Source organism: Ochrobactrum sp. A-1 (assembly GCF_022488005.1).
Lineage (GTDB): Bacteria > Pseudomonadota > Alphaproteobacteria > Rhizobiales > Rhizobiaceae > Brucella.
In genome coordinates this window covers 115343-230685 of record NZ_JAKVQC010000007.1, presented here as the reverse complement: position 1 = coordinate 230685, position 115343 = coordinate 115343, and the positions used below count along the sequence as shown (strand labels likewise).

Genomic DNA, 115343 nt, shown 5'->3' with positions numbered 1-115343 from the left:
GCGGTTCAGCAACTGCTGCATGGCTGGACTGTTTTTCTGCTCTTGCCAGCGCTGGCGGGCCTGCGAGCGATTGGATTCGCCTTCCGTATGCACCGCCAGTTTCATCAGCGTCCCCTTCCCGATGCTTCAGCCTTCGTGCTTTCTCGCCTATGCTTCCCCCTTATTATGTTTCCCCCGCCTATGTTTCCCAAGGCAGCGAGAACGTCTTGACGTTGGTAAAGCTCTTCATGGCTTCGATCACACCTTCCTTGTAACCGTTGCCGGAATCCTTGATGCCTCCAAACGGAGACATCTCAATCCGATATCCCGGGACTTCCCAGATATTGACGGTGCCGACTTTCAAACCCCGGATGTATTTCTGCATGCGGCGATAATCATTGGTGCAAACGCCGGACGACAAGCCAAAGTCCGTCGAATTCGACAAAGCGATCAGGGCATCGTCATCTTCCGGTGCGCGGATGATCGGAATGACGGGGCCGAAAGTTTCCTGCATGACCAATTCCGAACCATGGGGAACTTCGTCCACAACGATCGGTGGCAGCAATGCGCCTTGTCTGCCGGGGTCGTAGAGTACCTTTGCTCCCTGTTCGGCAGCCGAATAAACAAGCTGCTCGAAACGCGCCGCAGCCTGTTCGTGCACGACTGTGCCTAGCTCGGTCTGTGGGTCCATCGGATCGCCGAAGCGGATTTTCTTCGCCCGTTCCAGGACCATCGGCACGAAACGGTCCGCAACACTGCCCTGACAGAGAATGCGTTTCACCGCCGTGCAGCGCTGGCCGGAATTCTTGGTCGCGCCGGCAACCGCCAGATCGGCGGCCTTGGCCAGATCATCGTCGCTCAGATCGTTGAGAATGATGAGAGGATCGTTGCCGCCAAGCTCCAGCACCATCCGCTTGTAGCCCCCGGTACGGGCGATCATCTTGCCCACCGGAACGCCACCGGTAAAGGTGATGAGGTCAATATCGGGGTTCGTAATCATTTCCAGCCCAATATCGTTGGGCAGGCCGGTGACGACCGACAGCATCTGCGGCGGCAAGCCGGCTTCATACATGATGTCGCACAACAGCAGAGCGGTCATCGGTGTCAGTTCGGTCGGCTTCACCACGACGCAATTGTTCGTGGCAATTGCCGGCGCAACCTTATGAGCCACCATGTTCAGCGGATGATTGAATGGTGTGATCGCGGAGATTGCCTGCAACGGTTCGCGCGTGGTGAAAATCTTGCGCGCCTTCCCGTGCGGTGTCAGATCGCAAGAGAAGATTTCACCGTCGTCATGCAAACACATCTGTCCCGAAAGGGTGAAGACATCGTAAGCGCGCCCGACTTCATAATAGGCATCCATCTTCGAAATACCGAGCTCTGAGGTAATCAGGCTGGCCATTTCCTCCTTGCGCTCGACCAGCAGTTCGGCAGTGCGCAACAGGATTTTCTGCCGTTCATACCGAGTGAGCTTCGATTGGTAGGACGCTGCAATCCTGAAGGCTTCGCGCGCATGCTCTGCCCGACCTGCAGGGACAGTGCCGATCACCGCATTCGTATAGGGATAATGCACATCGAATGTCGTATCGGCATCAACCTTGCGGCCAGCGATACGCATCGGCTCGTGTCGTGTCTTGATCTGTGTTTCAGGCTTGACCATGGCGTATTCCTTCATCGGCCTTTGGAGTATCACGCGTGCGCAGCCGCAGTGACAGCGTAAAAGAATGCATCGAAGTTTCGCAAAACAGGCGCATTCGGCAAGTCCGGCATCTGCCGGTTGACGATGAAAGGTACGTCCTGCTCGGTCAGCCCGCCATGCGAACGCAAAGGTTCGTTGAGCGCAGCCAGATCGTGTCGATGTTCGCTGGTACCGATCGCCTTGTTGACGGTCGAAACCAGAACAATGTCACCAATACGGTCAGCAGGCAGTTCGAAGCGCTCAGCAGCAGCCGGATTATCCAGCACGACATCTATGCCTTCAATCCCTGCAAGGCGCTTCATGATATTGGCAATATCCGTGCCTTCAGGCAGATAGGCGGTAGCAAAAGAACCGAGCGCACCATGGTGGACGACATAGGGATCGGTGATCGGCAGGATAACCCGGGCGGTATCCTTGCCAAGCCATTCGTCAAGAATATCTTGAACATAAACCACATCTGGCGAACCATCGGCCTTATGCTTCGGCTTCATGCCGTGATCGGCTGTCACCACGATTGCAGCGCCAAGCGCATCGAGTTCGGTCAGATATTTGTCGAACATTTCATAGAAGGCATTGGCTTGCGGGGTGCCAGGCGCATATTTGTGCTGCACATAGTCCGTTGTGGTGAGATACATCACATCCGGGCGGAATGTCTGCAGCAGCTTCACGCCAGCAGCAAAGACGAACTCCGACAATTCTGCCGAATAGACTTCCGGCACGGGCATACCCAGCCACTTCGAGGCATTGTCGATGCCATTTTCCGCCTTGGTCGTCGTATCCGAGCGTTCTGCCGAAAAGCAGACGGCACGTTCATCATCGAACTGCAATCCCGCCCCCAGAAGGGCGCGCAGCTTGTCTTTCGCGGTCACGACCGCAACTTTGGCACCGGCATCGTAGAAGCCTTTGAAGATGGTCGGTGCGCGGAGGAAACGTACGTCGTTCATCATCACTTCCGTCCCGGTCTCGCGGTCATAGAGATAATTGCCGCAAATCCCGTGCACAGCCGGCGGGCGCCCGGTCGCGATGGATAGATTATTCGGGTTGGTAAAGCTTGGGATGACGCTGTGAGCGGTGCGTACAGCGCCAGTCTGCTTGATCCGCTTCAATGTCGGCATGAGCCCCGCGGCTATTGCTTCATCCAGATAGGCGGGTTCGCAACCGTCGAGGCAGATGGCGATCGCCGGAGCCTTGGGCCAGCTATAGTCGCGGTCGTTCACCGTAACAGTCAGATTGGTCATCTTATTCACGTCGATATCCTTTGCGGGCCGGGTCCAAACCCGTTTGTGTTCCAAAATCTATGCGGCGAGTTTCGCTCTTTCATCGAGAGCCGCAGCCGGTGGCACAGCCGTGTCGACACCCATGGCATCAAGGGTTTCCCGTGCGGCAGCGACAACCTTGCGCATGACAGCCGCATCCATCCGGCCGATGCAGCCGATACGGAAACTTTCGACTACCGTCAGTTTTCCGGGATAGATGATGAACCCCTTGCTTTTCATCAGTTCATAGAATCTGTTGAATTCGAAATTCGGGTGGGCCGGGGTGAAGAACGTCACGATAATCGGCGACAGCCAACGGTCGCGCAGCAGGGTTTCAAAACCGAGCTCGCGCATTCCCGCGACCATGACATCGCGATTTTCGGTGTAGCGAGCAAGCCGGCCCTTCGCGCCGCCTTCCACCTCATGCATACGCAACGCTTCCATGAAGGCGGCAACGACATGGGTTGGCGGTGTGTAGCGCCATTGGCCTGTCTTGTTCATCGCGATCCATTGCGCATGAATGTCCAACGAAAGGGAATGGCAATTGCCCTTGGAAGCCTCCAGCTCGCTCTTTCGGGCAATAGCGAAACCAAAGCCCGGCACCCCTTCGATGCATTTATTGGCAGAGGAAACCATCGCCTCATAACGGATGGTGCCGACGCTGAGATCGATCGCACCGAAAGCACTCATCGAATCCACCAGCAATTTGCGACCACGCGCATAAACCACTTCGGAAATTTCGCCGACCGGATTGAGAATGCCTGAACTAGTTTCGCAATGCACGACGATCACATGCGTGATGGCGGGATCTGCATCGAGAGCCGCTGCCACTTCATCGCCGCGCGGCGGCAGATAATCACCTTTGTCGATTACGCTGTAAGCTCGCCCCAGATATTCCAGCGTCTGCGCGATACGCTGACCATAGGCTCCATTTATCAGAACCAGAATCTTGCCGTCGCGTGGCAGGAAGGTACCCAACATCGCTTCAACCGCGAACGAACCGCTTCCCTGGATCGGAACGCAATCAAAATCGCCCCTCCGGTCTCCCGCAATTTCCAGCAGACGCTGACGCATTTCCGCCGTCATGCCGCGAAAATCACCGTCCCATGAGCCCCAGTCTCGCAGCATTGCCTGCTTGACTTCGGTAGCGGTCGTCAGCGGTCCAGGCGTCAAGAGATATGGCTCACCCAGAACTGGGGGATCAAATCGGGGCGCAATGACTTTGTTGTATTCCACCATTTATGTCCTCCACACAGTCTTTCGATTGAACCTGTTTCAAATGGCTGGACATAGATTGTGATTTGACCGTCTATTTGTAAAATCGTTCTTTCAGATCAATCTATAAGTTTAATTGATGGAAATTGAATTCGGCTGCTGCGCAGACACCTGCTTGGCCGAAAGGGAACCTGTCCACAGTGTGCCGGAGAAATGTTAAGGTCTCACAGCTTACTTCTTGCGATTTCCATAAACGCCCTGATGAGCGCACCTGAACTTCGCTCGTTCAGGCAGATGGCCGCTTCGTCCATAAGCATTTCGTCCGAACTGATCTGGATTGCCTTCAGCCGCATGTCGGCGCTGAATTCGGCTTTAGAGACAAACCCGATACCGGCGCCGCTCGCGACGATCTCCCGCACAGCCTCGCGGCCTTCAGCTTCGATGACAGGCAGTAGCTCAATACCCTTGCTTGCCGCAAGGTCCTCAAGCTTCCTTCGGGTTTTCGATCCTTGCTCGCGGAAAATCAGCGGCATTTCCGCCAGTTGCTCCAGCGTCAGGGATTGCGCCTTGGATGCCGGATGATTGACCGAAGCAAAAGCGATGATCGGAGATGAACTGAGTTTGTGTATCTCGAAATCCTGGGTATTCGGGACCTCACCTAGAATACCTATATCGGCTTCGTAACTGTAAAGCGCCTTGACGACGGAATCAGTATTGCCCGTATTCACGCTGATTTTCACGTCCGGATATCGATCACGGAATGCGCGCAGAATGCCCAGCAGGTGATGCGCAGCATCTGCAAAAATAGTCAGATTCCCGGTTCTGAATGCGCGTGACTCGGACAGCAGTTCATTTGCCTGTTTCTCAACCTCGAACAAGCGATGGGTGATTTCAAGAAGCTTCTGACCGGATTCCGTAAGTGTAACCTGCTTCTTGTGTCTGTAGAAAAGCAGAATGTCATATTCCTCCTCCAGCTTACGAACCTGATCGGAGATTGCAGGCTGGGTAAGGTAAAGAGCTTCCGCCGCGCGCGAAAAGCCGCCGTAAATCGCTACATAATGAAAAGCACGCAGCTGCACATATCTCATCTCATGTCACCCTGCTCAAGTGTAGGAAGATTTAATCAGCATAAATTAAACTTATGAATCGATCTGAAAGAACGATTTTACAAATAGTCAGCCAAATCACACCCTATGTCCAGCCATTTGAGCAAGTTCATTCAACAAGACTTGCGTGGACCTGATCCGTGCTCAAGTGAAACGCTGAATGGGAGGTTCGAGCACGATGGCGCTCTATGATGTTGCTATTGTCGGAGGGGGCATAATCGGCCTTGCTCATGCTTATGCTGCGGCAGTTCGGGGCAAGAAAGTGATCGTTCTGGATCGCGATGCGCAGAGCAATGGCGCATCGATCCGCAATTTCGGATTTGTAACAATAACCGGTCAGGCAGCAGGCGATTGCTGGACGAAGGCGCGCCGCGCACGTGAGATATGGGAAGACGTCGCCAACGTCGCCGGCATCGACATCCTTCAACGCGGCATGCTGCTTGCCGCTCGACATGGTCCGGCAGAAACCCTCATTGATGCATTTTTGAAAACGGATATGGGGGCGGAATGCAAAAAAATTTCGACGAGCAACGCGCAAAAGCTTGTGCCGGCATTACGGCAGGAGGCTGCTCAGTTCGCCTTGTTCAGTCCGCATGAAATCCGCGTTGAATCCCGCGAAGCCCTCCCCCGGCTGGCCATTTTCCTGCGTGAAAAACTGGGTGTCGCTTTTCAATGGAATACCCATGTTTACGCGGTCAACACACCGTCAATCCTGACAAGCAATGGACTTGTCGAAGCCGAAGCGGCCATCATCTGTCCAGGTGATGATTTCACGGGTCTGTTTGCCGATAGGCTGCAGAAATATGAACTGACCCGCTGCAAGCTGCAGATGCTGCGTGTCACCTCACATCCAAACAAACCATTCGGAACGACACTCCTCTCCGAGCTCTCACTTGCCCGCTCATCCGGCTATACAGGGCTTCCGGGTCTCAATGAATTGCAGCAGCAATTGAACGGCGAGATGCCCGACCAGCGTGCTAACGATATCCACTTGATCGTTGCACAATCATCCGATGGTTCGCTGGTCGTTGGGGACAGTCATCACTATGCCAGAACCCCTGATCCTTTCGGGTCAACCGAAGTTGATGACTTCATGCTTGCCGAGCTCGACCGTGTTCTGGCGCTACCAGGGCGCAGCGTCTCAGCACGCTGGGTTGGCACCTATGCGTCGGCTCCTGGTCGCTGGCGGATCACTGATCAGCCAGCTGACGCCGTACGCGTTGTGGTCGTCACCAGCGGCTGTGGCGCTTCAACATGCTTTGCGATTGCCGAAGAAACAATCGACGATCTCTTTGGCAGCCAGGCCATACCTATGAAATGCCCCGCCCTTCAATTGGTTTGACGGTTGGTAACAGATGAACGGTTTTTGGCCTTTTGCATTCTGAGTTTAAGATCATATCGTGGAAACGACCGGCAGGCCACCGAGCCCTGTGATAAAGTGAATTGCTGCAAGTCATCGTCGCTATCCGTCAAGCGATCCGGTCCCAAGTGCAACAATTGTCTCAGCCATTCTGATTACCCTATTGAATCACATCCCTGTTGGGTACTCCTGATCCGATAACGTACACAGCGCTTCAATTACCAGTTATGGAAAACGCAGGGCTAAAGCTCTGCTTTCAAACTAGTTGGCTGCACGTTTCGGCGCATTTGCCTGCAGATCAGCCAGATCACTCACAATAGAAGCAGCTTCGATTTGTAAAACATCCATCGCGCTCTTGCGGTTTTTCTCAATGGCAAGATCAGCAGTCAAGCTTCGCTCGTTCGACTGCAGGCCGTCATCAATCTGCGTATCAATGCCATCATTGACTTTTCCGCGCGCCTTCGCCCGCTTTTCCTGAGCGGCCATCTCGTTGCGACGTTCTGTTTCATTGAGGGAGATGACTGTCTTCTCGCGCTGCGCTTTCAACGTCGCCACATCTTGCACAAAGTCCTGGAATTCCGGGCTTCTCTGCACGCGCTCATCGTGCAGGCTTTGCAGCTTTGGCAACAACGTCTTTATGGCGTCTGAAAACTTGTATTTTGCTGCCTTGACCTGTGACCAGGGCAAGGCATTGTCGAAGCTCGATTCACCGACAAGTTTGAGATCGAAAAGCCCCGGCAGACTGATATCGGGCGTCACGCCACGCAATTGTGTCGTTCCACCGTCGACGCGAAAGAACTGAGCAACTGTAAACTTAAGCTCGCCATATTCCGGTTTAGGATTGTTGGCTACTTCGTCGAGATTAACTACGGTCTGTACGGTTCCCTTGCCAAAACTCGTTTCGCCGATAACCACACCACGTCCATAATCCTGTATTGCGGCCGCAAATATTTCAGAAGCCGAAGCTGAACCGCGATTGACTAACACGCCTAGCGGGCCCTTCCATGCGGGTGTCGGAAAATTATCGCGTTCAACCTTGACTTCGCCGCTTGCATTGCGTTGTTGGACTACAGGTCCTTTTCCAACAAATAAGCCCGTTAGATCAATCGCCTCGCTAAGCGAGCCGCCGCCATTGTTGCGGAGGTCGATCAAAATGCCATCGACCTTGTCCTGTTTCAGCTCCGCGATGAGCTTTGCAACATCGCGGCTTGCACTCCTGTAATTCTTGTCGCCCTTGCGGCGCGCTTCGATGTCTTCATAGAAAGCGGGCAGAGTAATCACTCCGATCTTGCGCGAGGTGTCCCCGTCCTTCACTGAAAGCACCTTCTTCTGCGCGGCCTGTTTATCGAGACTGATCTTGTCACGAACCAGAGTAATGACGTGATGCTTGCCATCCGGCCCAGCATCGACCGGCAGAATATCAAGCCGCACAGTTGATCCCTTGTCCCCGCGGATCATCTGCACCACCTCATCGAGACGCATGCCGATCACTTCCTTAATGGGACCTTCTTTGCCTTGACCAACACCAACAATACGGTCGCCCACAGCGAGCTTGCCCGATGACTGCGCCGGGCCGCCTGCAACCAGTTCGCGGATTGTCGTATAGTCGTCCCTTTCCTGGAGAACGGCACCAATACCAACCAGAGACAGCTTCATTGAGATATCGAATTCAGCCGAGGCCTTTGCGCCGAAATAATCCGTATGAGGATCAACCGATGTTGTATAGGCAGCCATAAACGACTGAAAAGCATCGTCGCTGTTATATTTAAAGGTGCGCTCGATGGAATTCTCATAGCGTTTATCAAGCGTCGTGCGAATAGTCGCATCATCCTTGCCAGCCAGCTTAAGGCGCAACCAATCGTTCTTGACACGCTTGCGCCACAGGTCATTGCTCTCCTCAATCGATCGCGGCCAGGGTTCCTTGTCGCGCACGATGGCGAAGTCTTCCTGCTTGCTGAAATCGAAACTCTGCTTGAGCAGGCTACGCGCAAACGTCATGCGTTCAATGATGCGCATCTGGTAGGTATTGAAAATGGTAAACGGGATAGTCAGATCCTGGCGCTCGATGGCATCATCGATTTCCTTGCTGCTACTCAAGAACTTGTCGACATCGGCCTGCAGAAAAATGAGCCGATCCGGGTCCAGCGAGTCGACAAACCGGTTCATGATCCGGACCGACAGCGCATCATCCAGCGCGATGGGCCGATAATGAAAACGCGTGAGAAACTCTGCCGTTAGATGAGCGGCTTCAACTTGCTCCGGCGATGGCTTCAAAATGGCAGGTGAACTGGCTTCAAGAGCATGCGCTGATGAAATCCCTGCCAGGAAGAGACAAACCAAACCGATTTTGATGCGTTTCAAGCTATGTTCCATTTCCGATATTGAGCGCCTAGTTCTAACCCTTGTTCAGCAATTATGCTTTTTTGGCAACCCTCTGCATAAATCGATCAGAAGCATGTGATCGCTGCGTTTATGCAACAGGCCTTAAAGTTTGAGGCAAAATCACGTTACTATATACCTGTCGCCCTGACGGCTTAGAGTGCACCTTGAAAATGCGAAACAGCGTACAGACAAATGGGCAGCAGCCAATTTTGCTAGGACCTCTCAACCGGTTTCAATACTCAAACCGGTTGAGGCATCCGCGGCAAACTGGTCAACAGCTTCCTCGTATAGGTGTGCTGCGGATCAGCGAGAATATCACGCGTCTTGCCCTGTTCTACGATTACGCCCTTCTCCAGAACGATCAGCTGTTCGCACAACAGCGCGACCAACGCAATGTCGTGCGACACCACCACGAAAGTGGTTTGTTCAGAAAGAGAGCGCATGAGATCAATGATACGGGCCCGTGTTGTCAGATCGAGCGCGCTGACCACTTCGTCGGCGATGATGAGGTCAGGCCTGGAGACAATCGCCCGTGCTATCGCGATACGCTGGCGCTGCCCGCCGGAAAACTCGTGCGGATAGCGGCGAACGGCATCCGTAGGCAGATCGACCGAAGCAAGCGCCTGTGCAACAGCCTGTGCAATGTCAGTCTGTACTTTCAGGGATCGCAGCGGTTCTGCGATGATATCGAATACACGCTGACGTGGATCAAGCGATGAATAGGGATCCTGAAATACCGCCTGCACCGAACGGCGGAAGTTGCGCATAAAGTTGCGATTGCGAATATCCAGAGGCTCGCCGCGAAACGAAACATTCCCGGATGAAGCGCGCTGTAGCCCGAGCAATAGTTTCAGCAAGGTAGTCTTGCCGGAACCGGATTCACCCACAATGCCCAGATTGCTTCCGGTCTCAAGTTTCAGATCGACATCGTGCAGAACCGTCTTGCCGCCTGTATAGGCGAAGGAAACGCCCGAAAGGTCCATCAACGTCATCGCGCAACCTCCAGCGCAGCATCGAATGCCCTCGCAGCAGCCACGAGCCCCTGCGTATAGGGCTGCTGCGGATTGGTGAAGAGTGCCGCAACCGGCCCTTCTTCTATGAGTTTTCCGTGCCGCAGGACCAGCGCGCGTTCAGTAACGGTCGCAACCACCGGCAAATCGTGACTGATGAACAGAAGTCCCATGCCCTCGTCCCGCACCAGTTGCTCCAGCAGTTTCAAAATCTCGGCCTGCGTGGTGACATCGAGCGCCGTCGTCGGTTCGTCCGCAATCAAAAGCTTGGGGCGACAGGCTAGAGCCATTGCGATGGCCGCACGCTGGCGCTGGCCGCCCGATATTTCGTGTGGCCAGGAACGGGCAATGCGTTCCGGGTCCGGCAGGGATACACGCTCCAGAAGCGAGTGCACCTCTGCATTCACTTCAGCTTGCCCAATTCTGCGACCATCCCGAAACGCGCGGCGACGAACGACCAGACCGACTTGTTTGCCAAGCCGCATCAAAGGGTCGAGCGCCGTCATCGGTTCCTGAAAGACTGTTGCAATGCACTGCCCACGCAACGGTACCAGGTCCCGATCTCGCGCACCTATCACCTGATGGCCGTCGAGCGTGATCGATCCGCTTGCCCGCATGCCATCCGGCAACAGTCCCATGATGGCAAGAGCCGTCAACGACTTGCCTGAACCAGATTCACCGATCAGGCCAAACCTTTCACCTTGTCCAACCGACAGCGAAACGCCGGAAATCAGAGACCTGCCTGCCATTTCTATCTGAAGGTTTTCTACATTCAGCAATGAGCTCAACGTTGCCTCCTTCGCGTTGGGTCGGCCACGTCACGCAGCCCATCGGCAAACAGATTGAGCCCGATCACCAATGAGACAAGTGCCAGACCAGGCGCGATAGCGCCGAATGGCGCCGTATAAACAGACGCCTGTGCCTCCTGCAGAAGACGGCCCCAGGATGAATTGGGCGGCGGGGCACCAAGGCCAAGATAGGAAAGCGATGCTTCCGCAATCACTGCCAGTCCGAACTGAAGCGCAAAGTTGACGATCAGGGTTGGCCAGATATTCGGCAGCACATGGATGCGGACCAGCCCAAGCCATGATGTGCCGGAAATGCGCGATGCTGTGATGTAATCCATCGCTAAAACCCGCTTGGCAAGGATGCGGGTCAGACGCGCCACGATGGCCGATCCGGCGATACCGATGGCCACGATGGCGGTCGTCAGACTCGCACCATCGCTCGAAGCCACGATCAGCATGGCCAGCAACAGGGTTGGGAAGGCAATGAGGATATCGAGCGTTGCCGCCAGCACATCATCGAGCGTCTGGGTCGCGAATGCAGCAAGAACACCCATCGTCACGCCAATCACTGCGCTGAGCGCGATGGCTCCACAGCCGACGACAAGCGCAATGCGCGAACCGATCATGATTTGCGTCATCAGATCGCGTCCCAGACGATCCGTACCGGCCCAATGCAACCAGGACGGAGCTTCCAGTCGTCCGCCCACCATTTCGCCGACACCGTAAGGTGTCCAGACCAGTGAGAGAAGAGCGACAGCCAGATGCAGCGCCAGCAGCAATCCACCCACAACAAGGGGCCATGGCAGTCGGTAAGCCAGCTTTTCATCCCGAACGGGGAGCGTCATATCAGCAGGTTCCATCATGCGCGACCTCCCGTGGACCGCTGGCGCAAGCGCGGGTCGATCAGCCGTTGCAGGAGATCTGCGGCGAAGCCAACCAGCAACACCAGAAGCGTCGATACAAACAGAACACCCTGAACGTTCGGATAGTCGCGCTGCTCTATGCCGAGCAGAAGCATCGAACCGAGGCCAGGCAGCGAGAACACGCGCTCGACTACCACAGCACCGAGCAAAGTCGAGGCAAGCTCAATACCGAGTATCGAGATCACCGGAACGGCGCCGTTGCGAATACCGTGGCGAACAAGCGCCTGCGAAAATGTTGCGCCAAGCGCCCGTGCAGTGCGAAGATAATCACTGCCAAGCACGTCCTGGGTAGCCGAACGGACATAACGGATCAACGATGCCGACATGACGATGGCAATTGTCGCGACCGGTAATACCAGCGATTGAAAAGCAGCGGGCACCGATTGCCATCCACGTGACGGGAAACCACCTGAAGGAAACAGCCGGAGCTTAACTGCGAAAAACCAGACCAGCAGAATGCCAATCCAGAACACCGGCACGGCAATGCCGAACTGGGAAACGACAGATATCAACGATCCATACCAGCGGTTCTGGCGCACGACCGACAGAATGCCGAGTGGTACCGCGATCATGATTGCAACGACGAATGCCATCAACGTCAACGGTACGGTCACAATCAGCCGCTTTCCGATCTCGGCGAGAACCGGTGCTCCACTCACAAAGGAATTACCAAGATCAAAGCGCAAGAGGCTGTCGATGAAACGCAGAAATTGTTCATAAAGCGGCAGGTCCGAACCGACCTGTTTGCGCGCGGCCTCGATCTGCGCGGCATCCGCGCCGACAGAAACAAGCGCATTGGCAGGATCGCCCGGCAGAAGACGCAACAGCAGAAACAGCACGATTGAAGCGATGAAAACCGATAGAACCAATATGGCCGATCGGCGAATAATATAGGCGAAAATAGCGTTTACCTCTCCAATGTGAGGGGCAGCGCTCAGACCCTCATGCAAATGCGACAACGCCGCCGGAAATTAATTCAGGCGGCGCGTTCTGTCGAGTTGATGTTCTCGATATCGACAGGCGGTTATTATTCCGCCTTCACGATGTCGTAAGCAAAGAACTGGGAATTCAGGCCATTGATCGGGTAACCGCTCACTGATTTCTTCGAAACAACGATCTGCGGATAGAGATAGAACCAGTTACTGGCCGCATCTTCGGCAATGATCTTGTTCGCCTCGGTCAGCTTGGCCGTCTGTTCATCCGTGGTCACGCTGGCTTCGGCTTCCTTGATAAGATCGACAATCTTCGGATTGTTGTAACCCCAATAGAAATCGGGATTGCCATAGAACACGATGTCACGATGGTTTACATGTTCCTGCAAGGTGGCCTGGAAATCATGTGCCTTATAGACCTTCGTGTACCATTCATTGGCGGTGATGACGTTGATCTTGACGGTTACGCCGATCTTGGCCAACTCGCTCTGGATGAACTGCGCGGCAATCGGGTGCGGATCATAGTTCGGCGTATCAATAGTGAACGTGAAACCATCCGGATAACCAGCTTCCTTGAGAAGTTCCTTGGCACTTTCAGGATCATAGGCGTCAACCTTGGTGAGATCGACATACCACGGATCTGTCGGCGGAACGAACGAGCCGATCAGCGTGCCGTAATCGCCCCATACAGCCTTCAAAAGCTTCTGGTCGTCGATTGCACGGGCAAGCGCCTTGCGCACTTTGACATTATCGAACGGCGCAACGCGGTCGTTATAGGCCAGCAGCAGCTTGGTGGTGGATTGTCCTTCGCTGACGGTGAAATCAGGATTATCCTTGAACTGCGCCAGAGAATCCGGGCTTTGAACCGACGTGATGATATCCACCGAGCCAGTCAGCAAAGCATTGTTCAGTGCACTGGCATCGGTGAAATACTGGAAGACCACCTCGCCGTTTTTCGGCTTGGCGCCCCAATATTTATCGAAGCGCTTCATCGACAGAGACGACCCACGGCGCCAGTCTTCAAGCTCGTAAGGCCCGGTTCCATCTTCCTTCGACTGCAGATCCTTCGCTTCGTCGTTCACCACCCATACATAGCTCAGATTGTACGGCAGGGAGATGGAGCGCGAGGACAGCTTGACGACGACAGTTTCATCGTCCGGAGTCTCAACGGCCGAAATAGTCTTGAGGCTGCTTTTGCGCGAGCTTTTCGATTCCGGTGCGGCGACGCGTTCAATGGAGAATTTGACGTCCTTGGAAGTCAGCGGCGCACCCGAATGAAAAGTTACACCCGGCTGCAGCTTGAACGTATAGGTCAGCCCGTCGTCGCTGACGCTGTAATCCTTCGACAGAACCGGCTCAACCTTGCCGTCATCGGCAAGCCGAAACAGGGCCTCATAGACATTGCCGTTGAAGGCTTCGTTGATGCCCTGCCCCGCACCGGCGGTATTGTCGAGGTTTTGCGGCTCGTAGAGCGAACCGATATTGATTGTCGCTTCCGGGTCGCTTTCCTGCGCCAGCGCCTGGCTGTACGATCCAATACCGAGCGTCACGGCCAATGCCGCACTCAAACTCCAGTAAGCCAGTCCAGATTTGCGATCACGAATGTTTAAGCCGCCCATATTATTCTCCTGCGTGGAAAGCGCTCTACAGGCTCTCCGTTAGCAACGCTTATACCGCGTCCGCGAGAGCATCGGTAAGCGGCGGCACCATGAGATGGTGAGAATTATTAGAAATTTATTCCATAAAGAGTCAATCTATTAGACGAACCATCCAGACGATCGCACAAAGCGTCCGATATAAGGCGACTGACAAAGCACATAACCTCAAGAGATCAGCCATGACCTATATGGATCGGCACCGCGTACAGGAATTGCTCACTGCGGAGGGCTTGGATGCATTGGTGCTATTTCAGCCGGAAAACTTTCGCTATGCCACAGAGCTTACGCCGGGCGTGGCCACAATGTGGGGACGCGCCGGCTCGGCCATAGCTTTTGTCCCGGCAGATGCCTCGGTGCGTCTTGGTGCTGTTGTGAGCGATCAGGCTCTGCCAGCTGCAGGTACAACGCCTGACGATATCGACTTTCGCTCGCATCGAATCTGGATTGATGCCGTCACGGTTCGCGACGCCCATACGATAGAAGACATCAACACTGCCTATCGTAACAGCGGCAATATCGGCCCCCGTCCAGAAACCTTCAACCAGAAAGCAGCCTTTCAACTGCTTGGCGATATGATTGCTGAGCGTGGTCTCGCTCGATCCAGCCTCGGCATCGACCTTGAATTCATGCCTGCAGCCGACTTTGCACGATTGAAAGAAATCCTGCCTTCTGCCCAATGGCGCGATGCTTCCAGCATCGTAAAGCGGCTACGCCTGATAAAAAGCCCCCGCGAAATCGAATTCTTACGCAATGCAGCCCGTCATGCGGAAGACGGATTGCAGAATATGGTGAACGCAGTACGATCCGGTTCAACAGCCACAGAACTGTCTGATGCCTGGTTAACCGGGGCCATGGGTGCCGCCAAAGCAAATGGCCAGAGCCTGTCCGGCCATTGGGCCTATATCACTGTCGGACCGAACCTTCAAAATCCTGCGACGCAACTGGCGGAAGGGGGCCTCATCAAGGCCGATGTCGGCACACTGGTAAATGGATATTCGTCTGATGGCGCGCGTACCTTCGTCCTAGGCACGCCCGCTCCCCTCGCCGAACAAGTTTACAGCGCGCTTCTTGATACATTTCAGGCCGGAACAGCGCTGCTGAAGCCCGGCAATACATTCGGTCAGGTTCACGAAGCAATGCTCTCCACCATGCGGCGTCATGGTTTTAGCGAGTATTATCGCGGGCATTTCGGGCACTCCGTCGGCTCGGCGCTCGGGATCGAGGAATGGCCTTTCATCTCGCACGAAAACGATATGATCTTCGAGCCGAATATGGTGCTGGCAGTGGAAGCCCCGTTTTATGCAAACGGACTGGGCGCCCTGATGATCGAAGAACAATTCCTCATCACACCCGATGGAGCGGAAACGATGAACGCTCTTTCACGCGAGCTTGTCTCGATAGGCTGAACGGAACGGGGCAATTCTTTTGCCCCGACAATCTTCCACAAGATGACGCCGTCGCGGCTAGTCATATAAACTTGCCAAGCTTTTCCGCTGCTTGTCGCAGGTCATCAAGATGGGTAAGCCCCTGCTCCAGAGACAGCCGCTGGGTCGGTGCATGGAACGATAGCGTGGCGCAAAAATTGCGCCGCGCATCCATGACAGGCACTGCCACAGCAATCATGCCGTCAACGAGCTCTTCCTGGTCCGTCGCGAACCCACGTACCCTCACAAGCTCGATTTCCTCGCGAAGCATCGTCGTATCGACAATAGTTTTGTTGGTGAAGGACTGCTTGTCTCCGGTAACGAGATAGCGTTCGAACGCTTCTTCCGAAAGCAGGCTGAGTGTGACTTTCCCTGCCGCAGTGGCATGGAGCGGCACACGCGAACCGATATGAAGCGCAATGCGCAACGGCCACTGCGTTTCCACGCGATCGACATAAATCATCGCATCATTGTCGGGAACCGCCAGATTGCAGGTTTCTCCGATCTGCTGATTGAGCCAGATCAGAACATTTCTGCTTGGCAGACTGCTCAGTGAAGCATGCATGGCGCCGATTGCCATCTCGCGGAAGCGAGCACCGGGCAGATAACTCTTCCCATCAATGTTCTTGGCGAGAAAGCCCTGCTCTTCCAGATAGGCCAGCAGACGGTGCACAGTCGGCTTGGGCAGTTTGAGCTCTTCAATGATTTCTGCAGGCGTCATTGCGCGTCGTTGACGACCCAGCAACTCAAGAATCTGCAGGTTCCTTATACTTGGGCTGGCAATCAGATTATTGGATTCATTCTTCATGAAAACACTACGTCACACTAAGATTTCCTAGTGGTTTAACCCAGCCCGGAGACGTAACCAAGCGAATTTATATCCGGTGAATTCAACAGGTTGATATTTTTCGAGACAAATCGTCTCAAAAAATTATTGACTCTCATGCGTTTTAAACCAAGGCTAACGACGTCGCGATCCACAGGAGGAGTGTGGATCGGGCCATAACCGTCAAAACGCAGGAGGGCGTCATGTCGGATACAACAGTGGATGCTGTGAGGAGCAGCAGCCAGGCGAATGATGTCAGGAAAGTCGTATTTGCCAGTCTGATCGGCTCCACCATCGAGTGGTATGACTTTTTTCTTTATGGTGTGGTGGCGGGCATCGTCTTCAACCACCTTTACTTTCCATCGGATAACGAAACCGTTTCCATCATGCTGGCCTACGCGACTTTTGCGATAGGCTTTGTCGCTCGACCCTTGGGCGGCCTCGTTTTCGGACATTTCGGCGACCGGATCGGGCGGAAGGCGATGTTGATCGTCAGCCTGCTGATGATGGGCGGAGCTACTGTCGCCATTGGGCTCTTGCCCGGCTATCAAACTATCGGCCTGATGGCCCCAGTGGCTCTTTTGTTCCTTCGTGTCCTTCAAGGCATTGGCATTGGGGGCGAATGGGGCGGTGCGGTGTTGATGGCTTACGAATATGCGCCCAAAGACAAGCGTGGCTTCTACGCTTCGCTGCCGCAGATCGGTCTGTCTCTGGGCTTGTTCCTGTCGTCAGGTGTTATGGCGCTCCTGTCACTTCTGCCCGACGAGCAGTTCATGGCATGGGGCTGGCGCGCTGCCTTTATTGGATCAATCGTACTTGTCTTTCTTGGGACATGGATCAGGTCCAATATTCAGGAAAGCCCCGAATTTCAAAAAGCTAAGGCTGCGTCTCGCGGCCGGGATGAGGGTCTGCCTTTCACCACCATGATCAAGCGCTATCCGGGTAATGTCATTCTCGGCATGGGTGCCCGCTATATCGACGGCGTATTCTTCAATATCTTTGCCGTTTTCTCGATCCTGTATCTGACCCGTTTTGCAGGGCTCGATCGGACGGCGGCATTGTGGACCGTCTGCGCCGCAGCCGTGGTGATGATCGTATTCATTCCCCTGTTCGGACGTCTGTCCGACCGGATCGGACGACCTGTTACCTATGCATGGGGATCTTTCCTGTTGGGTTTGAGCGTTTTCCCGGCCTTCTGGCTCATGTCGACAGGCGTGCCAGCGCTGATCGTTCTGGGCATCGTACTGCCCTTCGGCATCATCTACCCCATGTGCTATGGGCCGGAAGCAGCTCTGTTTGCAGACCTGTTCGATCCGACTGTCAGATATACTGGCATATCCTTCGTCTATCAGTTCTCGGGCATCATAGCTTCAGGTCTGACACCGATGATCGCCACCTATCTGATGTCCATCAATAACAATGATCCTTTCTGGGTATGCGTCTACGTGGTTTTTGCGGCTGCGGTGTCGTTGGCATCCGCTGTTGCAATCGAGCGCAGACGAAAACGGCTTTAGCGGAACCAGCGGGCTGTAGTGGCAGGCAAGACAAGGATCCGTTTCCATCGCACGACACGGATCCTGTCAGGAGGAAGTTCTTTATGAATGAAGTGGCGGATTACATCATAGTTGGAGCTGGCTCGGCTGGTTGCATCGCTGCCAACAGGATCAGTGCGGACCCTTCGGTCACCGTTCACCTGCTGGAAGCCGGCCGCAAGGACAGCAATCCGTGGATTCACGTTCCGGTTGGCTATTTTCGTACCATGCACGACCCCAACTATGACTGGTGTTATCAGACAGAACCGGATTCAGGATTAAACGGGCGCAGCCTGAACTGGCCCCGAGGCAAGGTGCTTGGCGGCTCATCTTCGCTCAATGGTCTGCTTTACGTGCGCGGCCAGAAAGAGGACTATGATCGCTGGGCACAGTTCGGCAATTCCGGCTGGTCCTGGCAGGATGTGGCCCCCATTTTCGAGAGTTTCGAAACGTTTCATCGCCCGGCAGCCGCAGACCGTGGCACCACGGGTGAGTTGCAGGTGTCAGACCCGCGCCTGAAGCGGGCAATCTGCGAAAAGTGGATCGAAGCGGCCCGTGCCAATGGCTACGATTACAACCCCGACTATAATGGAGCAACGCAGGAGGGCGTGGGGCATTTTCAGTTGACCATGCACAAGGGACGCAGATGTTCATCCGCGGCCGCATTTTTGCGCCCAATCCGTCATCGAGAAAATCTGACCGTCGAAACCGATGCCCATATCATGCGTGTCGTCATCCAGAACGGTCGTGCGACAGGCGTAGAATATCGGCGCCCCGACGGCACCCGCTACATGATTCATGCCAGACGTGAGGTCATCTTGTGCGCCGGAGCAATCGGCTCGCCGCAGATACTCATGCTGTCCGGTATCGGCCCGGCTAAACAACTTGCTACTCACGGCATTGCTGTGCATCACGATGCGCCGGAAGTGGGCCAGAACCTGCAGGATCATCTGCAGGCTCGACTGGTTTTCAAATGCAACGAACCGACACTCAATGATGAAGTTCGCAGTCTCTTCAAGAAGGCTGCCATCGGTCTTGAATATGCACTGTTTCGGACCGGCCCCATGACGATGGCCGCCAGCCTGGTCTTCGGATTTGTCAAAACGCGACCCGAACTTGCCACGCCGGATATTCAGTTTCACATCCAGCCATGGTCGGCAGACAGCCCCGGCGAAGGTGTGCATCCTTTCTCTGCATTCACCCAATCGGTGTGCCAGTTACGTCCGGAAAGTCGTGGAACGATCACTTTGCGTTCCGGCAACCCGTTCGACCATCCAGTCATTCAGCCCAACTATCTGGCAACCAGAAACGACCAGCAGACATTGATCGAGGGAATTCGCATCGCACGTCGCATCGCCCGGACTGAACCACTTAAATCTGCAATTGCGCAGGAGTTCAGACCGACAGCTGATCTCAATGGCGATGACGAATTGCTTGATTGGGCGCGAAGCAATTCTACCACGATCTACCATCCAACCGGCACCTGCCGGATGGGCGTCGATGAGCGCTCTGTTGTCGACAACCGGTTGCGCGTTCGCGGCATTGAAGGTCTGCGCGTCGCAGACTGCTCGATCATGCCGGAAATCGTCTCCGGCAACACAAATGCACCGGCGATGATGATCGGCGCAAAACTCGCCCAGATGGTCCTTGAAGACAGGAAAAGCGCGTTAACGGCTCAGAAAGCCCTCGCGTCAACCTATGAAAAAGTAGCTTAGGAGAATTCACTGCCATGAAAATGACGACGGAAGAGGCTTTTGTTAAGGTTTTGCAGATGCATGGGATAGAGCATGCATTTGGGATCATCGGTTCGGCGATGATGCCGGTTTCGGATCTGTTTCCGAAGGCAGGCATTACGTTCTGGGATTGCGCGCATGAGACGAATGCGGCGCTGATCTGTGACGGTTATACGCGTGTGACCGGCAAGATGGGCATGGCGATTGCCCAGAACGGTCCGGGCGTGACCGGCTTCGTGACCGCCATCAAGACGGCCTACTGGAACCACACGCCGATGCTGCTCGTCTCTCCGCAGGCTGCCAACAAGACCATCGGTCAGGGTGGTTTCCAGGAAGTGGACCAGATGGCGCTGTTCGAGGAGATGGTCTGCTATCAGGAAGAAGTGCGCGATGCGACCCGCATTCCCGAGGTGCTGAACCGGGTGATCGAAAAGGCATGGCGCGGCTGTGCACCGGCACAGATCAACGTGCCGCGCGATTTCTGGACCCAGGTCATCGATGTCGACCTGCCGCAGATCGTGCGGCTGGAACGCCCGAGCGGCGGACGCGATGCCATTGCCGAGGCTGCAAAGCTTCTGACGGAAGCAAAATTCCCGGTCATTCTCAACGGTGCCGGTGTCGTCATCGGCGGGGCAATCCCGGAATCCATCGCACTTGCCGAAAGGCTCGATGCGCCGGTCTGCTGCGGCTATCAGCACAATGATGCCTTCCCCGGCACCCATCCGCTATCCGCAGGACCGCTCGGCTATAACGGCTCCAAGGCCGCGATGGAGCTGATCGCCAAGGCCGATGTGGTTCTGGCGCTCGGCACCCGTCTCAATCCGTTCTCGACACTGCCAGGCTACGGCATCGATTACTGGCCGAAGGATGCCAAGATCATTCAGGTCGACATCAATCCCGATCGCATCGGCCTTACCAAGAAGATCTCGGTCGGCATTTGCGGCGATGCCAAACAGGTTGCGCGGCAGATCCTCGACCAGCTGGGCGCCAATGCAGGCAATGCCGGTCGCGACGAGCGCAAGCAGCTCATCCATCAGCGCAAGTCCGCCTGGCTGCAGCAGCTTTCCTCGATGGATCACGAGGATGACGATCCGGGCACACACTGGAATGCCGGTGCCCGCGAGCGCGAGAAGGACCGCATGTCGCCGCGACAGGCATGGCGCGCCATTCAGGCCGGCATGCCGAAGAACGCCATCATGTCCACCGACATCGGCAATAATTGCGCCATCGGCAACGCCTATCCAAGCTTCGAGCACGGACGCAAATATCTGGCGCCGGGCATGTTCGGCCCCTGCGGTTATGGCTTCCCGTCCATCGTCGGCGCCAAGATCGGCCAGCCCGACACGCCGGTGGTCGGCTTTGCCGGCGACGGTGCCTTCGGCATCTCCATGAACGAGATGACCTCCATCGGTCGCAAGGGCTGGCCTGCGATCACCATGGTCATCTTCCGCAACTATCAGTGGGGTGCCGAAAAGCGCAACACGACGCTGTGGTACGACAACAACTTCGTCGGCACCGAGCTCAATCCCAATCTGAGCTATGCCAAGGTGGCGGATGGCTGCGGCCTCAAGGGCGTGACCGTCGATAGCCAGCGGGCGCTCACCGAGGCCTTGCAGACGGCAATCGACGAGCAGGCCAAGGGTGTGACCACCTTCATCGAAGTCGTGCTCAATCAGGAACTGGGCGAACCTTTCCGCCGCGATGCGATGAAGAAGCCCGTCGTCGTGGCCGGTATCGACAAGGCCGACATGCGCCAGCAAATGCCTGTCTGAACCAGTTCGTCAGTAATCAGGCCGGGAGCGCAACTCCCGGCCTTTTGAAAAGATTGCGCCATGCTGCCGTTGGAAAAGATTTTTGAGAAAGCCCGGTCGAGGCCGCGCCACATCGTGCTGGCCGAAGGCGAAGACCCGCGCATCATCGATGCGGCGCTGCGTGCCGAACGTGAAGCCATTGCCCGCATCACGCTTCTGGGGTCCCAAAGCATCATCGGCAGACAGATCGACGGATCGACAATTGCGATCATCGATCCCACAACATCGAGCTTGAGCGCGGATTATGCGCAAAAACTCTATCGGCTGCGTCAGGCCAAGGGCATGACGGAAGAACAGGCTGAGGCAATGGTGAAGACACCGCTCGGCTTTGCAGCCATGATGGTGCGGGAGGGCGATGCGGATGGGACGGTCGCCGGTGCGGTTGCAACGACCGCCGATGTGGTGCGCCATGCCCTGCAGATCATCGGCAAGGCCGAAGGCGCTTCCCTCGTCTCCAGCTTCTTCCTGATGCTGTTGTGCCAGTCGCATCATCAAAAGAAAGGCGCTTTCGTCTTTGCCGACTGTGGCCTCATGGTGGAACCGGATTCCGCGCAGCTGGCCGATATCGCCATCCAGTCGGCCGATTCATACCGCCAACTGATGGAAAAGGACGCAGCCGTTGCCATGCTGTCCTTCTCCACCGGCGGTAGCGCCGCCCATGAGCGCGTATCAAAGGTCGTTCAGGCAACCCGCACCGTGCGGGAGCGCAAGCCCGATCTGTGCATTGATGGCGAACTGCAGTTCGACACCGCTTTCGTGGAGGCGATCAGCCATGCCAAGTCACCGGGCTCCCCGCTGAAGGGCAATGCCAATGTCTTCGTGTTCCCCAATCTCGAAGCCGCCAATATCGGCTACAAGATTGCCCAACGCATCGGCGGCGCACAGGCCATCGGCCCCGTGCTCCAGGGCCTCGCCAAACCCGCAAACGACCTCTCCCGCGGCTGCAGCGCTGACGATGTCCTCCACATGATCGCTATAACCGTCAATCAGGCCAAATGAAGAACACCAAGCCGTTCGTGAACCGCTAAGGTTTCAGCAACCGTGCGGCGATGCCGTAAAGAAACTGCGGCAACACTGTAAATGCATAGGGCGCATAAACCCGCTCCAGCCTCTGATGATACTCGCGCCCCCATGGACCGATATTCACCACCGGATAGGAAAGCGCGTTTGGATTGGCACGGTCGATAAATTGAGCAGCCGGTGTGTTGGCCGCAATGACTTCGCTATCCATCGCATCTGGAATGTGACCGAAGAAGCTCATATCTGAAATTCCGGCAAAGATTTCCCTATATCGGATCGTTGTATCAAACTGGCGCTCCGCATCCACGCGCGCGGTTTCCAGAGCTTCGATAAAACGCTGTTCTTCTGCCGTTTCAGTTCCCATCCGAACATGCGGATAGACAAGGCTCCCGAAACCGATAATGACCGTCGGGCCTGTAACGCGCGCCTCGGCAACCATGCAATTGACGAGTTCCCGCGTCATGAGGAGTGGGTTGTCGCTGCTTGAGAGCTCGGCTTCCAATGCGGCTATCCGTTCCAGTGCCACGTCACCACCAATACGCCGGACTTCGTCGCGCAGCTCGGCAGTGGTCAGAATTCGACCCTTGTGATTGGCGTCTGCATCGCTGCCAACCAGCTTTGCAAAGCGTTCAGCCTCAACATTGAAGTGCCCGATCGCACGATCCAGTGCCTCGCCGACAACCGCCTTGAACCGCTGGAACAACGCGTCGGGAGAAACGGAATGGGTCAGCCAGTTGAAGGCAATCCATGTTCGTTCCGGCGTGGTCACTTCATAGCCACCGCGGAAATCCCGCGCTTCAAGGCAGATTGGAGGTGGCGAAACTTCACCGTCCGCCGTATCGCAAAGGGTGGCATTGGCTTCCACCGCCCGCATGATTTCAGACGCAATGAGATGCGCGCTGACACCTTCGAACGGATAGCTTGCATGCGAAGGCTGCCCGATCACGAAGGCAAAGGGAAGCTGCTTTCCGATAGTGCCGCGATAGATGGCGCGGCCTTCGGCACCGTCACCTTGATCGCTTGTTGCATCCAGATTGATACCAGCGACAATGTCGAGACCCCAGCGTTCGGCAAGTTCCGGCAAGGCATCGCGCAGGTTGCGCATTCCCCGCGAACCGCGCTCTTCGTCAGGGGTCGCGAACAGGATCAGATTGCCTTCGCGATCAGGCTGTTGCGAGAAATATTCCAGTGTGGCGATGCCAGCGGCAACACCGCTCTTCATGTCCAGCATGCCGCGTCCTGGAATGTAATTTCCGCTCTGGAAGTCAGCGAGTGCCTTTTCCTCGTTCGGAGCAAGCGGACGGCTGGTAAGATCGGCGAGAAGCGCTTCCAGCAAGGCATCCGGTTCAAAGGCCAGATGTTTCAAATCGCGGTAGTTTGCAGTTTCCACCACGTCGAAATGACCCGCCAGAGCTAGAGTTCTACGCCCTGTGCCGCGAACGACCGCGATGACATTCTTGGTCATCGGCGAACCGTGACTGTCGATGACGGCAATGTGGTCCGGATTCTTCTGGAAATAAGGAATCTCACGCAGAAGCTCGGCAAGATTCGGACCGAAGGATGCCTCGTCAGGCGTTCCGGTCTCGCTCGGCCATCGTACCATGCGATAGGAGAGTTCTCGCACTCGTTCTGTCGGGTTCCATTCTTTTGGGGATGCCACGGTCTTTCCTCGCTTAATAATTCCCCGTCTCCGTGCCTTGTTGAAGGCACAGACGGGTTCTCAAAACTGGTTTAACGTCGACTTACTGGTTGAGATGTTTTTTGAGGAACGCTCTCGTTCGTTCATTTTCCGGATTGCTGAAGATCACGTCCGGCTTGCCTTCCTCGACCACAACGCCCTTGTCCATGAAGAGCACTTTGTCGGAGACTTCAGCGGCAAAGCGCATTTCGTGGGTCACAATCAGCATGGTCATGTGCTCCTGTGCAAGCTGCTTCATGACCTGGTTGACCTCCTCGACCAATTCCGGGTCGAGCGCGGAGGTCGCTTCGTCGAACAGCATGACTTTCGGCTGCATGGCAAGTGCACGAGCGATAGCCACGCGCTGTTTCTGTCCGCCCGACAGGCGCGACGGATACATTGAAGCCTTGTCAGCAAGGCCAACCTTCTTCAAAAGTGAAACGGCCAGTTCCTGTGCTTCCTGCCTGCTCTTGCCCTTCAACTTGATGGGACCGAGCGTGATGTTTTCCATGACATTGAGATGCGGAAACAGATTGAAGTGCTGAAAAACCATGCCCATCTGCTGGCGCACGGCATTGATATGCCGCTCGAATGCCCGCCCGTTCAACGACTGGTTCACTTGAATACCGTCCAGCAGTATCTGGCCCGAGTTGACCGTTTCCAGATGGTTGATAGAGCGCAGCAAAGTACTTTTACCGGAACCGGACGGACCGATGATCGCGATGATTTGGCCACGTTCGACAGACAGGTCGATACCTTTGAGTACTTCGAGTGCGCCATAAGACTTGTGGACGTCTCGCACTTCCACCATGGGTTTGCTGTTGCTCATCGGTAAGCCTCGACTTTCTTTTCCATCCAGTGCAATCCGGCTTCCAGGATGAGATTGAGTACGTAGAAGATCACTGCGGCAGTGATGTAGAATTCAAACGGGCTATAGGTTTCGCTGATTGCCTGCTGTGACGCATGCACCAGCTCTGTGATGCCGATCACCGACACAAGTGCGGTATCCTTCAGCAGGGCGATGAGGTTGTTGCCCACCTGTGGCAGCGCGTTGCGGACGGCCTGCGGCACGATGATGTAGCGCAGTGTCTGGCCGCTGCCGAAGCCAAGAGAGCGTGCGCCTTCATTCTGCCCCGGATCGACAGTCCGGATCGCGGTGCGGAAGATGTCAGAATTATACACCGCAAAGTGCAAGCCAAGTCCGATAATACCCGTCCATACGGCAGGAATGTTGATGCCGATCTGCGAGAGGCCGTAATAGAGCAGGAATAGTTGCAGAAGCAGCGGCGTTCCCATGAACAGCCAGATGAAGAAGCGGACCGGATAGCGCACCAGCCAGTTGCCGTAGAGAACAAGCAGGGCAAATGCGATGCCACCGAAAAAACTAACGATAGATGAGGACACAGCGATGATGAGCGTCCACCAGATGCCCGTCATCAGGAGCTCGGTATAGGGCGGGACGATGGAGAAATCGAGTTGCATGATATCACCGCCTATTTGAGTGCGTAGCGGGCTTCGAGAAAATCGACGAAGCGTGCAACGATATAGATGAGGACCATGTAGATGGCCGCGGCGATGCCGAAGATTTCAAACGGACGATAGGTCGAGCCGATAAAACGCTGGGCCGTGTAGGTCAGTTCGACAACGGAGATCGCGGAAACCAGAGCAGAACCCTTGATCAGCATGACAGTGTTGACACCGAGCGAGCGGATCATGAGTCGGGCTGCCTGCGGCAACACCACAAAGCGCATCGACTGTCCACTGCTGAAGCCAATGGAACGAGCAGCTTCGTTCTGTCCGGCATCAACCGTCAGAATAGCGCCACGCATGGCTTCGGCGTAATAAGCACCGATGTTGAGTCCGAGACCGATGGCACCGGCTGAAAAGGGCTCAAGATTGATGCCGATCTGCGGTCCGCCGAAATAGAGAACGAAAAGCTGCAATAGGCAGGGCGTACCGCGAAAAACACTGACATAGGCAGTTCCGATAAAACGCAGCAGCCAGAAGCGCGACAGTTTTGCGGACGTTGCAAGCGCACCGACGCTCAACCCGATCAGAATGGCAAGTGCCGAGATTTCGACGGTAACCAGGGCGGCCTCCAGAAAGTATGGAAAGACCTCAGCCATCAAAGAGAAATTCATTATCTCCCCTTTCCTGTCTGGAAAACCAAGTCGGAAAGCCAAGTTGCCGGGACGCTTGTTTTAGCAGTCGTCCCGGCAAGGGGTTTCATACGGTTAGCGGATGTCTCGACCGACCCACTTGGTCGAGATCTTCTCGTAGGTACCGTCAGCTTTCATGTCATCGAGAGCCTTGTTGATCGCATCCTTCAGCTCAGGATTACCCTTGCGCAGAGCAATCCCGACATTGTCGGTGCCTTGAAGTTCGGGTGTGTCGAGCTGACGAACCTTCTCACCGCTTTCCTTGATGGCAATCAGGATCGGAATATCGTCCGATGCAATGGCGTCCACGCGGCCCGAACGAAGCTCAAGCAGAAGTTCCGGAATGCCCTTATAGGTGCGGACGGTCCAGCCGCCCTGCTCGCGCGCCCACTTGTCGCTGGTTTCGCCAAGCGTAACGGCAATGGTCTTGCCCTGCTTCAGCTCGTCCATGGACTTAACCGGCGATGCTTCCGTCACGAAGATACCACGACCACCGCGATAGTAAGGACCTGCGAAGTCGACAGCCTTTTCGCGTTCCGGCGTGATACTCATGCTGCCGACGACTACATCAAACTTACCTGCACGCAGCCCTGCAATGATACCGTCGAAAGCGGTAGTCACGACAACCGGCTTTATATCAAGGCGCTTGGCGATTTCAGCACCGATATCAACGTCGAAGCCGACAACCTGGTTCTGACCATCAACAAAGCTGAACGGCGGAAAAACACCGCTCATGCCGATGCGCAATTCGCCGCTCTGCTTGACTTTTTCGAGGTCGTTAGCGTGGGCGGGAGCGAGCATCATCAGCGCGCCGACACCAGCCGCAACGAGTGAAGACAGAAGGGTTTTCATTTTATTTTCTCCTAAGTGATCGTAACGCGATCACGGGCGATGCCCGTTCCGAGCGCCCAGATGGACGCATCTTTCCAGATCGTCGACGCCCGACGGGCGGCGGCAAATTTCTCGGGAAAACTGATTCGGAACAGGCAAGATCGACGCGCTCTGGTTACCCAGGAGCGGGAGAAAGAAAAACTCCATCGATCCACCTCCGAAATTCCCCTGCCGGTTGCGTTGCTGCTTATCCGGCTTGTCTGTTTTCAAGCACGCTAACGGAGCAAAGGATCAACGAAAACGTCAATTCGGTATAGAAATGTCCAGCAATCTGCGATAAACGCAATCAAACTGACGAAATCGTCAAATAGCGGTATAGTGATGGATGATCTGGATCAGCGATTAATATCGGAACTGCGTATCAATGCCCGTGCGTCCATCCCAACGCTTGCGAGCATTCTGGGGGTGGCGCGAGGCACGATCCAAAGCCGTATGGAACGCCTCATCGCATCGGGCGTCATTGCTGGCTTTACGGTCCGGCTGAAGGATCATGGTTCTACCGACATGATCCGCGGCATCATGATGATCGAGCTGACCGGGCGAAACATCAAAAGCGTGATCGCGACCTTGCGCAAAAACCCGGGCTTTTCCGCGGTGAACACCACGAATGGAACATGGGACCTGATCGCCGAGATTGAAGTCCCCAACATGAATGAATTTCACCGGCTGGTAACCGGAATCCGCGCCATGGACGGGATTGCGAAGTCCGAGACGCATATCTTTCTCGGACCCGCCTGAACCTTCGACCGTCTATTCCGCAGCTTCTGCTACATAGCCGAATTGCATGATGGCGTCCGGCGCAGCAACGCCCGGCAAAATACGACCGTCATCCACCGGTGAACCCATCTGAGTAGTCATAGGAATGACGCCAGCCCAGATTGGCAAGGCATAATCGGCGTCATCATCCTTCGGCGGACCGGAACGAACCTTTGCCGAGGCCTCTTTCAATTCCAGTTCCAGAAGCATGGTGGCCTTCAGTTCCTTGGCCATCATCGGGCGCAGTCCCTCCCACCGACCAGGAAAAAGCCCGTTTACGAAACTGCGCAAGTGATGTTCCTTCGTCGCGACATCCGAAACTTTACGCGCTGTCCCGAAAGCCATGACCGAGCGATAATTACAGGAATGATGAAACGCGGATCGGGCAAGGACCAATCCATCGAGCAGTGTAAAGCTGACGCACACTTCTGCTTCGTCGCAGCTTTCCAGCATGCGGCTGGCGGATGATCCGTGCCAGTAAATGAAATTGCCCTCGCGCCAGACTAGCGTTGGTGTGACATAGGGCGATCCATTGAAGACATAAGCCACGTGCGCCAGAGGCTGAGCATCAATGATTGCGTAAACCGTGGCTGCATCATAGGCACCGCGCTCATGCATGCGTTTCACGCGGCTGCGTTCGGAAGGGGCTGTCGTCATGGCCGATATTTCTCCTTTATGTTCGGCCAAACTGCCGCCATAGTGGTTTTGAGAAAATAACCACTTTTAACGAATACGATGATGCCAATTTCCTATACACCTCCAGAATTCGGGATCGATCGCGCCAGCGATGTTTCGCTTACTGCTCAACTGGTTGGTCAGATAAGACAAGCGGTTTTGGCCGGACGCCTGAAACCCAACACAAAACTGCCTTCTACCCGTGCCTTGTCTCTGGAACTCGGCCTGTCACGAACAACCGTTCTTGCGGCATTCGACCAATTGATCGCCGAAGGCTATCTGGAAGGACGACAAGGTTCCGGAACCCATGTCACCGCCGAACTTCCCGAAACCAGCCTGACAGTCGACCAACCGCCCCATTACGCAATAGCCCAGCAGCGGTTACACCGTGAGGAAGCCAAAGCCTTTCGGCTGGGTGTGTTCGATAGCGATCATTTCCCGCACGATGAATGGGGCAAACTGCTAGGACGCATCTGGCGCAATCCCTTCCCTGATCTATTAAACAGCGACGATGTGTTTGGCTTTCATCCTCTACGGTCATCTTTAGCCCGTCATTTGCACGAATGGCGCGGGATGATCGTATCACCGGAACAGATTATCATCACCAACGGCAGCGCAGACGCTCTTGGCCTTATCCGAGAAGCGCTGTTTGCACCGGGTGACAGGCTGTGGATGGAAGAACCCGGATATCCGCCTGCGCGCAAGATCCTTGGTACCAACGGCCTCGACATAATAGCTGTCCCCGTCGATGTCGGCGGCCTCGATGTCTCGACCGGGCGAGATAAAGCCAACGACGCACGTGGGGCGTTCGTCACACCGGCGCGACATCACCCGACAGGCGTAACCATGACTTTGAGTCGCCGTCTGGAATTGATTGCATGGGCAAGAGAGCGTGATGCGGTCATCATCGAGGACGATTACGACAGCGAACACCGTTATATCGGCCAGCCCCTGCCGGCGTTGATGTCGCTGGACCCAGACCGTATTCTTTACATCGGAAGCTTTTCCAAGGTCTTTTCACCACTCCTGCGGCTAGGCTTCCTGATCGTACCGGCACATATGACCGCTCAGTTCAGAGCTTTGCGACAAACCCTATTTCCTGCACCGTCGCCACTGGCGCAGCCAGCATTGGCCAGTTTCATAGAAACGGGGGCCTTTGCGCAGCACATCAGGCGTATGCGTCGCATATATGCTTCGCGGCGGCGTAAACTGATTGCTGCACTGGTTCCCGGAGAGCCGGAACTGTTCCGGATTGAGGCTCCTCCTGCCGGGCTTTCATTGCTTCTGGCTTTGCCGGACGGGCAAAGCGATACACGTCTCCAAGGCATTCTGTCAGAGTCTGGTATTGAGGTTCAGGCGCTATCGACGCTCTACGCGAAACTAAAGCCGCGTCAGGGGCTTATCCTCGGCTTCTCTGGATTCGATGAAACCGTATTGGAGAATTCTGCAACAGCATTGATTAAAATTCTCGGGCAATCAAATTAGAGAGTGTGCATTAGCAATTTCGTAAACTTTGGATTCAGCATTTCCCGGTAAGCTTTGATTAGCAATTAGCTCGGAGGGAGCGTTGCAGCCCATTTGTTTTGCGTTACGGGTGCTCATGCGTTCTTCGATTGTATCAATCATTGCCCTTGCCTGCGCCGCTTTGACGGGCTGTACGTCAAGTTCCGGCATCGACAGCATCATGCTCCAATCGAAGACCTCGGCTGAGACAACGAGTTCGGTAGCTCGCCCGGTCCCGCCCGCTCCCTTGAGCGAAATGGCAAGCGCACCGCAGCCGATGCCCGTAGCCGAGCGGGAAGAAGTCCTGGCTTGGGCCGGCCCCATACCGGATGCAGGTCCGTTCAAAGCTGAACCTCCAGCTCCCATTACGCCGCAACCGCAGCCACAGGAACGCCCACAGGCGCGGATCTCGGTTCCGAAGCCGGAGGTTGCGGCCTATCCACCAGTGCGTCTTACCCCGCAAGCACGCTCGAAAATCTACAGTCATCGTTTTCGTGATGCAAAACCGATCAATTTCGGACGCTCATCGCCGCGCAAGCTGGCAGTTCACGGTGTGGACGTCTCGCGCTGGCAGGGTGATATCGACTGGGTGAAGCTGCGTACGCAAGGTGCAAACTTCGCCTATATCAAGGCAACTGATGGCGGCGACCATCTCGATCCCATGTTTCGGAAGAACTGGCGTGAGGCGAAAGCTGCAGGCATCAAACGCGGTGCATACCACTTCTTCTACTGGTGCCGCGTAGCAAGCCAGCAGGCCGACTGGTTCATCCGCAATGTGCCCAAGGAAGCCGATGCGCTTCCACCTGTCATCGATGTCGAATGGAACGGCGATTCCTCCTGCAAGAGACGGCCTTCTCCGGCGCAGGTACGAGAAAAAATGCAGGTCTTTATGGACAGGCTGGAGCAGCATTACGGCAAGCGGCCAATCATCTATACCGCACCGGATTTCTACGATGACAATCTGAAAGGCGCCTTCACCAATTATCCATTCTGGCTGCGCGCTGTCGCCCAGCATCCATCCAAAGTCTACCCAGGTCGCCCATGGACCTTCTGGCAGTATTCAGGATCAGGGCTGTCACAGGGCGTGAACGAAAAAATCGACCTGAATGTCTTCCACGGCTCCGAAGACGATTGGCACAGATGGCTGGCGCGCGCCGCCAGCTAATCGCGCGCGCAACTGGTCAAGGATCGGTTTGGATGTTATGAGACCGTATCAGGGATAACCGAAGCTTTGCCTCGAAACCCGGCATGCAACATCGCCATGCCGGGTCGTTTGCTGCCCACATGGTGTTACCATGAAAGGGAATGGCAAAAATGGACACCCGGTTATTTGTGCTTGCGCTGGCAACCTTCGTCACTGGTACCGCCGAGAATATCATCGTTGGCATTCTTCCGGGCATAGCCCCTGATCTGAATGTCTCTGTCAGCATCGCCGGACAGCTGACATCAATCTTCTCGATTACTTTCGCTCTCACAGCACCATTGGCACTCATCATCACGACGCGATTTGAGCGGAAAGGCATTCTTGTCTTTGCCTTGGGTGTTTTCATTGCAACCAATATTATCGCAAGCATCAGCCCCAACTATCTCATCCTGTTTGCAGCTCGTATGTGCATGGCTGCTGCAAGCGCGGTCGTTTGTCTGATTGCTACAATGCTGGCGACGGAACTGGTCGTCCCGGCAATGCGCGGGCGCGCCATCGGGATCATATTCATGGGAATCAGCGGATCGATGGTGGCAGGCGTTCCGGCGGGAATGATCGTCAACGAATGGGTGGGCTGGCGCGCAGTTTTCCTGTGTCTGGCTTTCACGGCCGCCGTAGTCTTGCTCCTGTCATCACGCTCACTGCCACAAACCCGACGTAACCTGGGCGGCTTGCCGCCTTACATACCGCATCTGAAATCCATCCGATTGATGTCAGCACAACTGGTTTCCATCCTGATGATCGGTGGACATTTCGTATTGTTTGCCTATCTTTCACCCTACCTTCTGGAAGTGGTCCACATCTCCTCGCACAAGGTTATCTGGGCAATGGTGACTTTCGGCGTAGCCGGAATGACAGGCGGTTATCTCGGTGGCCTGTTCGTCGACAAATTGTCGCCCCGGCTGGCTATCGTGCTGATGCCGCTTCTATATCTTACGGCTCTGGCGGCAATACCACTCGCGATCGGGTCCAGCACTGTCTTCGGCCCAGTGTTGATGGTATGGGCTTGCGTCAGCTGGATGATTTCACCTGTCGTTCAGAATTTTCTCATCACAACCGATCCCGCAACCGCAGATGCCGGTGTCGGGATCAATCTGTCGGCCATGCATATAGGCGTCGCGCTTGGCACCGCGACGGGTGGGCTTGCATTGCAATACTTTCCCTTGCAAGGCCTGCCATGGATCGGGTGTATTCTGGTCGCACTGTCCCTGTTTTGCGCTTTCAACGCTTCCCGATATTTTCAAGATCGTAGGGCGTCGATTGATACATCTCGTTGATCCAGTTTCCGAAAAGAAGATGCGCGTGACTGCGCCAGCGATTTTCCGGTTGGCGCGTCGCGTCGTCACCGGGGAAATAATTCGCCGGAACCTTCGTTTCAGGCTGAGCCTGAATGTCACGGAAATACTCATCCGCAAGCGATGTGGTATCATATTCCACGTGATTGAACATGTGTAGCGAGCGATGACGGGGGTCATCAAGCAGGCAAAGCCCCGTTTCCGGGCTATCAACCAGCACTTTTAGACCGCTATTGGCCGGAATGTCGCTTTTGCGCACTTCGGTCCAGCGCGAAACCGGTATCTTGAAATCATCCGAAAAGCCGCGAAGGTAAGGCGATGACGGTGCAAGGTTGCGCTGGCTATAGACGCCTGACGCCTTACCCGGCAGTTCGTACTTGCCCATGCCATGGAAATGATGAACAGCCGCTTGCGCGGCCCAGCATATATTCAGAGTCCGGTGCACATGGGTCTGCGTCCAGTTGAAGACACGCTGCATTTCGTCCCAATAGGTGACTTCCTCAAATTCGAGACGTTCGACCGGAGCCCCAGTGATGACAAAGCCGTCAAATCGCTGGTCCTGCACTTCTTCCCACGGCTGGTAGAAGGACAGCATGTGATCGGCAGGCGTGTGACGCGCCACATGGTTGGTGATACGAACAAGGGTCAGCTCCACCTGCAGCGGCGTCGCTCCGAGAAGTCGTGCAATCTGCGTCTCGGTGGTGACCTTGTTCGGCATCAGGTTGAGCAGGCCGATCTTCAGCGGGCGAATATCCTGACGAACGGCATCTGCTTCGCGCATGACCATGACGCCCTCGGCCTCGAGAACACTGGTTGCTGGCAGATCGTCAGGAATTTTAATCGGCATGTCGCGTCGGTCCCTAGTTTATGTTGGTGAGGACGCGAGTGGCTTCATCCGTATATTTGCCGGTTTGGCCACATCCTCTCTTTGCAGAGAGTACCACCTTGCCCGGAGAGGCAGGTTGGCGTTGGGCGTCTCCCCAACTCTTGATGTGCCGATACTTCTACTCAAACTCTTTGGGAGTCGCAATAGGGATTAAGTGTCACCTTAAAGTGTATGAGAAATTTCCGTTTCACGGGTCGATCAATACGCGAATACTACACTCACAGACGCCGTGAATTTGGATTGAGCAGCCTTTAGACGTGTGCAATTGCAGCTTTCAAAGCTCTAACGCGTTGAGCACATGTCCGAAATGATTGTTCAGCAGCAAAACCGAAGGCGATAGCACGAGAATCCTTCTCCTCGACCTGGACACGGCATGAAGCATGAACTTCTGCGGCGCCAGTTGCCTCCATGATCCGTCCCACATTCTCAGCATTCACGCCACTGCCGGGCATAATGCTCATGCTCTGGCCAGCCATTTCAGCTAGCCGCCGCAGTTTATCCAGCCCCTCTTCCGCAGTTTGTGACAGGCCGGACGTCAGAATACGTTCAAAGCCGAGCGCAATTGCTTGCTGCAGCGCAATCTCCATGTCGGGAACCAGATCGAATGCGCGATGAAGCGTCGTTCCAAAGCCCTTTGCCTCAGCAATCAGTCTTTCCAGCATAACTACATCAAGAGAGCCGTCGCTCAGCGATGCACCGACAACTACACCCGCCAAACCGGCTTTTCTAGCGTTACCTATATCAGACACCATTATCGCTTCATCTTCTGCCGAAAAGCAGAAGTTGCCCGCGCGCGGTCTGATCATTGCGTAAACCGGGATCGGTGCTTTCGAGGCAAGCTCCATCATCCCCAGCGACGGAGTCAGGCCACCCAGCTCGAGCGCAGAGCAGAGCTCAATCCGATCCGCACCGCCTTCGATTGCCAACCGCAACCCTTCAGCGCTATCCACGCAGACTTCGAGTAACACACTCACGTCTGACGCCCCAATATTGCTGCCCCGACCAAACCGCCATCGCTGCCGAATATACCCGGAACGACTAATGGCCTGTCAGTTTTTCGCAGAATTCTGGCTCTCACCGCCGTGTCAAGCGCCGAAACCAACTCCGAAGCGTTAGCAAGTCCGCCGCCTACCGGAATGATCGACGTACCGGTTATGTTGACGACTGCGGCGAGCGGATCGGCCACCAGTTGAAGATAGGCGGCGATCGTCCGTCTTGCCTCCTGACGACCTTCCAGCCATTCCTGCAGGACTCTATGACTGCTCGCTTCGACACCATTCAGAAACAGGTGTAGTCTCTCGATCCCGCGTGCGCCACCAACCGTATCGACACAACCACTTTGACCGCACCCGAAATCGAAGCGAGGAACCGACACTGTTTGCTCGTTTATTTCTACACACGTATTGAGGATCGGGCCATGCCCCCATTCACCGGTCAAGCCGCCCTTACCTCGAACCAACCGGCCATCGACGACAAGCCCGCCGCCAACACCAGTACCCAACACTGCGCAGAAGACTATGTCATACCCCTTCCCCGCTCCTTCGATTGCCTCAGCTAGCGCCAGACAATCGGCATCATTGGCGGCAATTACCTGCCGTTGTAATCGCTCGCCGAGTTCAAAGCCTAGCCTGTGTCCGGTAATGCATGGGATATTTGCAGAGAAAGCGGTAGTTGTATCCGGATCAACTAATCCAGCGATGGAAAGTGCAAGTGGCCCACTGTCGTCCGGCGCGTGGGTTCGGAGTGCAGTTTCCAATGCCCCGCCAAACTCATCCCAACTGTTGGCCGGGGTTGGCAGTTTTTCAAGCAGCTCGATATCGCCCGGATTGGCTGAGCGCGCCAGCCGAATGAAGGACCCGCCAACATCAGCGGCGAAAACTGTTCCAGCCCGTTGAGACTGACGCGTCCTTCTGTCGTGCATCATTGATCATCCGCCGATACGTTTCGATGTTCCATCCAATCATCGTAAATGTAACGGCAGTCAATCGGGAGGCACAATCTATCCTACGGTTTCGAGGCAACAAGCGAGATGTTCACGCCTTGCGGGTCCTTGCATTGAACAACCCATTCGCCGTTGGGCTCTTGCAAAACGGCTCCACCGAGAGACTTGACCCTGCTGGCAGCATCCTTCACGCCATCGACCATGAAGTAGAAACCCCAGCCGACGCGAGTACCAGGAGGCGCGGTCATGATACCGCCATGATCGGCGCCATCGACACTGAACACCTTGTAGTTCCCCATAGGCCCCATGTCGAAGTTGCGTGAGAGCTTCCAGCCGAAGACCTTCTCGTAGAAAGGAAATACTGTCTCGCCGTTCTGGGCGTAGAGTTCGTGCCAGCCCGGATGTCCCGGTTTGCGCGAACCGAAATCGGCCGGTGGCGGCATGTCGTCTTTCGGCTCAAAGAGCGCAAAGACGCCACCTTGCGGGTCCGATACAATCGCAAATCGCCCGATGTTCGGAATATCTTGCGCAGCTCTGAGAACTTTGCCACCCTCCGCCTCGACTTTCCGGGCGTAGTCATCAGCATTTGCCACGCCGACATAGCCGATCCAACCGGGCTCACCGCCGCAGTCCTCTTTGGGCATGTCGGCCATCGACATCATGCCCGCAATCATGCATCCGGGCACTTCAAACAACGTATATTTCATGCCGGGGACGCCGGCGTCTTTTGCCGTCCAGCCGACGACTTTTGTATAAAAATCCTGTGCCTTGTCAGCATCTGTTGTCATCAATTCGTACCAGACGAACGGAGAAGAGCCGTTTTTCATTGAAAGTACTCCCTTGGATTATTTCGCGGGCGAATGATCAGCTGCAGCAGCTGTGCTTGGAAGCCTGCGATTCATACTCATCGTGTCGTTTGACGAAATGCATCGTGCTATTCTCATTGCGGCCCTTCGGTGCGCGATCGAGGATCATCAGCGTACTGACCCATTCTTCAATGCCGCGCGCATAGCTGGAATAGGTGTGATAGATCGCGCCGTTTTCATCCTTGTAAAAAGCGCTCATGCCGTGCAGTTCATCGAAAGCATCTTCGGCCGCCAGCTTTTCGAAGTTGTAGAAAACGCGATTGTTCTCGAGCTCATCCTTTGTAAAGGAGACGTGATAATCGAAATTGAAATCGCTGCCTTCTGACGAAACCCATGGGAAATGCCAGCCCATCCGCTTCTTGTAAGCTTCCAGCTTTGCCAGCGGTCCGCGCGAAACGGCGGCGAGCGTGACGTCGTGATTGTTGAGATGTGTCACGGCGCCATCAAGATTATCGGCCAGGAACGAACATCCTGTGCAACCTTGATCCCAGTCGGGTCCGAACATGAAATGATAGATCAGCAACTGGCTGCGCCCCTCAAACAGGTCAGAAAGTGTTTTCCGTCCCGAAGGCGTATCAAATGTATAGTCCTTATCAACCTTTACCCACGGCAGAGCCTGCCGCTCACGATTGACCTTGTCGCGCAGATGGGTGGCTTCTTTCTCGCTTGCCAAAAGCGCGCGCCGCGCCTCAAGCCAAACTTCTCGGGATACGACCTTGTTCATGGTGCAAGCCCTCCTCCGGCTTTTGCTCCCTGTCTATGCCCAGATATCAATGTTCCCGCTTGACGATTTACATTGATATCAATATTAATAAGTCATGTCAAATAGCCACGATGTACCTTTTGAAACAACACTTCTGGTTCGTGATACCTGCCTTTGTTTGCATGTTCAGCGCGCCGCACGCGCCCTCGCCCGCCGCTTTGACGACTCTCTGCGTCCAGTCGGGATGACCAATGGCCAATTCTCGCTGATGATGTCCCTTAATCGCCCGGCACCGCCACCAATGAAACCGGTTTCGGAGCTTCTGGCCATGGATCAGACCACTTTGACAGCAGCCTTGAAACCATTGCAGCGGCAGGGGTGGGTCGAGATCATTGTCAACCCGAATGACAGGCGCGAGCGTTTACTGCAGCTCACACACGCGGGAAAAGCAGCTCTTGCTGCAGCTTTGCCTATATGGAAGGCTACCCATGCGGATATCGAGAAACAGCTTATAAGCGGCAATGGCGATGAAGTCCGCCGTGACTTGCTGGTTCTGTCATCTATCTAATGACCGAAGGGGCGCTCATCGCGCCCCTTCTAGCAACTTACTTATTCTTTTTCTTCGGCTTGAATTCCTTGTCGTAAACCTCTTCCGCCATACGCCGGAGCGAACGTCCGATAGCGGCATATTCATATTCGTTGAGGTTCGCCAACGAGATACGGCCCGCTGGCTGCAAGGTACCAAAGCCCGTACCCGGTAACATAACGATGCCGGTTTCATCCGCTATACGGAAAAGCAGTTCCGTCGGGGAAATATTCTTCTTCACCCACGCCGCGAAATCATCGCCGTAGAGACGGCGGACGATATCTTCCAGATCGAGCAGCGTATAATAATCCACTTCATTCTCGCCGGACTGAGGCGGCAGCCCAAGTTCGCGATAGAGCGCTGCCTCACGGTGACGGATAAGCTTCTTCAGCTCCGCCTTGTATGAATCCTTTTCGTCCATCAGGCCGAAGAGCGAAAACAGAACCATCTGGACCTGCTGCGGTGTCGAAAGCCCTGCCGTATGATTAAGCGCAACTGTGCGGCTGTCGGCGACAAGCCTGTCTATAAACTTCAGCTTCGAGACATCCGGTGTCAGTGATGAATAGCGCTCGTTCATTTCCTTCTTTGCTGATGAAGGGAGATTTTTGAGCTTTTCGTCCAGAACATTGTCCTTCTGCATCGCGACGACGCCAAGACGCCAGCCAGTTGCGCCGAAATATTTGGAGAAAGAATAGACAAGCATCGTATTATAAGGGCAGATAGCGAAGAGCGATTTGAAATCATCCGCAAAAGTACCGTAGACATCATCCGTCAGGATCATGAGATCAGGACGCTTTTCCTTGACGATCCGTGCAATCTGCTCAAGGCCGCGTTGATCTACCTTAACCGAAGGCGGGTTGCTCGGATTGATCAAGAAAAAAACCTTGACTGACTTGTCGAGCAGCTTGTTCAGCTCTGCTTCCGGATATTGCCAGCCCTGATGTGGGTCGGCATTGATGTGCACTTCTTTCAACCGATAGTTGTTCAGCTCCGGTATTTCGATGTAGGGGGTAAAAGCAGGCATGCCGATGGCCACTGTATCGCCTTCATCGAGTATTTTGTTCTGCTTCAACGTATCAAAAATGTAGGTCATGGCGGCCGTACCGCCTTCGACCGCGAACAAGTCGAGCTTATCGGAACTCGTATAGCCGCCGATCATCTCGCGAACGAGATAATGCTTCACAATCTCCTCGCTGATCGTCAGCATACGTGGCGGAACCGGATAATTACAACCAAGAATACCTTCCACCATTTCGTGCAGATACTCCGATGGAGAAAGACCCAGCTGATCGCGAACGTAAGACAGTGCTCGTCCGAGAAATTTCACCCCCGGCTGGTCGCCGTTGTCGGAAAGAAAGCGCTGGAACCGCCCTTCTATTCCCTCAACTTTCGGCAAGCCACCGACACTTGTCGACATATATGAGTATGAAAGTTCAGCTTCGGAGACCGCAAAAAGCCCCAGCCTTAAAAATGCGCGGCGCGGCAAGGTCGCAAGAAAGTTCGGGTTGCCGCGCCCAGCATTCAGCATGGTCAGATCAGTTTTACTGGAAGCCAGCTGGATGAGTGCATCCTTGAGTTCGAACGGGCTCAGCTTCGCATACTTGCTATAATCAGTCTTCGCCATGATCTAATCCTCAGGAAAAAGCGACCACCAACGGCCCAAGCAATGTCAAAAAGACATTAGCAAGCGCGTAGGTGATAGCGAACGGGGTGGTAGGAATGGAATTGCCTGCCTTGTCCAGCACTTCGCCGAAGGCTGGATTAGCGCTGCGAGAACCGGAAAGTGCCCCTGCGAACACAGCCACATTGTCGTATTTCAGCACGTAGCGGCCAAAGAACATCGTGATGATCAGCGGCAGAATGGTAACGACAACACCAATCAGGAAGATGGTGAGGCCACTGCTGACAATTGTTTGCACGGCCTGCAGGCCAGACTGGAGTCCGACAACCGCCACAAAACCGGCAAGCCCCAGATCACGCAACAAAGTGGAAGCACCTGTCGGCATATTGCCGATGGTCATATTTCTGCTGCGATACCAGCCAAAGAGCAGACCCGACAAAAGCGCACCGCCACCGCTGCCGAGCGTCAGAGGTATCGAGCCGATACGTACGACCGCCAAACCGATCAGCAGGCCAAAAGCAATACCTAGACCGTGAAACACGAAATCGGTCTTGTCGCTCGGAACAATTACCGGACCGATGGACTTTGCAGCACGCTGCAAATCCTGATCAGTGCCGTAGAGTGAAACGACATCACCCGCATTGATGACAGTATCCGGCTGCAATGGCAAAGGTTTGTCGGCCCGTTTGACGCCAATGACATAGACGCCGTGGCGCAGTTCAGAGCTTATATTCTCTTTGATTGCAGCGACGGTCTTGTCAACATAATCCGGTGAGGTGATCGTCACATCGCGGATTTGTACAACGACATCCATGCCCTCGGAGGATTGTAACTCGGTCCCGATCTTGTTGCCGAAAGCGACAACTCCAGAGCGTCGGCCTGCCACTAGGACGACGTCATCCCTTTCCAGTTTAAGATTGGGTGAAAGGCCGATGATCTTGCCAGCACGTTTGACACGTTCAACGGTTATAGCATCTTCAACCGAGGTTAGAGCCTCGATCTGGGCCACAGTCTGTCCGGCTGCTTGCTCTACCTTGTAAATGCGTCCCACAAGATCAGGAGCAGCCTCGCTTTCTCCCTGCCCCAAAATTCTTATGCCCGCCAACAGTTCGGCTTCCGCCTTTATGGCGTCGTCACGGATACTTCGCCCCATGAATTTCGGCAGCAGATTGACGCAAACAATAATCGCGCCGAACGAACCAAAAATATAGGTAACAGCGTATCCGACAGCTACATTCGCCTGCAATCGCTGCACCTCATCGGCAGCAAGGCCCAGCTTCGAAATCGCCGAGCTTGCCGTTCCGATGATTGCTGATTGGGTTAGCCCACCGGCGGCGATACCTGCAGCAAGACCTTTATCCAAACCAAATATACGCGCCATGATCACGACTGTCGCCAAACCGCTGATGGCAAGCACTGCAGCCATCGCGATCTCGCGCAGAGATTGCCGTCCGAGTGAACGGAAGAATTGCGGACCGCTTTCGAAACCGACCGCATAAATAAAAAGGGCGAAGAGCAGAGCCTTCACCCCATTATCGATTTGAACGCCTACTTGGCTGATTATCACCGCGACAAGCAGTGATCCGGCAACCCCTCCTAACTGGAACTTGCCGAAATGTATCTTGCCGATGGCATACCCACCGGCCAACGAGAGGAATAATGCTATTTCTGGTGCCTGCTGAAATATTGCCTGAAGCCAATGCATCCGTCCCTCCAAGCTCCGATAACAACCTAGGATTACTTAGCGCGCAAACAGCAAAGACAAGAGGTAAACAATATAAAATTGGGGAATAATTTACGACAATCCTAACATAATTAAAAAGTTGAAATCGCTGTCTGGAACTGTTCTATTTCGAAACAAAAGAAACGTCTTCACGACGATCTGTGATAAAAACTTGAAGGTGATTAATATTGAAACGGATGGCCCGGCTACACGAGATGCGGACATAAACTGTGTCGGATACCCCTGTTCAAGACGGACGGGCTGGCTAAATATTGTAGAATGAACGCAGGCTGAAGATAATGAACAAAGAGCGTGTACCCCATATCGTCGTCGTAGGTGCTGGTTTTGGCGGATTGCAACTGATCCATGACCTTAGAAGCGTTGATGTGCGGATCACACTGATAGATCAGCGTAATCATCATCTGTTCCAGCCGCTCCTATATCAAGTTGCAACCACCATCCTCGCCACCTCGGAAATTGCTTGGCCGATCCGGCATCTGTTCAAGGATCGCAAGGAGGTGACCACGCTATTGGGCACAGTCACCGATGTTGACACCGAGCACCGTCAGGTGCTGCTCGAAAACGGCACCGAAATTTCGTACGACATGCTCGTACTCGCCACCGGAGCACGGCACGCCTATTTCGGCAACGATCAATGGGAAGCGTTGGCCCCCGGACTGAAGGCGCTTGAGGACGCAACCACCATTCGCCGTCGCCTGCTCCTGGCCTTCGAGCGTGCCGAACGCGAGACAGACGAAGCAAAACGGCAGGCGCTGCTGACATTCGCCATCGTAGGTGGTGGGCCGACCGGTGTAGAGCTTGCAGGCATTATCGCGGAACTGGCCAAGCAAACCATATGGCCGGAGTTTCGCAATATAGACACCCGGCAGACACGCGTAATGCTGCTGGAAGCAGGTCCACGCATTCTGGCGGCTTTTCCAGAAGATCTATCCGATTATGCGCTGAAAGCACTTGAAAAACTGGGTGTCGAAGTGCGGCTCGGAATTCCGGTCAAGGATATTACAGCCGAAGGCGTAACTGTTGGCGAAGAGTTCATTCCCTGCCATACGGCAATCTGGGCGGCCGGCGTTGCCGCCTCTCCTGCTGCAACATGGCTGAACGCTGAGAGTGACCGCGCGGGACGCGTGAAGGTGCTGTCCAATCTTAATGTACCAGGGCACGATGATATCTTCGTCATCGGTGATACGGCCTGGGTTGAAGGACCGGACGGCAAGCCAATTCCGGGAATAGCACCCGCTGCCAAACAACAAGGTGCCTATGTTGCCAAGGTCATTAAAAGCCGCATTGAAGGAACAACACCACCGATGCCATTCCGTTATAAGCATCAGGGCAACCTTGCGACCATCGGCAGAGGCGCCGCTGTCGTAGATATGGGGCGTTTCAAACTCAAGGGGATCATCGCCTGGTGGTTCTGGGGCATCGCGCACATCTTCTTTCTGATCGGAACAAGAAGCCGTGCGGCTGTCGCCTGGAGCTGGCTGTGGACTTATATCTCCGGCCAGCATAGCGCCCGGTTGATAACACAGGGAAAGCCTGTCGAACGCTAAGCGCAAGACGGCCCGCCAGAGCGGGCCGTTGCATTTTCTGTCCGATAAACTCTATTCAGCCGGCTCAAGCTGCGGAACAAGGTCTGTAATAACTGGCGTTCCGTTCATCGCCGCGGCGAGCTTGTCCGCATCGAGTTCGTTTTCCCAACGCGCCACGACGATTGTTGCCACCGCATTGCCAACGAGATTGGTCAGCGCACGGCATTCCGACATGAAGCGGTCAATACCGAGGATCAGGGCCATGCCCGCGACTGGAACGGCTGGAACGACAGACAGCGTAGCAGCAAGCGTGATGAAACCGGCACCGGTAATGCCTGCAGCACCCTTGGAGCTTAGCATCGCCACCAGCAGAAGCAGAATCTGGTCGCTCAGCGACAGTGGAATATCCGTCGCCTGCGCGATGAAGAGGGCTGCTAGCGTCATATAGATATTTGTGCCGTCGAGATTGAACGAATAACCGGTCGGGATGACCAGGCCGACGACAGAACGCTTGCAACCAGCCTTCTCCATCTTGTCCATCAATGCAGGCAATGCTGCTTCTGAAGATGACGTACCCAGAACCAGAAGCAGTTCTTCCTTGATGTAGCGGATAAGTGCAAGGATCGAGAAGCCATTGTAACGAGCAACCGCTCCCAGAACGACAAGCACGAACAGCAAGGATGTCAGATAGAATGTGCCGATCAGAAGTGCGAGATTGGCGATCGAACCGATGCCGTATTTACCGATTGTGAATGCCATGGCACCAAAAGCGCCGATTGGAGCGGCCTTCATGAGAATCGCAACCAGCTTGAAAACAGGTGCAGTCAGAACGTGAAGAAAATCAGTGACAGGCTTCCCCTTGTCGCCGACGAGAGCCAGCGCGATACCGAACAGGACCGAGAAAAACAGTACTTGTAGAATGTCGCCTTCTGCGAATGCGCCGACAATCGTTGTCGGGATGATGTTGCTCAGAAAGCCGGTAATGGTTTGCTCATGTGCCTTGGCGGCGTAATTGGCAACAGCTTTCGGATCCAGCGAAGCCGGATCAATATGCATTCCGGCGCCCGGCTGCACGACGTTAGCCACGATGAGACCGATAATCAGGGCAAGTGTCGAGAAGGTCAGGAAGTAGATCATCGCTTTACCGGCAACGCGACCGACCTTTTTCATATCGGTCATCCCGGCAATGCCTGTCGCAACGGTCAGGAAAATGACAGGTGCGATAATCATTTTCACGAGCTTGATGAACGCATCCCCAAGTGGCTTTAGCTGCGTGCCAAGCTCGGGATAAAAATGGCCAAGCAGAATACCGGCAGCAATAGCTACCAGTACCTGTACATAAAGATGCTTATAAAGTGGGATCCGACCGCGCGGCTCTGCCGCGGTGCCTGTCGATACTGCAATCATGATGTCCTCCGTTCGGCCCAGCCCGGAACCTGTCCGGCCTCCCGAGCCTTTCAGTCTGGAATTCCAGCGGTCTGAGCCGCTGCTGAACCTTTTGATTGCAATGTCCGTGCCAGTTCGATCAAATTCCTATAACTCATTGTTTTATATATATTTACTATAAACCTCAAAATTCACACCTCAACGAAAGTGCGAATATCCGCACATTTTTATTTTCAATGTGTGCGAAATAATGCACTATTGAAACAATGAATTCGAACTCTTCCAAAGAGGGCATCACTGCCCAATCCGATACTTCCAACCGCCACACATGGGCGTTGTTTGGGCTGTTTTGGGTTGTGGTTTTCGCTTTCGCTTTGTGGATTGTCGGCGATTTTGCGCGGAACAAAGCCATCCTGACAATGGGTGAGCAGACAAGGATCGATGCTAATCTCAACACAGCATTACTGCGGGCAGTCCTCGATAAACAGCGCGCACTGCCTCTGGTCCTCTCAAAGGATAAGGCACTTGAAGTAGCGCTTCAGGACAAAACGTCAGCGACAATCAATCCTTTGAACGAGAAGCTGGAGACGCTGGCGCAAGGCACGCAGGCTGCCGTCATTTATCTTGTGGGCATGGATGGCATTGCCATTGCTGCAAGTAACTGGCGCGGACCAACAAGCTTCGTCGGCAACGACTACAAGTTCCGCCCCTATTTTCACGAGGCGCTGAAAAACGGAGATGCGGAGTATTTCGCACTCGGCAATGTCAGCAATCGCCCCGGCCTTTACATATCCCGTCGTATTGATGGGCCGAACGGACCGCTGGGCGTGATTGTCGTCAAGCTGGAATTCGACCGTCTGGAGAACGACTGGAACAATGCCGGACGACCGACATTCGTCACAGACGAGCGCAACATTGTACTGATTACCAGCCTGTCGTCTTGGCGCTTCATGACCGTTGGTTCAATCGGTCAGGAACAACTCCAGCCCATCCGTGATAGCCTGCAGTTTGGTAACGCACCTCTCACCGCGCTGCCGTTAGCGGTTAAATCAATCGGCGGCGGCGATGTTCTTCTGATCGACGCACTGCTACCGGGCAACGCCCGCAATACCGAGTTTCTAGCCATTCGTTCAACCGTGCCTTCCACTCCATGGCAAATGTACAGTCTCGCTCCAATCCGCCCGCAAATTACCGCGGCCATGCGTGAAGCGCGTCTGTTTACCTTTATTGTTCTGGCAACAATTGCCACGGTTGCCGGACTTCTTTTGCGACGCAGGCAGAAAATCGCAGCACGCATTGCCGATGCCCAACGCAGACAAGCAGAGCTGGAAGAGCGCGTGGAGGAGCGCACCCGCGATCTCAGCTTGGCGCGTGACCGTCTGCAGGCCGAAATCAGTGACCATCGTCGCACCGAAACAATGCTGCAAGGCGTCCAGCAGGATCTTGTTCATGCCAACCGGCTTGCCATCATGGGCCAAGTTGCGGCTGGAGTAGCACATGAAATCAACCAGCCGGTTGCAACCATTCGAGCCTATGCTGATAATGCAAAAACCTTCATCGAACGGAAGCACCTCTCCGATGCAACCGAGAATCTCGATGAAATCGCGGCACTGACAGACCGTATCGGCACAATCACAGGTGACCTTAAAGCACTCGCCCGAAAAGGCCGCTCTCCTTCCGAGCCGACCTCGCTCAGCCAGGTCATTTCAGGCGCGCTGGTACTGTTACGAAGTCGGTTCTCCGGACGCATGGATCAGCTTGATATCGCGCTGCCGCCGTCCGAACTGCGCGTGATAGGCCAGTCCCTCCGCCTTGAACAGGTTTTCATAAACCTATTCCAGAATGCGCTGGAAGCTGTTGATTTAAAAGAAAATGACGGACAAATAGAAGTTCGTACACAGGTGAATGACGATAAGGTCATCATCACGGTCTCCGACAATGGACCCGGTATGCCACAGCATATTCGCGACAATCTGTTTTCGCCATTCAACACATCGAAAGAAAAAGGACTCGGCCTCGGTCTTGTGATCGTCAAGGAGATCATCACCGACTATGGCGGAACCATATCCGCCGAAAGCAGCACCGCAGGTACATCTTTCCGCATTGAATTGAGAAAAGCATGATGGACAAGTCCCCTTCCGTTATTCTCGTCGACGATGACAAGGCGCTGCGCCGCGCCACCCGTCAAACGCTTGAACTTGCCGGTTTTGGAGTTGCCGACTTTCCAAATGCATTGGATGCCTTGAACAACGTTACAACTGAGTATGACGGCATTGTCGTTACCGATATCCGTATGCCGCAGATCGATGGTCTCCAGTTCTTTGCGCGGATCAAGGCCATCGACCCTGATTTGCCGGTAATCCTGATTACCGGTCATGGGGATATTCCGATGGCCGTACAGGCCATTCAGGATGGTGCCTATGATTTCATTGCTAAGCCATTTGCGGCCGACCGGCTCGTGCACAGCATCCGCCGCGCATTGGAAAAGCGCCAGTTGATTTTGGAAAACCGCGCCCTGCGTGAAGCCGCCGAGAATGTGGAGGGAGATCTACCATTGATCGGCCGAACACCGGCGATGGAAAATCTGCGCCGAACCTTGCGCGATATCGCCGACACTGATGTCGATGTTCTCGTGGCTGGTGAAACCGGCAGTGGCAAGGAAGTCGTCGCACAATTGCTGCACAACTGGGGCCGCCGCCGCAAAGGCAATTTCGTGGCACTCAATTGTGGAGCCTTGCCCGAAACGGTGATTGAAAGTGAGCTGTTCGGTCATGAGGCCGGGGCCTTTACGGGTGCGCAGAAAAAGCGGCTCGGACGGATTGAACATGCAAGTGGTGGCACGCTGTTTCTCGATGAAATTGAAAGCATGCCCGCAGCGACACAGGTGAAGCTGCTGCGCGTCCTTGAGATGCGCGAAATCACACCACTCGGTACAAATGAGGTTCGCCCGGTCGACCTGCGGGTTGTAGCAGCAGCAAAGATAGACCTCGGCGACCCAACCCAAAGAGGCGATTTTCGTGAAGACCTCTATTACCGGCTGAATGTCGTCACGCTTTCCATCCCGCCGTTGAGAGAAAGGCGGGACGACATTCCGTTACTCTTCGCACATTTCCTGACGCGGGCGTCGAAACGCTTCAATCGCGATGTGCCGGCCATAGATGCAACCACGCACCGTTATCTTATGAGCCACAACTGGCCGGGAAATGTCCGCGAACTGGCGCATTTCGCCGACCGCGTGGCGCTTGGTGTAGCGAAACCGGCACATTCGCCGCAGCCAGCGATCAGTGATCAAGAGCCCCTCCCCAAAAGGCTCGAGCGCTACGAAGAAACGCTCATACGCGAAACGCTCGCCGCACATAATGGCAATGTTCAGGAAACAATTGAGGCGCTCGGTATTCCTAGAAAGACCTTTTACGATAAGATGCAGCGCCATGGCATCAATCGCGCGGACTATCGCGCCAATGGTGATTGAAGTTCATCCGCCATTTGTCTGGGAGGACCACGATGACTTTGAAACTCTACCTTCACCCCTTTTCGTCATACTGCCAGAAAGCGATAACAGCCTTCTATGAAAAGGACTTAGTTTTCGAAGCAAGAATGCTGGACGGCACGGAACCAGTGGCCAGCGAATTCACCTCACTTTGGCCCTTCGGTAAATTTCCTGTGCTAACGGACAATGGAAAACTGGTGTTTGAGGCGACGGGTATTATCGAATATCTAGAAGCCGCCTATCCGCATACCAGACGGCTGATCCCATCAGACCCGCTGGTCAGCGCGGACGTGAGAATGTGGGATCGCTTCTTTGATAATTACATAAACTACCCACAACAACGCCTTGTTTACATTGCACTTGGTCGCGAACATGACGACGGTGGTGACCGCTGGCGAGCGGCATTCGATACAGCCTACGCATTTCTAGATCGACACATGGAAGGACGCGAGTGGGTCTCGGGCGATGATTTCAGCCTTGCGGATTGTGCTGCCGCACCTTCCCTGCTTTATGCAGACTGGACCTATGCCATTCCCGAAAAATTCGCCAACGTTTGGGCCTATCGCAAACGCTTGCTTGCGCGACCGAGTTATGCCCGTGCGCTCGACGAAGCACGGCCTTTCCGTCACTTGTTTCCATTGGGAGCGCCTGAAGAAGGCAGAGATTGATAGCCTACCGTGGCGAAGCGATCAGCTGACCCGAGGAGACGTGTTGCATGACTTCCATCGGAATGCCGTAGATTTCCTCAAGGCGGTCAGGCACCATGATACCCTTTGGGGTCGATTGCGCGATCAACCTGCCGCTGTGAAGCGCAAACACTTCATCGCAAAAACGCGCAGCCATATTTACGTCGTGCAACACGACAAAGACGCTCAGTTCCTTTTCGTGTGACAGCTTACGCACAAGTGAGAGAACTTCGATCTGGTGCGCGATATCAAGCGCCGATGTCGGTTCATCAAGCAAAAGGCATTCCGCATCTTGAGCAACCAGCATGGCGAGCCAGACACGTTGACGCTCACCGCCTGAAAGCGTGTCTACCAAACGGTCAGCGAAAGGGGCGATCCCGGTCAACTCAATGGCTTCTTCCACTTTCCTACGGTCGGCTTCTCCAAAACGACCAAGGGCGCCATGCCATGGGTAGCGTCCCAATGCCACGAGTTCCTTGACCAGAATGCCTGCGGCCGGCGCCGTCTGCTGCGGAAGATATGCGAGCTTTCGCGCAAATTCACGGTCGCCCCATTCACCAAGCGTCTTACCCGCAAAGCGTACAGTCCCGCCCGACGCAGGCTGCTGCCGCGCCAAGATTTTCAGAAGCGTCGACTTTCCGGAACCATTGTGCCCAATGAGTGCTGTCAGACATCCTCCCGGTATGGACATGGTCAGCGGCTGCAACAGAGTGCGTCCGGCGACCGAAAAGGAAACATTTTCAAGTTCGAACAGGGCGGAGCTCATCAATCTCATTCCAGATTTGGTCAAGTCCAGATGTTTGTCCTGCAATAAAGCAGTTCATCAAAGGTTGATAGCAAAATATGAGAAAGATATACATGTTTTGAGAAACACCATCAGGAAGAAGAATTTGGGCTTCCATCCGCATATGAAAAGCCACATCGAGGACGTCAGCTTGCTGGACGATCTTCACTATCGCGTATGGAACGGCGCAATAGCTGATGTATGGTCGGTCGATTGCGGACCGGGCGCGCGCGGGGAATATGTCTCGGAAGCGCCGCGTCTTTTTTCTTGTACTTGAAAGCCGAGGCGAACTGGCCATCTGTCCTGAGCGGACCAACCGCACGCTAGCCGATATCCAGTCCCAGCAAAGGCTTTGCTATATCCCTGCGGGAATGACGATCTGGAGCCGGGTGACGCGCCCGGGAAAACTGAAGCATCTCGATCTGCATTTCGATGTTGCCAACCTGCAAAAACGTTTCGGCTACGCCTTAAGCAAGTGCAGCATTGAGAAGCCACGTCTGTTCTTTTCCAACCCGAAGATTGAACAGATCGGTTCTCTGCTGGCGGAAGAATGCCTTTCTAAAGCACCTATGCACGACCTTCATGGAGAAGGCCTGTTAACCGCGCTCGTCGCCGAACTGTTTGAAGCAAAACTGGAACAACGGCCGCGCAACAGCCAGCTTTCGCCGCGACAATTGCGTCGCGTGACGGAATTCATGGAAGACAATTATGCGCGCGTCATCCGCCTTCAGGAACTGGCGACGCTCGCGGGGCTGTCTGAATCTTATTTTTGCAGTGCCTTCAAGGCCTCGACAGGTATTTCACCCCACGCCTGGCAAATGCAGAAGCGCATCGATCGAGCGCAGATGCTGCTTTTGCAACCAAGCGTTTCCCTGCCCCATATCGCAGCTCTAACCGGCTTCGCCGATCAGGCACATTTCACACGTGTTTTCAAGAAACTGACTGGCATCACGCCTGCCGCCTGGAGCAGGCAACAACTCCAGTAAATCCGAGCCGAATGATATTCGAAGGGCTTCATACATTAGCCAAAAATCATTCAACTGGTCGAAATAATGAGCAATCTTCCAGCAATATCTTGATGTAAACACTCATATTAATTCGCAACATGTCACAGCTTTGACGTGTTTTGCGCACCCGGCCCGTGCCTTATTAGGCATCAACGCGCCGGATCATATATGGGATTTCTCGAGGGGCTTGCACCGGATGACGACATCGATAAAGCAACATTTCCTGATCCTGCTGGGTAACGCAGCGTTTACAGCTTTGGCGCTCTCGGCAGCTAGTGCGCAAGAAACGAACAATGCAGTTCGTCTTGAGACAGTTGTCGTGCAGACAGGAAATGGCCGAAACGACGAGGGCGTTGCGCCGGTGACGGGCTTCGTGCCGACGAAAACTATAACAGGATCTAAGGATAGCGTTGCCATCGAAAAGATCCCACAATCTGTATCAGTCGTAGGTCGCGAACAGATGGATGCCGTCGGTGCGCAAAAACTGGACGAAGCACTCCGCTATACGCCCGGCGTGCTCGGGCAGCCTTTCGGCGTCGATAATGATACCGACTGGCTCTACATTCGCGGTTTCGAAGCCACCCAGTACGGCACTTATCTCGACGGTTTGCAGAACTTCAGCTACGGCTTCGGCGGCTTCCTGATCGATAGCTTCGGCATCGAGCGTATTGATGTTCTGCGTGGTGCATCGTCTGCCCTTTATGGCGGCTCCAACCCTGGCGGCATCGTCAATTATATCAGCAAGCGCCCGACCGGCGAGCGGCTGCGTTATCTCGAAACGGGCATTAATAGCTACGGCAACGCCTATCTCGGCTTCGACATCGGAGACAAGGCCAGCGAAACGGTCAATTACCGATTGAACGGCAAGATTCAGGGCGGTGACAATTATACGGACTTCGCCAAGGAATTTCGCGGTGTCATCTCGCCGAGCATTGAATACAAGCCCGACGAAGCAACCAAGCTGACCATTCTCGGCAACTATACCCACCTCAATCTGACCCATGATGGCGGTGGCTTTCTTCCCTACTACGGCACTGTTGTTCCGACCGAATTCGGCAGGATTTCGCGCAAAAGGAACTTCACCGAGCCCGACATCGACTCCTACGAGCGCGAACAGGCTTCCATTGGCTATGAGTTCGAACATCAGTTCGACAATGATTGGACCGTACGTCAGAATGTGCGCTACGGCTTTTCACACGTGAAAGAACACAGCCTTTATGCGTATGGATATGAGGGGTTCCTGCCGCAGCCGGCACCGGGCAATCCGAATATCGCGCGCATCAACTTCAAGCACGATACGACTGTCAATACCTTCCTTGCCGACAATCAGCTTGAAGGAGCGGTCGATACTGGCGCGCTGACGCATAACCTTCTGTTTGGTATAGAGTACCGTTATTTCCGAATTGACCAGATGCAACAGACTGGCGGAGCGACCGTTATCGACGGCTTCAATCCTGTCTACGGTGAACCGCAGGGACCAATGTTCGATCCTTATATCGATCAGGATTTGCGGCGCCACCAGATCGGCATTTATGCTCAGGATCGCATGGAATTCGGCGACGGTTGGATCGCGACCTTCAACGGCCGTTACGACTATGTCAAAACCGATGCGACGGGATTGCCAAGCTACGAATATAACAAAGGCAAGGCCTCTGGGCGTGCAGGCCTCGGCTATGAATTCGACAATGGCATAACGCCTTATGTCAGTGTCGCGACCTTCTTCAATCCGATCATCGAAACGCTGGCAGACGGCAGCTACGCTCAACCAGAGACCGGAGCACAGTATGAAGTGGGCCTCAAATACCGTCCAGAACTTTTCGATGGCTTGATTACCGCTTCGCTGTTCGACCTGACCAAGGAAAATGCCCTCACCGGCTCCAGTTTCGCGCGCGAACAGCTGGGCAAGGTCAACTCTCGCGGTTTCGAGCTCGAGGTTCAGGCCAACATCACCGACGAATGGAAAGTGACCGCTGCGGTTACCGCCTATGATCTGAAAATCAAGGAAAACGACAGCAATCCCGATATCATCGGAAATCGCCCCTATCTCCTGCCAGAACAGCAGGCCTCCGTTTTTGTCCAGTACAAAGTACCGGATGGTACACTTCATGGCGTGACCCTTGGCGGCGGTGTGCGCTATCTCGGCTCGTCATATGCTGATGAACAAAACACCCTCAAGGTACCAGCGGTGACGCTTGCCGACCTGAAGCTTGGTTACCAAAAAGACAATTGGGGCGTCGACTTGAACATCACCAATCTGTTCGACAAAAACTATGTGGCGGGATGTCAGGGCATTTATGTTGTGGCTATGGTGAAGGACGCAAGGCGCTCTTGAAAATTCACACCAAGTGGTGATCTTAAAGCGCAATATCAAAGGGTGTTGCAACTACGGCAGCACTCTTTGGGAATTGTCTATAGGGATTGCATGAACTCGTGTAGGACCACAGCCTGATTATGCTCTTCGTCCTTTGCGCCGTATAACAGCGTCAGCCGCCCACCTCTTGCCTTGGCTTCGGCGATCAAATCCTCCAGTGCTGGTTTATGACCTTCCAGCTCTCGGCGGTATTTTTTCTGGAAATCATTCCATTTCACCGGATCATGGCCGAACCATTTGCGAAGATTCGTCGATGGTGCGACATCCTTGGCCCAAAGATCTATATCCGCCTTTTCCTTCGTCATGCCACGCGGCCAGACGCGATCCACGAGGACCCGATAGCCGTCATCCGGCGAAGGAGCTTCATAAATCCGCTTCAAGTCAATTGTCGTCATTAGGAATGGCTCCTCAATATCCTGCCGACAGATATGGCGGGGAAAACGCATTCGACAAGTCGACACAATCTGGCTCACAAAATAAAAAGGCCGCTGCAGACTGGACATTTCATGTCCGGCAAGCAACGGCCTTTGATGGCGAAAACCGGACTGCGAGGGAGCCGCCGGTTTTCGCGCGAAACGGAAAACTTAATACTTCTTGGCCGGAGCGGCCTTCTTATGCGACTTCTTTGTAGTGTGATGCTTCTTGTGAGCCGAAGCCTTCTTCGCATGATGCTTGGTGGTTGTCATGTGGGTTGCAGCAGCCGGAGCAGCGTTAGCAGCGCTTGCCGTCAGGACAGGAGCGGACAGGCCCAGAACGACAGCCATGCCAAGAGCAGAAATAAGGGACTTCTTCATTTTCCGGTTCCTCAATTGGGTTTTCCGTTCGGGGTCTTCCCCGCCGGAGGTAAAGCAGTTTCCTGTCCGCCTGTGTCGGCCATGTCAGGTTTGACCCCTAGAAGCTTGAGGGCCTCGGCATAGGCTCGCAGGCCCTGTGCCTCTCTTCTGCTCGCGCAGAATTTCATCCCCCTCTTCTGCAAGGTCTCCGCCTGGCGAGCCTGCCGAGTTTCGACACGACCGGAAAGTGCGGTTTGCAGTTGATGCTGAAGCCTGTCACACCGTTCGCTGCGTGTTACGAGTTGCACCGCCATTGCTCCGTTGGGAAGCGGACAGGACAGCAGACCCGCTAGACAAAGTGTTGAAAGAAACGCTTTCGCAGATGTTTTCGATATAAAAATCGAGTTGAACATACGAATTCGATCTTTCATAGGGCTTCAGCTTCTTCAGCGAGACCATTATTGCACGCCTTGTTTGCGCTTGTTTTTCGCGTCTGTTGCAATTTGTTTCTGAATTGTAGCGCCATGCAAATGCCGGTTAAAAACCGAAGCTTGAGGCTTTTTATCGTCGTAATCCGGGCGCTACTATCACAAGACTCATAGCTATTATGGAAGCTGCAAATTGAAAGAAGACGCCCACGTTCTGATTGTCGATGACGATAAGGATATACGTGACCTTCTGCACGAATTTCTCAAGCGCCGCGGCATGCGCGTTTCCATCGCCCAGAACGGCGAGGAGATGCATGATGTAATGAGCCGCACGGCCATCGATCTGATCATTCTGGACGTTATGCTTCCCGGCAAAAGCGGCATCGAAATATGTCAGGATATCCGCCGTCATTCGCGTGTTCCGATCATCATGTTGACGGCAATTGCCGATGCGGCCGACAAGATACTGGGCCTTGAAATCGGCGCCGATGACTATCTGGCAAAGCCGTTCGATCCGCGCGAGCTCCTCGCCCGTATCCGCGCTGTGCTCAGGCGCCTGGAAAACAGCCGTGGTCCCAGCCGCCCCGTCACTCACAGCTACCGCTTCGCTGGCTGGACACTCGACTGCGCGCGCAGGCGTCTTACGTCTCCGTCCGACGTGCGCGTCGAACTGACCACGGCAGAGTTCAATCTGCTTGAAGCTTTCGCCAAAAGTTCGCAACACATCCTTAGCCGTGATCAGCTGATGGAACTGGCCGGAAATCAAGCTGTTTACGGCTATGATCGAAGCGTCGACATCCTAATCAGTCGACTGCGACGCAAATTGAATGACGATCCTCGCTCCCCCAAACTGATCCTCACCATTCGCGGCGGCGGCTACCAGTTCGGCCATGAGGTCGAAATGGAATGAGGTTTCCCTTTCCTCGTTCCCTGCCAAGCTGGCTTCTCACAATTCTGATCAGCGGCCTCCTGATTACACAGATTGCTACGCTCTGGATTGTTTCGCAGGATCGCAAGGATGCGAACAATGCGCTGGAGCTGTTCCGTCTCAGCGAAAGAGCGACGGCCCTCGTCAAACTGCTTAGCTCAACACCAGTCAGCGACTGGAACAGTCTTGCCACTCGCCTGACAACTTCCGGTCAGGGCATCACGATCACGATACAACCCGATGTGTCGACTGTGCTGGCTAGTGAAGATGACCTCGCTGAGCTCGAAGACGTCCTTGTCGCGCGTCTGGCACGTTATGGCGTTATCGACGCCCGTATACGCCGCGATAAAATTACACATGGATTTCGTGCCGCTTCGACACAGACCACTGACAACGGTGATATCGGCGATGTCGAAAAGCAGATCAACGATCTTGCAGCAACGACAAACTTGAGCGCCAGCCTGACCACTTCACTGCAGTTCGGCGACGGACGCTGGATGAACTTCACTACAAGGATCACCCCGGCCGATCCGATCATCACGACCGAAACCATTCCTCTGTTTGCGCTTGTAGCGCTTAGCGTGGTTCTCGTGGCGATATGGGCGACCCGCCGTCTGACAGCACCCTATCGGGTGCTCGAACGCGCCGTGCACCGGATTGGTGGCGACTTGAAAAGCGCGCCACTGCCTGAAGACGGAAGCCGTGAATATAAAGCTGCCGCGCAAGCCGTGAACACGATGCAATCGAAGCTACTTGATTATGTTGCTGAACGTGAACAGCTTGCGGCCGCCCTTGCGCATGACCTGCGCACTCCGCTCACACGCATCCGGCTTCGCCTGGCACTGGTCGAAGATGAAGCTCTGGCAAAGTCACTCGCCAAAGATCTCAATGATATTGAGGCGATCTCGCGCTCGGTAATCGACTTTGCAACATCCGAACTTGCCAATGAAAAGAAGGAGAAAGTCGATCTCTGGTCGCTTCTCCTGTCCATTGCCGACAATTACCCGCAGGCAACGCTGGATGAGAGAAACTCCGACCGACTGGACGCTGTAGCCTACTGCCAGCCCGTCTCGATCCAGCGCTGCATCACCAATCTGATTGATAATGCGCTTGCTTATGGTGGCAAGGCCAAACTCTCGCTTCGGCTAGACAGCAATGAGCTTGTGTTGCTTGTGAAGGATAGTGGTCCGGGTATTCCTGAGAACCAAATCAAGGAAATGTTCAAGCCCTTCAACCGGGCAGACAAATCCAGAAATCGGGACTCCGGCGGCTTCGGCCTCGGATTGACTATCGCCCGCAACGTGGCGCATGCCAATGCTGGTGAAATCTTTTTGAAAAACGATCCATCAGGTGGACTGGTCGCCGAGCTGCATCTACCGGCCTGGCGGGAATAGTCCCCGGAAGATATGCCTCCGGGGACAATGGTTCAAGCAAAGACGGTGTCGATCGCCTTTTTAGTAGCTGCAACAACCTTGTCTGCCTCCTCAGGCGTAAGGCAAAGTGGCGGCGCAAATCCCAGAATATCGCCTTCCGGCATGGCGCGTCCGATCACTCCATTGGCCAGCAGCGCCGTTGAAACCTGCGCGCCGATCTTCAGCGACGGATCGAAGAACTTGCGGTCGTCTCGATCTTCCACGAATTCGATCGCCGCCATCAGACCCTCGCCACGAATTTCGCCGACGTGCTTATGATCGCCGAGAGCATCCAGCAATGCCTTGCGGAAATAGACGCCTGTGGAACCGGCATTTTCAACGAGCTTCAATTCGTCGATCAGCTTGAGATTGGCGACGCCCGCCGCAGCGCAGATCGGATGGGCGGAATAGGTCCAGCCATGGCCGATTGGTCCCATCTTGTCCGATCCTTGAACCAGCACCTGCCACATCCGGTCCGATACAATCGAACCGGAAAGTGGTGCATAGGCCGAAGTCAGTCCCTTGGCGACGGTGATCAGATCGGGTTTCATGCCGTAGTGGTCGGAACCGAACATGCTGCCAAGACGGCCGAAGCCGGTAACGACCTCGTCTGCAACAAGCAGAATATCGTAGCGGTCAAGAACGGTTTGAATTTTCTGCCAATAGCCAGCGGGTGGCGGGACGATACCTCCGGTGCCCAGAACAGGCTCACCGATGAAAGCCGCGATTGTATCCGGGCCTTCTGCAAGGATCATTTCCTCAAGCTTGTCGGCGCAATGTTGCGAGAACTGCTCTTCACTCATAGAGCGATCCGCACGGCGGAAATAATACGGCGATTCCGTATGCTGGATTGGCGCGCGAGGCAGATCAAATGCATTATGGAAGGTCGCAAGACCGGTCATGCTGCCCGTCATCACGCCTGATCCGTGATATCCGCGCCAACGCGAGATAATCTTCTTCTTTTCCAGGCGGCCCAGAATATTGTTGTAATACCAGATGAGCTTGATGTTGGTTTCGTTCGCATCCGAGCCAGATAAACCGAAGTAAACGCGGCTCATATGCTCTGGTGCGCGGTCGATGATCATCTTGGCGAGCGTGATCGACACTTCCGTGCCATGACCGACATAAGCGTGATAATAGGCAAGTTTGCGCGCCTGCTCCGCAATTGCATCGGCGATTTCCGTCCGGCCATAACCAACATTGACGCAATAGAGGCCTGCGAAGGCATCAAGGCTCTTGCGACCGTTCACATCGGCAATATAAACGCCCTCGCCGCCTTCCAGCACACGCGTCGGTGTTTCGCCCCGCGCATGCATGCCCATATGAGTGGAGGGATGAAAGAAATGATCCCGGTCCCAGGCGGTGAGTTCATTGCTATTGTTCAACATAGTTATGTTCCTTTCCTGTCACTACGCTTTCACGCGGCGATGTCAATGCAGAGATATTTGAGTTCGGTGAAGGCCTCGAGGCCCTGATGGGAGCCTTCGCGGCCAAGACCGGATTGTTTCCAACCTCCGAAAGGGATCGGTGCGCCCGTGATCTTCGCGCGGTTAATCGCTACCATTCCGTATTCGAGCGCACGGCCCATACGGAGCTGTCGGGCGCCGTTTGTCGTTACGACATAGGCAACGAGACCGTATTGTGTGGCATTGGCACGCTCGACGACTTCATCCTCATCGTCAAATGCCGTGACGGCGGCAACTGGTCCGAATGTCTCTTCGTGCATGATCGCAGCATCATCCGGCACATCGATCAGCAGAGTCGGCTCAAAGAAAAGCCCAGCTTCCCCGCTCCGGTTACCGCCCACGACTATCCTGCTACCCCGCTGTTCAGCATCCCGCACATGTTCTTCGACCTTATCGACCGCCCGACTATGCATCAGAGGACCGATGTCAGATGCCGGATCGAGCCCGTTACCGAGCTTCAGCGCCGCAATGCGCGCTGCAAACACCTCGGTGAAGGCTTTCAAAATTCCGCGCTGGACAAAGATGCGGTTCGCAGCAAGGCAATCCTGACCGGATGTCGCGAACTTGGCAGCCAAAGCAACTTCTACCGCCCGCTCGATATCGGCATCATCGAAGATGATTAACGGCGCATGGCCGCCGAGCTCCATGACAAGCCGTTTCATCGTGTTTGCGCTTTTGGTGGCAATCAGCTTGCCGATTTCCGTTGAACCGGTGAAGCTCAGCCCCCGCACGCGCTCATCACGGCACAATACATCAACGATGGGCGCAGCCTTGCCTGCCACAACATTGAATATGCCGGCAGGCATTCCGGCACGTTCGGCCAGTTCGGCCAAGGCAAGCGCGGAAAGCGGTGTTTCTGAAGACGGATGCACGACCACCGGGCAACCGGCGGCAATAGCTGCAGCCGCCTTGCGTGTAATCATGGCATGCGGAAAATTCCAAGGGGTAACAAGCGCGACAACGCCCAGCGCCTCACGGCGCACAAGCATTTCTGCATTCGCGAGATGGCTCGCTATGGTTTCGCCATTGAGCCGTTTCGCTTCTTCAGCAAACCACTCGATGAAAGATGCGCCATAATCGATCTCGCCGCACGATTCAGCCAGCGGCTTGCCCTGCTCCAGCGTCATCAGCAATGCTAAATCTTCGCGATTTGCCGTGACCAGCTCGAACCACCGCCGTAAGACTGCCGATCGTTCCTGGGGTAGCTTATCACGCCAAGCTGGAAGCGCCTTTACTGCGGCGTCGATTGCAAGCGTCGTCTCCGCTTCGCCAAGACTTGCCACACGAGCAAGCCGCTGACCGGTTGCAGGATCGAGAACGGGGAAGGTTTCTGCCTTTTCTCCTGCTACCCAACGCCCATCTAAATAACCCAGTTCGCGAAAAAGATGTTTGTCGCGAAGCTTGCAAAGCCCGTCATGTTGTATCGGATGATCCAGAACGGCATTCATTGTTCTTCTCCCAATTCAGGAAGAAGTTTGTCACAGGATGGCTCCAGATTCGGACCAAAGACATCTCACCGAACATGTAAATTGGACTAAATTTAAAAGCCAGACAGCCTGTTTAGGCTAGCCCGTGACTTCATTGAATAGCGACAAAGGCGCACTCGCCTTCTCGTCCTTGACCAGTTTTGTCACGATATAGGTGAAATAGCGCTCAATACCGATGTTCTGATCCAAAAGGTGGTCAATCAGGCGCTGATAACCGTCAATATCGCCTGCGACGATCATCAGAAAATAATCCACACCACCACCAACCGACCAGCAGGACACGATTTCGGGTACGGCTGTGATCGCTCTCTCGAACCGGTCGAAATCGCCTTGACGATGATTGCCCAGGGTGATCTGCACAATAACATGCGCAATCGGTGCTATTTTTCGATAGGCGATGCGCGCGTGATAGCCCGTCACGATGCCCGCCTCTTCCAGCTTGCGCAGTCGCAGCCAGCAAGGTGTCGCAGAAAGTCCAACCTTCTCCGCCAAGGCAAGCTTTGTGATCCGCGCATTCTCCTGAACGGCTTCGAGAATGCGCAAATCGACGGCGTCGAGCTTCAAGGCGGCTTTCATTCTGTTGATCCAGCATCTGCAAATATTTCAGTTCTCATTGGCATGCCCCTGCGTCGCTGGCAAGGCTTAAGCATAGAAAGTCGCTACAGATCAAAATTGTAATGATCCAATATAATTATTGACATGAACAAACTGGTCTTTCACACATAGAGGCAAGAACAAAAATCAAGCATATGGGGAACGAGGATGCGGCCTTACGGTTTCGCACGTGGTGCATTATTGCGCCTCAGTGCGTTCATCCGTTACCGCCTCGGCAGAACTCGACACAGCTTTCCCCATTGCCATGACGCTATGAGAGGCAGCGCCGTGCAAAAAATGATTGGTCTTGATGAAATCGAAGCCGCTCACAACAGGCTGAACGGTCTTGTCGTGAGAACACCGCTTGTGCGCTCCGAATATCTCAGCGAACTTGTCGAAACACCAGTTTATCTGAAACTTGAAAATCGACAGACGACCGGCAGCTTCAAGCTGCGCGGCGCGACCAATACCGTCCTTAGTCTGTCGTCCGATGATCGCAAGCGTGGACTGGTGACCGCGTCAACCGGTAATCATGGGCGTGCTGTTGCGTATGCCGCTTCCGAACAAGGCTTGATCGCTACCGTTTGCCTCTCATCGCTCGTGCCGCGCAACAAGGTCGATGCAATCCACGACCTTGGTGCGGATGTGCGCATCGTTGGGAAGTCGCAGAATGACGCCATGGACGAGGTGGCGCGACTGGCGCGCGAAGAAGGAATGAACGTCATTCCGCCTTTTGATGATCCGCGCATTATTGCTGGACAGGGCACAATCGGTCTGGAGATCATTGATGACCAGCCGGACACCGGAACGGTTCTTATTCCTCTTTCAGGTGGGGGGCTTGCTGCAGGCATCGCCGCAGTAGTCAAAGCCCGACGCCCTCATAGCCGTGTGATCGGCATTTCGATGTGTCGTGGAGCAGCCATGGATGCCAGTCTCAAAGCTGGCAGGCCAGTCAATGTCGAGGAACTGGAGACACTTGCAGATTCGTTGGGCGGAGGCATCGGGCTCGACAACCATTGGACTTTTGCGATGTGTCGCTCATTGCTGGACGAGGTGGTTCTGCTCGATGAAGAAGAGATTGCAGCAGGGATCAGATACGCTGCGACGCACGAAGGGGAAATTGTCGAAGGGGCTGCTGCGGTCGGCATTGGTGCCTTGTTGAGCGGCAAGATCAGGCCAACAGGCCCCACTGCCATCATTATCTCAGGCGGTAATATCGATCCCCAACAATATCGCGCGATCATGGAAGACCGCTATCGGAGGGCAGGCTGATGGCTGAAATGAGAATTCTGACCGAAGCTGATCTGCGACAGATCATAGCTCTCGATCTCGAAAGCGTGACGTGCGTGGAGAATGCCTTCCAGGCACTTGCCCGTGGCGGTGTCAGCATGCCGCCAATTCTTCGACTGGACATACCGGCAGAGCGCGGCGAAGTCGATGTGAAGACTGCATATATTCCGAGGCTTGACAGTTTCGCCATCAAGGTAAGTCCGGGTTTTTTCAACAATCCTTCAATCGGCCTGCCATCCACCAACGGGTTGATGATCCAGTTTTCGGCCAAGACCGGGCTTATCGAAGCACTGTTACTGGACAACGGCTACCTGACCGACGTGCGCACGGCTGCAGCAGGTGCTGTCGCCGCAAAATATCTGGCGCGGAAAGACGCTCATGTGGCTGCCATCTTCGGCGCAGGCATGCAGGCTGCAATGCAGCTTGAAGCGCTGACCCTAGTGCGTCCCATCACCGAAGTAAGGGTTTGGGCACGCAAATTCGACAGCGCGCAAAAAGCTGCGCGAAGCTTTAGTGCAAAACTCGGAATCTCAGTGAAGGCAGTCGCAGATGCACAAGAAGCCTGCGACGGCGCTGACATCATTGTCACGACAACGCCATCGGAAACGCCGCTCGTCAAGGCCGGGTGGCTTGTCCCCGGCCAGCATGTTACCGCGATGGGTTCGGATGCCGAGCACAAGAACGAGATCGATCCTGCTCTGTTCCAGCGCCCAATCATCTATGTTGCCGACAGCCTGTCCCAGACGCGCAGGCTCGGCGAGTTGCATCATGCAATTTCGGCTGGGGTTGTTGCGACGGATGCTGTCTTCCCAGAACTCGGCCACATTGCACTCAATGCCCCGACATTCCAGCGGAAGGCAGAGGATATAACCTTCTGCGACCTCACCGGAACAGGCGTTCAGGATACGGCTATCGCGCGTCTTGCAACGGAGCGCGCCAGCCTGCGTGATGCAGGTACGAAAATCGATCCAACCAAAACTGCAGGAGCCAGTCGATGAGTGTGGAACTCAACTTCACCCGCGCGGAATACGATCAGCGGATAACCAAAACCCGTCGCGCCATGGAGAAGGCAGGCTTCGATATCATCATTGTCACCGATCCATCCAATATGCACTGGCTGACCGGCTATGATGGCTGGTCCTTCTATGTTCATCAATGCGTTGTGCTTTCGATGGAAGGGGAACCGATCTGGTACGGTCGCGGTCAGGATGGCAACGGTGCGAAACGCACTGCGTGGCTCAGCCACGACAATATTATCGGCTATCCCGATCATTACGTGCAATCGCTGGAGCGCCACCCCATGGATCTCCTGGCCTCGATGCTGGAAGAAAAGGGTTGGGGTAACAAAACCATAGCTGTGGAGTTCGACAATTACTGGTATACGGCTGCCGCTCATCACGCATTGCAGAAGCACTTGCCGAATGCCCGGTTCAAGGATGCGCAAGGACTGGTCAACTGGCAGCGTGCCGTCAAAAGCCCGACGGAAATCGACTATATGCGCAAAGCTGGCCGCATAGTGGAAGCCATGCACCGGCGTATCGTCGATAAAATTGAACCAGGTATGCGTAAATGCGATCTGGTTGCGGAGATCTACGATGCAGGCACGCGCGGCGTTGATGATTTCGGCGGCGACTATCCTGCCATCGTGCCACTGCTGCCTTCCGGACCGGACGCATCCGCACCGCACCTGACCTGGAATGATCTGCCGATGAAGACCGGCGAAGGCACCTTCTTCGAAATCGCTGGCTGCTATAAGCGCTATCATTGCCCGCTGTCACGTACCGTATTTCTCGGCAAGCCGACACAAGCCTTTCTTGATGCCGAAAAAGCCACCCTCGAAGGTATGGAAGCGGGACTTGCTGCCGCCCGTCCCGGCAACACCTGCGAAGATGTTGCCAACGGCTTTTTTGCTGTGTTGAAGAAGTACGGGATCATCAAGGACAACCGCACTGGCTATTCAATCGGCCTGTCCTATCCGCCAGATTGGGGCGAGCGCACGATGAGCCTGCGCCCCGGCGACCGCACCGAATTGCAGCCCGGCATGACCTTCCACTTCATGACAGGTCTCTGGTTGGAAACCATGGGGCTGGAGATCACCGAGAGTATCGTGATCACCGAAACGGGCGTGGAATGCCTGTCGAATGTGCCGCGCAAACTGGTGGTCAAGGATTAGGACGCTGCGATGATGCACACCTCGCCTCCCTCACGTCCCTCCCCAATCATACCGACCGTCGATCTCAACCACGACGGCGTGCAGCACGGACATCTGCGACTGCCTTGGTCCAGAGACGATTCCGCATGGGGATCGCTGATGTTACCGATCTGCGTGATCCGGAATGGCGACGGTCCAACGGCTCTCCTGACGGGAGCCAATCACGGCGATGAATACGAAGGTCCCGTCGCACTCTACGATCTCGCCGCCAATCTCAAACCGGAGCAGATCTGTGGGCGTGTTATCATTGTGCCGGCAATGAACTATCCAGCCTTTCTGGCGGGGACGCGAACATCCCCCATCGACAAGGGCAATCTCAACCGCAGTTTCCCCGGTCGCCCGGATGGCACCGTCACGGAAAAGATCGCGGACTATTTCACCCGCTACCTTTTGCCGGCAGCCGATATTGTTATGGATTTTCATTCCGGCGGACGGACACTCGATTTTCTGCCTTATGCAGCCGCACATGCCTTGCCCGATACGGCCCAGGAAGCTCGTTGCTTTGCTGCTGTCAAAGCCTTTTCTGCTCCATATTCCATGCGGATGATCGAGATCGACGCCGTCGGCATGTACGATACGATAGCGGAAGAAGCCGGCAAGGTGTTCGTGACGACCGAGCTTTCCGGCGGCGGCACAATTTCTGCCCGCACCGCTTCCATAGCCAAGCGCGGCATTCGCAACCTTTTGCGCCATGCAGGCATTCTGCAAGGAGAGGTGGAGCTTTCACCCACAACATGGCTCGATATGCCGTCGCAGGAATGTTTCGGCTTTGCCGATACCGAAGGTTTGCTTGAACCATTGGTCGATCTTGGCGCGGAGATACGCAAAGGTGACCTCATTGCGCGCGTTCATACCGTAACCCGCACGGGTGCAGCTCCGCAGGAATACCGCGCCGCACTCGACGGAATTCTCGCGGCCCGGCACTTTCCAGGCCTCATCAAGATGGGTGACTGCCTGTCGGTCACTGCCACGATCAGCAAGGAACCAGCCTCGAAATAAATCTATCAATACCAGCCAACCGACAAGCCGGACAGACAAACAACCGGCATTCAAAAAGAGGAGTGAACACGATGCGCATGAAACTACATACAATTTCAGCCCTGCTCTCGGCTGCGGCAGTCCTGACTCTTACGCTTCCGTCGCACGCCGTCACGGTCGATGAACTCAAGAGTGCGGGCTTCGTTCGCGGAGCAACAGCGAACGAAGTACCCTATGGTTATATGGACGAGAGCGGCACGGCGAAGGGCATCGGCCCAGACGTCGCGGCCGCGATCTTCAAGAAACTCGGTATCGAGGAAATCGACTGGACCGTTACCCCGTTCGGATCGCTCATTCCCGGCCTGAAGGCAAAGCGGTTCGAATTCGTCGCAGCCGAGCAGAACGTCCTGCCTGATCGCTGCAAGCAGGTAACCTTCACCGTTGCAAATTCGAGTTATGGTGAAGGCCTTTTGGTGCCCAAGGGCAACCCGAAGAATATCCATTCCTATGAAGACATCAAGAAGGATCCATCCCTGAAAGTCGCAATCGTTTCCGGTGCGGATCAGATCGACTTCCTGCATGGAATGGGTATCGATGAATCTCAGATCGTCATGATCCAGGGCAATGCCGATGCACCATCGACCGTCCAGACCGGGCGAGCTGATGCCTATGCCGCAACGGAACTGACAGTCGCCAAGCTGGTCGACAATTCACCAGAGTTGGAACAGGCGCATCCATTTACCGATCCGGTTGTCGATGGCAAATCTGCCAGAAGCTTCGGCGCTTTCAGCTTCCGTCCGGAAGACAAGGAATTCTACGAGGCCTTCAACAAGGAACTCATCGAGTTCAAGAAGACTGATGACTATAAGAAAATCCTTATGACTTATGGACTTAGCGAAGAAAGCGTAGAAGCTGCGCGAACCGTGGATACTGCCAGCCTCTGCAACGCAAAGTAAGTCGATTTGCTGCCCGCCGGATCGGTCAACGGCTCGGCGGGCATTGTCTCATCTCAACCGGGAGACGACCATATGCATTGGACGGAGTATCTTCCCGCCCTTTTCAAGGGGGCGCAAATCACCGCCATTCTTGCCCTCAGTTCGATGGCCATCGGCACTATACTGGCGTTTGCGGCCGGGATTGCCCGTTTTGCCGGCGGACCGATCCTATCCACGATTGCGGTGATCTATATCGAGATATTCCGCGGCACGTCTTTGCTCGTGCAACTGTTCTGGCTCTATTATGCCTTGCCGCTGATCGGCATTTCATTTGATCCGGTCACTACAGGCATCATGGGACTTGGGCTCAATATCGGTGCTTATGGCGCGGAAGTCGTGCGCGGTGCCTTACAGGCAGTTCCAGAAGCGCAACATGAAGCCGCGCGCGCACTCAATTTCAGTAAGGGACATACCTTGTTCCATGTCATCCTGCCGCAAGCCGTGGTCGAAATGATGCCAGCATTCGGTAACCTTGCAATCCATAATCTCAAGGATACTGCCCTTGCCTCGCTGATCGCCATCAGCGACCTGACCTTCCAGGCCCAACGCCTGCGCAACCTGACGCTCGATAGTGTGACGATCTATACGCTGACCTTGTTTGGATACTTTGCGATGGCGCTTGTACTTGCCGAAGCCATTCGCTGCATAGCGGCAATCTAGGTGAGATTCAGCGTCAATCAGGATGAGACTCGCGCCGGGGTGTGACGGAGTGAGGGCGTAGCCCGATCGTAGTCATACCCCGGCGCGGCGCAGAATTTGGCGTCTCAAGATCGCGGTCGGTCCGGTACATTTGCGGTTTTCTGGATTGGAGAACCAGTTTGTGCCGGGTTGCCATGTAACCGATCATCAGATGAGACTCTTCATGAAGTACCGACAAACGCATTCCGTAGAGGTCGCCGCAGCAAAAGCGTCGATCAGCCGAGCTACGGCATACCGCCTCGACAAGGAGGTGCAACTACCATCTCAGAGCAAAGCGCCGCGTGGACGCCGCCGCCCTGATCCCTTGGAGCCAATATTCGAGACTGAAGTCGTCCCGCTCTTGAAGGCCGCACCCGGCATCCGTGCCGTCGCTGTCTACAACGAGATGCTGCGCCGACATCCAGAACTGTCTGAAGGTATCCGCCGCACGCTTGAACGACGCATTCGGTCGTGGCGTGCTGTCCATGGCGAAGCGCAGGAGGTTATCTTCCGCCAGACGCACGAGCCAGGCCGGTTGGGCCTTTCGGACTTTACCGATGCCAGCGGTCTTGGTGTGACCATCGCCGGCCAGCCGCTTGATCACCTGTTCTATCACTTCCGGCTTGTCTGGTCGGGCTTCGAACATGCCCATGTCATTCTCGGCGGAGAAAGCTTTGTCGCGCTGGCCGAAGGGCTTCAAAATGCTCTATGGTCCGTGGGTGGTACGCCGCTTTATCATCGAAGCGACAGCCTTTCGGCGGCATTCCGCAACCTCGACGCCGATGCCAAGGTCGATCTCACGCACCGATACGACCAGCTTTGCTCCCATTATAGAATGACGCCGACGCGCAACAACAAAGGCGTCGCGCATGAGAACGGCTCGATAGAAAGCTCCCATGGCCATCTCAAGAACGCCGTTCATGATGCCCTGCTGATGCGGGGGACCAAGGAGTTCGACGATCTCGGTTCTTACCGCGCCTTTGTCGACGAGATCGTCAGCCGTCGCAATGCTGCCCATGGCAAGCGTATCGATGCTGAGCGATCCCATCTGCAGGCGCTGCCCGAGCGCAGGACCACGGACTTCGAAGAGATTGTCGTCACGGTGTCCCGGACGGGCGGCTTCACCTTGCGCAAGGTCTTCTACACCGTGCCATCCCGCCTGATCGGCCACAGGCTACGAGTTCGCCTGTTCGACGATCGGCTGGATGTCTTCGTCGGCGGTACGCATCTGATGACGTTGCGCCGCGGACGCGGCCACCCCGACGGGCGACACGATCAGGTCGTCAACTACCACCACGTCATCCATTCCCTGCGCAAGAAGCCGATGGCGCTCCGCGGCCTCGTTTATCGCGACAAACTCTTCCCGCGTCCGGAATATCGCAAGGCCTTCGAAGCCCTCATCGAGCATCTTCCCGACAAGCAGGCTTGCAAGATCACCGTTGAGCTTCTGGCATTGGCGCATGACCGTGGTTGCGAGCGCGAACTTGCCAAAGAATTGGCCAGGACCCTGGATGCGGGCGATTTACCGGATCTGGCCGCCATGCGAACGCTCTTCGGCCCGGATCCAGCCAAGCTGCCTACCGTTCATGTGCAGCTCGCATCGCTCAACGGTTATGAGGCCCTGATCGGGACAGGAGAAGCCGCATGAAGAACGCCCACGTGATCGACGAAGCACGGCTCGCCATCATGCTCAACGAACTTCGGCTACCGACCATCAAAACGCTGTGGCCGCAATTTGCCGAGCAGGCGGACCGGGAAGGATGGCCAGCAGCTCGCTTCCTGTCGGCTATTGCCGAGCACGAGCTGGCAGAGCGTGCCAATCGCAGGATTGAACGGCATCTCGCCGAAGCGCACCTGCCGCCCGGAAAGACCTTGGATAGCTTCGCCTTTGACGCGGTACCCATGATCTCGAAGGCGCAGGTCATGGCAATTACCGCCGGCGACAGTTGGCTCGCCAAGGGAGCCAACATCCTCATGTTCGGTCCGCCCGGCGGAGGAAAGAGCCATCTTGCTGCGGCTATCGGCCTTGCGCTGATCGAGAACGGATGGCGGGTCCTGTTCACCCGGACTACCGATCTTGTGCAGAAGCTTCAGGTCGCCCGCAGGGAACTGCAGCTTGAGTCTGCCATCGATAAACTCAATAAGTACGACTTGCTCATCCTCGATGACCTCGCCTACGTCACCAAGGACCAGGCGGAAACAAGCGTGCTATTCGAGCTGATCTCGGCACGATACGAGCACCGGTCGATCTTGATCACTGCCAACCAGCCGTTCGGAGAGTGGAACCGGGTCTTTCCAGATCCTGCCATGACACTCGCAGCAGTCGACCGGCTTGTGCACCATGCCACGATCTTCGAGATGAATGTCGAAAGTTATCGCCGCAGAACCGCGCTTGAGGAAAAACGCCAGCGGGGCCGACCGGCCTCGTTTGCGACAATCAGGACCTCAACGCTGTCTGTCGCGCAGCGGCAATCAGAAAACGAAGAAGAACTTGTCACCGGCAATCAGCATGATAATTTGATCCCCACCGCGACCTAAGAATCTCATCCAGATCGTCGCAAGCGTCTCATTCTGATTGTCGCGCTATACATTCGCTGGCTGGAGAGACGTTTGAGACGTCAAACCATGGCTGGAGGTTTCGCATGATCTACGGCTATGCCTGGGACACCTCGTCCACACTCTCCTTCGCGATTTCCATTCTGCCAATTCTGGCGATTGGTCTGACTGTAACCCTGAAAGCGGCTGCAACCGGGTTAGCAATTGCGCTCGTCCTTGGCCTTGTCTTCGCGCTTCTGCGCCGCAGTCCATACAAGATCATATCCTGGCCAACAGCAGTTGTGGTGGAGTTTCTTCGTGATACACCACTGCTCGTGCAGCTGTTTTTCCTGTACTACGTGCTGCCGGTCTACGGCATTGTCTTGCCTGCCTTTCTGACTGGCGCACTGGCACTTGGTCTTCAGTATTCAGCCTATACGTCGGAAGTTTATCGCGGAGGTATCGAAGCCATTCCGCGCGGACAGTGGGAAGCAGCACGCGCCTTGAATCTCACGCCTTGGCGCACCTATCGGGATATTGTCATTCCGCAAGCCATACCCCGGATCATCCCAGCCATGGGCAATTACCTTGTCTCCATGCTGAAGGAGACACCGGTTCTGTCTGTTGTGAGCATTGTCGACATGCTGAACCTCGCCAATCTGATCGGCGATCGCACCTTCGAATATCTCGTGCCATTGTCGATGGTCGGCTTGATCTTCCTTGTGCTGACCCTCATCTGTTCAGCGCTCATACGCCTGCTCGAACGCACACTTCCAAAGAACGGGATCGCTCTCAAATGACCCAGGAAATTATCCGCTTTCAGGACGTAACCAAGCGCTTCGGAGCCCTGACTGTACTGGATCGCTTCAATTTTTCGGTCAAGACAGGCGAGAAGGTTACGCTAATCGGACCCTCCGGATCGGGAAAATCAACGGTGCTCCGCATTCTCATGACACTGGAGCCGTTTCAGGAGGGTACACTTGAGCTTGCAGACATGCCCTATCACGAGCCAAACGGAAAAGGGCAATTTCAGGCGAGCGAAGGCCATTTGCGCAAGATCAGATCGCATGTTGGCATGGTGTTTCAGAGCTTCAATCTGTTTCCGCATATGACGGTGCTGCGCAATATCATCGAAGCGCCGGTCCATGTTTTGGGCATGAAACGCGGCGAAGCGGAGGCTCGTGCCCTCGACTTGCTCTCACTTGTGGGTTTGACGGACAAGAAGGATCACTATCCCTCGCAGCTTTCAGGCGGCCAGCAACAGCGCGTTGCTATCGCCCGCTCGCTTGCGATGCGCCCGCGTGTCCTGTTGTTCGATGAACCGACATCGGCGCTTGACCCGCAGTTAGTAGGCGAAGTGCTCTCCGTCATTCGCAGCCTGGCACAGGAACATGATCTGACCATGCTTCTTGTCACACATGAAATGCGATTTGCTCGAGAAGTATCCGACCGCGTTTGTTTTTTTGACAAGGGACGTATCTGCGAGCAAGGCACCCCGGAACAGATATTCCAGTCACCGACAGAAGCTCGCACCAAGGAATTCCTGCAGTCTGTACTTTGAGATTGATCGTTTAGAGCGCGTTTCGATCTGATTGGATCAGATCGACGCTCTATCTCTTTGTTTTGACGCGTATCTTTTCCGAAAACCGTTTCACACTTTTCGGGATGCGCTAAGCGATCGAACCAACATCATAAACGGGCGGCAGTTGGGCAAAGGTTTCACGGATCGTTTCAAGTGCCGTCTGCAAAGCCGAACGCGAAAGCCGTCCGCCAAGACAGACCCGGATGCCCCCGTTTCCTCGATCTACACCAGCCACAAAGGGATCAGACGGCGTGACTGCAACGCCTTTGTTGGCAAGCGCGCGCACCAGTCCATCCTCAGACCAGTTGCGAGGAATTTTCAGCCAGGCACATAGAGAAAGCGGATTGCTGCCTGCCACGAGTGCGCCCAGAATGTCGGTCACTTGCGCCTGACGGGATCGCAACTCGCTGCGCTGGATGTCAATAAGTGCCTCAGCCGTGCCATCTTCAATCCAGCGGCTGGCCATTTCAGCCATGAGATTGACGCCGCTCCAGCTCGTTACGCGAAGAATGGATGTAATCCGAATGGAATATTGCGTCGGAACAACAAGATAACCCGTACGCAACCCCGTCATGACCGTTTTGGTGAAGCTCGTTACAAAGAAACCCAAGTCGGGCAACAGCTCCGGCATCGAGGGTAGTTTCTCTTCGAGAATGGGTTTGTAGACTTCATCCTCGATAACGCAGACGTCATATCGCCGCGCGATTTCCGCAACGGCTATGCGGCGCTCGAGCCCCATCAAATGGCTGGTCGGATTGCCAAATGTCGGGATCATTACGAGTGCACGAACGTCTCCAGCTTTGCAGGCGATTTCGAACGCATCCGGCAGAATGCCCTGTTCGTCAATCGGGAGCCCGCGCAGAGTAAATCCAAGCACATTGGCAAGACCAATGATGCCATGGTCGGTCAGGCTTTCCGTCAGCACCACCTCCCCCGGCTGAACAACAGCAGCGACGGCAAGAAACAGCCCATGTGCGGCACCGTTTGTGATGATAATCCGGCCCGGATCGACAGCTACGGATAGGCCACGCAGCCACTCCCGTGCAACCGCGCGATGTCGATCCAGCCCCGCAATTGGACGACATGGGCGCATGAAACTGGCGTTGTCGGACTGACTCATTTCTTCAAGCAGACGACGCGAAGCATTTTCGTGTGCTTCTGTATAAACCGCCCGAATGATTGATAAATCTGCCGCTCCACTCGGATCCCGGTCCAGCATAAAACGGTCCGCTCGCTCTGTCACACGGTTGCAGACATAGGTTCCCCGGCCAACCTCACCGCGAAGATAGCCGCGCCGTTCCGCCTCCTTGTAGCTGATACTGACGGTCTGCACAGAAAGCCCGAGCTTGTGAGCCAAATCGCGATGGGTAGGCATACGCGTGGCGGGCAGAAGAATGCCCTTTTCGATATCGTCAACAATTTTGTCCGTCAAAAGCCGGTGCTTGGTGACACCCTTGCGCATTTCCAATATGGGTTCCCACATACGTCCAACGACTCCATCATGACATATCCATAATTGTCTTATTATACTGGAGGTATATCATGACAATCCAGTCAAAACAGCAGTTGGGAAGCAATCACTCCGGCTAACGAGGACAATTGCCCGGACGACGCAAGGTATACCTTAACGAGCGTATGGCGCGCGATGCATTGTACCCGAAGTAGCATCGGAAGATGTCAATATCGCCTCATAAAAGATGACAAGCCCGTCAAAACAAGCTATTGATAGTTAAAGTGAATTCTATCGTTCACCTATATAAATCGCTCATCGCCGCCGGATGAAATGCGCATGAATGAAAAACGGAGCTCGCAGGCTTCCAGGCCGCAAAATCCAGCCAAATCATTCCTTGAGAATGAACGTCCGACGCTGAAGACAATTGCATTTATGACCGGCCTTGGCGTGACCACGGTTTCCCGTGCCTTGAAGGATGCACCGGAAATTGGTTTGGAAACACGTAAACGCGTACAATTGATCGCCCGACAGATCGGCTATCGTCCCAATCGTGCGGGTGTGCGTCTTCGAACAGGTAAGACGAATGTCATTGCGCTGGTACTGAATACACAGGACGAGATCATGGGTTTCACCAGTCAGGTCATTCATGGCGTCGCCGATGTTCTAGCTGAAACACAGTACCATCTCATTCTGACGCCCTATTTTCATTCGAAGGCGTCGATCGAGCCGATCCGCTACATCGTGGAAACGGGTTCAGCCGACGGCATTATTTTCTCACGTACAGAACCGGACGATCAGCGGGTCCATTTTCTGACGGAACATGATTTTCCTTTCGCCACCCATGGTCGTACTGATACGGGCATTGAGCACCCTTTTCACGACTTTGATAATTTCAATTTCTCGCTGGATATGGTCGGCAAACTGTCATCGCGCGGACGAAAGCGGCTTGCTTTGCTGACTCCACCGGCCCATCTCACCTATTACCGGCATATGGTGGGCGGATTTTATGAGGGGCTTCGTGCTTTTCACTGTAGCGGATCGCCCCTTGAAGGTGTTGATCTCGATACGCCGCTTGAGGAGTTGCGGCAGCATATTGCTCAATTGATGAAAAGACCTGATCGACCGGATGGTATCATCTGTTCCGGTAGTGCGGCTGCGTTGGCAATCGTTGCAGGCGTCGAAGATGCGGGATTGAACATTGGCAATGAAGTCGATGTCGCAGCCAAACAATCAACGCAGATTCTGCATTGGTTTCGACCAGGGCTGATCGTCGTCGAGGAGAGTTTCAAGCTCGCCGGGCAACAGCTCGGTAAAGCCATTCTTGGCCGGATCAACGGCATCGATGTCAAGTCCTTGCAGACCATCGGGTAAGAGTGGGCGGAGGCCACTCCAATCCCGTAGGACCGGAATAGCCTCCTATCGCTCGGGAGGAGCGATGCAAAGTCAGTTTGCCGCCCGCTTCTTTCCGTTTTCTACGGGCCGCAGCAAGGCTTCAGCTGCGGCAATGTCGAGTGCTACCGGGCGAGTGCAGCGTGTTTCTATGTCGATGAAGCGCTTTTCTTCACCCGACCTGAGAACAGCCAGCATGACATCGACCCCATGCAGTGCACGTTCCAGCGAACAACGCATATCGCGACCATCCAGAATTGCAGCCGCCATATCTGCCAAGCCTGCTGTTCTATAATTGGCCATCATACCTTGAGGGTGCTGTTCATTGGCAATTCCAAAGGGGTGCTCCCAATTTTCAACTGGTTCGGCTGGCTTGCCCGGCTTCGCCAGTTGCACCTCTCCGCCAAAAAAATTGGGATCCGGCAGATAGAGAGATCCTTCGGTGCCATATAATTCCGTGTTCGCATGGCGATGAGCCCAAACGTCCCAACTTGCGGAAAGGGTTATTGTTGCCCCCTGTTCGAACTCCAGCAGTGCGTGAACCGTTGTCGGTGTCTCAACCCGAATGGTTTCGCCTTTGCGGGGTTCTGAGCTGATCGTACGGGTTGGTGTAGCCGCAGAGGTTAAAGCCGCAACACGTCTCACGGGCCCTATCAGATTAACGAGATTGGCAATGTAATAAGGCCCTAGATCAAGGATCGGTCCGCCGCCCTTTCGAAAGAAAAAGTCCGGATTCGGATGCCAATGCTCCATGCCATGGCTCATGACATGGCATGTACCTGACGTGATGCGACCGACATTACCGCTATCGATTTCGCGCCGCGCCAGCTGGTGCGCTCCACCCAGAAACGTATCCGGCGCGCAACCCACTTTGAGATTGCGGCCATCGGCAAGCGCTTTCAATTCCAGCCCTTGTTCCATCGAGAGAACCAAAGGCTTTTCCGAATAAGCATGTTTGCCTGCAGCCAGAATCTGCTTCGTAACGGCATAATGGGCATCGGGAACTGTCAAATTTACGACAATATCGATATCGTCATTCAGAAGTAGCTCATCAATAGTCTGCGCTTTTATGCCAAACTCTTCCGCACGCACATTGGCTGCGGCTGGATTAATGTCGGCGCAGGCCCTAATTTCGATACCTCGAAACATGGTAGACAGCCGCAAATAGGCTGCGGATATATTGCCACAACCGATAATGCCGACACCAAGTGTCTTGGTCATTTCATTCTCCAAATCAGAAATTCTTTACGGTTTCGATGGAACGGCTGGCAAATCGGGTATCGTCCGACGGATTATCGTGTTCCATGATGAAATAGCGGGCAGGCGTCTTGCGCAAAGCTGCGAACAACGCAGCCCAGTCTACAGTTCCGTGCCCGACATCTTCCCAGCCGTCTTCGTCAGCTTTTTCACCGGTTATCGCGATATCCTTGACATGGACCGCAAGGATACGGTCGCCATAGCGCTTGATCCATTCAAGCGGGTCGGCACCACCTTTGATGATCCATGCAATGTCCGCCTCCCACGCAAGATCAGGCGAAGCATCAAGGATATGCTCCTGTGGCACTGAACCGTCAGCCAGGGGACGGAATTCAAAATCGTGATTGTGCCAGCCAACGGCATAGCCCGCATTGCGATAAGGCTCTCCGGCGGCAGCGAGGCGCTTTCCGAACTCCTGCCAACCGGCAATACTATCCGGGCGACGATCAGTATCGAGATACGGGCAGAAAATCGCCTTCATATCGGCAACCTTGGCGATTTCCAGAACACGGTCGACTTCGTTCTCGAGCATGTCCAGACCAAAGTGCCCGGTAGGCATGGAGAGCCCGAAAGCGTCGAGCTCCTTCTTTAGTCGTGCCGGATCACCATAAATCCCCCCGTAGCCTTCCACCCGACGATAGCCAAGGTCTCGCAGCATTGTGAGTGTACGCTCCAGCGGTTGAAAATTGCGGGAGCTGTAAAGTTGATAGGAATATCCGTTCATGTCCTCGTCCTTAGAACTCTATCCAGAATTGCGTTGGGCTTTCTCACGGGCAAAAAACCCCGCACGATCCGAGGGAACCCTCGTGCCGTCTATTGAAAGCCAATAGTTTCGCCTCTTGCAGGAGGCTCTTAAGGGGAGCGTTTTTCGCTATTCATCTAAAGCCTCTCCTCCGTTTGGGCATCGAAAAGTGACAGAGCTTCAGGTTTGAAACCGATCCTGACCTTCTCGCCTGCCCGATAGCGTTTACCGGCTTCCACTCGCGCGGATAGCGGATGACCGTTCAAGCGAAGCCAGACAAGGCTATCGGCGCCCATCGGCTCGTCCAGATCTACGGTCGCTTCAAAGCCGTTTTCGACGTCAAGCCTGATATGCTCTGGACGAACACCGAGGATCGCCTTCTGTCCTGGCGCTAGCTTCCCGTCATATCCGTCGAGCCGCACAGCAGTCTCTCCGATATGGAATACGGGCTCGCTTTGTGTGACCGTAATTTCCCCGGAAAAGAAATTCATCGACGGCGAGCCGAGAAAACCTGCGACGAACCGGTTTTTCGGCCGATTGTAGATCGTCAGCGGATCAGCCAGTTGCTGGACCACCCCGCCCTTCATCACTGCAATGCGATCCGCGAGCGTCAGGGCTTCGATCTGGTCGTGGGTGACATAGATCATCGTATTGCCGAGCTTCTGGTGAAGACGCTTGATCTCGACGCGCAGTTCGGAGCGCAATTTTGCATCGAGATTGGAAAGCGGTTCATCGAACAGAAACACGTCGACGTCGCGCACCAGTGCGCGACCGATCGCAACACGCTGGCGTTGACCGCCAGAAAGTGCCGAAGGTTTGCGTTGCAGCAAGGGTTCGATCTGAAGAATTTCAGCGGCACGCTTGATGCGCTTGTCGATCTCCGCTTTCGGCAGACCGGCGACGCGCAAGCCAAAGGAAAGGTTCTTTTCGACTGTCATCTGCGGATAAAGCGCATAGGATTGAAACACCATGCCGATGCCGCGATCCTTCGGTTCTTCCCACGTAACGTTGCGCCCCTTTATGAAGATGCTGCCTTCAGAAATATCCAAAAGGCCCGCCACGCAATTGAGCAGCGTGGACTTGCCACAACCGGACGGGCCGAGAAGCACGAGGAATTCACCCTCTCCGATCTCAAGATTGAGATTTTGCAACACGTTGACCGAACCGAAGCCGAGCGAGAGGTCCTGGATGGAAACGCTTGAATTCATGAACTCATCCTTTCACTGCGCCAGCGGCGATACCGCGAACAAAGTAACGGCCGGAAAGAAAGTAAACGAGCAGTGGCACAGCCCCGGTAAGAATGGTGGCGGCCATATTGACATTATACTCCTTCACGCCCTGCATGGAGTTGACGATATTGTTCAGCTGAACAGTCATCGGAAAATTCTGCGTTCCTGCGAACACCACGCCGAACAAGAAGTCGTTCCAGATACCGGTCACCTGCAGAATGATCGCGACGACAAAGATTGGCAGCGACATAGGCAACATGATCTGAAAGAAAATGCGCCAGAACCCGGCTCCATCCACGCGCGCTGCCTTGAAGAGTTCAGGCGGTAGACCGGCGAAATAGTTGCGAAACAACAGCGTCAGGATCGGCATCCCGAAAATGGTATGAATGAAGACAACACCGGTCAGTGTGCCGAATATGCCAAGCTCGCGCGTAATTATGACGAGCGGATAAAGCATGACCTGATATGGAATGAATGCACCGAACAACAGGACCGAAAAGAAGATTTCCGATCCTTTGAACTTCCAGTTTGCCAGTGCATAACCGTTGACCGATGCGATAGCGATGGAAACAATCACACTCGGCACGGTGATTTTGATGGAATTCCAGAAACCCGCGCTGATGCCTTCGCAATAAAGGCCGGTACAAGCTTGGCTCCATGCCTTGATCCATGGTTCGAATGTGATCTCGACTGGCGGTGAAAAAATATTGCCTAGACGGATTTCAGGCATGCCTTTCAGAGATGTGACGACCATCACGTAGAGCGGCAGCAGATAATAGACGGCAGCAACGAACAAAATACTGTAGAGCATAATGGTGGCAGGCGCAAAGCTCCGGTTTGGCTTACGACCCCAAGGTTGCGATGCCGGCCTCCGCGCTGGGTGGATCCGGGTTGCTACAGCCTCATTTTCTGTTGGCACCTTCCTATTCAGGACAGCTTCCGTCATCGGGCTTTCCCCCTGCTGTATTCAAGCATCGCCCACGGAACGAGAATGATCAGAACAGTGGTTAGCATGATCGTGGAAGCAGCAAGTCCTTGCCCCAGATTGGCCCAACCGAACATGAAGTCGTAGACATATTTTGCCGGGACTTCCGATGCGATGCCGGGACCACCATTGGTCATGGCAACCACCAGATCGTAGAGTTTGACGATGCCCGTCGCGATCAGAACGACAGTTGTTACCAGGACAGGGCGCATCATTGGCAGGATGATGAAGAGATAGGTTTTCCACTTCGGAATGCCGTCAACCCGCGCAGCCTTCCAGATTTCATCGTCGACATTGCGCAGTCCAGCCAGCATCAAAACCATGACCAAACCTGTCATCTGCCAGAGTCCGGCAATGACAATCGCATAGATGACGTAAGTTCGGCTCGACAGGATCGCCATCTGGAAATTGTCGAAGCCTATATCGCGAATAACTTTCTCGAGCCCAAGTTGCGGATTGAATATCCACTGCCAGACAAGACCCGTCACAATGAACGACAGAGCATAGGGATAGAGAAAGATCGTACGAAACGTGTTCTCGAAACGGATTTTCTGATCCATCAGGGCAGCAAGGATAAACCCCGTCACAAGCGAAAAGCCCATGCAGAAGACGCCATAGATCGCCAGATTGCGGATCGACACATGCCAGCGGGTTGCCGAAAACAAACGCGTATACTGATCAAAGCCGATAAAGTTCAACATAGGCAGGGATTTGGAAGACGTGAAGGAATACACAACCGTCCAGAGCGTACAGCCAACAAAGACCACGAGAACCGTCGCGATCATCGGAAGTGCTGCAATCTTTGCATTCAGATTGCGAAATATGCCCGGTGGTTTTCGACGATTGCCCTCTTCCATCAAGGCCATGATATTCCTCCCTATCCCGATTCTCGGAGTAGCTCTGCACCGTCGTCTCGTCGATGGCGCAGGACTCGAACGAGACTATTGTGCCTGTTCGATAATCTCCGCAAAGCGTTCCTGAATGTCATCGACCGTCATGTCAGGATTGGAGAAAAACTCAGCCGCCAGACTTTCAATCTGCCCTTGCGTATCGGGTGCGCGCAACTGCTCCACAGACGGAACGATGTTGTCGGGGTTCTTCAGAATATCTATACCAGCACGCATACAGCTTGAGGCTGAATCGAGATCGACATCACCACGGATCGGCAGCGAGCCCTTGGCAAGATTAAAGGCAACCTGCGCTTCCTTGGAAACGAGCATACTTGCCAGCTTGAGCTGCGCCTTGGTGACTTCCGGATCCTTGTTCTTCGGGAAGTAGATCGCATCACCGCCGGTATCCAGATATTGATGAACGCCGAGCCCCGGCAAGCAGTCATAATCCTTGCCTGCAATCTTGCCCGCAGTACCAAACTCGCCCTGTGCCCAGTCTCCCATGATCTGGGTACCTGCGCGGCCGGTTAGCACCATATTGGTTGCCTCGTTCCACGAACGGCCGACATAACCCGGATCGGCCAGTGAGCGCGCCTGCGCCAGTGCTTCGAAAACCTTCTTCATTCCAGGACCGCGCGCCGCATCGGCATCCTTGTCTTTGTTGACCTTCAGGTAAAGGTCCTTACCGCCAATTGCTGTTGTCAGAACCGTCAACATGCCATTCACCTGCCAACCATCCCCCGTCGCCAGTGGCACGATGTTCTTTTCCTTCAGCTTCGGAGCTGCAGCGACGAGATCGTTCCAGTTCTTGGGAGGTTCAGCACCGGCATCACGAAAGGCTTGCGGATTGATCCACATCCATTCCCAAGAATGAATATTCAGTGGCACACAGTAGAGACGCCCTTCAAAAGTGCAGGATTCCAAGAGGCTCTTCGGGCGAATAAAATCGGCCCAGCCCTCCTTTTCGGCGAGCTCTGTAAGGTCGGTCATCAAGCCGCCCTGAACCAGCTCTTCAGCCTGCCGTCCGTGATTGAGTTGGGTTGCGCCCATTGGATTACCACCGAGAATACGGCTGATAATGATCGGTCGTGCGGTAGAGCCGCTACCGGCAATCGCTCCATCGACCCACTTATCGCCGCCGAGCGCATCATATTTTTCAGCGAGAACTTTGACAGCCGCAGCTTCACCGCCAGATGTCCACCAATGCGTAACTTCAAGATTGGCCGACGAAGCTGAATCTGCCATTGTCAACGCTGTCATAACCAGACAAACGGATGCGGTGAGAAGCTTTGCTCTTTCAGTTAACATTCCATATCCTCCCAAATCTGAAACGTTACAGATATGGTATTGAAAACAATCCCTCTTGCAAGCTCTTAATTTCTAAGGAGCGGAATTCCGCTCTCATAAAGATGCCAACTAGCTGATTTAATTCTCTTTTCTGTAAAACAATTTCTCGTCCAGTAAGCATCATTCTGTATTTTATCTCGCATTTTATCCAGCATGGAACCGGCAAAATTCAAGAATCTGTAACGTTACAGATTCTGTAAACACAAACAAAAAAGGCGCCCGTGAGGACGCCCTTTTTGTATTTCGAAACCGACCACAATCAGGCGGCCTTGTTCAAAAGGCCATGCGGATCGAGAACGAACTTCTTCGCTGCGCCATGATCGAAACTCTCATAGCCTTGCGGAGCATCCTCAAGCGAAATGATCTGAGCGTTAACAATCTCAGCGATGTTCAGGCGTCCGTGAAGGATGGCCTGCATCAATTGACGATTATACTTCAGAACAGGTGTCTGACCCGTATGGAATGACTGTGCCTTGGCCCAACCCAAACCAAAGCGCAGCGACAGACTGCCTTGTTTCGCAGCAATATCGACGGCTCCAGGGTCTTCAGTGACGTAGAGTCCAGGAATCCCGATTGCCCCGGCAGGACGCGTTATCTCCATCATCTGGTTCAGCACGATTGCCGGTTGTTCGCCGCCGCTATGACCGCGCGCTTCGAATCCGACAGCATCGATAGCGCTATCGACCTCGTTGCTGCCTGTGACCTCTGCAATCATGTCACCGAGGCGATCACTTGCCGAAAGATCGATGGGCTCAAAGCCAACTTTCCTAACGTGATCAAGGCGTTCCTTGTTGAAATCGCCGATCATGACAACCGCAGCACCCAGAATGCGTGCGGACGCGGCGGCGGCAAGACCGACCGGTCCCGCTCCCGCAACATACACAACCGAACCAACCCCAACACCGGCCTTTACCGCGCCGTGGAAACCCGTCGGCAAGATATCGGATAGCATGGTCAGATCGCGGATTTTTTCCATCGCCTGTTCGCGATCTGGAAACTTGAGCAGATTGAAATCGGCATAGGGCACCATGACATAGCGTGCCTGCCCGCCGATCCACCCGCCCATATCAACATATCCATAGGCACCACCCGCGCGTGACGGATTGACCGTCAGACAGACGCCCGTGTCCTGAGATTTGCAGCAGCGGCAGCGCCCGCAAGCAACGTTGAACGGCACCGAAACAATGTCGCCCACGTCGAGCATCTCGACATCACTGCCCTTCTCAATGATTTCACCTGTGATTTCATGCCCAAGTACAAGGCCGGGCATCGCGGTCGTGCGCCCTCGAACCATATGCTGATCGGAGCCGCAAATATTGGTCGAGATTACTTTCAGTATGACGGCATGTGCCAACTTCCTCCCGTCCGGAGCCGCCAACGCTGGATCTTCAATATCGCGTACTTCGACGGTCCCGGGCCGCAAATAAACGACGCCACGGTTCTTGCTCATGTCTACCTCCTCCAGGTCGAACAACACTGACAGATTTCAAACAATGCAATGATCGATAATTTTCGGGCGCGAATTAAGAACGCCCGTCTCAAGAAGGTTACAGACTGAACGCACGCTGTTCAGTCTCAATCGCGACACGTCTCATTCAAATTGATCTTGGGAAATCGAAGGGCTGTGCCGTCACTGCACTGAAAGGTTGGTGCGCTCCGCACCCTCATCGAAAATGAAGGCTGGACCAACAACACGAACACTACGATCTGTTATCGGCGCAAAAGCAGTTGCCGAAACGCTGGCGCCGTCATTGCGTGCCGGACGGGTATCCGGCAAAGGAACAACGACATTCTTGAATGCGCGACCGCCTTTATTATTAGCCCGCAGCTCGCTGACCTTACCGACATAACCGGCCCAGTCACACTTCTTGAAGTCCCCACTTCCCTGATAGTTATAGGCCGTTGGCAATTCAACATAAGGCCTGCCGTTCGAAACGGAGACCATATCAGCGGTCTCGCCGTTCGGATCGTTCAGAACATAGAGATCAATATTCTGGCCCTGGCAAATGAACCGGCATTGCGCCATTGTTTCCGTCACACTGTCGGATTTCTGAAACTGGGAATGCGGAGCAGGAAACAGATAACCATCCGACAAACGCACACAATAAGTCAGAGCGCCTTTGATGCCGTTCGGTACCCATGGTTTGCTGTTCGTTGTAACTGTCGAAGTCTTTGGCCGGTCAAGTTTCACCTTTGCGGTTTGACTGGCGGCCGGTTGTTCGATGCATGATCGAGAAGAAAGCGAACTGGACGAAAGCTGCCGCTGAATTTCAGCGATACGTTGAGACAAATCGCGGCAAGGATTGAAGAAACCGCCGCGTTCATCGCCTCCTTTGCAGCCACGGCTGCGTTCCAGAGCGCGCAAGGCTGAAAGCTGTCGCTGTGTCATCAAATCCGCAGCACCGGCTGCTCGCGTGCAAGACGCGGCAGCCAATTGCGGATAACAAAATAGTCCAATCAAAAGAAGCAAGGCGAAAGATTTTGCCACCACAACACCTTTGATACCCATAACTTTTGATAATCACCGCACCGACAAGAGGGGGAGAGGCGTTTCTACTTCCGAATTCCCACGTTTGGAATTCAGTACTTCGTCTGGATTCATTTCAGATACCAGCGCGGCCAATGCCAATCGCAAATAAAGAGGCGCGTCAGCGCGATTTATCGCTTTCAACGCAACTCGCGAGATGCCGAGAGAGTATGCCAGCTCCTGCTCGGAAGTGTTTAGGGATGCACAGATCCTCGCGAGTTTTTCATATGCATGTCTACCCATTACCGTTGTTCCCTCCTCTGAAATCTGGCGGTTGGTTCCGACCGCCTTTGCCTTCACCATTTTATGTTAAGCCCCAAATTGCCTTCCCATATCCGGTTGCGTTCGCCGCCGAGATTGGTCGTATAATCTGCTGTCGCAAACAAACTGGCTTTCTCCGTTACGTCCAAAGTCAGACCACCTCCCAGCTCCAGCGAAGTACCCTTTAGGTCGGTTTCAATCGGATCAGTGGCAAAACGCACGGTCTGGTTCGAAGAGAAATTTTGCCAGAGATTGGCTTTCAAATATGGCCGCAGTTTTCCGATCGATGTTTCCTGTTTGTCTTGTAATCTAAACCCGATCCGCCCTGTCCACGCATCGTCTGCATCAAACGAGATCGAAGAATAGCGATCAGCCTGATCGTCGAGCGAGAGATGTTGCCAGATCAACTGCGCCTGGGGCTCGAATGTCCAGCTTTCACTCAGGGCGATAGGATACCCTCCTTCAAGCGAGGCCGTAACCCCATGCCCGTCAAGGTCGATGCTCTGCCCTTCGTTCGAGCTCGCATCCCCGCCAAACCAGGTTCCCATAAGTATGGCGTCGAGATACCAGCCTTGCGGACCAATATGGGTCCAATAACCACCAAAGCTCGTTCCCGTCACTTCGAGGTCACCGACAGCAAGATCGTTCCAGCCAAGTGCCTGCCCGGTAATATCTCCGGTTGCACGCGAATACCCGAAAAACAGGCCGAAACGGTCAAAATGTCCGCCATTCGTTTCGTGACCCAGAATATCCTGTCCAGCCTGAATACCAAAGAGCTTTCCATCAAGCGCCGGGGTGACAGTACCTTTCCATTTCGTGTCGATGTCCTGCCCGAAAACTCTGGCCCAGCTGGCAGGTAGATATCCTGCAATCTCAAGCAGGTCTTGTTCCCCGCGGCGTTCGTGGAAGGTCCCGAGGGTGGAAAGCGCAAGATGATGTGCCACCGGTGGCAAAGCCGAATAGACGGGCACTTCCATTCGATAGAGCGACACCACGTCGCCAACAACCCGTGTCGCTCCTGGAGAAGGCGGAACTGTTCCATCGAATGGAAGTACGACCTTCTGTTGCTGGCCCGTGGTATTGTCTGGAGGATTGGGGGCCTCGGCCGGCTCTGGCGGCGGAGGTGCCTCCGGCGCCGGTGCATCTTCCGTTACCGGGGTTGATGTATCGTCTGGGTTTCCTTCGTTCGGGTCGACAGGCAAGGTCGCTGGCGGTTGCTCAAGCGCGGGTGGCGGCGCAGTTGTTTCAGGCTCTTCCGGCGTGACAGCGGTTCCGTCCGTCGCAGCAGGTGGCTCACTCCCGCGCACCAAAGTGGATCTCAGATACCAGTTATCAGTGGTATTTGCTGTTACACCACCCTTGAAAAGAAAATATTCGTAAGCGCCAGCGGCAGCGCGGCCATTCAACGAAAACGCATTCCGGCTAGTTGAAGCACCGTTCAACGCCTGCACAACCATGATACCGTCGGCGTTCGTGGCAGCACCTGTCCCACCCGCATTCGTAACCGCAATACTGGTACTGCCGGATGCAACGCCTGTATCAATCACCAGTTTATCAGAAGGTGAATTATCGGAACCGAGAACGGTATCGACAAACAGTAGACCGTTCTGCCCAATATAATTGCCCTTGATCGTAAATGTGTCGACAGTGCTCGTTCCACCGTTGGTGAGATCAATTCGCCCTGCATTGAAAACACTTGCCAGCTGACCCGAAGTGAATGGATTCACGCTACCTTTTGCTGCGCCGCCGTAAACCGTGCTCGTCGCATCAATGTTAAGCCAACCCGTTCCTGTTCCGGCGTCGCCCAACGTAAGAGCGTTATCGAAAACAAGACGCGTATCATCGGTAAGATTGATAGTTTCCCAGCTATCGAAACGGGCAACTTTTCCCGTCTTTACGTTATTGAACGTGAGAACATCAGCCCCACCACCACCGGTAAGCTGCGTGGTCGCACCTATATTGGCATCCGTAAGATTGGCGAGAATAGCCGTATCGTTATCCGGACCGAGGTCGATCTTCCGTGAGCGCGACGAACATCCCACCTTTTCTTTTGTGAATGATGCCGCGAGATAAGCTCCTTCATTGATAGGAGCGGACCGGGATGATTGGAGATCGCGCTGATGCCATGCTTGAAGACATGGATGAAGCCAGGCATGAGGGAAAGTATCGTCGGATCGAGGTGATTACCGGCCGGCGGCAGCGGCGGAATTGGACTGACGAGGAGAAGGCGCGGATCCTTGCGGAAAGCGCGGAACCTGATGTTAACATCTCGGCCGTTGCCCGGCGCTGGGGCGTCAATCGCGGCTTGCTGAACGTCTGGCGCCGGGACGCTGGGCTGACCTCTCAACGATCTGCGAGGTCCAGTGCGCAGCAGGCGATGTTCGTGCCGGTGACGGTAGTTGGCGATCGAACGCCGGCTCCAGGCTCGCCGTCAGATGTCGCCCACTTTGCCGCGGGTCGAATTGAGATCGAGATTGCTGGCGCGCGCATGACGGTTATCGGCCCGGTAGCACCTGAACTGGCGCAAGCGATGGTGGCGGCCTTGCGAGGTCGCCGGTGATCGGAGTTTCGCCGAGTGGCGTGAAGATCATGGTGGCTACGCAACCGGTCGACTTCCGGCGCGGCATGAATGGCCTTGTGGCTTTGGTGGCGTCAGCGCTCGCGGCCGATCCCTATTGTGGCGACGTGTTCGTTTTCCGCGCCAAGCGTCTGGATCGACTTCGCTGCATTTACTGGGATGGGTCAGGCATGATCCTGGCGACAAAGTGGTTGGAGAGCGGAAAGTTTGTTTGGCCCCCGATCCGCGATGGTGCGATGCAGATGAGTGCCCAGGAGTTCTCGCTTTTGCTAGCTGGCATTGACTGGACGCGGGTCAAGCGAAACGCGGTGAGACGACCCTCAAAAGTAGGCTGATCCTATTGGTTTTGCTTGAAGATTCAGGCTAATATGATAGGGTCGGTCATGCTGCTTCGACCCGATCCCTTGCCCCAGGATGCTGCGCAATTGACCCGGATCATTCTCTTACTCGACGAAGAGAATGCCGATCTCAAAGCGCGTATTGCCTTCCTTGAGCGCCAGCTCTTCGGGACGAAATCGGAGAAGATGACGATCATCGATCCAGCCCAGGCAACGCTCGACCTGGGCGATCTAAGCGATATTCCCGTTGCAGCCAATGACGATGCCGCACCGGCCGGTGAAGACAAAACACAGGCACGGCGATCGTCTGCCCGCAATATCGGCCGCTTGCCCAAGCATCTTCCGCGCTATGAAGAGATCATTGAGCCGGAGAGCAAGATTTGCCCCTGCTGTTCGTTCGAACTGCATTGCATCGGCACGGACGTCAGCGAGGCGCTCGACATCGTACCTGCTGTTGTCCGGGTCAAACGGACGATCCGGCCGCGCTATGCATGCCGGGCCTGTGAGAGTGCCATCGTGCAAGCACCTGCACCGGCGCGCGTGATGGACGGTGGCATGGTGACCACGGCGTTTGCCGCGCATGTCGCTGTTTCGAAGTTTGCCTGGCATCTCCCGCTCAATCGACAGGCGCAAATGCTGGCCTCCTGCGGTGTCATCATCGATCGCGGTACGCTTGGCGCCTGGGTGATGCGGGTCGCCTGGTGGCTGGAGCTTCTCTATGACGCGCTTACCGCCTTTATCCGCTCGCAGCCGAGAGTGTTCTGTGACGAGACGCCGTTGCCGCGGCTCGAGCCGGGGCGCAAACGAACCAAGGTCTGCCAGTTATGGGCGCAGGCGGTTGACGACCGTCCCTGGAATGGTCCGGCACCGCCGGCCGTGGCCTATATCTTTGCCGAAAGCCGCAGCGCCCGCGAGATCGAGGGGCAATTGTCGTCGTTTACCGGCGTGCTTCAAGTCGATGGATACCAAGCCTATAAAACCATGGTCAAACGTCGGGGCAAGAGCAATGTCGCACCCATGCGGCTGGCCTTCTGCCTTGCTCATGCGCGGCGCAAGTTCGTCGATGTCGTCAAGCTGACGGGTTCTTCGGAGGCTTTGTCGATCCTTGCCAGGATTGCGGAAGTCTATCGGATCGAAGCAAAACTGCGCGGCGAAAGCGCCGATACCCGGCTCGTCGTGAGACGTCGCGAGGCTGCTCCAGTCATGAGAGAGCTGAAAGTCCACCTCACCGAACTGCGCGACGAGGTGTCGGCGAAATCGGCGCTTGGCAAGGCCGTCAGCTACACGCTCAACCATTGGAGCGGGTTGACAGCCTGCCTTGATGATGGCCGGGTCGAGATCGATTCCAATGTGGTCGAGCGTTCAATGAAATCCGTGGCCCTGACGAGGAAGAATTCGCTGTTCGTGGGCAACGAGCGGGGTGGAAAGACTTTCGCTGTCCTCGCATCGCTCGTCAACACCTGTAAACTGAATGGTGTGGACCCCGAGGTCTGGCTTGCCGATGTGCTGGAGCGCATCATCTCCGGCAAAGTGAAAGCCAACGAAATGGAAAGTCTCCTGCCGTGGGCCTGGAAGGCTGAGCGTGAAGCGATGACGCAGCAGGAGCGACGGGCGGCATGATGCACAACAGCCAGGGGACGACGGATCGACCGAAGCTTGATGACGCGGCGTTCGAAGCCTTTATCAGGGGACGCCGTCCGGCATCGCCAATCTGGTCAATGAGCGGTCTCGATGGTTATCTTACGGCTCTGATCATTGGCCCAAAGTTCATCGACCCACGCAAATGGATCCCGGAACTGACTGGCCCGGACGCCCTGAACCTGCCGATGGAAACAACCGAACATCGGGCCGTGCAGACGATCGTTGCGGAATATAACCGTATCTCGGGGAGCCTCTCTGAAACCCCGAAAGACTACCGGCCCAGGTTCACCAGGATCGATGATCAAACCTTTGATCCGTTCGATTGGGACCTCTGCTTTTTGCTGGCAACAGGATACGCGCCGAGACTTTGGCAGCCGGTTCTTCGCGGTCATGCCGTCACCGGCGATATCATTGCGCCAATTCGCAAGCTCGGCGAGACAAAACGCAAAGCCACCCGCCAGGATGCCGCTGACGTCGCTGAAGCACTCGTCAATATCCGAACCTATTTTATGCCGAAGCGGGCAAAGCAAAAGTTTTGACTGCCAGCCGGAAACCCATTCCGTCAATCACGAAAGACGTGGGCTATTCGTTGCGCTCACGATCTTCCCATAGATTATGCCACCGCCATTCCATGAGAATTGATCATTGCCAATGCCGAGCAGGACATCACCCGCAACCGTGCCGCCCGTCATGGTTACACTATCGGTTCCGCTGCTGATGCTTATATTGCCGCCAATCATGCCTCCCGAAACGATAATTGTATCGTTTCCAAGCCCTGCGATCAAATTGCGGTCAATCGTTCCACCGGACATGTTGAAATAGTTATTGTCGAGCTTGAGATTTACACGCCCAATCCGGCCATCCGTCATGACAGCGTAATCGCCGTCGTCAAAAGCATCGACGATACGCCCACCCGACATGAAAAAGCGGTCGTAACCGTTACCCTGATTAAGCGACCCAATCTCGCCACCAGTTATTTGGAACTCATCGATATCATTTCCCTGACGAACGTTGCCTGTAACGCTTCCGCCCGTAATGAGAAAGCTATTGAGACCATCGCCCTGATTGACATTTCCTACGATCGAACCGGAATGAACTTCGACGCGATCTATACCGGAGCCGAACACAACATCGCCATTCAGGGTTCCTGTTCCTCCGGTTGGCAAAAGCAACGTATTATTACCATTGATATCTGTAAGAGCCTGTTCCAAAAAGGGTTGAGCGATTACAGTAGGTTATGATCCAATCGGATTGCTTACATTCGATGGAGATCACAATGGCCTGGACAGTAACCGCTCGCCGCCACTATGTACGTCGCAATTCGCGCTATGCAACTGATTTAACGGATGCGGAATGGTCAGTGATCGAACCGCTGATGCCTTCGCCCAGATACCTTGGTCGCCCTCGCAAAACGGATCTGCGTGAGGTGGTAAACGCGCTTCTTTATATCGCATCATCTGGCGGTGCGTGGCGGCTTCTGCCAACCGATTTCCCACCATTCTCGACGGTACAGAAATACTTCTACCGCTGGCGCGATGAAGGCTTGCTGCGTACCATCAACAACACGCTTGTGATGCTGGCGCGTGAGCAGGCTGACAGGCAGCCCAGTCCAACGGCTGGCGTCATCGACAGCCAGTCAGTTAGAACCACGGAAAGTGGCGGAATACGGGGCTTTGACGCGGGAAAGAAGATTAGCGGACGTAAGCGTCACATTGTCGTTGATACCCTTGGCTTGATGGTTGGTCTGGTGATCCATTCTGCGGGTATTCAGGATCGCGATGGCGCACCGGACGTCTTGAAAACCATACTCAAACGATGGCCGTGGCTGCGACATATCTTTGCTGACGGCGGATATGCAGGCCCCAAGCTCAGAGGCAGGCTGGAAAAGGTCGGAAAGTTTACACTGGAAATCGTCAAGCGCTCCGATCAGGCCAACGGTTTCGAAGCCCTGCCACGCCGATGGGTGGTCGAGCGAACATTTGCATGGCTGGGAAGGTGTCGCAGACTGGCCAAAGACTTCGAGAAAACTATCGCTTCTTCCGAAGCGTGGATATACATCGCAAATATCCGCTTCCTCACACGGCGTATCGCAAGAGCCTGATATCATTACATTCATTATGATTCAGGCTCTAAGACCGCCGGTTGATGCGCCGCTGTCGCAGATGAATGTGTCATCGCCGAGTGTCGGCGAGAACGAACATGCTGCGTTGGCAGGGGCGTCGTGTAGCAAAACCGCCCCCAAGGTTATCAGCGCTGTACTGGACATGAAACGGATGGCGCGCGAGCCGATATCGAGACAATGCATTGAAACCCCTCAGCTCTTTGCAATGCGGTACTTGCAACAATAGAAGGGCATTTTCTTTCATTAAGCAACGCAAAATATCACGCGAAAAGTGAAACTACTTCCGGGAAACAGAGATAATCTATCAGAACAAAGAACCGCATCGATTGATCCAATATGCGACACATTCTCGTCGAGTAAACAGCCGATAAGTATACTTAAAACCGTAAACTATTAATTTTATTAGAAAATTCGTCACAATCCCCCTAAATAAGGGAATAAAAATGTATTGAAAGACAACATCCTTAGATTGAAAAGAGTAACCTTTTCAATCTAACATTGCCACCCATTGAAAGACTTACAAATTGAGATAACCATTAACTTTATCTGGAACTAGCAAACTCAACCCGGGTCCTGATTGCACATATGATCCGGCATAGAGAAACGAACTGATTGAATCCGAAAATCGATAAAGAATCGCTGCTTGATAAGCGCGACATCCTTGCAGACAACAGAACTCCAGCTGCCTTCAGCTAGGCAACGGAAACTGAAGGTGTTCTCTCCTTTCAGAAATCGTCCCTGTGACGGATCGATTGCACATAAGCATAGGCAGTACCCAAAAGCACTGGCACGATTACCAAAGCAGTCCAAAATAGAATATTGCTCATCTCTGCCCTCCCTCCCATGGTGCGTAGCGATGTGCATTCTGCAGCTTCTATTCTAACACGCAAAAGACCTTTTTGTTCCGGATTCTTAATATCTTTCTCCAGATCTTCCTCCAGAAAGGCTGGCAACTCCGGTAGAAGGGAATGACGTGCTGGCGTCCTGAGGTAGCAGATACGTTCTGTGAGGCCTGTATCCCACAAATCGTACTTTTCTCTAAAATTATCCTAATAGTTGTAGATATCCCCTATTCACCTTGACAGTTTGTCGCGGTGAGGCTTCACATGAGCCTGATTCTTTTCGCCTTTTCTAATATAATTGGAAATGGCACAGGTCGATGTGAGGGGATGCAAATGCGTATTGGTTTCAACCGGTTTTTATGGGCTTTTGCGGTCGCAGCCTGCCTGTCGGCCGCTCCCCACACGACGCAAGCTGCCGAAACCCGGCGGATAGAGATTACCAAGGATAGCGATTATTTCGGCTTCGACTTGCGTACGGAGAAGAATGTTTCGCTCGACCAGTGCAAAAGCATTTGCCTGGGTGACAACGCCTGCCTCGCCTTCACCTATAATCCGAAGGTGAAATGGTGCTTCTTGAAATCAGATTTCAACAAGCTCAATCAATCCGTTGGCTCTATTGCGGGCAAGGTCGTAACGCAATCCGCAGCTGCGCGCGAAGTTGAAGATCTTGGCGCCGCACCTGCCATCTCGTTCTTTGCCACCAATCTGGTTGACGAAGCCCGTCGTCTCAAGCGCGAAATCGGCGGCCTTGAAAGCTCCGACAGCCTGCGCGATCTGCGCAATGAGGCAGGCGCTGCTGGGATGAATGGCGATCCGCGCACGGCAATGGAAAAATTCCGCCTGGCTGCCAGCATGTCGCCGGACGAAAGCGAAATCTGGGCCGGATATGCACTGTCAGCGCTTGCGACCGAGCCGTCCAATGGTCAGGAACGTTCCAAGTTCCAGCGCGATGCGACGTCGGCCTCGTGGTTTGCCTACCAGACCTCACGCACCAAGGATGAGCGCGCGCAAGCGCTTGCCGTCATGGCGCAGGCACTCGAAAAGCGCGATGCATCGCGCCCGGCCTTGCAGGCCTATGAAGCGAGCCTTGATCTCGTCAATTCCGCATCCGTTCGTGACGCCTATGAAGATCTGAAGGCCCGCAAAGGCTTCCGCATCGTCAATAATACGGTCGATAATGATAATGCGGCGCCGCGCATCTGTGTGCAGTTCTCGGAAGAACTGGTGAAAAGCGGTGTCGATTATTCGAGCTTCGTTACACTCGATAACGGCGCGCCAAAAGCCGTTGACGCCAAGGATCGCCAGATTTGCGTCGAGGGTCTGGAACATGGCCGCAATTATACGGTGACGTTCCGTCAGGGTTTGCCATCGGCTGTTGGCGAAGTGCTGCCAGCTCCGGTCAATCTTTCGATCTATGTGCAGGACCGCGCGCCATCGGTGCGCTTTACTGGCGACAGCTTCGTGCTGCCTGCGAAAGCCCGTCGCGGCATTCCGCTGGTCAGCGTCAATTTGAGCACAGCCAAGGTCAAGCTCTACCGCGTCGGCGACCGTTCGCTGGCACAGCTTCTCTCCGGCTATCAGTTCCTGCGCCAGTTGGACAGCTACGACATCAGCACGGTTTCCGATCAGATGGGTGCGCCTGTCTGGGAAGGTGAGATCGAGGTTGCAGGCAATGAGCTGAACAAGGAAGCAACGACCAGTTTTCCGGTTGATGACGCACTGCCGGAACGCAAGCCCGGCGTCTATGTGCTAACCGCTGAACCGCTGGTTCAGAAGTCCGATGATGAATATGGCACCAAGGCAACACAGTGGTTTGTCGTTTCCGACATCGGCCTTTCGACCTATACCGGACAGGACGGCATCAATGTGTTTGCCCGTTCGCTGGAAAGCGCAGAGCCGCTTAAAGGCGTGAAGCTGACGCTGCTTGCACGCAACAACGAAGTGCTGGGCGAAGCGACCACCGACAGCGATGGCCGTGCGACGTTTACGCCGGGACTGACACGCGGCACGGACGGCATGGTGCCAGCGGTGCTGATGGCAAGTAGCGATGATGAGGATTTCACATTCCTCGATATGGCGCGCGCCGGTTTCGATCTTTCCGATCGTGGTGTGACGGGCCGTGCCGTGCCGAAAGCGCTTGATCTTTATGCATGGACAGAGCGCGGTATCTACCGCGCGGGCGAAGTTGTGCATGTAGGCGCGCTTGCGCGTGACGACACCGCAACCGCAATTGATGATCTACCGCTCACCTTCATCTTCACGCGTCCCGATGGCGTGGAAGATCGCCGTCTTGTTTCCGATAGCAAACTGGCCGGTGGTCATGCCATCGACCTGACCTTGCCGTCGAACGCCATGCGCGGCACTTGGAATGTTTCGGTCTATACCGATCCCAAGCAGCCAGCGATTGCCACGCAGATGTTCCTGGTTGAAGATTTCGTGCCGGACCGGATCGAGTTCGATCTGACGTCTGACAAACCGGAAATCGCTGTTGGCGAAACCGCCAATATCACCGTGGATGGTCGTTTCCTCTATGGTGCGCCTGCCGCTGGTCTTGCGCTTGAAGGCGAAGTCACGCTTTCGACCAAGCGTCAGTGGGACCGCTTCAAGGGCTATTATTTCGGTCTCGCCGATGAAGAACAGGGCGAAGCTACGCGCCTGCCGCTCGATGGCCTGTCAAAAGTCGATGACAATGGCAAGGCGACTTTCCCGGTTACAGTCGATGAAATGCCGTCAACGACGCGTCTCGTAAATGCAGCCGTGACCGTTCGTATGCGCGAAACCGGTGGTCGTGCGGTTGAGCGTAAGATCGATGTGGCCATTCAGCCGGAAACCGATCTCATCGGCATTCGCCCGGATTTTGCTGGCGATGAAGTTCCGCAGGGCGGCACTGCAAAGTTCAGCCTGATCGCCTCTGACAGTAAGGGTGATCGCAAGGCGCTTGATGGCGCACAATGGTCGCTGGTCAAGATCGAGCGTAATTATCAGTGGTATCGCAGCGGCAACAGCTGGAACTACGAACCAGTGACTTTCACCAAGGCGATTGCCAACGGCAAGATTGACCTTACAACCGATAGCGAAGCTGAAATCAGTCTGCCGGTCGATTGGGGCCGTTACCGTCTGGAAATCGAAACCGCTGATGCTTCGGGCCCGGCCACAAGCTATGAATTCGATGCAGGCTGGTTTGTCAGTTCAACCTCGACCGAAACACCGGACGGGCTCGAAATCGCGCTCGACAAGGAACATTATGCGGCAGGTGACACAGCAGAACTGAAAATCTCCCCGCGTTTTGCAGGTGAGCTGCTCATCACCATTGGTGCGGAGAAGCTGCTCAAGACAATCACCGCAAGCGTGCCGGAAGGTGGCACGACCATCGATATTCCGGTGGGTGAGGATTGGGGTGCGGGCGCCTATGTTACGGCAACGCTGTTCCGTCCGGGTGAGGCGATTGAAAGCCGTATGCCTGCGCGTGCGATTGGTCTTAAATGGCTGAAGGTCGATCCTGCCGACAAGCAGCTTGCAGTCAAGCTGACCCCGCCTGAAAAGATCACGCCGCGTTCCACACTTTCCATCCCGGTTTCGGTTGAAAATGCGGGTGGCGAGGAGGCCTATGTCATGGTCGCGGCAGTCGATGTCGGCATTCTCAATCTGACACGCTATCAGCCGCCGAACCCTGAAAACTGGTTCTTCGGCCAGCGTCAGCTGGGCCTTGAAATGCGCGATATGTATGGTCGCCTGATCGATGGTTCGCTCGGCGTCACCGGGAAGCTGCGCACAGGTGGCGATGGTGGCAATATGGCAGCGGAAGGCAGTCCGCCCACCGAAAAGTTGGTTGCGCTGTTCTCCGGTCCGGTTGAACTGGATAGCGACGGTAACGCAACTATCGACTTCGACATACCGCAGTTCAACGGCACCGCGCGCGTCATGGCGGTGGCATGGACCAAGAAGGCTGTTGGCCATGCGGTGACCGATGTTATCATCCGCGATCCTGTGGTCATCACCGCTGGGCTGCCACGCTTCATGGCTCCCGGCGATCAGGCCAATATCCGCTTTGATATTGCCAATACGGATGCACCGGACGGCGATTATCGTGTGAGCCTTGAGACCACCGATAATCTCGGTGTCGAGGTTGGCTCTTATCCTGAAAGCATCGCGCTTAAAGGTGGCAAACGGCAGTCGATCACCGTTCCACTCAATGCTGTGGCAACGGGTGCGGGTGGTGTGACGATCCGGCTTTCCAACGATGCAGGCCTCAATGTTGAACAGGCTTTGGCATTGCCGGTGCGTCCGGTCGATCTGCCGGTCACGAGCCGCCATGTCGTCAATCTCACGGCCAATGGCGGAAGTGTGCGAGTCGATGGCGGCCTTCTGTCTGAAAGCCTGCTTGATGGTGCTTTTGTCAGCGTTGGTGTGACGCGAAGTGCCGCATTTGATGTGCCAGCTTTGTTGATGGCGCTCGACCGCTATCCTTATGGCTGCACAGAGCAGACCACCAGCCGCGCACTGCCGCTGCTTTATTTGAGCGAAATGGCTGCAGGTACGGAAGCGGCAGCGGGTCTGGAAAGTCAGGAAGAACTTAAAAAGCGCGTACAGGATTCCATTTTCCGCGTGCTCAACAACCAGTCTTCGAGTGGTTCGTTTGGCCTCTGGTCGCCGGGATCGGGTGATCTCTGGATGGACGCCTATGTGACCGACTTCCTGACGCGTGCCCGCGAAAAGGGCTATGACGTACCGCAGCAGGCGATGCTGTCCGCACTTTCTAATCTGCAAAATGCGCTCGGCTATACCACCGACGTCAAGGAACGCGGCAACGACATTGCCTATGCGCTCTATGTTCTGGCACGCAACAAGAAGGCTTCAGTTGGCGATCTGCGTTACTTTGCCGATACCCAGCTTGAAAACTTTGCAAGCCCGATGGCCGTTGCCCAGCTTGGTGCAGCACTTGCTCTTTATGGTGATCAGCCGCGTTCGGAACGCGTGTTCAATGCGTCGCTCCAGCTCGCAACCAGCCAGTCCAGCTATGACTATAATCGCTCCGATTATGGTTCGCCGCTGCGTGATGGCGCGGCAATGCTGGCTCTTGCGTCGGAGACCAAGCCTGCGCCGAAAGTGCTGCCATCGTTGATTACGCTGGTCGAGTTCCAGCGCGAAAAGGCGCGTTATCTCAGCACGCAGGATCAGGCATGGATGCTGCTTGCAGCACGCGGGCTTCAGGATGACAATGGCGCAATCAGCCTCGACATCAATGGCACAGCGCATCAGGGCGCGTTCTCCGAGCGTCTCAATGGGGCAGCCCTTGAAACGCAGCCGCTGGTCGTCACCAACAAGGGTCAGGGTTCGGTTGATGCGGTCGTCACGGCTGTTGCAGCACCTGCTCAGTCACTGCCTGCGGGTGGAGAAGGTTTCAACATCGAGCGTACTTATTATACGCTCGATGGCGAGCCGGCCAATGTCACCGGCGTCAATCAGAATGAGCGATATGTAGTTGTTCTGAAAGTCGACGATCTGCAGGAATGGCAGTCGCGTCTGCTTGTGACCGATCTGCTGCCAGCTGGTTTCGAGATCGACAATCCGGGCCTTGTTTCCAGTGCCGATCTTGGCAATTTCCCATGGCTTGAAAGCACACAGGCAGCGCATCTCGAATTCCGCAATGATCGTTTTGTGGCAGCTTTCGACCGCTCTGCAGGCGAGAAGAAGCCGATCACGCTCGCTTATGTGGTGCGTGCGGTGACGCCGGGTCTTTACACCCATCCGGCGGCAACGGTTGAGGATATGTATCGTCCGCAATTTGCAGCGCGCACGGCGACAAGCATGATGGAGGTGGCTGCACCGTAAGCCATGATCCCGAAAAGTGGGAACCGGTTTTCGGACAAGATCATGGCCAAACAAATGAAAAGGCGTTGGAAAATAGCGATTGGCGGTGCCGCGTTTCTCGGCATCGCTGCACTCGGAGCCGTGGTCGGGCTTGACTGGCTCGACCGCACCTATCCTCCGCCTTTGCCGGAACGGCTGACCATTTCCACCGAAGTTATGGATCGCGACGGCGCTTTGCTGCGCGCCTATGCAACACCGGACGGCTATTGGCGCTTGAATACGCGGATCGAGGATGTCGATCCGAAATTCGTGAAAATGCTGATCGCTTATGAGGATAAGCGTTTTTACGATCATGGCGGCATCGATTTCACAGCGCTTTTTCGGGCTGCGTATCAGCTTGCAGGGAGCGGCCGTATTGTTTCCGGCGGCTCCACACTTTCCATGCAGCTCGCACGCCTTATCGAGCCGCGCGAAAGTCGCAGCTTCGGCTCCAAGTTCCGCCAGCTGGCGCGTGCAGTTCAAATTGAGCGACGGCTGAGCAAGTCTGAAATTCTCGAACGTTATCTGACACTCGCGCCCTATGGTGGCAATCTGGAAGGCGTACGGTCGGCATCGTTAGCCTATTTTGGCAAAGAGCCGCTGCGCCTCACCATATCGGAAGCAGCGCTTCTTGTGGCTTTGCCGCAATTGCCGGAGCGCCGCCGCCCGGATCGCGAGATGGAGAACGCGGTTGCTGCGCGGGATCGCGTTCTAAAACGCATGGTTTCGTCTGATGTTTTCACAAGCGAAGAAGCCGAGCGGGCATCGCGTGAGCGCATATCCGCGACGCGTCATCCCTTGCCTTCATTGGCCGCTCACTTTGCCGATCTCGCTTTGAAACAGGCGCCGACCGATGCCCGGCATCAGCTGACGCTTAAGAAGTCGGTGCAGGCTGGGCTTGAAGTTGTGGCACGCGAAGCTGCTGCGAAGCTTGGGCCAAAAGTATCGGTCGCCATGGTGCTGGCCGACAGTCGCAACGGCAATATCTTAGGCGAAGTCGGCTCCGCTGATTATTTTGACGGCAAGCGGCAGGGCTGGATCGACATGACCCGCGCCGTGCGCTCGCCGGGTTCAACGCTCAAGCCCTTTATCTATGGGCTGGCCTTCGAGCAGGGACTGATTGCGCAGGAAACCATCATCGAGGACCGCCCGCAGGATTTTGCAGGCTATCGTCCGCGCAATTTCGATATGAGCTATCAGGGCGATGTCAGCATCCGTCAGGCGCTGCAAATGTCGCTGAATGTGCCGACCATCAGCCTGCTTGATGCAATTGGTCCTGCGCGGCTCACCACGCGTATTCGACAGGCGGCGGTTAATCTGCAATTGCCGAAAGGTGAAGCACCGGGACTGGCCATCGGCCTTGGTGGCGCGGGCATCAGCCTGCGCGATCTGGTGCAGCTTTATACTGGCCTTGCCAATGGCGGACGAGGGGCAGCCCTTCGTGACGGCACCGAAGGTTCAGAACCTGTTCAGCCATCGGCTCCTATTCTGAGCGAGCAGGCATCGTGGCAGATTGGCGATATTCTGGCCGGTATCGTACCGCCGCAAGGCGCGAAACGCCTCGGCCTCGCTTACAAGACCGGCACCTCCTATGGATATCGTGATGCTTGGTCGGTCGGTTATGACGGGCGTTATGTGTTGGGTGTCTGGGTCGGGCGTGCCGATGGTGGTTCGGTGCCGGGCCTTGCCGGTTATGTTTCGGCAGCGCCCATTCTGTTTGAAGCCTTTGTGCGTTCTGGCGTTGTTTCGGTGCCGCTGCCGCGTGCGCCTGCTGGCTCGTTTCGCACGGCACGCGCCGATCTTCCGGTGACGCAGATACGCTTTTCATCGAGCAGCGATCCTCTGCCGGTTCTCAAAGCCACGATTGAGCCTGCACCGCGCATCGTATTTCCGCCGGATGGCGCGCATGTCGAATTGAAAGCCCTGACCGATAATGCCTCGCCGCTGGTGCTGAAATTACAGGGCGGACGCGCACCGTTTCGCTGGCTTGCCAATGGGAAGCCCATCGCAGAGATTGAGCGGCGACGGACGGCAAACTGGCAACCGGATGGAACCGGCTACTCGACATTGACGGTGGTTGACGCTGCTGGACGCGCCGCCAGCGTCAATGTTTTTATAGAATAGCGGCCTTATTGGGCGGCTTCCGATAGAACAGTGTTTACAGCGGCCTTCTTCTCCAGCGACATGATTTTCAAATTGCCGGAAAACAGGATGCCGGTTATCGGAAGCACCGGTTCCGCAGGAAGTTCCTCATGGTTGGCACTGTCTTTGGGAACATGCAGCTTGTGTTCCAAACCCTCTTCGGCACTGGATAGTGTAAGCGCCACATTCCCGCGTGCGTCCAGCAATTTAGTGCCGTAAAGAAACTCGAAACTCAGCATCGAAACCAGAAACTTATAGGTTCCATCGCGTACGCCACCCTTCATCATGGCGGCGCGATGCACCTCCCCGCCCATCGCTACATCAAGCGGCGGAATACGGGGGTCGCAGACATAGCCAAGCGCCAGCAGCTGCCCGTTATCAACCTCAAAACGCATTCTGTCTGAACCAAGATCGAGCGCCGAGATCGAGAATCGACGATTGCTGTATTGGACCGGAACGCGACCCAGCCGCTTGCAAAGCTGCTCGCCGCTCAAGGCACGCGCATTGGCGAAATGGTCCGGATCGATGGCGAATGGCAGCGCCTTCGGACGATGCGGAACAGACAACGCCGGTTCGAGAACATCTGCAATCAAATTCGCAACGATGGTTGTCGAAACTGGGCGCGCATAATGGCCCTGATCGAGATAGAAAGCCGGATTGCTTACGACATCACGGCCATATTGCTGCATCAGCATTCGCGAGACATCGGCTGAGATCGTTCCATACCATTGCGAAATGTAATTGATGCCTGCATCAATCGAAGGAATGGAATTCAGAAATGAGCCATTGCGCGCGCCGAACACGAGCGTTGCGACCCGCAGGTTTGGATTGCGCTCAAGCGCGTAACGAATGATTCCTTCGTAAAACCGTGCCCAATGACGGAATGGACGCCGCTCATCCCCATAAACAAAGGCATCATTGATCGCGTACTCAATCAGCAACAGCTCACACTCTTCGAGCTGTTCGAACTGCTTGAGCTGATAAAGCCCGAGCGCGCTTGTTGTACCACCGACGGCCAGATCGGCCACGATATCCAGTTCCACCCCGCGTTTTGCCATTGTCGACAGAAGCGTCGGCAGATAGCCGGGCAGCATGACAGTGTTGGATCCGCCAATAATTACAGTCTTGAGTTTCATTTCGTCACCGTTGCAGCCTTACCGGCTGGCGTCAGCGACCCGCAACGCCAGACACCGTAAGTGCTTGCATCCCAATCAAAATAATAAGCGGCTGCGATTTGGCCGCTATCCATCATCTGACGGAAGCGGTCACGTGCCTTCTCGACCAGCTGTTCGCGATTATTGTCATTGGCCGGACAGGCCTTTGATGTATTGGCGAAGCCCCATTCCGTGATCCAGCAGGGCTTACCATCGACACCGCCGCAAAACGAAAGCGCGTTGTTGATATGCTTTGCGCGTGCTGCCCGCGTGCCGCTGCTCCCCGGATAGATGTGAATGCCGTAACCGTCAGCAGCGCCATCGAGACCATATTTCTTGAGAAGATTGGTAAAGTCGGCTGGTTCGACAGTGTCTATCCCGCGCCGGTCAGCATCGATGAAGGGGATGTCGGACAACCCAGCAGATACGACCTTTGCCTTGGTGCTGTGACTGGTTTTTGCCAGCTCCGCACGAACAATGCGTAAAAGTTCTACGTATTTCTCCGCACCTTTTTCGACCAGTGGAAGCTCCTCCATCTCGCCTAACGAGCGGGCAGTTTTCATCTTTTCCTTGGGCAGGATGGCCAGATCGCCGTTATAGGCACCCCAGTTGATCTCATTGCCGGGTTCCACGGCCACCAGAGGCACCCCAAGCGCATCGATCTTCTGCAAAGCATCTGCAACCACCTGCTGAAAGCGCTCCGGAGATATGTCGGAAAGCCGATACATGTCCCATATGCGTCCGCGCCCGGAACGAGGCTTCGTTCCTTCAGGATAGAAGTCCGCATTGTTGAGCGATATTTCGAGCAGGATAGCCAGGCCCTTCTGATGGGCGAGGCGCACGGCATCAATGCTTTGGTCAAGCGGGCGTGTGAGTGACAGCCGAACCGCCGCCACGCCGTTCTCAACCATCTGATCGAAAATCAGTTCGCGCTCAGGCGGCTTAAGCCAAGCCATATTGACCCGGTTGACGCCAAAGCGCGTATCTGCAAGGGCACCAACAGGCGTAGTGGCAAGCAAGGCAGCGCCAAGCAAGGCTGCCATTGCCCGTTTCTTGCCCCTGATCCTCTTGCCGATTCTCGTCATCGGATACCGATATCCTTCAGCGCCCCGTTGAAATTGGCCTCGCATTCTGAATAGCGATTGATGGCCGCAGGCACATCGATCTTGGAAAGGAAGTCGCGCAGATAGGCCTTTTTCTGTGGCTCGCGATTCCAGACGCTTGCCTCAATATGCGGAAATCCGACAAAGCCCAGCATTTCGCGCATGCGATCATCAACGGCGATCATCAGTCCCGGAACCCCCGACTGCATGCCGATGATCGTGCCGTGGAAACGGCGGCTCAGACCGAAATCCTGACTGGAAATCCAGCTGCGCCATTTGTGCGTATCAAAGAACACCAGCAGCTCGTTCTTGCGCTGCCATTTTTCCATGTGCTTGTAATCGACCGGTGCCGTGATGCGGCTTGCGGCCTGATCATAGGCTTCGGAATGATCTTCACCCGCCATGTTCATGTTGTAGACGATCACCTCGTCCTGAATGACATAGCTTGCAACACTGTCCTTTTCGAGCAGCGCGTGGGCGTCGACAATCGTATCTGCAACGCTGCCGAGATAACCGCCAAACGAGATCTTCTGCGCGTCTGCAAGGCTTGGATCGGCAAGGCGGCTCAGCGAGAGCTTCATCTGATCAGGTGCATAGTAAAGCGACGGGCAGCCCGTCGGGCGGACATATTTCATGCCCGCATCTTTCAGGAACTCTTCGGTGAAATGTCCGCGCGTGAGGAAAAAACTTTCCTTGCGGCGCAGAATTTCGAGGAACCGGCGCGTACCTTCCGGCAACTCCGCTTTCAGATTTTCCTTCTTCTGAATACCGATGCCCATGACTACAATCGGCATGTTCAGCTTTTCAAAGACGAAGGATTCCGTCGTTGCCGCATAACCGGGCCGCAGAAGATTGGCTGAGGCAAACAGGCATAGATCGAAGCTTTCGTTGAGCTTCGCATAGGTATCCGGTGAATTGAGGCTGTTGGCCAGATGCCAGAAAGGCACATAGGTCACATCATGGCCGCGCACGGCGTTCGCAGCGCCCTCGCCGATGAGATAATTGCCGGTATTGGCAATCTTCTTTACCTGATCGATCACATCCTTTTTGGTACGAATGGGTTCGAAATACGGGCGATGCTTGACGCTCGCCCCGGAAACACTTTCGACGGTCCGCATCAAATATGACGGAATGCCGGTGATCATTATGCGCATGGTGATCCATCTTCGCTGGAGTTGTGAAACGGATTGGACTGGGAGTTATCCGATGCCGATTTCTGAAAGCACGCTTCGGAAGTTGCGTTCGCGCGCCGAATATTTTTCCACTACATCGGGGATATTCATTGCAGCGATATGATCGCTGACGAAGGCACGCCGGTCATTAGCTGCATTGAGGTCACGAGCGTCGATCTTTGGCAGACCGGAGAAATTGAGCATTTCGCGCATACGATCATCCACGGCGACCATCAGGCTCGGCACACCAGCCTGCATGGAAATGACATTGCCGTGGAAGCGGCGACCGAAGGAGAAATCCATGGTCGAGCACCAGGCGCGCCATTGATTGGTGTCCAGAAAGGCGTGAACGCTGATCTTCTTCTTGAGATCACCCGATCCCTTGTAGGTCAACGGGCCAACCAGTTCGCCAGTTGTGGAGTCGTAGGCGCGGCCATTGGCGTCCGGCTCAAGCTGCATGTCGAAATGCAGAAGTTCATCCTGAACCACATAGGCCGAGCGCCCGTCGTCGGAACCCAGCGCGTTCATGTCGCCAATGGTTTCTAGTTCCGCCCCCATATAGCCGGTGAAGACAGTACGCCCCTCACCTACCTTCACCTGCGGCAGACGGCTGATCGCCTTGCGCATATTGTCTGGCCGGAAATAAAGCGACGGACAACCGACCGGGCGAACATAAGAAAAGCCCTGATCGCGCAGATAACCGGCGGCATTCTCGCCGCGCGTGAGGAAATAGTGTTCGCGGCCCTTCAGCACTTCAAGCAATTTCTTCGTACCCGCTGGCAGGCCGTCTTCACCTTCAATGTCCGGACGATTTTGAATGCCGATACCGAGCATGACCACCGGCATATCGAGTTTGGAAAGAACGAGTGCTTCGGCATCAGCTGAGAGGCCCTTACGCAGAAGATTTGCGCAAGTGAAGACGCAGATATCGAATTCCTTGTTGACCTCTTCGAGACCAGTTCCATTGTTCACGCAATTGTAGAGATGCCAGAACGGAATGTGCTTGGCAGTCGGCAGCAGCGCGGTCATCGCGCCTTCGCCGATCAGATAATTTCCCGTATTGCTGATGTTCTTCAGCTCCTGGATGAAATTATCCCTGGATTCTGAATCACGCTGTTTTTCCGAGTAATGAACCTGCGCTTTGTCCGCACGCTGGATAAGACGCGTCAGGTGGCTCGGAATACCTGTGACGAGGATTCTTGGATTGGTTGGGCGGCTCATAGGTCGACCTTTCTGGTATAATCAGGCAACTGCACGGCCGGGAAGAGCGGTGATCGTGCTGGCAGCGTCTGCAACATCCGGTTGGGAAGACCGGGATTTCGGATAAACGGGGCGTATTTCATTCGCCCAATCGGTAAATTCGGAGAAAGCCGAACTCCAAGTACGGTGAGCAGCGGAGGAGAGCGCCCCTTCGGCGGTTCGCATCAAGGCTTCGCGATCCTGTGCAAGGATGGTCAGGATTCGCGTCATGTCGGAGACGATCTGCGCATCGTTGCCATTGCGGATGAGAATGCCGTCGCGACCATGATTGATGAGCTCATCGACGGCACCAACGGCCGTGGCGACCGGCACGCAGCCAAGTTGCTGCGCTTCGGCGATCATCAATGGCGCGCCTTCCCAGCGCGACGGCATTAGAAGAACATCGGCCCATGCGAGATGGTTCGCGATGTCCTTGCCATCGAAGACCGGCGACGAGACTTTAACACCCACCTCCTTCAGGCGTGTCATCCAAGATGCGCTTGGATCATCAGAGAGGATTTCGCCGCCAATTGCCTGCGCTTCGAAAGGAATGCCCTGCTCTTTCAGCTTTACGATGGCGTCGTGCAACCGGTCGATTCCCTTCTGACGGTCGAGTCGGCCCATATAGAGGATACGCATTGGCTCGCCCTTGCGGCCCTGCTTGCGCGCTGCAGTGACCTGCGTACGTAGTTTTGTATCGATTGAAAAACTGGCTCCGTTTGGCACGGAGAACACTTTTTCATAGGGCACGCCAAAGCTGTGCAGATAGATTTTCAGCTGATCGGAGCAGGTCAGAAACGCATCATAGGCGTGCTCAAATGCAATCGCCGCATAGGGTTGACCAGCCTGACGGCGGAAGACGGTTTCGTCCACCACATGCAGGTAGCAGGCGGTGCGTGTACCCTCCGAACGGAGCTTCCCCATGAGAGGATGCGCCGCCATGACGTGATTGTTTACGACAAGATCGAAGCCTGAAAGCTGGCCGCGCAGGATACCCCAGTCAAGCGGGTGATCGTCGGTGATGAAGTCCTGACCGAGAAACCGGTTTGTGTCTCCCCAGGCCGGAATGCCGTCCTTCCAGAAATGCAGATAATCGAAGGACTGGTCGAACTCATCGAGCACATCCATGCGCTCGTTTCCGAGCACGAAAAGATGAGTTTCAAACCCCTGGTTCTTCAATTCGCGCCCGGCGGCATAGGCGACTTTTTCGGCACCACCGAACGACGCATTCGGCACCAGAACGGCGGCCGTCTTCTTCCTTGCCGCATTATGCGCAAGCGGCAAAACGGGGCCGCCGCCAAGTTCGTTACGCAGCACCTGATACATTTCAGAAAGTGCAGGCAAGCGGCGCGGACGCCATGTCCAGCGCATGGCCGCACTTTGCTTGAGCGGACTCGTCGCAATCGATGTCACCAGATTGAGCATCGATTGCTCAGGCCGTGACAGGGCCCGGCGCTGACGCACGCGTGGAAACGGGAAGCGTACCTTCATCCGCGCCGATGTGGGCCACAATTGCTGCGTACCCAACGATGCGAACCAATCCAGCGCATCGTTTTCGATGATGTCCTTGATCAATTTCGTTGAGACGAAAATCAGGTCGGCGTGCGGTTGGCGCGCACCGGACGGCATAATCTCGGTATCGATCCGCCGCTCGTCGTCGACATTGGTTAGTTCTACAAAGACGATATTGGCCTGTTCAGAAAGCCTTTCGAGCCGCGACAGGATATTCGGTAGCAGTCGTGAACGCGCCAGAAGCTTCAGAGTCTCGGTGTTGGATGAGGCGAGAAACGGTGGGAAGTGAAAATTATCCGGCTCGGAAACACTGCCCCAGAATGCACGAATTGCGTCATCGAACTTAAGATCGGTCGTGCCCAAGCTGAGATCGGTGAAAAGGCTGACTGTCCCCTCACCTGCGCGGATCATACCATAGCGCGGACATTCCTCATGCTCAAAGCCAACGAGCGTGGGACGTCGAAACAGCGCCTTGTGCCGCTTGCGCAAGAAGCTGATCGAACCGGAGCGGTCGCGATTGGCTTCCTTGAAACGGCTTTCCGCACGCAGACGGTACTCAAAACCGGTATCGTGACACGGTGCGCCGACGAATCCCGCTTCAATCGCCGAAAGCCAGAACTCCCAATCTTCAAAGCCGTTTTGACGATCGTCATCAAAACGGACGCCACTGCGGAAAACATCCGCAGAAATCATTGATCCCGTATCGCAGATATTGTCGGTGATGCAGTGGATCAGCCGCGAATAGCTGTCGCCATAGTGGGCGCGCCAATTAACGGAAAAAGTGTCGATATTAGTGTAGACCCAACCCGCATTCGACGCCAGAAGCTTTCGATAAAGCGTGTCGATTGTCTGGGGTTGCACCCGGTTATCGGCGTCCACGAAATAGACGGCCTTCACTTCCGGCATCTCTTCGAGAATATAATCGACTGCGCGGTTACGCGCCCCACCGGGACCGGCATTCTCGCCAAAGATGATGTGAATATTGGGGTGGGCTGCCGCATAGAGCGTCAGGCTGTCAAACACTTCGCGACGCGGATCACCATCGACCGACACCACAATCTGTGTGCGGAAAACCGTTTCCGATGCCAGCACGGTTTCCAGCGCTTCAAGCGCCAAGGCCGCATGACCATAGAGCGGCATGGCGACAACGATCAAATCCTTGGACCTATCGTACATTCGCAGCCTCTTTGGCTATTTCCTGGATAGGGCGTGCCTCGATGTGCTTGACGAGTCGGAAGTTGAAGACTTTGAGCCAGGAAAAGTCGACAGAGTCTGCGGCTGCCTTGCTTAGAACAACGAGATCCATGGTGCGATCGATCGCTTCCTCGAGCATGAAATTGATATCGATTGGGCGATTGGGCGCAACTTCCGACCAACCACTGAACAACACCTGCTGGCGGCGGCGATCAAGATTGGATATCGCGTCGATTTCCTCCTTCACATCCGATGCCAGATTGACCAGCAACAATCCCACCGCGCAGGGCTGGCCTTCCGGATGGTCGATCACGGCGCGCGCAGAAACTCGCACGGTGCCCGGTGCAACGACGCGACGGATTGCAGCTGCGGTGATTCCTTCCTCAAGAGGATGACAGCCGATGGCGTCTTCGTGTTCCAGAAACCGCACAGTCGGGAAATCGGGCGTAATCGGCGTAACGGAAACGTTGGCCACATTGCGCAACAACTCAACCGGTAGTCGATAATCATCAACCTTACGGCCATCGATCAGCGAAGTCGGTACGATAGCGTTCGGCAGCGAAGCCGGACGAACGCCCGGCAAGCCGGTGAAAATCCGCAGTGCGAGCGGGCGCATGTCGAGATCAGCGTGGGGAATACGCGCACGCGCCGCATAGCGTTCATTGGCGATCACGTTACCGAGCGACAGTTCAGGAGGCACCCCGCCCGTAGCAGAAATGCGCAGGCGCAACGTACGATGGCTACCGTCGCATGCCTTCGGAAGGGAAAAGAAATTCCACTCCGAATGCAGGGCGCCATAAGGCACCAGCCATTCGGCGATGCCTTCACCATTTTCAAGATAATCCAGCGTTACGATCAACTGACCGTTACGATTGGCAGGCAGATCACGGAAATGCAGGGCAAAGCCAGAAACGGCATAGCTTGATATCGGGAAAAGCTGTTCGATCTCCGATTCGCGCAGCAGGCGTGCAAAGCCTTCATCCTTTGGATCTACCAAAGGGGCATGGCTGAATATTTCCGTAGAAGAATCCCAGTTGCGTGCATGAAATGCATCCTCGATTGCCCGGTAATTCTCAAACATGGTCTCGCGCTCGCGGCGCAACATGGCCAGCTCGGTATGAACCTTGCTGACATGGCCGACTAGACGATCCAAACTGCTCTCAAGCAGTTGCGTAACCAGCAGAGGAACGGTTTCAGCCGTAGCATCGTCGATCCGCACAACGGGAAGTTCTGGAATGGTGCTCAAACGATAAACCTGCTGCAGAATCGTTTTCAGCTCGTTCTCGCCCTCTTGCGAAGCGGCAACCGCAATGAGCGGAAATGTGTTCGCCAGTCGAAGACGTTTTCCATCTCCTTCGACAAAGGTGGTCAGCTCGCCCAGAGACGTCGCTTCCAGCGCTTCACGATCACGCATCGAAGCAATGGCATATCGGCGGGATTTCCGCGCCGAGATCGCAGGAAGTGGTGTGCTCAACATAATCATCCATTGTGTGATGGCCGACTTGGGAGTTTCGGCCTGCAGCTACAATCAGAAAATACAGATTATGTATTGTCAACATCCATATAACATCAGCTATATGATAATATTGCGAATATTTGAAATGACTTTAATTCAAAATTTGAAACAATGTTCATATAGATTGCATATACAGCGTAAATACGCATAAATACGGTGATTTATATTTTATAATTGGTCTTTGCGTGCCTGATTATCGCCACATAGCAGCTAACGACCATTTAATACTGCATCGATCAAGGTTTTTTGCTGTTGTAAACAATTCGACAACCGGAAACGATTTTCTACGGTTCTCCGTGCGGCGGCCCGCATTTGAAGGCACGCATCTGGATCGCGAAGGACATTCATGATTACTTCCGCCAGCACATCTGTATCAAAAAAGGGCACCAACAGGCCATTTTGTCCCGAGCGAATTACTTCTCGTACCGGTGGTGTGTCAGAACCGATAATGAGCGCGCCGCAAGCCATCGCCTCAACTACCGACCAGGACAGTACGAACGGGTAGGTCAGATAGATATGAGCGGTCGATATCTGGTAGAGTTTGCGCAATTGCGTGTGCGGAATTGTACCTGGAAATACGATACGATCAGGCGGCAAGTCCAGATTCTTGACGAGATGCTCGCGCCAAGAACCTCCACCGGGCGGCGGCGTTCCGTAGCTGACTCCATCGCCACCGACAAAAACGAAGATCGCATCATCATTCTGGCGAATGACCTTGGCCGCAGCTTCCAGCGCTTGCGGAAATCCACGATACGGTTCGAGATCGCGGGCGACGAATGTAATCACGCGCGATTCTCCTGCTTTCAGGGTCCGTCCATCCGGCAACTGAATTGTTGCATGTCGATCCGGATAGAAGAGTTTTGTATCCACTCCTTCATGCACCACGGCAATGCGATTCTGTATAGATCGTGGGTAGAGGCTTTTCTGCCAGTGCGTTGGGCTAAACCCGCCATCGATACCCTCAAGGGTAACGAGTTGCGCCATATTGCGCAGGCGCAGGCGCTTGCGGATCTCGATATCCGGTTTATCGCCGGGCGCGAAGCCCACATCCGCACCGTTGGCTCGATAGAAAAATTCGCAATACCCCAAAGCGGCCGCCGAGGGCAGCACGTCCTTGACGAACATCATGCTGCCCCAGCCAATATGGCCGACGACGATATCAGGCGCCTGTCCGTGATGAGCCATGGATTCCAGGGTTTCAGCCACACGGTACCCGATCCTCGTGTGATGATCGGGTACCTCAAGATACCTGGCCATCGCACCGCCGGTGCGAGGACCAGATTCCACTCTATGGCGAATGACGCGGACCGCTGGGAGGCGACGGTCCACTGTCTCGCAGATCAGGCTTACATCATGTCCACTGGTAGCCAGATTCTCGGCTAACGCAGCGAACTGGCCGAAACCACGCCTGTGCACAAATGTTATACGCATGTTACGAAACGTGCTCGGCTAGCGGCCGAAAATCGTCGAAACACATCAAATGCCAAACCGTGCGGCATTACCCCACACAAGTTCCAGCCTGTGCAGAGTCTGATAGGCAATCTCGAGATTTCTGAGATCGTCATCATCGCGCGTGAGGATATGATTGTAAGCCCGGCTTGCATTCCGCAAGCTGGCACACAGCCGTTCACCCTTATCCGTGAGACGGATACGAGCAGATCGTTTATCCCTCTGCGAGGCGACGCGATCAACATACCCACCATCGGTAAGCTGTTTAAGATAATAGGAAATGTTGGAACCGACATAATGTCCGCGATCCAGTAGTTCACCCACAGTGAGCTCGACATCGCCGATAGCCATCAGAACCAAGGTCTGGGCCGGACCGATATCTTCCACACCTAACTTTGTCAGCTCGGTTTTCAGCAAGCTTACAAAGCGGCGGTTCACTCGTTCTATCATCCGGGCCAGTTCGAAATGCGTGATAACGACTGTATGAACCGGATGTCTGCGTTCCTGTTTTTCGGCGGTAACTTCAGGAAAATCAACGGCAGTAAAGCCATCGACTGATGTTTCGACTTCCACTCCCTCGTGTAGAAGTTTTTGCATCTTTTGCTCTCCATTTTCAATTTTACTTCAAATTTTGAAGAAATTTTCAGTTATATTTTCTTTGCTCCTTTCGCATTTCCCCGCCGTAAGAACCTTTTTTCTGTCACATTCTCTGCAGTATTACTTTACTGATCTTGAGAACTGGACCACAGTTTTTAGGGATATCCGCCACCTGTGACCATTCCAAGGCAGATAGCGTATGAATGATACTCGCGAAATCAATTCGATTGGCAAGAGCCCCGCACACAAAAAGGGGCAAGACGATTCGGTGACTACGCCCAAAGGCCTGATTTTCAAGGCCCGCCGCGTTTTCCTGTCGGGACTACTGTATGCGGTGCTGCTGAGTGCCTGTATCAATTTGCTACAACTCACTGTACCCCTCTATATGTTGCAGGTTCATGATAGGGTGCTGAACAGCCGAAGCATGGACACGCTAACCATGCTGACCGTGCTCGCCATCGGAGCCATGCTGGTCTTCGGCGTGCTGGAATATATACGTTCGCTTTCCTTCCAGGCCATGGGCAGCGCGCTTGTCCGCCGTCTTAACCTCGCGGTTTTGACGGCAGCGGTACAGGCCTCTGTGAATCAGGGCATGCCGAAAGCGACGCAGACGCTTCGCGACCTCAATGAATTGCGCAGCTTCCTAACGTCGCCCGCCATCAATGCTCCGCTTGATGCGGCATGGTCGCCTATTTTTCTCGGCGTTCTATTCCTACTTCATCCGATGCTTGGCGTGATCGGCCTCGTCGCCGTGATCATTCTGGTCGCGTGTGGACTGCTGACCGACCTCCTAACCCGAAACCTGATTCAGGAGGCGAATCAAGCCAATATCGAAGCGGTGTCGAAGATCGGCAGCAGCTTGCGTCACGCCGAAGTCATCGAAGCCATGGGCATGCTCCCGGCACTCGCGCGGCGTTGGCGCACGATGCAGGTTCAGGCGCTCGAAGTGCTCGACCTTGGCGGAACGCGCGCCCGCGCCCTGTCCTCGATTGCCCGCACGGCGCGCTTCATCATCCAGATCGGATCGCTCGGCATAGGCACGCTGCTTGCCATGCAGCAGGAGATCACGCCCGGCGCGATGATAGCGACGAGTATCATCATCGGTCGTTTGCTGATGCCATTCGATCGAATCGTCGAAAACTGGCGCCAGTGGGTAAGTGCTATTGCGAGCTGGAAACGTGTCCAATCATTGCTTTCGGAAAATCTGGCCGTACGCCAGACCATGCCGACACCGAGACCCAACGGCGATCTCGTGATCGACAAGCTGATCTATGCCGCGCCAGGTGTCGATGTTCCGATCATCAAGGGTATTTCGTTCTCGATCTCGCCAGGCGAAGTGCTGGGTGTCGTTGGCCCGTCGGCTGCAGGCAAATCGACACTTGCCCGATTGTTGATCGGCATAGTCAAACCAACGTCTGGCGGTGTTTTTCTCGACGGCAACAACGTTTACCTCTGGGAACGCGGGTCTTTCGGCGAGATTGCAGGCTACCTGCCTCAGTCTGTCTCGCTTCTCGACGGAACCATCAAGGACAACATCGCTCGCATGGGTGACAGCGACCCGCATCGTGTGCTGGAAGCCGCGCGCCTTGCCGATGTGCACGAGATGATCGGACGCATGCCGCTTGGTTATGATACACCGGTCGGCGACGGCCGCCTGACATTGTCCGGTGGCCAGCGCCAGAGAATCGGGCTCGCCCGCTGCCTCTACAACCGCCCACGCCTGATCGTTCTCGATGAACCAAACTCGAACCTCGACGCCGTTGGCGAGCGCGCCTTGATCCGCGCTGTCGAACACGCCCGTGATGACGGCGCCATTGTCATAATGATCGCACACCGGCCATCTATCATGCAGGTCGCCGACAAGCTGCTCGTGCTCGAAAACGGGCGCATCTCGCAGTTCGGCCCGCGTACCGATGTCGTCGCGTCCCTGACACCTGCCAATAACGGCCCGCAAATGGGAGCAGCAAACGCATGATGGGTAAATCGGTCATTCCTCGTCGTGTTTCCAGTCTGCTCGCGCCGCGTGCAGAATCATCGGATCACAAGACCCTCACTCGCTTCGGTAGTGTAAAACCTGAATGGGCGCTCGATCTTGAGCGAGAGGATTTAAGATCACCATTGCGCGGCCTCATCATTGCAGGTCTCGCCACAATCGGGGTCGCTTTTGGTGGTTTCTTCGCCTGGGCCTATTCCGCCAATCTGGGAAGTGCCGCAGTCGCCATGGGTACAGTGATCGTCGACTCCAAACGCAAGACGATCAGCCACCTTGAAGGTGGTATTCTTGATCGTCTGCTCGTACAGGAGGGCGATGTCGTCAAGGTCGGCCAACCCCTGCTCCGGCTTGATGACACCAAGGCCCGCTCGGATCTCCAGTCACTGGAAAGCAGACGTATCGGCCTGATCGCAAAGCTAGCGCGTCTGCGCGCTGAGCAATCTGGTGAAAAAGAAATCAGTTTTCCGGAAGGTTTTGCCGATGGCGGTGAGAATGCGCAGAACGCCATTCGCGCCGAAAACATCTTTTTCCAGAAGCGGCTTGCGCAGAAACTGAGCAAGATCGACATACAGCAGAAAACTATCGAGCAATACACAGAGCAAGCCAAGGCTTCCACATCCCAGATTGCTGCTACCGACCGGCAGATCGAACTCATCAGCGATCAACGCAAGGCAATTGCCAGTCTCGTTGAAAAAGGTTTTGCCCAGAAGTCAAAGCTCACGGAAATCGATACGCGTCTCAGCCAGCTCGCTGGCGACCGCGGCGAATATGCCGGTGACAAGGCAAAAGCCGAGCAAGCAAAGGCAGGGGCTGAATTCGCCCTGACTGGAATCGAAAGCGACCTTCAGTCCGAAATCGCCGGCGAGATCACATCGAGCCAGGTTGAGCTTTCGGATGTGCAGGAACGTATCGTGGCAGCCAAGGATGTTATGCGGCGCGTGGAAGTTCGCTCGCCGCAAGACGGTATCGTTGCAAACATCCGGCTACGCACGCCGGGCGGCGTCATAGCCCCCGGCGAAGCTATCATGGATATCGTTCCCGAGAACGAGCCTTTGGTTGTTGAAATGAAAATCAGCCCGCGCGATATCGACAGTATCTCGGTTGGTGCAGGCGCACAGATCCGGTTGACGGCTTACAATCAACGTTCGATGGCACCGCTCGACGGTAAACTGACCTATATCGCCGCCGATCAGTCGCTCGACGAAAAGACGGATACCGCATTCTTCGTCGCCCGAGCCGAGATTACTCCGGCTTCACTTGCTGCAAATCCAACTGCAAGGCTTTATCCTGGCATGCCTGCTGAGATAATCATCGTGCACAAGGAGCGTCGCGCCATCGATTACTTGGTTTCACCTATCACAGATAGCTTAAACCGGGCCTTCCGAGAAGATTAACAGCAAGAGTATTTCGAAGTAAAGCTCGATCATAGGTTGAATTATCAACGGTTTGCAACGCCGCGCATAAAACGGTATGCGCGGCGTCATCTTATTGAAAGAAATTCATATTTTTGTCTTATGGGAAACATTGTTCAAATTTTGAAATAGATTATACAGATATACGATATAAATATAAATTATAATGATGACAAATATATTTCATATTTTTGTTTACACAACTGAAATATAAATTAATCGTAATAATTTGTTACTTATGGTTGCCGCAATTATACCAATTACCAATGTTGCAATTCCAATTAATGCAGAGCAGACTACTAAGAGCATAATGGTCGGAGCATTCCGGCTTGTGGAAACCCCATACAGGAACACAAGGAGAAGCAGATGGCCACTTTAGAAGGCGGCGCCTACGACGACGTGTTGTTCGGCTCCCGCTTTGACGATTTCATCCGTGCCCATGGCGGTGATGATCTCGTATTCGGAGGTGATGGCAATGACACCATCTTCGGCGACAACGGGAACGACACCCTTTTCGGCGGAAATGGTGATGACCTACTTTTCGGCGGAAATGGCAATGACATTCTGTTCGGTGATGCAGGAAACGACGTCCTGAGCGGCGGCAATGGGAATGATGTGCTATTTGGCGGTGCTGGAGACGATGTTCTTCAGGGCGGCAATGGCGCAGACCTTCTCTTTGGCGGCGACGGAAACGATGTCCTGCAGGGTGGTAACGGCAACGACATCCTCGATGGCGGTGCCGGTGACGACATCCTTATCGGCGGAAATGGCAGCGATACATTCCTGTTCAATGGTGGCGGCGGAAACGACGTCATTCTCGACTTCAATCCCGGCGAAGATATTCTGCAGATTCAGAAGGGTATCAATGGTCTTGATGTCTCTTCCGCAGACGATCTTGCCGATCGTGTCACGCAGGTTGGTGGCAATGTCGTTGTCGATCTTGGCAATGGCGACACCGTTACCCTCGTGAACACCAATGCAGACGATGTACAGGCTCATCCCGACCAGTACTTCACTGTTTACTAATTGAACAATTGAGAGCGTGCCCGGCAATCCTCCCGCCGGGCACGCTTCGTCTTCACCGGGCACGCATTTTCCCTAGTTTTGCGTGCCCGGGCATTCCGATAAGAATGAAAGGGCCTCACATTGAACCTCGACCATTCGGCGGACACTGAAAGCAAAACCGAGAACCTCTCCATTTGCCGTCTCTGCGCCGATGTCGCTGTGGTTATCTGGGATATCCTAGGCCCGGCTCGCACAACCACCAAATGCAAGTTTGAAATGCCGGTTCAGCCGGTTCCGCTGTTGAGCGTTGGTATTCCGCTCGAGAATGGCGGCTTACGCATGTTCTGGGCCCTGCGCACTGGCAACGAACCGGTCGAGCTTTCGCTGTCTGCGGGCTCCCTTGGTCCCACTGCTCAGGCGATTGTATATCCGGCCAGTGAACTTGCTCCCATCGATGTCGAATATGTCGTCAGGGAGCTTACTCTGCCCGGACATATCAAGCTTCTCACCAACATACTGACCACGTGGCGCAGCACTTTCCGGCTCTCGCGAAACCAGACTTTCGCATCCCTCGTGCGTGACCTGACTTTCGCACTGACGCCGGAACCGCGCGAGGCCCAGCATTGCGGCGAACCGGTTCAGGGACATCATCTCCTTGAGACCGCGATCGACCCGATGCTGGGCGAGATTTCAGCTATCTATGGCATCACTTCCGGCAGCGTCATGGTCATTCCACCAAGGTTTGTGGTGGGCAGGCAGGCTCGCAATGCCTGGCAGCCATGCCATTTTCTTCTGGAAGCAGCACAAGACCTGCCGTCATCGCTGTTGCTGGTGCTCACCGGTCAGAAAGGCGTTGCCGTTCGCAAGCTTGCGCCAACAACCGGCGAACAAATGGATTTTGCCAAATGGTGGACCAAATGGCAGGGCAATGGTGCATTGCGGGAGTTTCTCGTTCGTCAACTTGGCAAACTAAGCCCTGCCGGCGCTGCGGTCGCCATCGATTTGCAAACGCGCACTCCGCTGCCCGTTCGCCAGATCGCACAGTCTGCCACCCATCCGGCAGCGGAAATCGATCTCGCATTGGCGCTTGATGGCGGATTGATTGTTGGCGGATGGATGCACGATCCAGCCGCCATGCTTGCAGACATCGAATATCTCCCGGAAAACGGAAGCTCACTATCGCTGAAGCCCAATTTTCATAAATTTCCCGGCAAGATTGCCAAGCGGGAAGATGCGCCGCAGCAGGATGTGACAGGTTTTGTCGCCTGGCTTCCTTCGGTGCAGAATCTTGGGCCTCTTTTGCAGCCGCGGTTCCAGATGCGCCTTGCGTCCGGCACGACCGCCCCACTTGTACCAGCCCCGCAGCCCTTCGAACCATCAGCGCAGCGTAATCGCATCTTACGGTCTGTACCGCCACAACAGGCAAAGCCTCACGTCTTCTCGCATATTCTGGGACCCGCTCTCACCGAAGTTGAGAAGAAGCTCGCCGCAACGGTACGGATATCCGAGGTGAAGGACTACGGAACGACCCCCGCCTCTCCGCTCGCGTCCATCGTTATTCCGCTTTACCGCAACCTCGATTTCTTACGTTTCCAGTTTTCATCCATGGCCACGGACCCTTGGCTGGTGGAAAACGCCGAATTCATCTTCGTGCTGGATTCTCCTGAAATTCAGGACGACACCGAGCATATGCTTGGCGGATTGCACATTCTACACGACATGCCGTTCAAGCTCGCAATCATGAACCGCAATGGCGGATATGCACGCGCCTGCAATGCCGGTGCCAGCATTGCGACAGGAACAACCATCGTGATGTTAAATTCCGACGTTGTGCCTGCGGAACACGGCTGGCTGCAACAACTGATCCAGCCTTTGTTCGATCAACCGAAGCTCGGAGCAATAGGCCCTCGTCTTCTGTTCGAGGATGGTTCACTTCAACATGCCGGGCTTTATTTCGCCCGCGACCGTCAGGGTATCTGGCTGAATCACCACTATTACAAGGGCATGCCGGGCAACTATCCTCCAGCGCTTAGGTCCCGCGAGGTGCCGGGTGTCACCGGTGCCTGCCTGATAACGCGCAAGGATATCTTCGATCTCGTCGGCGGCTATACGGAAGACTACGTCATCGGCGACTATGAGGACAGCGATCTGTGCCTGAAGATCAGGCAGCTCGGCTTCCAGATATTCTATGAACCTTCCGTAGCACTTTACCATTTCGAGCGTCGCTCGATCCGTCGCAGCGCGGATTATATGCGCGGCCTCGCCAGCCTATACAATTCCTGGCTCCACACTCAGCGCTGGGATGATGACATTACTGAATTGATGGTCCTGCCACAGGAACAGGAAAGCGCCGCCGACTTGTCCAATGTGATCATGACCAAATCTGAAAGGAGCGCCGCTTGACGGACGTGGTAGCGCTGAAACAGCCAGCATTTGAAGCAAAACCAGCAATACCGGATGCGCAGATCGACTGGCTGATGCAGTCTGTTTTGAAGAACCGTTTTCTCCCCTCACCCGATCCGAACAGCGTGTTCGTCGGCGATGGTGATTATCGTGCGGTTGGCGCCGAATTTCTCGGTCATTTCATTCGCAGAGGCGGACTTCGACCCGACGCGCGCGTGCTCGACATCGGT

At 54.8% G+C, this 115343-nt stretch carries 93 protein-coding genes, 3 pseudogenes and 1 riboswitch (2 of these 97 running past the window's edge); of the genes and pseudogenes, 42 read left to right on the top strand and 54 right to left on the bottom strand.

Annotated features, from left to right (window positions below):
• The 5 genes from pbfA to MKS82_RS19040 form a co-directional block, all read right to left on the bottom strand.
• Positions 1–105: the 5' end (the start) of a (R)-1-hydroxy-2-aminoethylphosphonate ammonia-lyase gene (gene pbfA, locus MKS82_RS19060; RefSeq protein ID WP_109989322.1), read on the bottom strand. 1254 nt of this gene lie to the left of the window's left edge; the window shows 105 of its 1359 coding nt (coding positions 1–105); the start codon lies at positions 103–105; the stop codon falls past the left edge of the window.
• Positions 106–178: 73 nt separating this feature from the next.
• Positions 179–1639 (bottom strand): phosphonoacetaldehyde dehydrogenase, encoded by a 1461-nt coding sequence (gene phnY, locus MKS82_RS19055; RefSeq protein ID WP_109989321.1) that lies wholly within the window; start codon positions 1637–1639, stop codon positions 179–181.
• Positions 1640–1668: 29 nt separating this feature from the next.
• Entirely contained in the window at positions 1669–2916 is a 1248-nt protein-coding gene (gene phnA / locus MKS82_RS19050; RefSeq protein ID WP_276313445.1) for a phosphonoacetate hydrolase, read from the bottom strand.
• A gap of 57 nt (positions 2917–2973) precedes the next feature.
• Complete coding sequence (locus tag MKS82_RS19045; RefSeq protein WP_240579175.1) at positions 2974–4173, bottom strand: 2-aminoethylphosphonate--pyruvate transaminase; 1200 nt, start codon at positions 4171–4173, stop codon at positions 2974–2976.
• 200 nt (positions 4174–4373) lie between these two features.
• Positions 4374–5237 (bottom strand): LysR substrate-binding domain-containing protein, encoded by an 864-nt coding sequence (locus MKS82_RS19040; RefSeq protein WP_109989319.1) that lies wholly within the window; start codon positions 5235–5237, stop codon positions 4374–4376.
• Positions 5238–5433: 196 nt separating this feature from the next.
• Between MKS82_RS19040 and MKS82_RS19035 the strand changes: the two genes are divergently transcribed.
• Positions 5434–6597, top strand: coding sequence for a TIGR03364 family FAD-dependent oxidoreductase (locus MKS82_RS19035; RefSeq protein WP_109989318.1), 1164 nt, complete (start codon positions 5434–5436; stop codon positions 6595–6597).
• A 279-nt stretch (positions 6598–6876) separates the two neighbouring features.
• Here MKS82_RS19035 and MKS82_RS19030 read toward each other — a convergent pair whose 3' ends face one another.
• From MKS82_RS19030 to MKS82_RS19005, 6 genes are all read right to left on the bottom strand, one after another.
• Positions 6877–8988 (bottom strand): carboxy terminal-processing peptidase, encoded by a 2112-nt coding sequence (locus tag MKS82_RS19030; RefSeq protein ID WP_109989317.1) that lies wholly within the window; start codon positions 8986–8988, stop codon positions 6877–6879.
• 248 nt (positions 8989–9236) lie between these two features.
• Positions 9237–9989 (bottom strand): ATP-binding cassette domain-containing protein, encoded by a 753-nt coding sequence (locus MKS82_RS19025; protein WP_240579174.1) that lies wholly within the window; start codon positions 9987–9989, stop codon positions 9237–9239.
• Entirely contained in the window at positions 9986–10795 is an 810-nt protein-coding gene (locus MKS82_RS19020; RefSeq protein ID WP_109989315.1) for an ATP-binding cassette domain-containing protein, read from the bottom strand. The genes MKS82_RS19025 and MKS82_RS19020 overlap by 4 nt, the downstream gene beginning before the upstream one ends.
• Positions 10792–11658, bottom strand: a complete 867-nt coding sequence (locus tag MKS82_RS19015; RefSeq protein ID WP_109989314.1) for an ABC transporter permease — start codon at positions 11656–11658, stop codon at positions 10792–10794. Before MKS82_RS19015 ends, MKS82_RS19020 begins: the two co-directional genes overlap by 4 nt.
• Positions 11655–12608 (bottom strand): ABC transporter permease, encoded by a 954-nt coding sequence (locus MKS82_RS19010; protein WP_286166685.1) that lies wholly within the window; start codon positions 12606–12608, stop codon positions 11655–11657. The genes MKS82_RS19015 and MKS82_RS19010 overlap by 4 nt, the downstream gene beginning before the upstream one ends.
• 137 nt (positions 12609–12745) lie before the next feature.
• On the bottom strand, positions 12746–14269 hold the full coding sequence (locus MKS82_RS19005) for an ABC transporter substrate-binding protein (protein WP_109989313.1): 1524 nt from the start codon (positions 14267–14269) through the stop codon (positions 12746–12748).
• A 218-nt stretch (positions 14270–14487) separates the two neighbouring features.
• Here MKS82_RS19005 and MKS82_RS19000 point away from each other — a divergent pair, with 218 nt between their 5' ends.
• The gene (locus MKS82_RS19000) at positions 14488–15714 is read left to right on the top strand and encodes a M24 family metallopeptidase (protein WP_109989312.1); all 1227 of its coding nucleotides are present in this window, start codon (positions 14488–14490) and stop codon (positions 15712–15714) included.
• 61 nt (positions 15715–15775) lie between these two features.
• On the opposite strand, the gene MKS82_RS18995 is transcribed toward MKS82_RS19000, so the two are convergent.
• Complete coding sequence (locus tag MKS82_RS18995) at positions 15776–16540, bottom strand: IclR family transcriptional regulator (RefSeq protein ID WP_109989311.1); 765 nt, start codon at positions 16538–16540, stop codon at positions 15776–15778.
• 221 nt (positions 16541–16761) lie between these two features.
• Here MKS82_RS18995 and MKS82_RS18990 point away from each other — a divergent pair, with 221 nt between their 5' ends.
• The 4 genes from MKS82_RS18990 (at position 16762) to pta (ending at position 22633) form a co-directional block, all read left to right on the top strand.
• Positions 16762–18072, top strand: a complete 1311-nt coding sequence (locus tag MKS82_RS18990) for an MFS transporter (RefSeq protein ID WP_181394329.1) — start codon at positions 16762–16764, stop codon at positions 18070–18072.
• A gap of 83 nt (positions 18073–18155) precedes the next feature.
• Entirely contained in the window at positions 18156–19805 is a 1650-nt protein-coding gene (locus MKS82_RS18985) for a GMC family oxidoreductase (protein ID WP_109989309.1), read from the top strand.
• Between the two features lie 14 nt (positions 19806–19819).
• Positions 19820–21595: a sulfoacetaldehyde acetyltransferase gene (gene xsc, locus MKS82_RS18980; RefSeq protein WP_240579173.1), complete on the top strand. Its 1776-nt coding sequence runs from the start codon at positions 19820–19822 to the stop codon at positions 21593–21595.
• A 60-nt stretch (positions 21596–21655) separates the two neighbouring features.
• Positions 21656–22633, top strand: a complete 978-nt coding sequence (pta, locus tag MKS82_RS18975) for a phosphate acetyltransferase (RefSeq protein WP_109989302.1) — start codon at positions 21656–21658, stop codon at positions 22631–22633.
• Between the two features lie 25 nt (positions 22634–22658).
• On the opposite strand, the gene MKS82_RS18970 is transcribed toward pta, so the two are convergent.
• The 5 genes from MKS82_RS18970 to MKS82_RS18950 form a co-directional block, all read right to left on the bottom strand.
• Complete coding sequence (locus MKS82_RS18970; RefSeq protein ID WP_109989301.1) at positions 22659–24257, bottom strand: M20/M25/M40 family metallo-hydrolase; 1599 nt, start codon at positions 24255–24257, stop codon at positions 22659–22661.
• 139 nt (positions 24258–24396) lie between these two features.
• A complete protein-coding gene (locus MKS82_RS18965) occupies positions 24397–25161 on the bottom strand; it encodes an amino acid ABC transporter ATP-binding protein (RefSeq protein ID WP_109989300.1) in 765 nt (254 codons plus the stop codon).
• On the bottom strand, positions 25158–25814 hold the full coding sequence (locus MKS82_RS18960) for an amino acid ABC transporter permease (RefSeq protein WP_109989299.1): 657 nt from the start codon (positions 25812–25814) through the stop codon (positions 25158–25160). Before MKS82_RS18960 ends, MKS82_RS18965 begins: the two co-directional genes overlap by 4 nt.
• An 11-nt stretch (positions 25815–25825) precedes the next feature.
• Positions 25826–26473: an amino acid ABC transporter permease gene (locus MKS82_RS18955; RefSeq protein ID WP_109989298.1), complete on the bottom strand. Its 648-nt coding sequence runs from the start codon at positions 26471–26473 to the stop codon at positions 25826–25828.
• A gap of 93 nt (positions 26474–26566) precedes the next feature.
• Complete coding sequence (locus MKS82_RS18950; RefSeq protein WP_109989297.1) at positions 26567–27343, bottom strand: transporter substrate-binding domain-containing protein; 777 nt, start codon at positions 27341–27343, stop codon at positions 26567–26569.
• 360 nt (positions 27344–27703) lie between these two features.
• Between MKS82_RS18950 and MKS82_RS18945 the strand changes: the two genes are divergently transcribed.
• Entirely contained in the window at positions 27704–28120 is a 417-nt protein-coding gene (locus MKS82_RS18945) for an Lrp/AsnC family transcriptional regulator (protein WP_006471741.1), read from the top strand.
• Positions 28121–28132: 12 nt separating this feature from the next.
• Here the strand turns inward: MKS82_RS18945 and MKS82_RS18940 are convergent, their stop codons facing one another.
• On the bottom strand, positions 28133–28795 hold the full coding sequence (locus tag MKS82_RS18940; RefSeq protein WP_109989296.1) for a pyridoxamine 5'-phosphate oxidase family protein: 663 nt from the start codon (positions 28793–28795) through the stop codon (positions 28133–28135).
• 78 nt (positions 28796–28873) lie between these two features.
• Between MKS82_RS18940 and pdxR the strand changes: the two genes are divergently transcribed.
• Entirely contained in the window at positions 28874–30298 is a 1425-nt protein-coding gene (gene pdxR, locus MKS82_RS18935) for a MocR-like pyridoxine biosynthesis transcription factor PdxR (RefSeq protein ID WP_240579172.1), read from the top strand.
• On the opposite strand, the gene MKS82_RS18930 is transcribed toward pdxR, so the two are convergent.
• A complete protein-coding gene (locus MKS82_RS18930) occupies positions 30290–30487 on the bottom strand; it encodes a hypothetical protein (protein ID WP_240579514.1) in 198 nt (65 codons plus the stop codon). The genes pdxR and MKS82_RS18930 overlap by 9 nt on opposite strands.
• Here MKS82_RS18930 and MKS82_RS18925 point away from each other — a divergent pair.
• Together MKS82_RS18925 and MKS82_RS18920 are read left to right on the top strand one after the other, a co-directional pair.
• Positions 30414–31481, top strand: a complete 1068-nt coding sequence (locus MKS82_RS18925; RefSeq protein WP_109989295.1) for a glycoside hydrolase family 25 protein — start codon at positions 30414–30416, stop codon at positions 31479–31481. The genes MKS82_RS18930 and MKS82_RS18925 overlap by 74 nt on opposite strands.
• A 149-nt stretch (positions 31482–31630) precedes the next feature.
• A complete protein-coding gene (locus MKS82_RS18920; protein WP_109989307.1) occupies positions 31631–32797 on the top strand; it encodes an MFS transporter in 1167 nt (388 codons plus the stop codon).
• On the opposite strand, the gene metA is transcribed toward MKS82_RS18920, so the two are convergent.
• The 5 genes from metA to MKS82_RS18895 all read right to left on the bottom strand — a co-directional run bounded on the left by metA (position 32742) and on the right by MKS82_RS18895 (position 37233).
• Positions 32742–33662 carry a homoserine O-acetyltransferase MetA gene (gene metA / locus MKS82_RS18915; protein ID WP_109989294.1) on the bottom strand — a complete coding sequence of 307 codons (921 nt, stop codon included), beginning with the start codon at positions 33660–33662 and terminating at the stop codon, positions 32742–32744. The two genes, MKS82_RS18920 and metA, sit on opposite strands and share 56 nt — an antisense overlap.
• A 42-nt stretch (positions 33663–33704) precedes the next feature.
• Positions 33705–33814, bottom strand: a riboswitch (SAM-I-IV-variant riboswitch).
• Between the two features lie 138 nt (positions 33815–33952).
• Entirely contained in the window at positions 33953–34675 is a 723-nt protein-coding gene (locus MKS82_RS18910; RefSeq protein ID WP_240579171.1) for a copper homeostasis protein CutC, read from the bottom strand.
• A complete protein-coding gene (locus MKS82_RS18905; protein ID WP_109989306.1) occupies positions 34672–35622 on the bottom strand; it encodes an ROK family protein in 951 nt (316 codons plus the stop codon). The genes MKS82_RS18910 and MKS82_RS18905 overlap by 4 nt, the downstream gene beginning before the upstream one ends.
• 83 nt (positions 35623–35705) lie before the next feature.
• The gene (locus tag MKS82_RS18900; RefSeq protein ID WP_240579170.1) at positions 35706–36470 is read right to left on the bottom strand and encodes a VOC family protein; all 765 of its coding nucleotides are present in this window, start codon (positions 36468–36470) and stop codon (positions 35706–35708) included.
• Between the two features lie 37 nt (positions 36471–36507).
• A complete protein-coding gene (locus MKS82_RS18895; RefSeq protein WP_109989291.1) occupies positions 36508–37233 on the bottom strand; it encodes a DUF899 domain-containing protein in 726 nt (241 codons plus the stop codon).
• Between the two features lie 94 nt (positions 37234–37327).
• On the opposite strand from MKS82_RS18895, the gene MKS82_RS18890 reads away from it, so the two are divergent.
• Positions 37328–37780 (top strand): MarR family winged helix-turn-helix transcriptional regulator, encoded by a 453-nt coding sequence (locus MKS82_RS18890; protein ID WP_109989290.1) that lies wholly within the window; start codon positions 37328–37330, stop codon positions 37778–37780.
• Between the two features lie 37 nt (positions 37781–37817).
• Here the strand turns inward: MKS82_RS18890 and MKS82_RS18885 are convergent, their stop codons facing one another.
• Complete coding sequence (locus MKS82_RS18885; RefSeq protein WP_109989289.1) at positions 37818–39422, bottom strand: bifunctional aspartate transaminase/aspartate 4-decarboxylase; 1605 nt, start codon at positions 39420–39422, stop codon at positions 37818–37820.
• 10 nt (positions 39423–39432) lie between these two features.
• Positions 39433–41124 (bottom strand): aspartate-alanine antiporter, encoded by a 1692-nt coding sequence (gene aspT, locus MKS82_RS18880; protein ID WP_240579169.1) that lies wholly within the window; start codon positions 41122–41124, stop codon positions 39433–39435.
• A gap of 317 nt (positions 41125–41441) precedes the next feature.
• On the opposite strand from aspT, the gene MKS82_RS18875 reads away from it, so the two are divergent.
• The gene (locus tag MKS82_RS18875) at positions 41442–42710 is read left to right on the top strand and encodes an NAD(P)/FAD-dependent oxidoreductase (protein WP_109989287.1); all 1269 of its coding nucleotides are present in this window, start codon (positions 41442–41444) and stop codon (positions 42708–42710) included.
• Between the two features lie 51 nt (positions 42711–42761).
• On the opposite strand, the gene MKS82_RS18870 is transcribed toward MKS82_RS18875, so the two are convergent.
• The gene (locus tag MKS82_RS18870) at positions 42762–44096 is read right to left on the bottom strand and encodes a dicarboxylate/amino acid:cation symporter (RefSeq protein ID WP_109989286.1); all 1335 of its coding nucleotides are present in this window, start codon (positions 44094–44096) and stop codon (positions 42762–42764) included.
• A gap of 245 nt (positions 44097–44341) precedes the next feature.
• On the opposite strand from MKS82_RS18870, the gene MKS82_RS18865 reads away from it, so the two are divergent.
• The 3 genes from MKS82_RS18865 to MKS82_RS18855 are packed head-to-tail and all read left to right on the top strand — an operon-like array spanning position 44342 to position 48233.
• Positions 44342–46198, top strand: coding sequence for an ATP-binding protein (locus MKS82_RS18865; protein WP_109989285.1), 1857 nt, complete (start codon positions 44342–44344; stop codon positions 46196–46198).
• Entirely contained in the window at positions 46198–47547 is a 1350-nt protein-coding gene (locus MKS82_RS18860; protein ID WP_109989305.1) for a sigma-54-dependent transcriptional regulator, read from the top strand. Before MKS82_RS18865 ends, MKS82_RS18860 begins: the two co-directional genes overlap by 1 nt.
• A 32-nt stretch (positions 47548–47579) precedes the next feature.
• The gene (locus tag MKS82_RS18855; protein ID WP_109989284.1) at positions 47580–48233 is read left to right on the top strand and encodes a glutathione S-transferase family protein; all 654 of its coding nucleotides are present in this window, start codon (positions 47580–47582) and stop codon (positions 48231–48233) included.
• A gap of 4 nt (positions 48234–48237) precedes the next feature.
• Here the strand turns inward: MKS82_RS18855 and MKS82_RS18850 are convergent, their stop codons facing one another.
• Positions 48238–49017 carry an ATP-binding cassette domain-containing protein gene (locus MKS82_RS18850; protein WP_109989283.1) on the bottom strand — a complete coding sequence of 260 codons (780 nt, stop codon included), beginning with the start codon at positions 49015–49017 and terminating at the stop codon, positions 48238–48240.
• A gap of 257 nt (positions 49018–49274) precedes the next feature.
• Between MKS82_RS18850 and MKS82_RS18845 the strand changes: the two genes are divergently transcribed.
• On the top strand, positions 49275–50021 hold the full coding sequence (locus MKS82_RS18845; protein ID WP_240579168.1) for a helix-turn-helix domain-containing protein: 747 nt from the start codon (positions 49275–49277) through the stop codon (positions 50019–50021).
• 217 nt (positions 50022–50238) lie between these two features.
• Positions 50239–52394: pseudogene (locus MKS82_RS18840) on the top strand (TonB-dependent siderophore receptor).
• A gap of 57 nt (positions 52395–52451) precedes the next feature.
• Here MKS82_RS18840 and MKS82_RS18835 read toward each other — a convergent pair.
• From MKS82_RS18835 to MKS82_RS18825, 3 genes are all read right to left on the bottom strand, one after another.
• The gene (locus MKS82_RS18835) at positions 52452–52808 is read right to left on the bottom strand and encodes a DUF488 domain-containing protein (protein ID WP_109989282.1); all 357 of its coding nucleotides are present in this window, start codon (positions 52806–52808) and stop codon (positions 52452–52454) included.
• Between the two features lie 189 nt (positions 52809–52997).
• The gene (locus MKS82_RS18830; RefSeq protein WP_210205213.1) at positions 52998–53207 is read right to left on the bottom strand and encodes a hypothetical protein; all 210 of its coding nucleotides are present in this window, start codon (positions 53205–53207) and stop codon (positions 52998–53000) included.
• Positions 53208–53218: 11 nt separating this feature from the next.
• Positions 53219–53617 (bottom strand): hypothetical protein, encoded by a 399-nt coding sequence (locus tag MKS82_RS18825; RefSeq protein WP_240579166.1) that lies wholly within the window; start codon positions 53615–53617, stop codon positions 53219–53221.
• 190 nt (positions 53618–53807) lie between these two features.
• Between MKS82_RS18825 and MKS82_RS18820 the strand changes: the two genes are divergently transcribed.
• Positions 53808–54524, top strand: coding sequence for a response regulator (locus MKS82_RS18820; RefSeq protein WP_109989280.1), 717 nt, complete (start codon positions 53808–53810; stop codon positions 54522–54524).
• Positions 54521–55936, top strand: a complete 1416-nt coding sequence (locus MKS82_RS18815) for an ATP-binding protein (protein WP_109989279.1) — start codon at positions 54521–54523, stop codon at positions 55934–55936. Before MKS82_RS18820 ends, MKS82_RS18815 begins: the two co-directional genes overlap by 4 nt.
• Before the next feature lie 32 nt (positions 55937–55968).
• Here MKS82_RS18815 and MKS82_RS18810 read toward each other — a convergent pair whose 3' ends face one another.
• The 3 genes from MKS82_RS18810 to MKS82_RS18800 all read right to left on the bottom strand — a co-directional run bounded on the left by MKS82_RS18810 (position 55969) and on the right by MKS82_RS18800 (position 59471).
• On the bottom strand, positions 55969–57342 hold the full coding sequence (locus MKS82_RS18810; protein ID WP_109989278.1) for an aspartate aminotransferase family protein: 1374 nt from the start codon (positions 57340–57342) through the stop codon (positions 55969–55971).
• Positions 57343–57371: 29 nt separating this feature from the next.
• Positions 57372–58868, bottom strand: coding sequence for an NAD-dependent succinate-semialdehyde dehydrogenase (locus MKS82_RS18805; RefSeq protein ID WP_109989277.1), 1497 nt, complete (start codon positions 58866–58868; stop codon positions 57372–57374).
• Between the two features lie 117 nt (positions 58869–58985).
• The gene (locus MKS82_RS18800) at positions 58986–59471 is read right to left on the bottom strand and encodes an Lrp/AsnC family transcriptional regulator (RefSeq protein WP_181394327.1); all 486 of its coding nucleotides are present in this window, start codon (positions 59469–59471) and stop codon (positions 58986–58988) included.
• A 327-nt stretch (positions 59472–59798) separates the two neighbouring features.
• Between MKS82_RS18800 and eutB the strand changes: the two genes are divergently transcribed.
• From eutB to ehuA, 10 genes are all read left to right on the top strand, one after another.
• Positions 59799–60773 carry a hydroxyectoine utilization dehydratase EutB gene (eutB, locus tag MKS82_RS18795; RefSeq protein WP_109989275.1) on the top strand — a complete coding sequence of 325 codons (975 nt, stop codon included), beginning with the start codon at positions 59799–59801 and terminating at the stop codon, positions 60771–60773.
• Positions 60773–61789 carry a cyclodeaminase gene (locus tag MKS82_RS18790; RefSeq protein ID WP_109989274.1) on the top strand — a complete coding sequence of 339 codons (1017 nt, stop codon included), beginning with the start codon at positions 60773–60775 and terminating at the stop codon, positions 61787–61789. Before eutB ends, MKS82_RS18790 begins: the two co-directional genes overlap by 1 nt.
• Positions 61786–62964 carry an ectoine hydrolase DoeA gene (gene doeA / locus MKS82_RS18785; protein ID WP_109989273.1) on the top strand — a complete coding sequence of 393 codons (1179 nt, stop codon included), beginning with the start codon at positions 61786–61788 and terminating at the stop codon, positions 62962–62964. The genes MKS82_RS18790 and doeA overlap by 4 nt, the downstream gene beginning before the upstream one ends.
• A gap of 9 nt (positions 62965–62973) precedes the next feature.
• Positions 62974–64002 (top strand): N(2)-acetyl-L-2,4-diaminobutanoate deacetylase DoeB, encoded by a 1029-nt coding sequence (doeB, locus tag MKS82_RS18780; protein WP_109989272.1) that lies wholly within the window; start codon positions 62974–62976, stop codon positions 64000–64002.
• A 71-nt stretch (positions 64003–64073) separates the two neighbouring features.
• On the top strand, positions 64074–64937 hold the full coding sequence (gene ehuB / locus MKS82_RS18775; protein ID WP_109989271.1) for an ectoine/hydroxyectoine ABC transporter substrate-binding protein EhuB: 864 nt from the start codon (positions 64074–64076) through the stop codon (positions 64935–64937).
• A 72-nt stretch (positions 64938–65009) separates the two neighbouring features.
• A complete protein-coding gene (gene ehuC / locus MKS82_RS18770; RefSeq protein WP_240579165.1) occupies positions 65010–65636 on the top strand; it encodes an ectoine/hydroxyectoine ABC transporter permease subunit EhuC in 627 nt (208 codons plus the stop codon).
• Positions 65637–65796: 160 nt separating this feature from the next.
• The gene (gene istA, locus MKS82_RS18765) at positions 65797–67302 is read left to right on the top strand and encodes an IS21 family transposase (RefSeq protein ID WP_105529096.1); all 1506 of its coding nucleotides are present in this window, start codon (positions 65797–65799) and stop codon (positions 67300–67302) included.
• Positions 67299–68192: an IS21-like element ISRel5 family helper ATPase IstB gene (gene istB / locus MKS82_RS18760; protein WP_071634643.1), complete on the top strand. Its 894-nt coding sequence runs from the start codon at positions 67299–67301 to the stop codon at positions 68190–68192. Before istA ends, istB begins: the two co-directional genes overlap by 4 nt.
• Before the next feature lie 104 nt (positions 68193–68296).
• Positions 68297–68989, top strand: coding sequence for an ectoine/hydroxyectoine ABC transporter permease subunit EhuD (gene ehuD / locus MKS82_RS18755; RefSeq protein ID WP_240579164.1), 693 nt, complete (start codon positions 68297–68299; stop codon positions 68987–68989).
• Positions 68986–69750 carry an ectoine/hydroxyectoine ABC transporter ATP-binding protein EhuA gene (ehuA, locus tag MKS82_RS18750; RefSeq protein ID WP_109989269.1) on the top strand — a complete coding sequence of 255 codons (765 nt, stop codon included), beginning with the start codon at positions 68986–68988 and terminating at the stop codon, positions 69748–69750. Before ehuD ends, ehuA begins: the two co-directional genes overlap by 4 nt.
• Before the next feature lie 109 nt (positions 69751–69859).
• Here ehuA and ehuR read toward each other — a convergent pair whose 3' ends face one another.
• Positions 69860–71254 (bottom strand): MocR-like ectoine utilization transcription factor EhuR, encoded by a 1395-nt coding sequence (gene ehuR / locus MKS82_RS18745; protein ID WP_109989268.1) that lies wholly within the window; start codon positions 71252–71254, stop codon positions 69860–69862.
• A 306-nt stretch (positions 71255–71560) separates the two neighbouring features.
• Here ehuR and MKS82_RS18740 point away from each other — a divergent pair, with 306 nt between their 5' ends.
• Positions 71561–72595 (top strand): LacI family transcriptional regulator, encoded by a 1035-nt coding sequence (locus MKS82_RS18740; protein WP_109989267.1) that lies wholly within the window; start codon positions 71561–71563, stop codon positions 72593–72595.
• Between the two features lie 72 nt (positions 72596–72667).
• Here MKS82_RS18740 and MKS82_RS18735 read toward each other — a convergent pair whose 3' ends face one another.
• From MKS82_RS18735 to MKS82_RS18695, 9 genes and pseudogenes are all read right to left on the bottom strand, one after another.
• Positions 72668–73834 (bottom strand): Gfo/Idh/MocA family protein, encoded by a 1167-nt coding sequence (locus MKS82_RS18735; RefSeq protein WP_240579163.1) that lies wholly within the window; start codon positions 73832–73834, stop codon positions 72668–72670.
• Positions 73835–73847: 13 nt separating this feature from the next.
• Complete coding sequence (locus MKS82_RS18730; RefSeq protein WP_109989265.1) at positions 73848–74594, bottom strand: sugar phosphate isomerase/epimerase family protein; 747 nt, start codon at positions 74592–74594, stop codon at positions 73848–73850.
• 155 nt (positions 74595–74749) lie between these two features.
• On the bottom strand, positions 74750–75820 hold the full coding sequence (locus tag MKS82_RS18725; protein WP_109989264.1) for an ABC transporter ATP-binding protein: 1071 nt from the start codon (positions 75818–75820) through the stop codon (positions 74750–74752).
• A 4-nt stretch (positions 75821–75824) separates the two neighbouring features.
• Positions 75825–76787 (bottom strand): carbohydrate ABC transporter permease, encoded by a 963-nt coding sequence (locus tag MKS82_RS18720; protein WP_109989263.1) that lies wholly within the window; start codon positions 76785–76787, stop codon positions 75825–75827.
• Complete coding sequence (locus MKS82_RS18715) at positions 76784–77692, bottom strand: carbohydrate ABC transporter permease (protein WP_109989262.1); 909 nt, start codon at positions 77690–77692, stop codon at positions 76784–76786. The genes MKS82_RS18720 and MKS82_RS18715 overlap by 4 nt, the downstream gene beginning before the upstream one ends.
• Positions 77693–77767: 75 nt before the next feature.
• A complete protein-coding gene (locus tag MKS82_RS18710; protein ID WP_109989261.1) occupies positions 77768–79024 on the bottom strand; it encodes an ABC transporter substrate-binding protein in 1257 nt (418 codons plus the stop codon).
• Positions 79025–79322: 298 nt separating this feature from the next.
• Complete coding sequence (gene fdhA / locus MKS82_RS18705) at positions 79323–80513, bottom strand: formaldehyde dehydrogenase, glutathione-independent (RefSeq protein WP_240579162.1); 1191 nt, start codon at positions 80511–80513, stop codon at positions 79323–79325.
• 180 nt (positions 80514–80693) lie between these two features.
• Positions 80694–81452, bottom strand: coding sequence for a DUF2865 domain-containing protein (locus MKS82_RS18700; protein ID WP_240579161.1), 759 nt, complete (start codon positions 81450–81452; stop codon positions 80694–80696).
• Between the two features lie 434 nt (positions 81453–81886).
• A pseudogene (locus MKS82_RS18695) lies at positions 81887–83869 on the bottom strand (autotransporter outer membrane beta-barrel domain-containing protein); the annotation flags it as partial.
• 83 nt (positions 83870–83952) lie between these two features.
• Here MKS82_RS18695 and tnpA point away from each other — a divergent pair.
• The 4 genes from tnpA to MKS82_RS18675 are packed head-to-tail and all read left to right on the top strand — an operon-like array spanning position 83953 to position 86947.
• Positions 83953–84411: an IS66-like element accessory protein TnpA gene (gene tnpA, locus MKS82_RS18690; RefSeq protein ID WP_168436537.1), complete on the top strand. Its 459-nt coding sequence runs from the start codon at positions 83953–83955 to the stop codon at positions 84409–84411.
• Entirely contained in the window at positions 84408–84764 is a 357-nt protein-coding gene (gene tnpB, locus MKS82_RS18685; RefSeq protein ID WP_105528926.1) for an IS66 family insertion sequence element accessory protein TnpB, read from the top strand. The genes tnpA and tnpB overlap by 4 nt, the downstream gene beginning before the upstream one ends.
• Positions 84765–84812: 48 nt before the next feature.
• A complete protein-coding gene (tnpC, locus tag MKS82_RS18680; RefSeq protein WP_151607717.1) occupies positions 84813–86387 on the top strand; it encodes an IS66 family transposase in 1575 nt (524 codons plus the stop codon).
• Entirely contained in the window at positions 86384–86947 is a 564-nt protein-coding gene (locus MKS82_RS18675; RefSeq protein ID WP_105528924.1) for a UPF0149 family protein, read from the top strand. The genes tnpC and MKS82_RS18675 overlap by 4 nt, the downstream gene beginning before the upstream one ends.
• 60 nt (positions 86948–87007) lie before the next feature.
• Here MKS82_RS18675 and MKS82_RS18670 read toward each other — a convergent pair.
• A pseudogene (locus MKS82_RS18670) lies at positions 87008–87607 on the bottom strand (autotransporter outer membrane beta-barrel domain-containing protein); the annotation flags it as partial.
• A gap of 77 nt (positions 87608–87684) precedes the next feature.
• On the opposite strand from MKS82_RS18670, the gene MKS82_RS18665 reads away from it, so the two are divergent.
• Positions 87685–88509 carry an IS5 family transposase gene (locus MKS82_RS18665; protein ID WP_240578521.1) on the top strand — a complete coding sequence of 275 codons (825 nt, stop codon included), beginning with the start codon at positions 87685–87687 and terminating at the stop codon, positions 88507–88509.
• Positions 88510–88530: 21 nt separating this feature from the next.
• On the opposite strand, the gene MKS82_RS18660 is transcribed toward MKS82_RS18665, so the two are convergent.
• Positions 88531–88713 carry a hypothetical protein gene (locus tag MKS82_RS18660; RefSeq protein WP_240579160.1) on the bottom strand — a complete coding sequence of 61 codons (183 nt, stop codon included), beginning with the start codon at positions 88711–88713 and terminating at the stop codon, positions 88531–88533.
• 992 nt (positions 88714–89705) lie between these two features.
• Between MKS82_RS18660 and MKS82_RS18655 the strand changes: the two genes are divergently transcribed.
• Together MKS82_RS18655 and pbpC are read left to right on the top strand one after the other, a co-directional pair.
• Positions 89706–95204, top strand: coding sequence for an alpha-2-macroglobulin family protein (locus tag MKS82_RS18655; protein WP_181394271.1), 5499 nt, complete (start codon positions 89706–89708; stop codon positions 95202–95204).
• 42 nt (positions 95205–95246) lie between these two features.
• Positions 95247–97346: a penicillin-binding protein 1C gene (pbpC, locus tag MKS82_RS18650; protein WP_109987543.1), complete on the top strand. Its 2100-nt coding sequence runs from the start codon at positions 95247–95249 to the stop codon at positions 97344–97346.
• 5 nt (positions 97347–97351) lie between these two features.
• On the opposite strand, the gene MKS82_RS18645 is transcribed toward pbpC, so the two are convergent.
• The 8 genes from MKS82_RS18645 to MKS82_RS18610 form a co-directional block, all read right to left on the bottom strand.
• Positions 97352–98500, bottom strand: coding sequence for a hypothetical protein (locus tag MKS82_RS18645; RefSeq protein ID WP_109987379.1), 1149 nt, complete (start codon positions 98498–98500; stop codon positions 97352–97354).
• Positions 98497–99603, bottom strand: a complete 1107-nt coding sequence (locus MKS82_RS18640) for a glycosyl hydrolase (protein WP_240579159.1) — start codon at positions 99601–99603, stop codon at positions 98497–98499. The genes MKS82_RS18645 and MKS82_RS18640 overlap by 4 nt, the downstream gene beginning before the upstream one ends.
• On the bottom strand, positions 99600–100775 hold the full coding sequence (locus MKS82_RS18635) for a polysaccharide pyruvyl transferase family protein (RefSeq protein ID WP_109987381.1): 1176 nt from the start codon (positions 100773–100775) through the stop codon (positions 99600–99602). Before MKS82_RS18635 ends, MKS82_RS18640 begins: the two co-directional genes overlap by 4 nt.
• 45 nt (positions 100776–100820) lie before the next feature.
• Positions 100821–102014 carry a polysaccharide pyruvyl transferase family protein gene (locus MKS82_RS18630; RefSeq protein ID WP_109987382.1) on the bottom strand — a complete coding sequence of 398 codons (1194 nt, stop codon included), beginning with the start codon at positions 102012–102014 and terminating at the stop codon, positions 100821–100823.
• A 21-nt stretch (positions 102015–102035) separates the two neighbouring features.
• Positions 102036–104720, bottom strand: coding sequence for a glycosyltransferase (locus MKS82_RS18625; protein WP_109987383.1), 2685 nt, complete (start codon positions 104718–104720; stop codon positions 102036–102038).
• Entirely contained in the window at positions 104710–106215 is a 1506-nt protein-coding gene (locus tag MKS82_RS18620) for a DUF6212 domain-containing protein (RefSeq protein WP_109987384.1), read from the bottom strand. The genes MKS82_RS18625 and MKS82_RS18620 overlap by 11 nt, the downstream gene beginning before the upstream one ends.
• Positions 106216–106464: 249 nt before the next feature.
• Complete coding sequence (locus tag MKS82_RS18615) at positions 106465–107685, bottom strand: glycosyltransferase family 4 protein (RefSeq protein WP_109987385.1); 1221 nt, start codon at positions 107683–107685, stop codon at positions 106465–106467.
• Between the two features lie 45 nt (positions 107686–107730).
• Positions 107731–108300: a MarR family winged helix-turn-helix transcriptional regulator gene (locus tag MKS82_RS18610; RefSeq protein WP_010658636.1), complete on the bottom strand. Its 570-nt coding sequence runs from the start codon at positions 108298–108300 to the stop codon at positions 107731–107733.
• A 199-nt stretch (positions 108301–108499) separates the two neighbouring features.
• Here MKS82_RS18610 and MKS82_RS18605 point away from each other — a divergent pair, with 199 nt between their 5' ends.
• From MKS82_RS18605 to MKS82_RS18585, 5 genes are all read left to right on the top strand, one after another.
• Positions 108500–110275 (top strand): type I secretion system permease/ATPase, encoded by a 1776-nt coding sequence (locus MKS82_RS18605; protein WP_109987386.1) that lies wholly within the window; start codon positions 108500–108502, stop codon positions 110273–110275.
• Entirely contained in the window at positions 110272–111687 is a 1416-nt protein-coding gene (locus MKS82_RS18600; protein WP_109987387.1) for an HlyD family type I secretion periplasmic adaptor subunit, read from the top strand. The genes MKS82_RS18605 and MKS82_RS18600 overlap by 4 nt, the downstream gene beginning before the upstream one ends.
• Before the next feature lie 384 nt (positions 111688–112071).
• A complete protein-coding gene (locus MKS82_RS18595) occupies positions 112072–112731 on the top strand; it encodes a calcium-binding protein (RefSeq protein ID WP_109987388.1) in 660 nt (219 codons plus the stop codon).
• Between the two features lie 120 nt (positions 112732–112851).
• Positions 112852–115113 carry a glycosyltransferase family 2 protein gene (locus MKS82_RS18590; protein ID WP_240579158.1) on the top strand — a complete coding sequence of 754 codons (2262 nt, stop codon included), beginning with the start codon at positions 112852–112854 and terminating at the stop codon, positions 115111–115113.
• On the top strand, positions 115110–115343 hold the 5' portion of the coding sequence (locus MKS82_RS18585) for a class I SAM-dependent methyltransferase (RefSeq protein ID WP_109987390.1). It continues 606 nt past the right edge of the window; only the first 234 of its 840 coding nucleotides appear in the window; it begins with the start codon at positions 115110–115112; its stop codon lies beyond the right edge, outside the window. Before MKS82_RS18590 ends, MKS82_RS18585 begins: the two co-directional genes overlap by 4 nt.

What these genes read in the sequence shown, in the direction of transcription:
- phnY (WP_109989321.1), bottom strand. Translation starts at nt 1,639, where the DNA reads ATGGTCAAGCCTGAAACACAGATCAAGACACGACACGAGCCGATGCGT.
- phnA (WP_276313445.1), bottom strand. Translation starts at nt 2,916, where the DNA reads ATGACCAATCTGACTGTTACGGTGAACGACCGCGACTATAGCTGGCCC.
- MKS82_RS19045 (WP_240579175.1), bottom strand. Translation starts at nt 4,173, where the DNA reads ATGGTGGAATACAACAAAGTCATTGCGCCCCGATTTGATCCCCCAGTT.
- MKS82_RS19040 (WP_109989319.1), bottom strand. Translation starts at nt 5,237, where the DNA reads ATGAGATATGTGCAGCTGCGTGCTTTTCATTATGTAGCGATTTACGGC.
- MKS82_RS19035 (WP_109989318.1), top strand. Translation starts at nt 5,434, where the DNA reads ATGGCGCTCTATGATGTTGCTATTGTCGGAGGGGGCATAATCGGCCTT.
- MKS82_RS19030 (WP_109989317.1), bottom strand. Translation starts at nt 8,988, where the DNA reads ATGGAACATAGCTTGAAACGCATCAAAATCGGTTTGGTTTGTCTCTTC.
- MKS82_RS19025 (WP_240579174.1), bottom strand. Translation starts at nt 9,989, where the DNA reads ATGACGTTGATGGACCTTTCGGGCGTTTCCTTCGCCTATACAGGCGGC.
- MKS82_RS19015 (WP_109989314.1), bottom strand. Translation starts at nt 11,658, where the DNA reads ATGATGGAACCTGCTGATATGACGCTCCCCGTTCGGGATGAAAAGCTG.
- MKS82_RS19005 (WP_109989313.1), bottom strand. Translation starts at nt 14,269, where the DNA reads ATGGGCGGCTTAAACATTCGTGATCGCAAATCTGGACTGGCTTACTGG.
- MKS82_RS19000 (WP_109989312.1), top strand. Translation starts at nt 14,488, where the DNA reads ATGACCTATATGGATCGGCACCGCGTACAGGAATTGCTCACTGCGGAG.
- MKS82_RS18995 (WP_109989311.1), bottom strand. Translation starts at nt 16,540, where the DNA reads ATGAAGAATGAATCCAATAATCTGATTGCCAGCCCAAGTATAAGGAAC.
- MKS82_RS18990 (WP_181394329.1), top strand. Translation starts at nt 16,762, where the DNA reads ATGTCGGATACAACAGTGGATGCTGTGAGGAGCAGCAGCCAGGCGAAT.
- MKS82_RS18985 (WP_109989309.1), top strand. Translation starts at nt 18,156, where the DNA reads ATGAATGAAGTGGCGGATTACATCATAGTTGGAGCTGGCTCGGCTGGT.
- xsc (WP_240579173.1), top strand. Translation starts at nt 19,820, where the DNA reads ATGAAAATGACGACGGAAGAGGCTTTTGTTAAGGTTTTGCAGATGCAT.
- pta (WP_109989302.1), top strand. Translation starts at nt 21,656, where the DNA reads ATGCTGCCGTTGGAAAAGATTTTTGAGAAAGCCCGGTCGAGGCCGCGC.
- MKS82_RS18970 (WP_109989301.1), bottom strand. Translation starts at nt 24,257, where the DNA reads ATGGTACGATGGCCGAGCGAGACCGGAACGCCTGACGAGGCATCCTTC.
- MKS82_RS18965 (WP_109989300.1), bottom strand. Translation starts at nt 25,161, where the DNA reads ATGAGCAACAGCAAACCCATGGTGGAAGTGCGAGACGTCCACAAGTCT.
- MKS82_RS18960 (WP_109989299.1), bottom strand. Translation starts at nt 25,814, where the DNA reads ATGCAACTCGATTTCTCCATCGTCCCGCCCTATACCGAGCTCCTGATG.
- MKS82_RS18955 (WP_109989298.1), bottom strand. Translation starts at nt 26,473, where the DNA reads ATGAATTTCTCTTTGATGGCTGAGGTCTTTCCATACTTTCTGGAGGCC.
- MKS82_RS18950 (WP_109989297.1), bottom strand. Translation starts at nt 27,343, where the DNA reads ATGAAAACCCTTCTGTCTTCACTCGTTGCGGCTGGTGTCGGCGCGCTG.
- MKS82_RS18945 (WP_006471741.1), top strand. Translation starts at nt 27,704, where the DNA reads ATGGATGATCTGGATCAGCGATTAATATCGGAACTGCGTATCAATGCC.
- MKS82_RS18940 (WP_109989296.1), bottom strand. Translation starts at nt 28,795, where the DNA reads ATGACGACAGCCCCTTCCGAACGCAGCCGCGTGAAACGCATGCATGAG.
- pdxR (WP_240579172.1), top strand. Translation starts at nt 28,874, where the DNA reads ATGATGCCAATTTCCTATACACCTCCAGAATTCGGGATCGATCGCGCC.
- MKS82_RS18925 (WP_109989295.1), top strand. Translation starts at nt 30,414, where the DNA reads ATGCGTTCTTCGATTGTATCAATCATTGCCCTTGCCTGCGCCGCTTTG.
- MKS82_RS18930 (WP_240579514.1), bottom strand. Translation starts at nt 30,487, where the DNA reads ATGCCGGAACTTGACGTACAGCCCGTCAAAGCGGCGCAGGCAAGGGCA.
- MKS82_RS18920 (WP_109989307.1), top strand. Translation starts at nt 31,631, where the DNA reads ATGGACACCCGGTTATTTGTGCTTGCGCTGGCAACCTTCGTCACTGGT.
- metA (WP_109989294.1), bottom strand. Translation starts at nt 33,662, where the DNA reads ATGCCGATTAAAATTCCTGACGATCTGCCAGCAACCAGTGTTCTCGAG.
- MKS82_RS18905 (WP_109989306.1), bottom strand. Translation starts at nt 35,622, where the DNA reads ATGCACGACAGAAGGACGCGTCAGTCTCAACGGGCTGGAACAGTTTTC.
- MKS82_RS18900 (WP_240579170.1), bottom strand. Translation starts at nt 36,470, where the DNA reads ATGAAAAACGGCTCTTCTCCGTTCGTCTGGTACGAATTGATGACAACA.
- MKS82_RS18895 (WP_109989291.1), bottom strand. Translation starts at nt 37,233, where the DNA reads ATGAACAAGGTCGTATCCCGAGAAGTTTGGCTTGAGGCGCGGCGCGCG.
- MKS82_RS18890 (WP_109989290.1), top strand. Translation starts at nt 37,328, where the DNA reads ATGTCAAATAGCCACGATGTACCTTTTGAAACAACACTTCTGGTTCGT.
- MKS82_RS18885 (WP_109989289.1), bottom strand. Translation starts at nt 39,422, where the DNA reads ATGGCGAAGACTGATTATAGCAAGTATGCGAAGCTGAGCCCGTTCGAA.
- aspT (WP_240579169.1), bottom strand. Translation starts at nt 41,124, where the DNA reads ATGCATTGGCTTCAGGCAATATTTCAGCAGGCACCAGAAATAGCATTA.
- MKS82_RS18875 (WP_109989287.1), top strand. Translation starts at nt 41,442, where the DNA reads ATGAACAAAGAGCGTGTACCCCATATCGTCGTCGTAGGTGCTGGTTTT.
- MKS82_RS18870 (WP_109989286.1), bottom strand. Translation starts at nt 44,096, where the DNA reads ATGATTGCAGTATCGACAGGCACCGCGGCAGAGCCGCGCGGTCGGATC.
- MKS82_RS18865 (WP_109989285.1), top strand. Translation starts at nt 44,342, where the DNA reads ATGAATTCGAACTCTTCCAAAGAGGGCATCACTGCCCAATCCGATACT.
- MKS82_RS18860 (WP_109989305.1), top strand. Translation starts at nt 46,198, where the DNA reads ATGGACAAGTCCCCTTCCGTTATTCTCGTCGACGATGACAAGGCGCTG.
- MKS82_RS18855 (WP_109989284.1), top strand. Translation starts at nt 47,580, where the DNA reads ATGACTTTGAAACTCTACCTTCACCCCTTTTCGTCATACTGCCAGAAA.
- MKS82_RS18850 (WP_109989283.1), bottom strand. Translation starts at nt 49,017, where the DNA reads ATGAGCTCCGCCCTGTTCGAACTTGAAAATGTTTCCTTTTCGGTCGCC.
- MKS82_RS18845 (WP_240579168.1), top strand. Translation starts at nt 49,275, where the DNA reads ATGTCTCGGAAGCGCCGCGTCTTTTTTCTTGTACTTGAAAGCCGAGGC.
- MKS82_RS18835 (WP_109989282.1), bottom strand. Translation starts at nt 52,808, where the DNA reads ATGACGACAATTGACTTGAAGCGGATTTATGAAGCTCCTTCGCCGGAT.
- MKS82_RS18830 (WP_210205213.1), bottom strand. Translation starts at nt 53,207, where the DNA reads ATGAAGAAGTCCCTTATTTCTGCTCTTGGCATGGCTGTCGTTCTGGGC.
- MKS82_RS18825 (WP_240579166.1), bottom strand. Translation starts at nt 53,617, where the DNA reads ATGAAAGATCGAATTCGTATGTTCAACTCGATTTTTATATCGAAAACA.
- MKS82_RS18815 (WP_109989279.1), top strand. Translation starts at nt 54,521, where the DNA reads ATGAGGTTTCCCTTTCCTCGTTCCCTGCCAAGCTGGCTTCTCACAATT.
- MKS82_RS18810 (WP_109989278.1), bottom strand. Translation starts at nt 57,342, where the DNA reads ATGTTGAACAATAGCAATGAACTCACCGCCTGGGACCGGGATCATTTC.
- MKS82_RS18805 (WP_109989277.1), bottom strand. Translation starts at nt 58,868, where the DNA reads ATGAATGCCGTTCTGGATCATCCGATACAACATGACGGGCTTTGCAAG.
- eutB (WP_109989275.1), top strand. Translation starts at nt 59,799, where the DNA reads ATGATTGGTCTTGATGAAATCGAAGCCGCTCACAACAGGCTGAACGGT.
- MKS82_RS18790 (WP_109989274.1), top strand. Translation starts at nt 60,773, where the DNA reads ATGGCTGAAATGAGAATTCTGACCGAAGCTGATCTGCGACAGATCATA.
- doeA (WP_109989273.1), top strand. Translation starts at nt 61,786, where the DNA reads ATGAGTGTGGAACTCAACTTCACCCGCGCGGAATACGATCAGCGGATA.
- doeB (WP_109989272.1), top strand. Translation starts at nt 62,974, where the DNA reads ATGATGCACACCTCGCCTCCCTCACGTCCCTCCCCAATCATACCGACC.
- ehuB (WP_109989271.1), top strand. Translation starts at nt 64,074, where the DNA reads ATGCGCATGAAACTACATACAATTTCAGCCCTGCTCTCGGCTGCGGCA.
- ehuC (WP_240579165.1), top strand. Translation starts at nt 65,010, where the DNA reads ATGCATTGGACGGAGTATCTTCCCGCCCTTTTCAAGGGGGCGCAAATC.
- istB (WP_071634643.1), top strand. Translation starts at nt 67,299, where the DNA reads ATGAAGAACGCCCACGTGATCGACGAAGCACGGCTCGCCATCATGCTC.
- ehuD (WP_240579164.1), top strand. Translation starts at nt 68,297, where the DNA reads ATGATCTACGGCTATGCCTGGGACACCTCGTCCACACTCTCCTTCGCG.
- ehuA (WP_109989269.1), top strand. Translation starts at nt 68,986, where the DNA reads ATGACCCAGGAAATTATCCGCTTTCAGGACGTAACCAAGCGCTTCGGA.
- ehuR (WP_109989268.1), bottom strand. Translation starts at nt 71,254, where the DNA reads ATGTGGGAACCCATATTGGAAATGCGCAAGGGTGTCACCAAGCACCGG.
- MKS82_RS18740 (WP_109989267.1), top strand. Translation starts at nt 71,561, where the DNA reads ATGAATGAAAAACGGAGCTCGCAGGCTTCCAGGCCGCAAAATCCAGCC.
- MKS82_RS18735 (WP_240579163.1), bottom strand. Translation starts at nt 73,834, where the DNA reads ATGACCAAGACACTTGGTGTCGGCATTATCGGTTGTGGCAATATATCC.
- MKS82_RS18730 (WP_109989265.1), bottom strand. Translation starts at nt 74,594, where the DNA reads ATGAACGGATATTCCTATCAACTTTACAGCTCCCGCAATTTTCAACCG.
- MKS82_RS18725 (WP_109989264.1), bottom strand. Translation starts at nt 75,820, where the DNA reads ATGAATTCAAGCGTTTCCATCCAGGACCTCTCGCTCGGCTTCGGTTCG.
- MKS82_RS18720 (WP_109989263.1), bottom strand. Translation starts at nt 76,787, where the DNA reads ATGACGGAAGCTGTCCTGAATAGGAAGGTGCCAACAGAAAATGAGGCT.
- MKS82_RS18715 (WP_109989262.1), bottom strand. Translation starts at nt 77,692, where the DNA reads ATGGCCTTGATGGAAGAGGGCAATCGTCGAAAACCACCGGGCATATTT.
- MKS82_RS18710 (WP_109989261.1), bottom strand. Translation starts at nt 79,024, where the DNA reads ATGTTAACTGAAAGAGCAAAGCTTCTCACCGCATCCGTTTGTCTGGTT.
- fdhA (WP_240579162.1), bottom strand. Translation starts at nt 80,513, where the DNA reads ATGAGCAAGAACCGTGGCGTCGTTTATTTGCGGCCCGGGACCGTCGAA.
- MKS82_RS18700 (WP_240579161.1), bottom strand. Translation starts at nt 81,452, where the DNA reads ATGACACAGCGACAGCTTTCAGCCTTGCGCGCTCTGGAACGCAGCCGT.
- tnpA (WP_168436537.1), top strand. Translation starts at nt 83,953, where the DNA reads ATGATTGGAGATCGCGCTGATGCCATGCTTGAAGACATGGATGAAGCC.
- tnpC (WP_151607717.1), top strand. Translation starts at nt 84,813, where the DNA reads ATGCTGCTTCGACCCGATCCCTTGCCCCAGGATGCTGCGCAATTGACC.
- MKS82_RS18675 (WP_105528924.1), top strand. Translation starts at nt 86,384, where the DNA reads ATGATGCACAACAGCCAGGGGACGACGGATCGACCGAAGCTTGATGAC.
- MKS82_RS18665 (WP_240578521.1), top strand. Translation starts at nt 87,685, where the DNA reads ATGGCCTGGACAGTAACCGCTCGCCGCCACTATGTACGTCGCAATTCG.
- MKS82_RS18660 (WP_240579160.1), bottom strand. Translation starts at nt 88,713, where the DNA reads ATGCATTGTCTCGATATCGGCTCGCGCGCCATCCGTTTCATGTCCAGT.
- MKS82_RS18655 (WP_181394271.1), top strand. Translation starts at nt 89,706, where the DNA reads ATGCGTATTGGTTTCAACCGGTTTTTATGGGCTTTTGCGGTCGCAGCC.
- pbpC (WP_109987543.1), top strand. Translation starts at nt 95,247, where the DNA reads ATGGCCAAACAAATGAAAAGGCGTTGGAAAATAGCGATTGGCGGTGCC.
- MKS82_RS18645 (WP_109987379.1), bottom strand. Translation starts at nt 98,500, where the DNA reads ATGAAACTCAAGACTGTAATTATTGGCGGATCCAACACTGTCATGCTG.
- MKS82_RS18640 (WP_240579159.1), bottom strand. Translation starts at nt 99,603, where the DNA reads ATGACGAGAATCGGCAAGAGGATCAGGGGCAAGAAACGGGCAATGGCA.
- MKS82_RS18635 (WP_109987381.1), bottom strand. Translation starts at nt 100,775, where the DNA reads ATGCGCATAATGATCACCGGCATTCCGTCATATTTGATGCGGACCGTC.
- MKS82_RS18630 (WP_109987382.1), bottom strand. Translation starts at nt 102,014, where the DNA reads ATGAGCCGCCCAACCAATCCAAGAATCCTCGTCACAGGTATTCCGAGC.
- MKS82_RS18625 (WP_109987383.1), bottom strand. Translation starts at nt 104,720, where the DNA reads ATGTACGATAGGTCCAAGGATTTGATCGTTGTCGCCATGCCGCTCTAT.
- MKS82_RS18620 (WP_109987384.1), bottom strand. Translation starts at nt 106,215, where the DNA reads ATGTTGAGCACACCACTTCCTGCGATCTCGGCGCGGAAATCCCGCCGA.
- MKS82_RS18615 (WP_109987385.1), bottom strand. Translation starts at nt 107,685, where the DNA reads ATGCGTATAACATTTGTGCACAGGCGTGGTTTCGGCCAGTTCGCTGCG.
- MKS82_RS18610 (WP_010658636.1), bottom strand. Translation starts at nt 108,300, where the DNA reads ATGCAAAAACTTCTACACGAGGGAGTGGAAGTCGAAACATCAGTCGAT.
- MKS82_RS18605 (WP_109987386.1), top strand. Translation starts at nt 108,500, where the DNA reads ATGAATGATACTCGCGAAATCAATTCGATTGGCAAGAGCCCCGCACAC.
- MKS82_RS18600 (WP_109987387.1), top strand. Translation starts at nt 110,272, where the DNA reads ATGATGGGTAAATCGGTCATTCCTCGTCGTGTTTCCAGTCTGCTCGCG.
- MKS82_RS18595 (WP_109987388.1), top strand. Translation starts at nt 112,072, where the DNA reads ATGGCCACTTTAGAAGGCGGCGCCTACGACGACGTGTTGTTCGGCTCC.